The 115343-nt window shown below is 44.4% G+C and carries 95 protein-coding genes, 1 other RNA gene, 1 pseudogene and 1 riboswitch (1 of these 98 running past the window's edge); of the genes and pseudogenes, 17 read left to right on the top strand and 80 right to left on the bottom strand.

The genetic code is table 11. The annotated features are described in order from the left end of the window. From glmM to uvrA, 7 genes are all read right to left on the bottom strand, one after another. Nucleotides 1-1029: the 5' portion of a phosphoglucosamine mutase gene (glmM, locus tag Hs20B_RS05975; RefSeq protein WP_172356579.1), read on the bottom strand. 327 nt of this gene lie to the left of the window's left edge; 1029 of the gene's 1356 nt are visible here — the first part of the coding sequence; it begins with the start codon at nt 1027-1029; its stop codon lies beyond the left edge, outside the window. 24 nt (nt 1030-1053) lie between these two features. Further along, on the bottom strand, nt 1054-2013 hold the full coding sequence (locus Hs20B_RS05970) for a CdaR family protein (RefSeq protein ID WP_172356577.1): 960 nt from the start codon (nt 2011-2013) through the stop codon (nt 1054-1056). Continuing rightward, on the bottom strand, nt 2003-2914 hold the full coding sequence (gene cdaA, locus Hs20B_RS05965; protein WP_172356575.1) for a diadenylate cyclase CdaA: 912 nt from the start codon (nt 2912-2914) through the stop codon (nt 2003-2005). Before cdaA ends, Hs20B_RS05970 begins: the two co-directional genes overlap by 11 nt. 105 nt (nt 2915-3019) lie before the next feature. Next, nucleotides 3020-17233, bottom strand: coding sequence for a MucBP domain-containing protein (locus tag Hs20B_RS05960; protein WP_172356573.1), 14214 nt, complete (start codon nt 17231-17233; stop codon nt 3020-3022). Between the two features lie 142 nt (nt 17234-17375). After that, complete coding sequence (locus Hs20B_RS05955) at nt 17376-23180, bottom strand: mucin-binding protein (protein ID WP_172356571.1); 5805 nt, start codon at nt 23178-23180, stop codon at nt 17376-17378. A gap of 334 nt (nt 23181-23514) precedes the next feature. Beyond that, complete coding sequence (gene nifJ, locus Hs20B_RS05950; protein ID WP_172356569.1) at nt 23515-27189, bottom strand: pyruvate:ferredoxin (flavodoxin) oxidoreductase; 3675 nt, start codon at nt 27187-27189, stop codon at nt 23515-23517. Between the two features lie 183 nt (nt 27190-27372). Next, on the bottom strand, nt 27373-30201 hold the full coding sequence (gene uvrA / locus Hs20B_RS05945) for an excinuclease ABC subunit UvrA (protein WP_172356599.1): 2829 nt from the start codon (nt 30199-30201) through the stop codon (nt 27373-27375). A gap of 139 nt (nt 30202-30340) precedes the next feature. On the opposite strand from uvrA, the gene Hs20B_RS05940 reads away from it, so the two are divergent. Together Hs20B_RS05940 and Hs20B_RS05935 are read left to right on the top strand one after the other, a co-directional pair. Beyond that, nucleotides 30341-32077: an ABC transporter ATP-binding protein gene (locus Hs20B_RS05940; protein ID WP_172356567.1), complete on the top strand. Its 1737-nt coding sequence runs from the start codon at nt 30341-30343 to the stop codon at nt 32075-32077. Further along, nucleotides 32070-33857 (top strand): ABC transporter ATP-binding protein, encoded by a 1788-nt coding sequence (locus Hs20B_RS05935; protein ID WP_172356565.1) that lies wholly within the window; start codon nt 32070-32072, stop codon nt 33855-33857. Before Hs20B_RS05940 ends, Hs20B_RS05935 begins: the two co-directional genes overlap by 8 nt. A 291-nt stretch (nt 33858-34148) precedes the next feature. Here the strand turns inward: Hs20B_RS05935 and Hs20B_RS05930 are convergent, their stop codons facing one another. The 7 genes from Hs20B_RS05930 to Hs20B_RS05900 all read right to left on the bottom strand — a co-directional run bounded on the left by Hs20B_RS05930 (nt 34149) and on the right by Hs20B_RS05900 (nt 41517). Then, entirely contained in the window at nt 34149-35090 is a 942-nt protein-coding gene (locus Hs20B_RS05930; protein WP_172356563.1) for a Gfo/Idh/MocA family protein, read from the bottom strand. 4 nt (nt 35091-35094) lie between these two features. After that, nucleotides 35095-35481, bottom strand: a complete 387-nt coding sequence (locus tag Hs20B_RS05925; RefSeq protein WP_172356561.1) for a RidA family protein — start codon at nt 35479-35481, stop codon at nt 35095-35097. Nucleotides 35482-35650: 169 nt separating this feature from the next. Continuing rightward, nucleotides 35651-36994 carry an asparagine--tRNA ligase gene (gene asnS / locus Hs20B_RS05920; RefSeq protein ID WP_172356559.1) on the bottom strand — a complete coding sequence of 448 codons (1344 nt, stop codon included), beginning with the start codon at nt 36992-36994 and terminating at the stop codon, nt 35651-35653. A 21-nt stretch (nt 36995-37015) separates the two neighbouring features. Continuing rightward, nucleotides 37016-37399: a VOC family protein gene (locus tag Hs20B_RS05915; protein ID WP_172356557.1), complete on the bottom strand. Its 384-nt coding sequence runs from the start codon at nt 37397-37399 to the stop codon at nt 37016-37018. 3 nt (nt 37400-37402) lie between these two features. Beyond that, on the bottom strand, nt 37403-38581 hold the full coding sequence (locus Hs20B_RS05910) for a pyridoxal phosphate-dependent aminotransferase (RefSeq protein WP_172356555.1): 1179 nt from the start codon (nt 38579-38581) through the stop codon (nt 37403-37405). Nucleotides 38582-38726: 145 nt separating this feature from the next. Continuing rightward, a complete protein-coding gene (locus Hs20B_RS05905) occupies nt 38727-39146 on the bottom strand; it encodes a cell wall elongation regulator TseB-like domain-containing protein (protein ID WP_172356553.1) in 420 nt (139 codons plus the stop codon). A gap of 25 nt (nt 39147-39171) precedes the next feature. After that, a complete protein-coding gene (locus tag Hs20B_RS05900; RefSeq protein WP_172356551.1) occupies nt 39172-41517 on the bottom strand; it encodes a helicase C-terminal domain-containing protein in 2346 nt (781 codons plus the stop codon). A gap of 135 nt (nt 41518-41652) precedes the next feature. Between Hs20B_RS05900 and Hs20B_RS05895 the strand changes: the two genes are divergently transcribed. Both Hs20B_RS05895 and Hs20B_RS05890 read left to right on the top strand, forming a co-directional pair. Continuing rightward, on the top strand, nt 41653-42288 hold the full coding sequence (locus Hs20B_RS05895; RefSeq protein ID WP_172356549.1) for an MBL fold metallo-hydrolase: 636 nt from the start codon (nt 41653-41655) through the stop codon (nt 42286-42288). A gap of 174 nt (nt 42289-42462) precedes the next feature. Continuing rightward, nucleotides 42463-43422: a N(5)-(carboxyethyl)ornithine synthase gene (locus Hs20B_RS05890; RefSeq protein ID WP_172356547.1), complete on the top strand. Its 960-nt coding sequence runs from the start codon at nt 42463-42465 to the stop codon at nt 43420-43422. Nucleotides 43423-43466: 44 nt separating this feature from the next. Here the strand turns inward: Hs20B_RS05890 and Hs20B_RS05885 are convergent, their stop codons facing one another. The 4 genes from Hs20B_RS05885 to Hs20B_RS05860 form a co-directional block, all read right to left on the bottom strand. Further along, nucleotides 43467-44411: a cation diffusion facilitator family transporter gene (locus Hs20B_RS05885; protein WP_228407507.1), complete on the bottom strand. Its 945-nt coding sequence runs from the start codon at nt 44409-44411 to the stop codon at nt 43467-43469. Nucleotides 44412-44663: 252 nt separating this feature from the next. Beyond that, nucleotides 44664-44873, bottom strand: coding sequence for a hypothetical protein (locus Hs20B_RS05880; RefSeq protein ID WP_172356545.1), 210 nt, complete (start codon nt 44871-44873; stop codon nt 44664-44666). Nucleotides 44874-45136: 263 nt separating this feature from the next. Further along, nucleotides 45137-45346, bottom strand: coding sequence for a hypothetical protein (locus Hs20B_RS05870; protein ID WP_172356543.1), 210 nt, complete (start codon nt 45344-45346; stop codon nt 45137-45139). A gap of 184 nt (nt 45347-45530) precedes the next feature. Further along, a complete protein-coding gene (locus tag Hs20B_RS05860) occupies nt 45531-45821 on the bottom strand; it encodes a hypothetical protein (protein WP_172356539.1) in 291 nt (96 codons plus the stop codon). A gap of 111 nt (nt 45822-45932) precedes the next feature. On the opposite strand from Hs20B_RS05860, the gene Hs20B_RS05855 reads away from it, so the two are divergent. Next, the gene (locus Hs20B_RS05855; RefSeq protein WP_172356537.1) at nt 45933-47915 is read left to right on the top strand and encodes a glycosyltransferase family protein; all 1983 of its coding nucleotides are present in this window, start codon (nt 45933-45935) and stop codon (nt 47913-47915) included. Continuing rightward, entirely contained in the window at nt 47915-49372 is a 1458-nt protein-coding gene (locus tag Hs20B_RS05850) for a hypothetical protein (RefSeq protein ID WP_172356535.1), read from the top strand. Before Hs20B_RS05855 ends, Hs20B_RS05850 begins: the two co-directional genes overlap by 1 nt. A 49-nt stretch (nt 49373-49421) precedes the next feature. Here the strand turns inward: Hs20B_RS05850 and Hs20B_RS05845 are convergent, their stop codons facing one another. Then, nucleotides 49422-50423 carry a 4-hydroxy-3-methylbut-2-enyl diphosphate reductase gene (locus Hs20B_RS05845; RefSeq protein ID WP_172356533.1) on the bottom strand — a complete coding sequence of 334 codons (1002 nt, stop codon included), beginning with the start codon at nt 50421-50423 and terminating at the stop codon, nt 49422-49424. Nucleotides 50424-50528: 105 nt separating this feature from the next. Here Hs20B_RS05845 and cysK point away from each other — a divergent pair, with 105 nt between their 5' ends. Beyond that, on the top strand, nt 50529-51455 hold the full coding sequence (cysK, locus tag Hs20B_RS05840) for a cysteine synthase A (RefSeq protein WP_172356531.1): 927 nt from the start codon (nt 50529-50531) through the stop codon (nt 51453-51455). A gap of 139 nt (nt 51456-51594) precedes the next feature. On the opposite strand, the gene Hs20B_RS05835 is transcribed toward cysK, so the two are convergent. The 6 genes and pseudogenes from Hs20B_RS05835 to metK all read right to left on the bottom strand — a co-directional run bounded on the left by Hs20B_RS05835 (nt 51595) and on the right by metK (nt 61221). Then, nucleotides 51595-54450: a mucin-binding protein gene (locus Hs20B_RS05835; protein ID WP_172356595.1), complete on the bottom strand. Its 2856-nt coding sequence runs from the start codon at nt 54448-54450 to the stop codon at nt 51595-51597. 201 nt (nt 54451-54651) lie between these two features. Next, nucleotides 54652-57045, bottom strand: coding sequence for a primosomal protein N' (locus Hs20B_RS05830; protein WP_172356529.1), 2394 nt, complete (start codon nt 57043-57045; stop codon nt 54652-54654). A gap of 165 nt (nt 57046-57210) precedes the next feature. Continuing rightward, nucleotides 57211-57522: pseudogene (gene rpoZ / locus Hs20B_RS05825) on the bottom strand (DNA-directed RNA polymerase subunit omega); the annotation flags it as partial. Nucleotides 57523-57537: 15 nt separating this feature from the next. Further along, the gene (gmk, locus tag Hs20B_RS05820; RefSeq protein WP_172356525.1) at nt 57538-58167 is read right to left on the bottom strand and encodes a guanylate kinase; all 630 of its coding nucleotides are present in this window, start codon (nt 58165-58167) and stop codon (nt 57538-57540) included. Between the two features lie 166 nt (nt 58168-58333). Beyond that, nucleotides 58334-59935: a ribonuclease Y gene (gene rny / locus Hs20B_RS05815; RefSeq protein WP_172356523.1), complete on the bottom strand. Its 1602-nt coding sequence runs from the start codon at nt 59933-59935 to the stop codon at nt 58334-58336. A gap of 98 nt (nt 59936-60033) precedes the next feature. Continuing rightward, nucleotides 60034-61221: a methionine adenosyltransferase gene (gene metK, locus Hs20B_RS05810; protein WP_172356521.1), complete on the bottom strand. Its 1188-nt coding sequence runs from the start codon at nt 61219-61221 to the stop codon at nt 60034-60036. A gap of 312 nt (nt 61222-61533) precedes the next feature. On the opposite strand from metK, the gene Hs20B_RS05805 reads away from it, so the two are divergent. Beyond that, a complete protein-coding gene (locus Hs20B_RS05805; RefSeq protein WP_228407505.1) occupies nt 61534-62271 on the top strand; it encodes a biotin--[acetyl-CoA-carboxylase] ligase in 738 nt (245 codons plus the stop codon). A 22-nt stretch (nt 62272-62293) separates the two neighbouring features. Here Hs20B_RS05805 and Hs20B_RS05800 read toward each other — a convergent pair whose 3' ends face one another. Beyond that, on the bottom strand, nt 62294-62473 hold the full coding sequence (locus Hs20B_RS05800; protein ID WP_172356519.1) for a DUF3272 family protein: 180 nt from the start codon (nt 62471-62473) through the stop codon (nt 62294-62296). A 56-nt stretch (nt 62474-62529) separates the two neighbouring features. Next, the gene (locus Hs20B_RS05795) at nt 62530-63720 is read right to left on the bottom strand and encodes an SAM-dependent methyltransferase (protein ID WP_172356517.1); all 1191 of its coding nucleotides are present in this window, start codon (nt 63718-63720) and stop codon (nt 62530-62532) included. Nucleotides 63721-63919: 199 nt separating this feature from the next. On the opposite strand from Hs20B_RS05795, the gene Hs20B_RS05790 reads away from it, so the two are divergent. Together Hs20B_RS05790 and Hs20B_RS05785 are read left to right on the top strand one after the other, a co-directional pair. After that, nucleotides 63920-65074 carry a VOC family protein gene (locus tag Hs20B_RS05790; RefSeq protein WP_172356515.1) on the top strand — a complete coding sequence of 385 codons (1155 nt, stop codon included), beginning with the start codon at nt 63920-63922 and terminating at the stop codon, nt 65072-65074. 59 nt (nt 65075-65133) lie between these two features. Continuing rightward, the gene (locus tag Hs20B_RS05785) at nt 65134-65745 is read left to right on the top strand and encodes a flavin reductase family protein (RefSeq protein WP_172356513.1); all 612 of its coding nucleotides are present in this window, start codon (nt 65134-65136) and stop codon (nt 65743-65745) included. A gap of 54 nt (nt 65746-65799) precedes the next feature. Here the strand turns inward: Hs20B_RS05785 and Hs20B_RS05780 are convergent, their stop codons facing one another. The 3 genes from Hs20B_RS05780 to Hs20B_RS05770 form a co-directional block, all read right to left on the bottom strand. Further along, the gene (locus Hs20B_RS05780; protein WP_172356511.1) at nt 65800-65994 is read right to left on the bottom strand and encodes a hypothetical protein; all 195 of its coding nucleotides are present in this window, start codon (nt 65992-65994) and stop codon (nt 65800-65802) included. A gap of 79 nt (nt 65995-66073) precedes the next feature. After that, nucleotides 66074-66547, bottom strand: coding sequence for a glutathione peroxidase (locus Hs20B_RS05775; protein ID WP_172356509.1), 474 nt, complete (start codon nt 66545-66547; stop codon nt 66074-66076). A 61-nt stretch (nt 66548-66608) separates the two neighbouring features. Further along, a complete protein-coding gene (locus tag Hs20B_RS05770) occupies nt 66609-67121 on the bottom strand; it encodes a QueT transporter family protein (protein ID WP_172356507.1) in 513 nt (170 codons plus the stop codon). 1 nt (nt 67122) lies between these two features. Next, a riboswitch (PreQ1 riboswitch) is annotated at nt 67123-67231 on the bottom strand. Nucleotides 67232-67259: 28 nt separating this feature from the next. Between Hs20B_RS05770 and Hs20B_RS05765 the strand changes: the two genes are divergently transcribed. After that, entirely contained in the window at nt 67260-67706 is a 447-nt protein-coding gene (locus tag Hs20B_RS05765; protein ID WP_172356505.1) for a GtrA family protein, read from the top strand. Between the two features lie 18 nt (nt 67707-67724). Here the strand turns inward: Hs20B_RS05765 and Hs20B_RS05760 are convergent, their stop codons facing one another. Genes Hs20B_RS05760 through Hs20B_RS05750 form a run of 3 tightly spaced genes read right to left on the bottom strand, consistent with a single transcriptional unit; the run spans nt 67725 to nt 70979 of the window. Continuing rightward, nucleotides 67725-68582, bottom strand: coding sequence for a YihY/virulence factor BrkB family protein (locus tag Hs20B_RS05760; RefSeq protein WP_228407503.1), 858 nt, complete (start codon nt 68580-68582; stop codon nt 67725-67727). Between the two features lie 57 nt (nt 68583-68639). Continuing rightward, nucleotides 68640-69494, bottom strand: a complete 855-nt coding sequence (locus Hs20B_RS05755) for a methionyl aminopeptidase (protein ID WP_172356501.1) — start codon at nt 69492-69494, stop codon at nt 68640-68642. Between the two features lie 51 nt (nt 69495-69545). Further along, nucleotides 69546-70979, bottom strand: a complete 1434-nt coding sequence (locus Hs20B_RS05750; RefSeq protein WP_172356499.1) for a discoidin domain-containing protein — start codon at nt 70977-70979, stop codon at nt 69546-69548. Between the two features lie 94 nt (nt 70980-71073). Between Hs20B_RS05750 and Hs20B_RS05745 the strand changes: the two genes are divergently transcribed. After that, nucleotides 71074-71517 carry a flavodoxin gene (locus Hs20B_RS05745; RefSeq protein ID WP_172356497.1) on the top strand — a complete coding sequence of 148 codons (444 nt, stop codon included), beginning with the start codon at nt 71074-71076 and terminating at the stop codon, nt 71515-71517. A 60-nt stretch (nt 71518-71577) separates the two neighbouring features. Here the strand turns inward: Hs20B_RS05745 and Hs20B_RS05740 are convergent, their stop codons facing one another. The 14 genes from Hs20B_RS05740 to Hs20B_RS05675 form a co-directional block, all read right to left on the bottom strand. Then, nucleotides 71578-72657, bottom strand: coding sequence for a glycosyltransferase (locus Hs20B_RS05740; protein WP_172356495.1), 1080 nt, complete (start codon nt 72655-72657; stop codon nt 71578-71580). A gap of 108 nt (nt 72658-72765) precedes the next feature. Then, on the bottom strand, nt 72766-72954 hold the full coding sequence (locus Hs20B_RS05735; protein WP_172356493.1) for a hypothetical protein: 189 nt from the start codon (nt 72952-72954) through the stop codon (nt 72766-72768). Continuing rightward, nucleotides 72954-73097: a hypothetical protein gene (locus tag Hs20B_RS05730; RefSeq protein WP_172356491.1), complete on the bottom strand. Its 144-nt coding sequence runs from the start codon at nt 73095-73097 to the stop codon at nt 72954-72956. The genes Hs20B_RS05735 and Hs20B_RS05730 overlap by 1 nt, the downstream gene beginning before the upstream one ends. Nucleotides 73098-73111: 14 nt before the next feature. Continuing rightward, complete coding sequence (locus tag Hs20B_RS05725; protein ID WP_172356489.1) at nt 73112-73348, bottom strand: hypothetical protein; 237 nt, start codon at nt 73346-73348, stop codon at nt 73112-73114. A 65-nt stretch (nt 73349-73413) separates the two neighbouring features. Next, nucleotides 73414-73566 carry a hypothetical protein gene (locus Hs20B_RS05720; protein WP_172356487.1) on the bottom strand — a complete coding sequence of 51 codons (153 nt, stop codon included), beginning with the start codon at nt 73564-73566 and terminating at the stop codon, nt 73414-73416. Further along, nucleotides 73566-73775: a hypothetical protein gene (locus tag Hs20B_RS05715; protein WP_172356485.1), complete on the bottom strand. Its 210-nt coding sequence runs from the start codon at nt 73773-73775 to the stop codon at nt 73566-73568. Before Hs20B_RS05715 ends, Hs20B_RS05720 begins: the two co-directional genes overlap by 1 nt. A 6-nt stretch (nt 73776-73781) precedes the next feature. Further along, nucleotides 73782-74099 carry a polymorphic toxin type 50 domain-containing protein gene (locus tag Hs20B_RS05710; protein ID WP_172356483.1) on the bottom strand — a complete coding sequence of 106 codons (318 nt, stop codon included), beginning with the start codon at nt 74097-74099 and terminating at the stop codon, nt 73782-73784. Between the two features lie 31 nt (nt 74100-74130). Continuing rightward, entirely contained in the window at nt 74131-74352 is a 222-nt protein-coding gene (locus Hs20B_RS05705) for a hypothetical protein (protein WP_172356481.1), read from the bottom strand. Nucleotides 74353-74386: 34 nt separating this feature from the next. Further along, entirely contained in the window at nt 74387-74530 is a 144-nt protein-coding gene (locus Hs20B_RS05700; RefSeq protein ID WP_172356479.1) for a hypothetical protein, read from the bottom strand. A gap of 190 nt (nt 74531-74720) precedes the next feature. After that, entirely contained in the window at nt 74721-74978 is a 258-nt protein-coding gene (locus Hs20B_RS05695; protein ID WP_172356477.1) for a hypothetical protein, read from the bottom strand. Next, complete coding sequence (locus tag Hs20B_RS05690; RefSeq protein WP_172356475.1) at nt 74975-75190, bottom strand: hypothetical protein; 216 nt, start codon at nt 75188-75190, stop codon at nt 74975-74977. The genes Hs20B_RS05695 and Hs20B_RS05690 overlap by 4 nt, the downstream gene beginning before the upstream one ends. Continuing rightward, the gene (locus Hs20B_RS05685; protein WP_172356473.1) at nt 75190-75399 is read right to left on the bottom strand and encodes a hypothetical protein; all 210 of its coding nucleotides are present in this window, start codon (nt 75397-75399) and stop codon (nt 75190-75192) included. Before Hs20B_RS05685 ends, Hs20B_RS05690 begins: the two co-directional genes overlap by 1 nt. A gap of 176 nt (nt 75400-75575) precedes the next feature. Next, nucleotides 75576-75928, bottom strand: a transfer-messenger RNA (tmRNA) gene (ssrA, locus tag Hs20B_RS05680). A 43-nt stretch (nt 75929-75971) separates the two neighbouring features. Next, nucleotides 75972-76595: a YigZ family protein gene (locus Hs20B_RS05675; protein WP_172356471.1), complete on the bottom strand. Its 624-nt coding sequence runs from the start codon at nt 76593-76595 to the stop codon at nt 75972-75974. 43 nt (nt 76596-76638) lie between these two features. Between Hs20B_RS05675 and Hs20B_RS05670 the strand changes: the two genes are divergently transcribed. Beyond that, nucleotides 76639-77925 carry an ATP-dependent helicase ComFA gene (locus Hs20B_RS05670; RefSeq protein WP_172356469.1) on the top strand — a complete coding sequence of 429 codons (1287 nt, stop codon included), beginning with the start codon at nt 76639-76641 and terminating at the stop codon, nt 77923-77925. Beyond that, nucleotides 77925-78581: a ComF family protein gene (locus tag Hs20B_RS05665; protein ID WP_172356467.1), complete on the top strand. Its 657-nt coding sequence runs from the start codon at nt 77925-77927 to the stop codon at nt 78579-78581. The genes Hs20B_RS05670 and Hs20B_RS05665 overlap by 1 nt, the downstream gene beginning before the upstream one ends. Here Hs20B_RS05665 and Hs20B_RS05660 read toward each other — a convergent pair. The 19 genes from Hs20B_RS05660 to Hs20B_RS05570 form a co-directional block, all read right to left on the bottom strand. Beyond that, nucleotides 78578-78979, bottom strand: coding sequence for a diacylglycerol kinase family protein (locus tag Hs20B_RS05660; RefSeq protein WP_172356465.1), 402 nt, complete (start codon nt 78977-78979; stop codon nt 78578-78580). The two genes, Hs20B_RS05665 and Hs20B_RS05660, sit on opposite strands and share 4 nt — an antisense overlap. After that, nucleotides 78963-79454, bottom strand: coding sequence for an rRNA maturation RNase YbeY (gene ybeY / locus Hs20B_RS05655; protein WP_172356463.1), 492 nt, complete (start codon nt 79452-79454; stop codon nt 78963-78965). Before ybeY ends, Hs20B_RS05660 begins: the two co-directional genes overlap by 17 nt. A 34-nt stretch (nt 79455-79488) precedes the next feature. Continuing rightward, on the bottom strand, nt 79489-80466 hold the full coding sequence (locus tag Hs20B_RS05650) for a PhoH family protein (RefSeq protein ID WP_172356461.1): 978 nt from the start codon (nt 80464-80466) through the stop codon (nt 79489-79491). Continuing rightward, nucleotides 80463-80696, bottom strand: a complete 234-nt coding sequence (locus Hs20B_RS05645) for a hypothetical protein (protein WP_172356383.1) — start codon at nt 80694-80696, stop codon at nt 80463-80465. The genes Hs20B_RS05650 and Hs20B_RS05645 overlap by 4 nt, the downstream gene beginning before the upstream one ends. A 70-nt stretch (nt 80697-80766) precedes the next feature. Then, complete coding sequence (gene obgE / locus Hs20B_RS05640) at nt 80767-82086, bottom strand: GTPase ObgE (RefSeq protein WP_172356459.1); 1320 nt, start codon at nt 82084-82086, stop codon at nt 80767-80769. 84 nt (nt 82087-82170) lie between these two features. Next, nucleotides 82171-83094 carry an ATP-binding cassette domain-containing protein gene (locus Hs20B_RS05635; RefSeq protein ID WP_172356457.1) on the bottom strand — a complete coding sequence of 308 codons (924 nt, stop codon included), beginning with the start codon at nt 83092-83094 and terminating at the stop codon, nt 82171-82173. Nucleotides 83095-83096: 2 nt separating this feature from the next. Continuing rightward, nucleotides 83097-84149, bottom strand: a complete 1053-nt coding sequence (locus Hs20B_RS05630; RefSeq protein WP_172356455.1) for an ABC transporter ATP-binding protein — start codon at nt 84147-84149, stop codon at nt 83097-83099. 12 nt (nt 84150-84161) lie between these two features. Then, complete coding sequence (gene oppC / locus Hs20B_RS05625; protein ID WP_172356453.1) at nt 84162-85082, bottom strand: oligopeptide ABC transporter permease OppC; 921 nt, start codon at nt 85080-85082, stop codon at nt 84162-84164. 1 nt (nt 85083) lies between these two features. Beyond that, nucleotides 85084-86580 (bottom strand): ABC transporter permease, encoded by a 1497-nt coding sequence (locus Hs20B_RS05620; protein WP_172356451.1) that lies wholly within the window; start codon nt 86578-86580, stop codon nt 85084-85086. Between the two features lie 80 nt (nt 86581-86660). Then, nucleotides 86661-88637 carry a peptide ABC transporter substrate-binding protein gene (locus Hs20B_RS05615; protein WP_172356449.1) on the bottom strand — a complete coding sequence of 659 codons (1977 nt, stop codon included), beginning with the start codon at nt 88635-88637 and terminating at the stop codon, nt 86661-86663. A 198-nt stretch (nt 88638-88835) separates the two neighbouring features. Then, nucleotides 88836-89999, bottom strand: coding sequence for a cell division protein FtsQ/DivIB (locus Hs20B_RS05610; protein ID WP_172356447.1), 1164 nt, complete (start codon nt 89997-89999; stop codon nt 88836-88838). Continuing rightward, nucleotides 89992-91122, bottom strand: a complete 1131-nt coding sequence (gene murG / locus Hs20B_RS05605) for an undecaprenyldiphospho-muramoylpentapeptide beta-N-acetylglucosaminyltransferase (RefSeq protein WP_172356445.1) — start codon at nt 91120-91122, stop codon at nt 89992-89994. Before murG ends, Hs20B_RS05610 begins: the two co-directional genes overlap by 8 nt. Nucleotide 91123: 1 nt before the next feature. Then, a complete protein-coding gene (gene murD / locus Hs20B_RS05600; protein WP_172356443.1) occupies nt 91124-92482 on the bottom strand; it encodes a UDP-N-acetylmuramoyl-L-alanine--D-glutamate ligase in 1359 nt (452 codons plus the stop codon). A gap of 154 nt (nt 92483-92636) precedes the next feature. After that, nucleotides 92637-92978, bottom strand: a complete 342-nt coding sequence (locus Hs20B_RS05595) for a P-II family nitrogen regulator (RefSeq protein WP_172356441.1) — start codon at nt 92976-92978, stop codon at nt 92637-92639. A gap of 30 nt (nt 92979-93008) precedes the next feature. Beyond that, entirely contained in the window at nt 93009-94247 is a 1239-nt protein-coding gene (locus Hs20B_RS05590) for an ammonium transporter (protein ID WP_172356439.1), read from the bottom strand. 163 nt (nt 94248-94410) lie between these two features. Beyond that, complete coding sequence (locus Hs20B_RS05585; RefSeq protein WP_172356437.1) at nt 94411-95979, bottom strand: HAMP domain-containing sensor histidine kinase; 1569 nt, start codon at nt 95977-95979, stop codon at nt 94411-94413. 89 nt (nt 95980-96068) lie between these two features. Further along, entirely contained in the window at nt 96069-96761 is a 693-nt protein-coding gene (locus tag Hs20B_RS05580) for a response regulator transcription factor (RefSeq protein WP_172356435.1), read from the bottom strand. A gap of 33 nt (nt 96762-96794) precedes the next feature. Continuing rightward, a complete protein-coding gene (gene gndA / locus Hs20B_RS05575) occupies nt 96795-98219 on the bottom strand; it encodes an NADP-dependent phosphogluconate dehydrogenase (protein WP_172356433.1) in 1425 nt (474 codons plus the stop codon). A gap of 162 nt (nt 98220-98381) precedes the next feature. Then, nucleotides 98382-98927, bottom strand: a complete 546-nt coding sequence (locus Hs20B_RS05570) for a YceD family protein (protein ID WP_172356431.1) — start codon at nt 98925-98927, stop codon at nt 98382-98384. A gap of 67 nt (nt 98928-98994) precedes the next feature. Here Hs20B_RS05570 and Hs20B_RS05565 point away from each other — a divergent pair, with 67 nt between their 5' ends. Next, entirely contained in the window at nt 98995-99771 is a 777-nt protein-coding gene (locus tag Hs20B_RS05565; protein WP_172356429.1) for an ABC transporter ATP-binding protein, read from the top strand. A 38-nt stretch (nt 99772-99809) separates the two neighbouring features. Here the strand turns inward: Hs20B_RS05565 and Hs20B_RS05560 are convergent, their stop codons facing one another. From Hs20B_RS05560 to tsaB, 9 genes are all read right to left on the bottom strand, one after another. After that, a complete protein-coding gene (locus Hs20B_RS05560; protein ID WP_172356427.1) occupies nt 99810-99917 on the bottom strand; it encodes a putative metal homeostasis protein in 108 nt (35 codons plus the stop codon). Nucleotides 99918-99955: 38 nt separating this feature from the next. Beyond that, the gene (gene rpsN, locus Hs20B_RS05555; protein ID WP_172356413.1) at nt 99956-100225 is read right to left on the bottom strand and encodes a 30S ribosomal protein S14; all 270 of its coding nucleotides are present in this window, start codon (nt 100223-100225) and stop codon (nt 99956-99958) included. 109 nt (nt 100226-100334) lie between these two features. Next, nucleotides 100335-101267: a manganese-dependent inorganic pyrophosphatase gene (locus Hs20B_RS05550; protein ID WP_172356411.1), complete on the bottom strand. Its 933-nt coding sequence runs from the start codon at nt 101265-101267 to the stop codon at nt 100335-100337. 67 nt (nt 101268-101334) lie between these two features. Then, nucleotides 101335-102801, bottom strand: a complete 1467-nt coding sequence (locus Hs20B_RS05545) for a DEAD/DEAH box helicase (RefSeq protein WP_172356409.1) — start codon at nt 102799-102801, stop codon at nt 101335-101337. 141 nt (nt 102802-102942) lie between these two features. Further along, nucleotides 102943-104373, bottom strand: coding sequence for a hypothetical protein (locus Hs20B_RS05540; RefSeq protein WP_172356407.1), 1431 nt, complete (start codon nt 104371-104373; stop codon nt 102943-102945). A gap of 80 nt (nt 104374-104453) precedes the next feature. Next, nucleotides 104454-105467: a tRNA (adenosine(37)-N6)-threonylcarbamoyltransferase complex transferase subunit TsaD gene (tsaD, locus tag Hs20B_RS05535; protein ID WP_172356405.1), complete on the bottom strand. Its 1014-nt coding sequence runs from the start codon at nt 105465-105467 to the stop codon at nt 104454-104456. Next, the gene (gene rimI / locus Hs20B_RS05530) at nt 105468-105917 is read right to left on the bottom strand and encodes a ribosomal protein S18-alanine N-acetyltransferase (RefSeq protein ID WP_172356403.1); all 450 of its coding nucleotides are present in this window, start codon (nt 105915-105917) and stop codon (nt 105468-105470) included. 27 nt (nt 105918-105944) lie between these two features. Further along, nucleotides 105945-106511 carry a ribosomal protein S18-alanine N-acetyltransferase gene (gene rimI, locus Hs20B_RS05525; protein ID WP_172356401.1) on the bottom strand — a complete coding sequence of 189 codons (567 nt, stop codon included), beginning with the start codon at nt 106509-106511 and terminating at the stop codon, nt 105945-105947. After that, the gene (tsaB, locus tag Hs20B_RS05520) at nt 106471-107172 is read right to left on the bottom strand and encodes a tRNA (adenosine(37)-N6)-threonylcarbamoyltransferase complex dimerization subunit type 1 TsaB (RefSeq protein WP_172356399.1); all 702 of its coding nucleotides are present in this window, start codon (nt 107170-107172) and stop codon (nt 106471-106473) included. The genes rimI (Hs20B_RS05525) and tsaB overlap by 41 nt, the downstream gene beginning before the upstream one ends. 180 nt (nt 107173-107352) lie before the next feature. On the opposite strand from tsaB, the gene Hs20B_RS05515 reads away from it, so the two are divergent. Further along, the gene (locus Hs20B_RS05515; protein WP_172356397.1) at nt 107353-107586 is read left to right on the top strand and encodes an RNA polymerase epsilon subunit; all 234 of its coding nucleotides are present in this window, start codon (nt 107353-107355) and stop codon (nt 107584-107586) included. 74 nt (nt 107587-107660) lie between these two features. Next, entirely contained in the window at nt 107661-109361 is a 1701-nt protein-coding gene (gene rnjA / locus Hs20B_RS05510; protein WP_172356395.1) for a ribonuclease J1, read from the top strand. A gap of 25 nt (nt 109362-109386) precedes the next feature. Here the strand turns inward: rnjA and add are convergent, their stop codons facing one another. The 5 genes from add to Hs20B_RS09815 all read right to left on the bottom strand — a co-directional run. Then, nucleotides 109387-110973 (bottom strand): adenosine deaminase, encoded by a 1587-nt coding sequence (gene add, locus Hs20B_RS05505; RefSeq protein WP_172356393.1) that lies wholly within the window; start codon nt 110971-110973, stop codon nt 109387-109389. 28 nt (nt 110974-111001) lie between these two features. Continuing rightward, complete coding sequence (locus Hs20B_RS05500; RefSeq protein WP_172356391.1) at nt 111002-111826, bottom strand: DNA/RNA non-specific endonuclease; 825 nt, start codon at nt 111824-111826, stop codon at nt 111002-111004. Beyond that, complete coding sequence (locus Hs20B_RS05495; RefSeq protein ID WP_172356389.1) at nt 111823-112287, bottom strand: SprT family protein; 465 nt, start codon at nt 112285-112287, stop codon at nt 111823-111825. The genes Hs20B_RS05500 and Hs20B_RS05495 overlap by 4 nt, the downstream gene beginning before the upstream one ends. Beyond that, the gene (locus Hs20B_RS05490) at nt 112271-114433 is read right to left on the bottom strand and encodes a Tex family protein (protein WP_172356387.1); all 2163 of its coding nucleotides are present in this window, start codon (nt 114431-114433) and stop codon (nt 112271-112273) included. The genes Hs20B_RS05495 and Hs20B_RS05490 overlap by 17 nt, the downstream gene beginning before the upstream one ends. 128 nt (nt 114434-114561) lie before the next feature. Then, on the bottom strand, nt 114562-115343 hold a 782-nt coding region (locus Hs20B_RS09815; protein WP_172356385.1), incomplete at its 5' end, for an LPXTG cell wall anchor domain-containing protein.

Raw genomic sequence — 115343 nt, 5'->3', positions numbered from 1 at the left:
CTGACCATCACCTGTCGTGTTATTATCAAGGAAGATGATATGGCCCGACTGCTCACCACCAAAGTTATAGCCGTTTTTCTTCATTTCTTCGACAACATAGCGATCGCCGACTGCCGTGATAACGCTGCCAAGCTCAGCAGTTTCTAAGGCCTTATGAAAGCCAAGATTTGACATAACAGTTGTAACGACTGTATTTTTTGCGAGTAAGCCTTTTTCTTGCAAATATTTTCCGACGATAAACATGATTTTATCACCGTCGACAATTGCACCTGTCTCATCAACTGCAATCAGGCGGTCGCCATCCCCGTCAAATGCAAGTCCCAAGTCTGATCCGTTTGCGACCACTTCTTTGGCCAGATTTTCAGGGTGGGTTGAACCAACACCGAGATTGATATTGAGCCCATCGGGGTTTTCGCCAATGACGTGCAGGTCAGCTGATAAGTCACTAAAAACAGTCCGCGCGCTGGTAAATGTTGCGCCATTTGCCGTGTCAAGCGTGATTTTGAAACCGTCGAAACTGCCGTCAGCTGTGCTTTCGAGAAATTCGTCGTACTTGCGAACGGCTTCGCTGTAGTCATGGAGAATACCCAGACCACCAGCCGACGGACGTGGGAGCGTGTCCTCAGCACTGTCTAAGAGCGCCTCAATCTCAAGCTCCTGGCTGTCTTCCAGCTTAAAGCCATCGCCACCGAAGAATTTGATGCCATTATCAAGCGCAGGATTGTGGCTGGCAGAAATCATGACACCAGCTGAAACACCATCTTTTTTGACTAGATAAGCGACACCAGGCGTTGCGATGACGCCAAGATCATAGACTTCTATCCCAACACTCAAAAGTCCAGAGATGAGCGACGTGCCAAGCATTTGTCCTGAGATACGTGTATCACGTGCAACGTAAACTTTTGGTGTATTGACTTCATGCTGTGATAGTACATAGCCACCGAAACGGCCCAGTTTGAAAGCCATTTCTGGTGTCAACTCGACATTTGCCTCACCGCGGACGCCATCTGTTCCGAAATATTTACCCATTTTTTTGATTCTCTTTCCTATTGTTTATTTTTTGACTGGCGTGACTGTCACTTCGATCAAGCTTGGTGATGTTGTGACATTGTTTGCCGAGAGTGGTACTTTAACCGTTGTTTCCTTAGTGATGTTGGTCACATCAATGTTAGCTGTGATACTTGAAATTTTAGAAATATATTTTTGCTCACCTGCGATATTTGCCGTTTTTTGTCCCAATGTAAAGGTGAAATCTTTGATTGATTTATCTTTTTGACCTGTGATTTTGCCGACGATTGGCACATTTTTATTTGGCAGGTCAACGTCGACTTTCATATTAACAGATGTGGGTGATATTTTAGCAGCAAGTACTTTGCCATCTTTATCTACCGCTTGCAGATAAACCTTGCCTGAGTAGTCATTGTCTAAGATAACGTCACTTGGCAAGATTGCCTGAACTTTGTCAATTTGTGTGATGATCGAAGCACCTGAGATGACTTTTGCACTTGGCTCATCAATGGTCACATTTTTAATCTTGTAGCCGTCTGGTAATTGCTTGTTTGACACAACAGGCTTGATATCATAGCGTTTGACTGCTTTTTTCTCGACGGTAACTGAGATATTCCCAGGATCCACCTGAGCATTGACACCTGCTGCGAGTTCAACGACCTTGACTGGTACTTCAACAGTTCCTTCCTTGACCTTGCTCAGATCAGCAACTAGGTGAAAACTGCGCGTATCCGGTGATTTTTCAGCGTTAAGTCTGACTAGATTGTAGGACGTCAGATAAACATTGGCACTGGCATCAAAGCCTGAGACAAAGTAGGCGTCCTTGTTGTATTTTAGCTCGATTGGCACGTCGTAAAGCGTTGTCGACTGTGTCTGTGCGCTCTCAGCGTTATTGCTCGACGTTTTGAGCTGCGTTGCATTGGCATTAAAAAACAGGACAATGGCAAAGAAGATACTGACTAGAATATAGACAAATTTTGATGAAAAGAAATCTTTATTTTTCATTTGATCCGCCTTTCTTGACCTGCTTATTATTATGTGATGTCTTGATTTTTTTTAGGAATTTATCACGGCGGTTTGGTGCTGCGGATTCGGAGAGATTTTTTATTAGAAAATCATGGAACTCACTTTTTGATAGATCAGGCATAAACTCACCATTATGGGTGATTGAAATCGCGCCTGTTTCTTCTGACACGATCAAGGTAATCGCGTCAGAAACCTCTGACACACCAATCGCGGCACGATGCCGCGTCCCAAATTCTTTGGAGATTTTACCATTTTCCGTAAGGGGGAGATAGGCTGATGTGACGACGATTTTGTCATTTTGTATGATAACGGCACCGTCATGAAGTGGGGTGTTGGGGATGAAGATATTAATCAAAAGCTCAGCGGTGATATCAGCGTCCAGCCGAATCCCAGTCGAGATGTACTCTTCCAGGGTCTGCGACTGCTCAATGACGATGAGTGCGCCGATTTTTCGCTCACTCATGTAGTCAAATGACTTCTCGTAAGCCTTGATATGACTAGATTTGCGCTGAGTATTATCACCATTCATGCCAAAACTAAAAACATTTGTCGTGCGCCCGAGACTCTCAAGTCCACGGCGAATTTCCGGCTGAAAGATGATAACAGCTGCAATAACGCCGTAAGTAATCACTTGGTTGAGTAGCCACTCAAACGTACCTAGCCCGAGCCAGCCACTAATCACCTTGAGCAGGATAAAAAGCAAAACGCCTCTCACCAAGGTCATGAGTTTGGTGCCCTGAACGCTGCGCAGGGCTTTATAAATCAGGAAAGTAATCAGGCCAATATCCACAAGCGCAATGAAAAGACGCCAAGGCGTGAGATTGATCTGAATTATTTCCTGCCAATATTGCAAATTAAAAATCTGATTGAAATCATTCATGTTCCTATTTTAACATTTTTTAGCGTTTTTAGCAGTCAAAACATCAAAACACCCCCTCGCTATTCGCGAAGGGGTGTCATGTCATACATTTGCTATTACATCGTCTTATCTTTTAGACTTTTTAGCTTTACGGTGGCGCTTTTGTTCAAGCAATGACCATACTGACAGAATACCGAATCCTGAGAAGAGACCGACTTTACTAGTGCTCTCACCGTTTTTAGGCAATGGCGTCTGATCTTCTTGAGGTACTGGTGCTGCAGTTACTACTTTTGCAACTAGCGGTGTTGACTGAGCCACTGGTTCAATAGCAGAATTAGTCTCCTTTTCTTGAGGTGATTTTGGTGCCTGAGGTGCTGGCGTTGGAATAGGTGCCGGGTCAGCTAACGCTAGTTCTGCTGCTTTTACAGCACTGTTAAGTGCTGACTGAGCTGTTTCGATGGCTGTTTTCGTGCTGTCGGGATCCGTCAGAACAGCTTGCAGAGCTTGTTCGGCTTGCGTGACTGCACTATTGTCACCGACATTGGCGGGCACGTTGGTCAAATCAGTTTGCGCTGATGTTTTTGCATCGGCTAAAGCTATTTTAGCGGTGCTGACTGCGTTGTCTAGTGCTGACTGAGCAGTTTCAATGTCTGTTTTCGTGCTGTCGGGATTGTTCAGAATATCTTGCAAAACTTGTTCAGCTTGCGTGACGGCGCTATTGTCTCTGACATTGACTGGTACATTGGTCAAATCAGTTTGCGCAGCTGTTTTCGCATCGGCTAGCGCGGTTTGAGCGGCGCTGACAGCGTTATCTAGTGCTGACTGAGCTGTTTCGATGGCCGTTTTCGTGCTGTCTGGATTGTTCAGAACGGCTTGCAGAGCTTGTTCAGCTTGTGTGACTGCACTGTCATCACTGACATTGGCTGGTACGTTGGTCAAATCAGTTTGAGCTGTCATTTTTGCGTCGGTTAGCGCTGACTCGGCTTGTGTGACAGCGTTGTCTAGTGCTGACTGAGCAGTTTCAATGGCTGTTTTCGTGCTGTCTGGATCTGTGATTTCATCTTCCAAACTTGCCTCTGCTGCTGCGACTTGGGTATTATCGCTAACATTTTCTGGTACGCTATCCAGGGCAGTTTGCGCTGACTCTCTTGTATCAGAAAGGGCTTTTTCTGCGGCTTCAACAGCAGATGTCAGCTCGTCAGATGCCGTTTCAATAGCTGTTACATCAGCATTTGGATCTGCCAGTGTCTCTTGCAATGCTTGATCACTTTCAATCACTGTTTGATCGTCAGAGATATTTTGCGTGACTTCTGCCGCATAGATGACTGTGAACACTTGATTGACCGCATCATCAGTATCAAAAACGTCATTCGCAGCTAAAGCTGCTGCTAGATTACTGTACCATTTGCCGTCAGGCGCTGATACCACATAGGTATAGCCCGCTCTTTTGAGCGTCGCATCTGTCACGCCTAGTGTGGTGATCTGGCTAGTAGAATCCCCCGTCACAGCCGTGTAGCTCGTTGTGCCAGCTGGGTCATTTACAGCCTTGACCTGCGCTGTCTGCGTGTTCGGCGTGTAAGTGATAACAAAGGTTTGCGCGGCCTTGTCAAGACTGGTCGGCGTCGTAACCACCGCTCTCAGGAACATAGCAAGCCTGCTTACCTGAGCAATCGGATTATCCGTATTGTCAAAGTTTAGAACTGCGGCCAATGCTTCAGCAAGTGTTGCATAGACTTTACCATTTGACGCACGCACTGTGTAGCTATAACCCGCACGCACAAGGTCGGCATCTGTCAATTCAACCGAGCTGCTAAGTGGCCGATCGGTCGCACCGTTATAAATCGCTGGGTCTGTGTTTAATGGATCTGCAACATACTCAAAGATGACCTGTTGCGGATCTGCCTGATACACCAAAATGACGTTTTGAACGTTGTTATCGTTGCTATCAAAGGCATCTACGATCTGACACTGCCCGACCATCAAGGTATAGCCTTGGATATATGGCGCATAGTCTTGATAGTTAAAGTCCTCAGCCGTCACCCCCGTAACCGTCTGACTCGTTTGTATAGTCGTTGTATTGCCATCCGCATCTGTGGTAACAAAGCTGATGACAATCTTTTGCGCATCGGCCTTGTAGACAAGCGTCACAGTCTGTGGCGACGTGTCCGTATCACCAGTGTAGGCGGTGGCATCATAGGTCGTGGTCGACATTCTACCGTCGCTTACCAGTGTGTAGCCTGCAATCACAGCGTTGGCATTTGTCGGTGTATAGTCGATCGTACTGTTTGCTTGCCCTGTCAATGTGACAGAACTTGCAATGACGTTGCCATTTTGATCAACGAAGTTGACGATAACCGTCTGTTTGAGATTAGCTAGACGATCTTGTGCTTGCGTGACCGCACTGTCTAGTGCTGACTGAGCAGTTTGAATATCTGTTTTCGTGCTGTCTGGATTGTTCAGAATATCTTGCAAAGCTTGTTCAGCTTGTGTGACTGCACTCTCATCACTGACATTGACTGGCACGCTGTTCAAATCAGTTTGCGCTGATGTTTTTGCACTGGCTAATGCGGTTTGAGCGGTGCTGACTGCGTTGTCTAGTGCTGTCTGAGCAGTTTCAATGTCTGTTTTCGTGCTGTCTGGATTGTTCAGAATATCTTGCAAAGCTTGTTCAGCTTGTGTGACTGCACTCTCATCACTGACATTGACTGGCACGCTGTTCAAATCAGCTTGTGCTGATGTTTTCTCATCGGATAATGCGGTTTGAGCGGCGCTGACTGCATTGTCTAGTGCTGACTGCGCGTTGTCAATGTCTGTTTTCGTGCTGTCTGGATTGTTCAGAACAGCTTGCAAAGCTTGTTCGGCTTGCGTGACTGCACTATTGTCACCGACATTGGCGGGCACGTTGGTCAAATCGGTTTGCGCTGACGTTTTTGCATCGGCTAGCGCGGTTTGAGCGGTGCTGACTGCGTTGTCTAATGCTGTCTGAGCGGTTTCAACATCTGTTTTCGTGCTGTCGGGATTTGTCAGAACATCTTGTAAAGCTTGTTCGGCTTGTGTGACTGCACTGTCGTCACTGACGTTGGCGGGTACGCTGGTCAAGTCTGTTTGCGCTGATGTTTTTGCATCGGCTAGCGCGGTTTGAGCGGTGCTGACTGCGTTGTCTAGTGCTGTCTGAGCGTTGTCAATGTCTGTTTTCGTACTGTTTGGATTGGTCAGAACATTTTGCAGAGCTTGTTCGGCTTGTGTGACAACACTATCATCACTGACATTGACTGGCACACTATTCAAATCAGTTTGCGCTGTCGTTTTTGCATCAGATAATGCGGTTTGAGCGGTGCTGACTGCGGTGTCCAAAGCTGTTTGGGCATTTTGCACCTCTGCGAGTGTGCTAGTCTGATCAGCTAAAACTTTGCTCAAGGCTGACTTAGCTGCCGTTACTGCACTATCATCACTGACATTTTCAGGAACATTGTCCAAGTCTGTTTGTGCTGATGTTTTTGCGTCTGCTAAAGCGTTGTTAGCTGCTGCGACTGCATTGTTTAACGCAGTCACGGCGGCGTTGATTTGTGCTGTGGTGGCCGTATTACCTGCTGCGGCGCTTACGGCTGCATCTAACGCTGCTTTGGCGGCGGAAACTGCGCTATCTACCGCGATACTTGGTGTGATCGCATTTTCAGCCGTAGTCGCACTGCTATTTGCTGTGTTCCGTGGACCTGTTGCATCGCTGACTGCTTGGGCCAATGCTGCTGTCGCACTTTCGATTGTGGCAGCGCTCGACGTGCTGTCACTGATTGCAGCATCTAGCGCTTGTTGCGCGGCAATTACGCTAGGTTCAGCTGCGTATGGTGCTGTCACAATTTGCCCAGCGGCGCTCACGGCATCGGCTCGTTGTGCTGTCGCAACGGCATCTTGCAAGGCTTGTGCAGCTTGGTTAATGGCGTCGCTCGTAGCACTCGCATGATTCGGATTCGTTGGATCTGCTGCTGCCGCAACCAGATCATCTAGGGTATTTTGCGCTGCAGCAACGGCTGGATCTGTTGCAATCGCTGACGTTATAGCACTGTCTGCTGCGCTAGCATTGGCATTTGCCGTATCACGCGTGGTATTTGCTGTATCAACAGCATTTTGCAGTGCTGTTGTCGCTTGCGTAATGGCATCTGCCGTCGCGCTATCATCGGCTAATAACGTGTTCAAGGCATTTTGCGCGGTAATAACAGCACTTTCATTGTCAACGGGTGATGTGACAACGGCTTCAGCAGTCGCGACCGCATCGCTTTTGGCGTTTGTTGCGGTGGTGATTGCATTCGTAAGTGCTGTTGTGGCATCTATCACGTCCTGCGTCGTGCCTGTATTGCCATTTGCTGCGGCAACGGCGGCATCTAGCGCATTTTGTGCGGCAACAACCGCTGGAATAGCTGAGACGTCATCTGTGATGCTGTTTTCAGCAGATGTTGCTGCGGCTAGTGCTGCGGTCCTTGGCGCTTGAGCAGCGTTCACCGCGTCTTCTAGTGCCTGCGTAGCTGTCGTAATCGCTGCTGCCGTCGCATCTGGATCTGCAAGTAGCGTATCAAGCGCATTTTGTGCACTTTCGACGTCTGCTTCCATGGCGTACGGGCTTGTGACAACGGCATTTGCATCATCAACCGCATCATCTTTTGCAGTATTGGCATTTGCCACGGCTGTTTTGAGCGCTGCAGTTGCTGCGGCAATGGCTGCTGTCGTCGCACTGGCGTGATCAGGATTACTTGGATCCGCTGCTGCGGTAACAAGATTTTGCAGCGTTGTGACAAGACTCGCCACGGTGGTTGCAATATCTGGTGTCACGCTGGCAAGTGCTGTGCTTGCATCTGTATTTGCCGCATCACGCGCCGTTTCAGCTGCCGAAATTGCCTGACTGAGCGCTGTCAGCGCTGCTGCCTGATCTGTTTCATTCGTGGCTGCTGTGTAGGTCGCTAAGGCCGTTTGAACTGCTGTTTCATTGTCCACGTCGCCCTCACTTGGTACCGTGAGCGCTGTATAGTGGTTGACCACAGCGGTGCTACCGTCACCGTTAATGGTTGTGGCACCTGTGGTGTTTGTCAGCGTGTAGCCTGAGATAAAGGTCGCATCATTGACAATGGCTGTATCTGTTGTGCCCGTCAGATCGAGCGTTGCCTTTAAGTCTGTTGACGTTGCATCATCTAAGTATTCGACTGTGTATGGCGTGTCAGTATTTGCCGTGTAAGTCACTGTAAACACCTGTGGCGATGGGTCTGTCCCATTTGTCACATCAGAGTCATCGTAGCTCGGATTGGCAGCAAGCGCCGCACTCAAACTCTCATAAACTTCATTATCTGGGCCTGTCACTGTGTAAGTATAGCCTGCACGCGCCAAGTCCGTGTCAGTCGTCTCAAATGCGATATTTGAATCCGATGGACCATTTTCCGTTTCAACGGTTGCGCTGTTTGTGGTCACGGGATCATTTGTCGTAATGATCTGTGCCACTTGCATCTGTGCGGTATAAACTACCGTAAAGACTTGGTTAGTTGCGTCATCCGTGTCAAATGTCGGATTGGCTGCAAGTGCGGCAGCAAGTGTCGCATAACTTGTCGCACCGTCTGGGCCTGTCACTGTGTAGGTATAGCCCGCGCGTGCTAAGTCTGTGTCAGTCACACCGAGTGATGTGATGTCACTGTCAGAGGCACCTGTCACAGCCGTATAGGTTTTATCGCCTGACGGATCGTTTGTCGTTGTCACAACTGCTGACTGCGTATCCGCCGTATAAGTCACGGTAATGACCTGTGCAGCAGCGTCTGTGTCAGTTGTGGTAACAACGTCACGAAGTCGTGGATTGCTTAACTGCATTGACTGAGTTTGTGCGATTGGATTATCTGTATTGTCACATGTTTTGATGCCACTGAGCGCGGCCGCAAGCGTCGCATAGACTTTGCCGTCAGAACCCATAATCGTATAACTATAGCCCGCTCGCGCAAGATCAGCGTCCGTCAAGGTCACAACTTCTGTGATGGCTTGATCTGTCACACCATTATAGGTTTGAGAGGCTGTATTTTCCGGATCAGAGACATAGTTTAAAATGACTTGTTGCGGGTCAGCCTGATAGACCAATGTCACAGTCTGATCTGTCGCATCATCTGTATCAAAACTTGACACCGTCGTACTTGCTGCAGGCATGAGCGTGTAGCCAGAAATTGCCTGCGCGTATGTCGTATAGTCAAAACTGCCATTTGATACGCCAGTTACGGCTTGACTTGGCTGCAAGGTCGCATTGCTACCAGACACGACATAGTTGATATTGATGGTCTGCTGGTCAGCCGTGTAGATCAAGACAACATTTTGTGGTGCTGTGTCTGTCGTGGTGTAGGCCGTTGCGTCATAGTTCGTCGTCGTCTGTCTGCCGTCAGAACTCAGTGTATAACCTGCAAACACTGTCGTCAGACTGGTATAGTCGATCACAGCATTTGAGTTACCAGTTAGCGTTATCGTATCAGCAAGGGTCTGACCATTGCTGTCCACAAAACTGACGTTGACTGTCTGAATCAATGCCGTATAAATATAAGTCACACTAGAGCTGCCTGACGCATCAACCAACATGTCACTGTCAGACGTCGTGCCCTTGCCAAAGTAAGTATAGCCAGCAATCGCAAAGTTATCCTCAGCAATCACAACACCTGTCGCATAACTGTCACCTGTACTGTCATTTTTTGTCGACTGAACTGGCGCTGCGATGGTATTGCCATCCTGATCCAGATAGTAATAAGTCACTGTCCCAGGATTTGCCGTGTAGACGTAGATGACCGTGTTTGTACCAGCCGTAAAGACAGGACTTGCGACATTTGTTGAGCTTGCTGCCGTATAGCTGTACCCCGCGATCGTAACCGCACCACTCGTTGTGATACTGCCATCTGTATAGCCCTGACTACTTGTCAGAGTACCGCTCGGTGCAAGTGGCGAGATGTCATTGCCATTACTATCTTGGTAGGCAATGGTGGCTGTTTGGGCCACAGGGATATAGTAAAATGTATAGCTAGGCGTTATAAGCGTACCGTCAGCATTGACCGTCCAAGTGACCGTATAGCTTGTGGCACCTGAAATGGTATAGCCTGCGGGTGCTGTCACAGCATTTTGCGTGCTGCCTGATTGATTGGTCACACCGTTAAGTGTTGTTGCCGTGGTGACATTGCCTGTTTTACCTTGGCCACTGACCTGCTGATAGACGTAGTTTATGGTGATAGTCTGTGCATTTGCCGTGTAGACATAGGTCACAAGGTCGGTACCCGCTGTAAATGTCGTTGGACCTGAAACACTCGTATAAGTATAGCCTGCAATCGCAACTGTACCACTCGTTGTAATCGTATCATCCGTCACACCACTCGCACTCAGCAAGGTACCTGATGGTAGGTAAGCACTCAGATCGTTACCATCGCTATCCTGGTAGCTGATCGTTGCTGTGTCTGCGTTTGGCGTGTAGTAGAAATAATAGTCTGTGACATTCAGATTGCCGTCACTGTTGATAGCCCAAGAAATCGTTTGTGTCCCTGTCACAAGTGTGTAGCCTGCGGGTGCCGTGACGCCGGATTCTGTTGTTGTTTCTGTAGCATTTGACGTTGCAGAAACGGTAATCGCCGTTGCGACATCTGTCCCATCTTTACTGCCACCTTGATAAATATAGTGAACTGTCACAGTCTGCGTGTTTGCCGTGTAGTAGTAGATGATCGTGTCTGGATTTGCAGGCGTGCCTGTGCCAGAGTAGAGATAGTTTCCGCCACTGTCTTCCGACAAGCTAGTCGAAACGTCATTAAATGTATAGCCCGGAATCGTGACCGCACCACTCGTTTCAATCACTGTCCCAGTGTCACCAACAGGACCTGTGATAATCGGTTTTTCACCCGTCGCGACAAGTCCTGAGATGTCATTGTTATTCTCATCTAGGTACTTGATCGCAGCTGTATTGGTTTCTGGTGCATAGTAGAAATAGTAATCCGTTTTCGTGAGTGTGCCGTCTGCGTTGATCGTCCAGTTCACCGTTTGCGTCTGACTGCCGACAAGAACAAATCCAGTCGGTGCTGCGATCGCATTTGCCGTACCAGCTGTTGCGTTCGTCGTGCTGGTCAAAGTAGTAGGCGCTGAAACGTCGCTACCATTTGGATAAGTGGTATTGTCTGCACTCGTTTGATAAACGTAGTGAATCGTCGCAGTCTGAGCATTTGCCGTGTAGATATAGATGATCGTGTTTGTGCCATCAGCATAGGTGCTAGGCCCCGTCACACTGGTGTAGGTATAGCCTGCAATCGTAACTACACCACTTGTTGTAATGGTATCATCTGTATAACCATTTGCGCTTAAAATCGTATTCGCCGGTAACAGACTGCTGAGATTATTGCCATTACTATCTTGGTAGATAATGGTCGCACTTTGTGCATTTGCCGTATAAATGAAGGTATAGTCTGACGTGACCAAAGTTCCGTCAGCATTGACTGCCCAGCTGACAGACTGAGTCTGGCTACCTTGTAAGGTATAGCCTGCGGGTGCTGCGACTGCTGTGATCGTTGTAGCTGCGTCATTCGTCTGACCAGTAACTGTGGTATCTGCTGAGACCGCACCAGTTACTGTGCCTGATCCATTTTCCATGACATAGTGCACCGTTACACTTTGCGCATTTGCTGCGTAAATATACGTCAGCACGTCATTTGCCCCACTGTAAACCGTGGCACCTGACACAGACTGATAGGTATAGCCTGCGATTGTAATAGCACCTGGCGTTGCAATCGTGCCGTCTGTATAGCCTTGCGGCGTGAGATTTGTGCCGGCAGGCAGATAACTTGCTAAGCTATTGCCAGCAGCATCTTGGTAGATAATCGTTGCTGTATCAGCATTTGGTGCATAGTAGAAGGTATAGCTCGTCGTCACAAGATTACCGTCAGAACCCACTGTCCAATTGACTACTTGGGTGTTACTGACCTGTACAGTATAGCCTGCTGGTGCTGTAACAGCTGTTGTCACTTGACTTGGATCATTTGTCTGACCGGTCAGCGTGATTGCTGTCGCAACGTTTCCTGTTTTGCCTTGAGCGTTAATCTGTTTATAAACGTAGTTGACCGTGACTGTCTGTGCATTTGCCGTATAGCTGACTGTAAATAGCTGTGGACTTGCATCCGTCAGAGATGTGCCGTTATTGGTCGCATCAAACGTGTTATTTGCCGCAAGCGCTGCTGCAAGTGTCGCATAAGCTGTGGTATCGCCTGTCACACTGACAGTATAGCTATAACCTGCACGTGCAAGTGTGCTATCTGTTGTCCCGTCAAATGTGATGGCGCCACCTGTCACACCTGCCGTACTTGCAACTGTCTGTGCACCGTTTGGATCTGTGCTATCTGTGACAATCGTCGCTGTCTGTGCACTTGCCTTATAAGTGATGGTAAATGTCTGAACTGACGCGTCTGTCGTGCTACCTGCTGGATTGTCCGTGTTATCAAAGACCTCACCAGACAGGGCAGCCGCAAGCGTGGCATAAGACATGCCGTCAGGACCTGTCACTGTATAGGTATAGCCCGCGCGTGCAAGGCCGCTGTCTGTTGTTGTGAAGGTCAGATTTCCTGCTGTTGTGCCGTTGACAGTCTCGAGCGTTGTATTGCCGTTTGAGTCGACTAAGACTGCTTGCTGGAAGTCTGCCGTGTAGGTCACTGTGTAGACTTGCGGTACAAGGTCACCTTCACCAACATTGTCAAGCGCAGCTGTACCGTTATTGTTTGATGTCGCATCATAAGTGCCTGAGATGGCAGTCACCGTGGCACCCGTCGGATCCGTGATCACATAGGTATAGCCTGGACGCGCAAGGCCACTTGTATCATAACTATACGTATCGCCTGTTCTGCCGTCAATGTAGACTGTCGCCGTATTTTGCGGGTCGCTCATAAACTTGACTTGCACACTTTGTGCATCAGCTGCCAAGTAAACGATGTAGGTCGTGTCTGAGATCTGATAAGTCAGACGTTTCGCCATCGTGGCACCGTTTAGATTGTCATTGTCCCCAGTGACAGCACTCGTTGCAGTCAACCGATCAAAAGTATAGCCTGCTGGCATGGTCACGCTTGACGGATCATAACTCAGAACTGTGCCAATGGTCCCTGTATTGACAGACGCCGAAAGACCTGGACCCGCGGTCTGTGTGAACGTGATATTCCCCGCCGCATCAATGGTTTCAAGGTAATATTCAATCGTAATCGTCGATGTATCTGGCGCATAAGTCACGCTATAAGTCGTGTCTGTCCCGTCAGAAACGAAAGACGTAGGCAGCGTGTCTGACGTATAGCTGTTGCCGTTGTTGTCCGTGACCGTCCAAGTGTAGCCAAGGACGTCAGGCACGTCAACCGTATAGTCATCACCGTAAGCCTCAGCAAGTTGTACCGAGCTTGACAAAGTAGGCGCGGTGAAGGCTGTGGTGTCTGTGCTAGTTGAACTTGCGACATTTGTTGTCGTGTCACTTGCATAGCCGTAGTTGATCAGAACGCCTGATATGCGCGGTGCATAGGAAATGGTAAAGGTCTGCACCTGCCCATCTGTTTCGCTCGTGCCGTTTGTCGTGGCGTCATACGTAAAGGTAAACTGGTTCCCTGTGATGTTATATGTCGCGCCACTGCTGTCTGTGACGGTTGCCACATACCCGTTGACTGCGGGCACATTGACCACCTGGAGCCCTGCCGTATAGCCGCTATAGGTCGCTGTGCTATCAGACGTGCTTGCGTCCGTATAAGTCGTTGTGACCAGCGCCGTTTGGGCATCTGCTGTGTATTGATAGACTTCTGACGCCACAAAGTTTGGATTATCATCCGTGCCAATGTTGGTAGTCTGTGCAAATGTCCAAGTGCTTTTAGGAAGAGCACCGTTGTTTGAGTTGCCATCACCATCATTGTCCCAGAAGGCATTGACCACATGATAACCTGCGCTCAAAAAGTTTACTGAAAGCAGACTTGCTGTGATGTCTGTCGTTGTCTCACCAAAGGCATCAAAATTGTATCCTGACCCTTCGCTTTGACTGAGCAGTTGCTGTGGACTTGAGATTGGATTGCCACTGCTGTCAACTTGCTGGATATAGTAATAAACCGTTGCTTGTAGTGACTGGTAAGTCACGTTAAAAGTGATATCTGTCGCTGCAAACTTTCCAGCTGGAATCGTTGTCATAGCGACAAAACCATTGCCATCGTTCAAGTCGACATAGCTGACATAGCCTGTCACCTGTCCCACAGCGATCGCGTCATAACTGCCGTCTGTGACATAGCCAACGCCGCTACTGTTTTGCGTGATGGTCACGTCTGACGGATAATCAACAGCAGGACTCGTCGTATCTGCTGGATAGTCAACGGTGATCTGACGCGGATTTGCCGTATAGGTCACACTGACCGACTGCGGGGTCGAGTCAACGCTCGACGTGCCGTTTGATGTCGTGTCAGTCGCAAGAGCTGGGATAGACGTGCCAGCTGTTGTCACACCGCCGACTGTATAATAGCTGGTATAGCCTGTGATTTGCGGTATACTTACTGCTGCAAAATCCACAGTCGTGATGGAATTTTGCGTTTTTTGTGCGGTCGTCAGGCTGCTTGACAGGTCATGACCACTCGGAAATGTATAGCTGATATTTAAAGTTTGCACGTCAGCGGTAATTTCTGCCGTATATTGCTGATTTGTACTATCATCATTGTCATATGTCCCGGTAAACGTTGAATTATACGACGGATTGACAAAATGATAGCCAGCCGGCAATGATGACGTCACGTTCAAAGAATAAGTGCCACCGGTCACGCCTGTTTGTGTCACCATTGCTGGTGGAGCAATGGTACCGTTGTCAACGACGAATACAACCTGAACCGTTTGCGGATCAGCTTGATAAACAATTGTCATCGTATTCGTGCCTGTCAGATCAGACACCACTGTGACGTCGTTCGCGCTTTTAATCGTGTATCCGGTAATCGTCGGTGCCGTATAGGAATAGCTGTCCGTCGCATAATTGGGCGAGACATTGGTGATTCCCAGCGTGTCGCCGGCATTTGCGACAATAGTTGTTGCTGTTTTTATAACATTGCCGTTTTGATCGACATAGTTGACTGTGGTCGTACCAGTTGCTAGGGTCAGCTCAAAATCCGTGATCGTGACACCCATTTGTGAATACATAGACCCATCAGCCGCGCCAAGCCCCACTGACATGACAGTCGTAGGTAGCGTGAAAGTCTGCGTGTAGGTAGAGCCGCTAAACGTCACGGTCAATGTCCCTGTGCCGTCACCATTGTAGGCGTAACTTGCGACAGCTGGGGTGTTGATCTGTGGATTAGTTGAGCTCGTCCAAGTCGCTGTTGTAGTTCCAACAGTTGCTGTGACATCAGTTCCTTGCGTGCCGCCAGGCCAGTTTTGAATCGAAGTAATCGCTTGTTGTTGATCGGTTGTTTGATTGGCAGCGACTAGATTACCGCTTGCGTCAGTATGTCTGAAACCAACAACTTGGTTACCGTTCGACCCATTGCTTCCGCCTAAAAGGCCAGTTGAGCCACCCGTAGGATTCACACCTAACGATGAGTCACCATTAGTTGCGCCGTTATTCCAGAAGTCAATCCCCCATGAGTAGGTGTTGGCAAGTCCTTGGATACCCAATCCGCCACCCGTTGCGCCAGTTGAGAGTTGACTAGGCAAAACAGGCGATAAAATCAAGCCAACGAAATCACCTGCGCCTTGTGCGGCCTGCGCTGATAAAACACCACCAGTGCCACCCGTATTCAGCTTCGTTAAGTCAATATCGAACTTCAAAGTCCAGTTATTCGTCATATCGATTTGCTGGTTAAAGGCGATTGACCCACTTTGACTCGTGCTGGTTCCTGGTGTCAATGTCGTAAATGTCGCACTTTGCCCACCATATGAGCCTGTCGCATTAGACGCCGAACCTGATGTCGTAAAGTTTGCTGTAACTTGCGTTTGACCAACCGTGAGCGAGTGGTTGCCATTTTCAGCATCAGTCACCGTGTCAATCGTACTTGCAACCGCCGGATCGACGATATTACGAAAAGCGCTGGTCAACCCTTGTGCGCTGATAGCGGTCAATGCGGTATTGTAATCTGTGCTGTTTGCGGCATTGATGATCAAGTCGCCGTAGCTTGACAGACTTGCCGTCGTGTTAGCTGGCAGAATAAGTTTTTGATAGGCCTCCTGAGCTGCTGTAACCTTTTCAGTGACAAAGCCGATATTGTCCTCAAGCAGCATCTTCTCTGCCAAGGCGATTTCTTGTGCCATGTCAGAGAGGATTTGATCGGTCAGACTGACAAAGTTGTTGGCCTGGGCTGTCGTCAGACTACCGGATTTTAAGGTCGCGATATTTTGCTTGATGGCAGAGAGTTCTTGTGTCTGATGGACTTGGAGCGCTAAGATTGCCGCGTTTCTGACGATGCTATCTCCGTCGTCTGCGTCTGCAACCGCATTGGACTGGTCCAAAATCTCGTCGATGCTATCCTTGTAATCTTGCGCTGCGCCCTGCGTTTGTGCTGCCCACTCGGTTGTGTAGATTGATACTATTTCTGGCGTTGGTGTTTCGACTATTTTTTGTGTTTCTGGTAATGGTGCTGATGTCGTGGCTGGTGCTGTTTGTTTTGCGAGAGAATCCTGTTGCGCTGTGACTTCTGACGTGTCTGATATTTGACTGTTTTCAGCTGGATTTGTTGCGATGGTATCGTCAGAAAGCGTTTCAACTTTCGACTTCTCAAAATCGACCGTGATAAGCTCGTCAGAAGTCGCTGTACTAGCTGCAATCTGGCTGACTGCTTGACCATTGACCGTCATAACGTAGCCAGCCCGTGCATACTTGCTCAAGTCAACTGTGGCAAACGCTGTTCCCTCGTCAGCTGTTTGACTTAGTGTCTGGTTGCTACCATCAGGCATCATCAGCTGAATCGTCTGCGTAAACGCCAATAAGACCGCGGGCAGTTCTGCCGCAGTCGGAGTGTCAGTCATTTGTGTTTGTTCATGTGTTACTACTGCCTGCTCTTTTTCAGGAACGGTATCTGATGGCGGCATTATTTCAGGCGGGGTAACTGGTGCTATTTGGCTATCTGACGTGTTTTGTGTTGGTGTATTTGTTTCGTCAGATTTATCCGCCTGATTTGTCTCATAATGCGGCATTGGCACAACTTTTTCAATCTCATCCGCTCGAACAAAATCACGCGCCAAAACCATCGGCCCGCCCGCTAACGCCGCAATCACTGAACTCGCATAGACCCAATTTTTCCCACTTTTCCAAGTCCGAAAATGCGTCCGTCTGCGTTCAAGTCTTGCCCTTTTCAATAATTGATATTGTCTGTTTTTCATCCCTTTACCTCTATTTTCAACTAATTTGTTTATTATAATTATATCATTTAGACTATTTTGTTAAAAATAAAATAAGAGATTTCGAGACGCAAAAAAAGCCTGAGCCGTTTTTGCTCAGGACTTTTTAAAGTGATTTTTTGATTTAATCTTTTGTCTTATTTCTTTTCTTAACGAGCGACAAGCCACCCAAAATTGCAAGTCCAAATTCTGCAAAAAGTGACTGACGTTGAGCATCTTCGCCAGTTTTCGGCAAGGTTCTGTCAGTTGCATTTTTTTGACTGCTGGCTGCTTGTTCTGACAAATCGGATTGTGCCGCAGCAAGTACAGACGCTTGCTGCATGCTTGTGCTTATAGCTGGATTTGACATAGTCGATACCGTTGATGACGCTAGTGTACTTGATATTACTGTGGCACTTACGATGCTAGACACGCTTGAGCCAACTGATGACAGTTGCAAACTTGACACCACGTGACTTGATGGCAAACTCATTGACGACACTGAAGACGACGAAGCGTTTGAACTCAAGACAACTGACCCAGATGCAACATAGTTTGACGACGTAATCAGGGATGATGATGCCGAATTTGAAGCAACTGATGACGACATTGCACTTGATGTCACTGACGAAATGCTCACTGCACTACTAGACTCACTTGAACCAACTGACGACGATGTGCTCATGGCACTAGACAAAATGGACGAACTTGGATTAGCTGATCCTGCTTGCGAACTTGCTGCATTCGAAATTATTGATGACGAAAGTGAACTTGATGTGACTGAGTTGCTCACGGCATTAGACACACTTGAGGCAGCTGATGATGGTTGCGAACTTGTTTCTGTATGATGTGATGACGAGCCCATTGACGACACTGAAGACGATGAAGCAACAGTGCTAGACGTCACAAACGATGATGAGACTGCAGAAGAACTTGACGCGCTTGAACTCACGACGCTTGAACTTACTGTGTTTGAACCTGCAACGCTTGAACTTACAGTACTTGAACCTGCAGCACTTGAACTTACAGTACTTGAACCTGCAGCACTTGAACTTACAGTACTTGAACCTGCAGCACTTGAACTTGCAACACTTGAACTTACTGTACTTGAACCTACAGTACTTGAACCTACAGTGCTTGAACCTACAGTGCTTGAACCTACAGTGCTTGAACTTACGGTGCTTGAACCTGACGAGCTAGTTGCACTCGTGCTAGGTGGCAGTTCCTTGCCATAAACAACGGTGTAAACCAAATCAGCCGCATTATCAAAATCAACTGTCTGCACTTGACTTGCTTGAGCAGGCGATACTTTTATATAGTAACCTGCGATATTAGGTGTAGCTTGACCTGCAAGTGTAGCAGTTTTTGGTGCAAATGACAGCGTCTCAAGACCTGTAACCAAATCCAGCTGACTTTGTTTCGTCAGAACACTGCTCGTTGCAACAAAGTCTGGCGCAAGTTGCTTGCCCTCGTCAGACACATAATGAACGGTCTTTTTGACAACGCGCGTGACTTTAGTCGTCTCAAGGCGATGCTTCAGATGCACCGTAAACTGCTGAGCTGCGGCATCATCATGATCAAACTTACCAGCAACAAAGTCATTTGATACGAGATCATAGCCTTGCTTAACAAGGGTAGCTATTACTCTGGTAACATCTGCTTGACTGATGTTAAAAGGATCACCAGAATAACCCGCTAAATCTAGTGTTTTTACAACATTATCTGCTGCATCATCATCGATAAACTTGACCGCACCAGTCACTTGATAACGTGCCAGCATGATGCGATAATCTCCACCAACAATCGTGTGTTGCGTATCTTGCGACGCCACAAACTCTTTGAATGCAATATCTGAGTCTGTTACCACGTCGCCAATATGCGAGATAGTATCAGATTTATCCGTCAGATTTGCCGCAAACTGATAGTCAGGTAGGAGATAATAACCCGCAGGTACCACAACCTTGTCTGCGATAAGATCTGAAAGCGAGTAAGTGTCGCCTAGTACACCGTCTTGTGCGAACTGGCTCAACTTAACAAAATCACCCGTATCGTCAGTATAGCCAACCGTCCAATGATCCGAAAGATCACGCGTCAAAACAAGCGTATCAGTCACGACAACAGGAAACTTATCGATGTCAGGAATAGTCGTTGAAAGGCTAATTTTATAAGCATTTTCAGCTATAAACTGCTGACTAAAATCATCCGTCAGAACACTGAAATTGCCATAAACGGCATTATTTTTCAGAACATCAACAACCACTGTCATCGTCTTCACGCGGGCAAAATCCGCTGCGCTCTTTGGATCAACAATGACCTGCCCATCTGCATCCTGATAAATCAGGCTCGTCACGTTTTTCGGCACGATTGTCGTCCCGTCACTCGGGTCAATGCTTGTAAACACTGGGGCTGCTGTCAGCGTCAAACCAGCAGGTAGCGTAATGACAGATCGACCAGCTATAACATCTGTACTTTGCGTATTTGACAGCACCATGCGTACGCCACTTGTCACGCGAGCAGGGTCTTGCTCAGTATTACCTAAATTGATCGTCGTGTCATGCGTGTAAGCGCCTGATGCCTTGTCTTCAATAAGCAAATTTGGTCTAAAAATCTCAGCACCTGCTGCACGGACACGCTCTTGTCCTAATGACACGCTCAATAAGTCAGATGTCCCCAAACCCTCATAAGTCGTTGGTATTGCCTGATCCTTACTTGGTGTCACAGGCAACTTATCATCACCCAACCACTGAATATACTGAAAATTTGGCGTGCCAAAAGTAAGCACACTGCCAATCACCGCACTAGGTAAAATTTGGTAAGTCACAGGCAGAACAAAGTCGACCTCTGGCACTGTACCCTTGCTGTCATAGCCGTCTGTTGCCCCATTTTCTGACAAGATTTTCGTCAGAATGTCTGAGCCATCATCTGTCTTAATGGTCAACTTGTAGACACCTGCTGATTGCGTATCATAAGTCGCAGTCATCCCAGTACCTGCCAGCTGATTTTGTACGTCCGTCAGGGTCTGATCAATCAGAACACGCATATTCGTCGGTGTCGTCACATAATATGATAGACTGTCAGAACTACCTTTTCGATCAGAAAGCAGCTTGATATTGGTATCAACGACCAAATGATTGTAAAGTTTATAGGTATTTGACGCAGCTGAAGTATCAACGTCAGCATCTTTTATCGTGCTCAGGTCAGTACCAGCTTGATCCCAAGAAACGACAGATTTGACCACGATCTCAGGCGATTTTGCCTGATAATTTCCGATAATGGTCCGATCAAATCCTGCGGCGGTATTACCACTATCATCTGTTGCCGCTTTTAAAACCGTATGCCAAGTCATCACGACTTTTTCAGGCACTTGATCAGGTGACGTCGTCGCAGGAATATCAATGATGACAGGTAATCCTAGAAGTTCATCTGCCTTACCACTGCTTTTTTCACTCAACTTTGCGATGTTGATTTTGATGTCAACGATGGCATTGTCCTTGATAAAGTCATTGACAGCTTGCCCTGCGACTGTATACTTACCATTTTCTACCGTGACTTTTGACACTGTGCCACTTGTGCTTTTAAGCTCAATGGTAGCACCAGTTCCTGCAGCGGTCATGATATTTTTCAAGACATTATCAACATCTTGGATGGCACTAATCGTACCAGCCTTAACAGATAGCTCCGCATAGCCTGTCCGATTGGTATTTTGCAGTTGTTTATTGCTGTCATAGCTGAAACTGTCTACATTAAAGCTAAAGGTCGTAGGCATTTCTTGTGGATTGTGATAAGCCGACTGATCAAGCGTGACTGTGCTCGTATTTGTCGTTGCATCCCCAACAATTTTTTGCTTTTGACCATTGGCCTGCCAAGCTGTAACTGGACTATACGAATAGATCAGCGAGTCGGAAAGTGGCGTTAGCCGTGCAATGACGCCTGAAATCACCTGATCAGCAGTATATGGAAAGCCATCATAGGTAACAGACTCCAGCTTGAAACCAGGGATTGGCAACATTGGAATCGTAAACTCTTCGCCCATGACTTTTGGTACACCAATCACAGCCCCACCTTGCTTGCCACCTTCAAGGTAATGCGTGGCAAAGTATTGAGACACGGCAGTGTTACCACTGTTACCATCGCCTGCTGCTTTTGTGATGCCTGCTGCGCCTCCTACAGAGTCTTCTGCACCAGGTGACTCTGTCCAGATATTAAAGATCTGCGTGTCATTGTCAATACTATCAAATTTATTTCCTGCCGCAGCCTCGTCAAGTCCCATATATTTTGAGCCTTTGAGACGTGATGATCCCCACAGTTTACCTGGATTATCCAAGGTGTTGACAATGTAGCTGCCGTTGATTGTATTTGCGGTCACATAAGCATTGTCAATCACAGTCGCACTGGTATTTGCAGTAAACGGTACTGTTGAGACAGCGTCCCCAGAAATCCCGCTTGTTGAGCCTATCGTCGTGCTGGTAGCCGTATCTAGATTATTTAACACAACATCGACATCTGCACCTTTTTTGTATTTAACGTAACCAATTCGCCATTGCCCACTTGGTGATGTGCCAAAGGGCAACTCGATATTTGGCATATCATCATACCCTAGCACCACAGCATCTTTTGCTGCAGCATTTGCCCAGATATAGTAGGCATTATAGTTAGTGTCCTTGTTCCAGCCACCGACTAGCTTCTTAACGTCAACAACAGACTTATCCTGGTTATCTTTGTAGCTAATCTCGCCCGTCGTAATGTTCGTATAGCGGACGACTGTCGTCCCAATCATCGTCCAGCCACCTGTTGTCGCACCAAATAAAGCATCTGCATTTGGCAAAACACGCTCAATCGCATCATTTTTATCTTCTGCGACGACTTCACGAACGCTGATCTTAGCGGCGTAGCTGTCTGATTTTTGATATTGGCTGTCGACTTGGCTTGCAGTTTGACCATTGACCTGGAGGATAATCTTGTCAAGTGGATCTGCTGTCAATCCTTGAACATAGCTGCTATCAGGCATGGCAAAACGCATCGAGATACTGGTAAATAAAGCACCGTTCAGAATGTCCAACGTCACTTTTTTATAGGCTTTGCCATCAAGTGTCACAGGCGTGACGCTTGTCGTGTAAGTGGAGGTGCCCGCATCAACGTCGTCTGTCGTGATGTCAAAATTATCTGGGATTAGCACACTGACCGTGTCACCCGTTACAACTGAGCCTTCAAGATTGACTTGATGCGTGTCTGTGGCATTATCTTGATTGCTAACAATAGGGTCTGTTTTCCCGTCGACCGTCATTTTTACTTTTTCAGTTTGCGCAGGAAGTTTTGCTGCAATGCTGACGGTTAGGCCATTTGCCTTGGCATAGCTTGATACTGCTGTGAGAAAAGCGCTCGTTGGCGCGACGTCGCTAGGCAGACTGATACTGAGCTGCGTACCAGATACTGTAATCGTAGCACCGTTTGAGACTGATGCAAGAGCTGCTACGGCACTTGCTGTAGTAGCTGCAGGCGCTTGTTTTGTCGCAGGTGACGGTTGGACTGGGGCTGTTGTTTCGGTGCTAGCGTTACTTGATGGTGCAGCAGGTGCTGCTGTTGCTACCGGTGTCTCAGGTGATGTCGTCGCATCCGTTGTTGCTGTATCTGCAATCGCTGTTTCTGGGGCAATGTTGGAAGTTGTTGCTGAGTCGTCTTCTGTTTTTGACGGCGTACTTTCAGGATTTGCACTATCGGTTGATACGTTATTCCCTGATTTTTCTGATGAATTGTGCACTATATCCGTTGTGGTTTCAGCTGGCTTTTCTGCTGTTTGAGTCTCTGACGTATCAGCATTGGCATGCGTTGTTGATACCATCTGACCACCAGCCAAAACCGTCAAAACTGTACTCGCATAGAGCCAGCTTTTTCCAGATTTCCACATTCTAAATTGCGTCCGTTTCACAGTTTCATCATGTTTAAATGCCATATTTTTCCTTTTCCCCATCCCTAAACAACAAATCTATATACTATTTTCTTTTATTATAACAGTTTCTAACCATTTTTCAATGTTTTCACGCTTATTCTCAGGTTATTTATCATTTTTTTCTGAAAGGACGTCAAAAAGTCATGACATTTGTAATCATCATGACTTTTCAATTATCTCCTCACAGTTTATCACCATTTTGACATTGCTTGTCAGATAGACAATTTTGTGATTTTTTCGAGCGTTATTGAAGTCTTTCGTCGTCAGAACGCTTCCTTTGGCCGCGTTGTTGAGTTCATTCGTTGTCAGAACGCTTACGTTGGGCGCGTTATTGAGTTCATTCGTTGTCAGAACGCTTACGTTGGGCGCGTTCTGCACGTCTAGCTGCTCTGCGGGCTTCTGCTTCTGGGTCTTTTTCGCGTTTTGGGCGTTCTGTTTTGGCTGTCGCTGTGACGGCTACTTCTTCGCCTTTTGCTTTGGCTTCTTTGACTAGGAATTTGTCCAAGTCGCCTGACATACGAGCATAACGGACAAATTTGCGACGGGCATCGGCTGTTGTTTTATCAAACAGGGCGTCAGCTGCCTCAGGTTTCACGCGTTTCAGGCTTGCAAAACGGACTTGTTGCGTCATGAAGTCTGTCATTTTATCAAAATCAGGCTTTTTGAAATCCAACTGCATCGGATTTTTCCCCGCATCTTCCAAGTTTGGATTATAGCGGTAAAGTTGCCAGTAGCCAGATTCAACTGCTTCTTTAGCTTCTTGCAATGTTTTTGACATGCCACCACGCAAACCGTGTGAGATACATGGTGTGTAGGCGATGATGATAGACGGACCGTTGTGCCGTTCTGCTTCTTCAAATGCTTTGATTGTTTGCATTTTATTGGCACCACTTGCGATTTGTGCCACGTAAACATTGCCATAGGTCATAGCCATAAAGCCGAGATCTTTCTTAGCTGCGGCTTTCCCTGCGGCTGAGAATTTTTCGATGGCTGAACGTGGTGTACCTTTGGATACTTGACCGCCTGTGTTGGCATAGACTTCATTATCCATGACTAAGATATTGACATCTGCACCACTTGCGATGACGTGGTCAATCCCGCCAAATCCGATGTCGTAAGCCCAACCGTCACCACCAATCATCCATTGTGTTGGTTTGACAAGCTGGTCTTGACGCGCACGAATGCTGTCAAATGCGCCCCCAAGCTCAGGCAAAATAGCCTTGAGCTTTTCAGCGCGTTGACGTGTGCCATCCGACTCGTCTTTGTGGTCGATCCAGTCTGTCATCAAGCCTGCTGCTTCTGATGAGACTTGATTGTCTGCCATCAGAGCTGACAAGTCTTTTGCCAGTTTATTGCGGCGCGCTTGCGACGCTAGCCACATACCATAGCCAAATTCAGCATTGTCCTCTAAGAGCGAGTTTGACCAAGCAGGGCCTTGGCCTGCGTCATTTGTCGTGTAAGGGCTAACAGGTGCAGCGCCGCCCCAGATAGACGAGCAGCCTGTCGCGTTTGCAATCATCATGCGATCGCCAAACATTTGCGTGAGTAACTTGACATAGGGCGTTTCGCCACAGCCGGCACAAGCGCCTGAAAACTCAAGCAATGGTGCGTTGAACTGTGAGCCGATAACTGTATTTTCACGTGCTGGGTTAGCTTTTGTTTTGAGCGTCATAGAAAATGCCCAGTTTGCAGCTTCAGCGCGCACTTCTTCGTAAGGTTTCATGGTCAACGCCTTGCCTTTTGCAGGACAAGCTTCGACACAGAGCCCACAGCCAGTACAGTCTTCGACTGATACTTGGATACGGTACATGAGCCCATCAGCACCACGGTAGTCTTTGACCAGATAACCTTCTGGCGCTTCATTGACTTCGTCTTCGTCTAGCAAGAACGGGCGGATGGCAGCATGCGGGCAGACAAAACTACATTCGTTACACATGGTACATTTGTCAACGTCCCAGATTGGGACTTCAAGGGCAACGCCACGTTTTTCGTAGGCTGTTGTGCCAAGTGGCATGCGCCCGTCTGTCATATCATTTGCGACCAAGTCACCAACTGATAGGTTATCACCTTCTTGTGAGTTGACGTTATTGACGATTTGGAAGACGTACTTATTGACCTTTCCGTCGTCGACTTTGACAGGTTCTGGTTCTTTGGCACTTGCCCAGTCTGCAGGCACGTCAACCTTGTGCAGTCCGTCAACTGCGAGATCCATGGCTTGCCAGTTTTGCTCCACGATTTTCATCGACTTGCGTGCGTAGCTGTCATGTGCATCTTGTTTGAGAATGCTGAAGACCTCATCAAATGGCATGATGTTAGAAAGCTTGAAAAAGCCTACTTGCATGGCGGTATTGATTCGTCTGCCAAGACCTGCTTGACCTGCGATTTCAACGGCATTCATGGTATAAAACTGGATGTCATTTTCAGCGATATAGCGCTTGACACGGCTTGGCAAATGGTGGCTGAGCTGTTCATCCGTCCAGACGGTATTGAGCAAGAAAGTGCCACCTTTTTTAAGGCCTTTTAGCACATCATACTGGTGCACGTAGCTTGCCGTCGAGAGACTGACAAAGTCCGCATGCTGAATCATGTAAGTCGACTTGATTGGTGTATCGCCAAAACGCAAGTGGCTAACCGTCAGACCGCCAGATTTTTTAGAGTCGTAGGCAAAGGCACCTTGGACGTACTTATCTGTGTGGTTACCGATGATTTTAATGGCTGATTTATTGGCGCCAACCGTCCCATCAGAACCAAATCCCCAGAACTTGGCTTGGAAAGTCGAGCTAGGTGTCAAGTCAAGTGACGCCCCAGCATCAAGCGAGAGATTTGTCACGTCATCTTCGATACCAATGGTAAACTGTTTTTTAGCCGCCGGTTTGACAAGCTCATCAAAGACCGCGACGATCTGATTTGGCGTCGTGTCTTTTGAACCAATCCCATAGCGACCGCCAATGACGCGGTAGTTGGCACTCTGATCAAACAGGGCAGATTTAACATCCAAATAAAGTGGTTCGCCATCAGCACCTGGCTCTTTTGTCCTGTCTAGGACAGCGATATTTGTCGCTGTTCTTGGCAGTTTTTCAAGGAAATTTTCTGTTGGAAACGGGCGATACAAGTGAATGTTTAAAAAACCAACTTTGCGGCCTTGCGCATTGAGATAGTCGACAGTCTGCTCGATTGTTTCACCGACTGAGCCGATTGACACGATCACTTCTGTCGCATCAGGCGCACCGTAGTAGTTGACGAGATCATAGTCAGTGCCACGTAGATCATTGATTTTCGCCATGTATTTTTGAACGATAGCAGGCACTTTCTCGTAGTAGCTATTGGTCGTTTCACGTTGTTGAAAATGGATGTCAGGGTTCTGATTGGTCCCAGAAACTGTTGGATGATCAGGATTCATCGCTCTGTCACGGAACTCTTGGAGCTTATCTTGATTGATCATCTGACCCAGATCATCATAGTCCAAAACCTCGATTTTTTGTAGCTCATGCGACGTTCTAAAGCCGTCAAAAAAGCTCATAAATGGCACTGATGCCTCAATAGTTGCAAGATGTGCCACGGCTGACAAGTCCATGACTTCTTGCACTGATGACTCAGCAAGCATGGCATAGCCCGTCGCACGGGCACTCATGACGTCAGATTGGTCACCAAAGATATTTAGCGCATTGGTTGAAACTGCACGCGCTGCCACATGGATCACACTAGGCAAGAGTTCACCTGCGATTTTATACATATTCGGCAACATCAAAAGCAGTCCTTGTGACGCAGTATAAGTCGTCGCTAGCGCACCTGCTTTGAGCGCACCATGAATGGCGCCTGCTGCTCCCGCTTCAGACTGCATTTCGCTGATTGAGACGACCTCGCCCCAGATGTTTTTGCGCCCTGCCGCCTGCCACTCATCGGTGTACTCGGCCATTGGGCTTGACGGGGTGATGGGATAGATCGACGATACTTCCGTAAACGCATAGGCCACGTGAGCCGCAGCCATATTTCCGTCCATTGTTTTGCGCATATTTACCTCTTTCTTTTGATATGCTGGTGGTTATATATACGTAATGCTTACTTTGACTAAGTTATACTCTTTTATTTTAACATTTTTTTGGGCAATAATTCAGCAATTCAAGATTCATTTTGATGATTTTGGGTATAGAAAAAAGCTATGTAAAACAGGTTTGACATAACTTTTTTGATTTGCTTAAATTTTTAGTTTTTCTTTAAGATAATGTCCAGTATAGGATGCAGCAACATCAGCAACTGCTTCTGGTGTCCCTTCAGCTAAGATTGTCCCACCACCGATACCACCTTCTGGACCAAGGTCAATGATATGGTCAGCTGTCTTAATCACGTCAAGATTGTGCTCAATGACGACAATCGTATTACCCTGAACAACCAAGCGATTCAAGACGCCGATCAAGGTCGCAATGTCCTCAGTATGAAGACCAGTCGTCGGTTCATCCAAGATATAAAACGACTTCCCGGTTGAGCGTTTTTGCAGTTCACTTGCTAGTTTCATCCGCTGCGCCTCACCACCTGAAAGCGTTGTCGCAGGCTGACCAAGCGTCACATAGCCCAGACCAACATCAACAATCGTCTGCAACTTCCGCTCGATTTTAGGAATATGCTTAAAGAAAGCAACCGCGTCAGACACCCGCATATCGAGAATCTCAGAAATATTTTTTTCTTTATAATGTACTTCCAGTGTCTCAGAGTTATAGCGTCTGCCATGACAGACTTCGCATGGCACGTAGACATCTGGCAAAAAGTGCATCTCGATTTTGATAATGCCATCGCCAGAGCAGGCTTCACAGCGCCCGCCCTTGACATTAAACGAAAAACGTCCTTTTTTGTAGCCACGAATCTTAGCTTCATTGGTATTGGCAAATAAATCACGAATATCGTCAAAAACTGATGTGTATGTCGCAGGATTCGAGCGCGGCGTACGTCCGATTGGACTTTGATCAATGTCAATCAGGCGCTCAATTTTTTCATAGCCTGAGATTGATTTGTATTTTCCTGGTTTTTCACTGTTTTTATTAAGCTTTTGTGCCAGCGCCTTTTTCAAAATACTATTGACCAGCGTTGATTTTCCTGAACCTGAAACACCTGTCACAGCTGTCATGACGCCCATAGGAAAGTCGACATCCAGATTTTGTAGATTGTTTGCTTGCGCTCCTTTGACACTGACGACATTTTTTTTGTCGATTTTACGGCGTTCTGACGGAACGGGAATGGCTTTTTTGCCTGACAAATATTGCCCTGTAATCGACTTTTTATTTTTTGCGACCTGCTTAGGTGTGCCAGCAGCGATAATCTCACCACCCAAATCACCTGCGCCAGGCCCCACGTCGATCAGATAGTCTGCCGCCATCATGGTATCTTCATCATGTTCCACGACAATCAAGGTATTACCCAGATCACGCATGCGCTTTAGTGAGTCAATCAGGCGGTCATTGTCACGCTGATGCAGACCAATCGACGGCTCGTCTAAGATATACAGCACGCCAGACAAGTTAGAGCCAATCTGCGTCGCAAGGCGAATCCGCTGACTTTCCCCGCCTGACAGGGTCCCAGAATTCCGCGACAAAGTCAGATAGTCAAGTCCTACATTTTTCAGGAAAGATAGCCTGTCGCCCACTTCTTTGACGATTGGTTTTGCAATCATTTCTTCGTTTTCTGACAAAACAAGCGCATGGATCAAATCCAGATGCTCACCAATTGGCAGATTTGACAAGTCAGCAATGTCATAGCCGTTTTCACCGTCAATTTTAACAGAAAGCGCCTGTTCATTGAGACGCTTGCCGTGACAAGTCTGACAAGCAAGTTCATTCATATAGCTACGCATCTGCGTTTTTGTGCTATCAGATCCTGTTTCGTAGCGTCTAAAGATATTGGGCACAACGCCGACAAATGCCATGTCCAGGTCACGCAGACCAAAATCCCCCTCATGATAAAAATGAAAAAGTCGTTCCCCTGACCCGTAAAAAATCAAAGTTTTTTCATCCTCTGAGAGTTGCTCAAAAGGGGTATCCAAATCAACATCAAACGCCGCCATTGCCTGCTCTAAAACGGCAGGATAGTAGGTTGACGTCCCAGAATACCAAGGCACGACGGCACCTTCACGAATGGTTTTCGTAGCGTCCGGCACAACCAAGTCTAGGTCAACCTCAAGGCGCATGCCAAGGCCGTCACAGTCAGGACAGGCACCCTGAGGCGCATTGAAAGAAAACAGACGCGGCTCAAGCTCGGGCACAGAAAAACCACAGACAGGACAGGCATAGTATTCGCTAAACAAGAGCTCACTACCGTCCATAGTGTCGATTTTGACATAGCCATCACCCTGGCGCAGTGCCGCTTCTACCGAATCGAACAGGCGACCACGAATGCCGTCTTTCAGCACAATCCGGTCAATCACGATGTCAATGTCATGCTTTTTATTTTTATCCAGCTCAGGCGCCTCAGTGACGTCGTAAACCTCGCCGTCAACACGTACGCGCACATAGCCGTCTTTTTGGATTTTCTCAAAAATCTTTTTATGCTGGCCTTTTTTGGCTCGCACAATAGGTGCTAAAATCTGAAGCCGTTGCTTTTCAGGCATGGTGAGCACACTGTCGACAATCTCCTCGACAGACTGGGCAGTGATTTTGCCATGACCGTTGATACAGTAAGGCGTGCCGATGCGGGCGTAAAGCAGACGCAGATAGTCATGAATTTCAGTCACCGTGCCAACTGTTGACCGCGGATTTTTAGATGTCGTCTTCTGGTCAATCGAAATCGCAGGTGATAAGCCGTCAATGCTATCTACATCAGGCTTGTCCATATTGCCCAAAAACTGACGGGCATAGGCTGACAGCGATTCTACATAGCGACGTTGCCCTTCAGCATAGAGGGTATCAAAGGCGAGCGATGACTTGCCTGAACCCGAGAGACCTGTTACTACGACCAGCTTATCACGGGGAATCGTCACATCGATATTTTTAAGGTTGTGGGCGCGAGCGCCGTGAATCACAATATTTTCTTGTGCCAAATTAAACTCTTTTCTACTTGTCAATAATACTTCCTATTATACCATTTTCATCACTTTTTGTGATAGAATTAAAATCAACCGATTTGCGGTTGATTTGCAGTTATTGTGAGTTCGTGTCTATTATTTTAGGAGTGTTTTTATGTCGATTTTTGCGAAACTGCGCTGGTTTTTCAGTGCCAATAAAAAAATGTATCTGACAGGGATTTTCTTTTTGATTCTGACGGATATCATGGAGATTTTACTGCCATTTGTCCTTGGAAAATCAACGGATTTACTGGTTTCTGGTGATCTGACGGTACGGCTGTTGCTGATTATGATTGCTGTCTTTTTGGGCTTGACCATTTTGACAAATATCGGGCGTTATCTCTGGCAAGTTACCATCATCAGAGGGGCTGCACTGCTTGAACGGAGCATGCGTCAGAAGCTCTACAACCATTATCTGATGATGGACGCGCCATTTTATCAGAAACATCGCACGGGCGAGTTGATGGCGCTTGCGTCAAATGACATTTCAGCTATTCAGCGTGTAGCAGGCGGCGGGATTCTGATGGCCGTTGACTCATCTGTCGTCATGATTTTGTCAGTCTTGTCCATGGTGTTTAACTCTAGTATCCAGCTGACAATGATGGCAGTTATCCCTTTACCAATCCTTGCCATCATTGTCATGAAACTGCTGCCCATGATCCATGCACGCTTTACTAAGATTCAGGAGGCGGTCGACGAGATTTCAAACAAGACGCAAGAAAGTCTAAAAGGGATCAAAGCAATCAAGTCCTTAGGACAGGCAGATGCCGACATTTTGTCTTTTGAGAAGACCGTCCAAAAAAATATCACAGCAAATGACCACATGATGAAAATCGATGCACTTTTTGATCCCGTTGCGACGATTATCATGACCATTTCTTACATCGCTCTGATCATCATCGGTGGTCGCTATGTGCTAAACGATCAGATGAGTCTAGGAAATCTCATCGCTTTTTCTGGCTATCTTGGTCTACTCGTCTGGCCCATGTTTGCGATTGGGCAGGTCTTTAACGTCCTTGAGCGTGGCAATGCGAGCTATGATCGCGTCATGGCTGTACTTGATGAAACGTCACATCTTGAAACCTCAGGTATTGAAACTGTGCCTGCTGGCGATCTTGCTATCAACGTCAAACTTTTTTCCTATCCTGATGACCCTGAAAAAGTCAGCCTCAAGGCCATCAAGCTCACTGTCAATGCCGGTCAATCACTCGGCATCGTGGGCCCTGTCGGCAGTGGTAAGACCACACTCATCAAGCTATTGATGCGGCAGTTTGACCACTATGACGGCGAGATTAGCATGGGTGGCAAGTCTATTCGCAGTTATTCACTAGGCGCCTATCGCAAGGCTTTGGGCTATGTGCCTCAGGAAAATTTTCTGTTTTCAGACACGATTGCTAAAAATATCGCTTTTGCACGGCCAAATGCCTCATCTGATGAGATTACACTAGCCGCCGAAAAAGCTGACCTGCACAAGGATATCCTTGCCATGCCTGACGGCTATGAGACGCAGGTCGGTGAGCAGGGAATTTCTTTGTCTGGCGGTCAACGGCAACGCCTTGCGATAGCACGTGCCATCCTTGTCAATCCCGAACTTTTGATTTTAGATGATGCGCTGTCTGCTGTTGATGCAAAAACGGAGCAGGCAATTCTTGCGACCTTACGCCATGAACGCCGTCAGAAAACCACGATTATCCTTGCGCACCGCATGTCGTCAGTCGCTTCTTCTAGCAGTCAGATTATGGTCATGAAAGATGGCGAAATTGACGAGATTGGCAGCCACGACACATTGATCAGCAAAGATGGCTGGTATGCGCAGATGTATCACGAACAAGGAGGGCACGACAATGGCTGAAAATACAACATCCCAGTCCGTTTGGTCGCAAAGTTTATCGGTTAAGACGCAATTCGGACTTGGCGTCTGGCTCATGCGTCAGACCCGTGGTCAACTCGCCTATTTTATCGGCAGTCTCATCGCCATCATCGCACAAAGCGTTCTGATGACACTGACAACAAAGATTTTTGCTAACTTTCTAAATACTAAGTTGTCTGATCAGATGACGACAACCACGCGAAATCTCGTGATTTTCGCAGCCATTTACAGCAGCTGGCGGATTTTGCAGTCGATCTTTTCATATCTCTATACTTTTTTACTCGGTCGTGGTGCTATACGCGCACAGGCCGATATTCGCATGCAGATTTTCACCAAGCTTCATAGCCTTGGCATGCGCTTTTTCGACCAAGTTCCCGCGGGATCCCTTGTCACGCGCACCGTCAACGACACCTCGACTTTCTGGGACTTCTACTTCTTTATTTTCTCGCTATTTAGCGCACTTTCTTTGATTGTCGGGTCATTTGTCGGACTGTTTCTCAGCAATGTCTACGTGTCATCGTGGCTGCTTTTGATTTTCCCGATTATTATCGTCATCCTCTTTGTTTATCAACGTTTTTCATCGTCGATTTTTAGGGGCATGCGAGCCAAACTTTCTGAACTCAATGCTAAGATAGCAGAGTCAATCTCTGGCATTTCTGTCATCCAAGACTTCAATCAGGAAGCACGTTTTTCTGACGACTTCTCCCGTGAAAATGACAACTATTTTCACGCCCGCTACCGCATGATTCGTGCCGATGCGCTGATTGATATTTCGCGTGATCTTACTGGCGGACTCGCACTCGCACTTGCCATGGCACTCCTTGGACAGTTATCACTTAACAACGCCATTGCCGCAGGGACCATCTACGCCGTTATCAACTACATCTCAGCTATTTTTGAGCCCTTGCGCAATATCACAAATCAAATGAGTGTCTTGCAAGAAGCCACAGTTTCCGCCTACCGCGTCAAAAATCTATTGTCAGAAGACGAATACGATCCCCGTCAGAACGCAAATGCCACTGGTAAAATCACCCGCGGCAAAATCGAGTTTCGCAATGTCAGCTTTTCTTATGACGGCGAAAATCAGATTCTCAAAAATATTTCTTTTGTTGCTGAGCCTGGTCAGACGATAGCTTTTGTCGGGCACACTGGATCTGGTAAGTCTTCGACCATTAACGCGCTCATGCGGTTTTACGAGTTTGACAGCGGTCAGATTTTGATTGACGACATTGACATCCGCGACATTGATCCAAAGTCACTTCGTGAGCAAATGGGCTTGGTGCTCCAGGAGCCGTTCTTGTTTTACGGCGATCTCGCTTTCAATATCCGTATGTATGACGATAGTTTATCAGATACTGCCGTTGCAACTGCTGCAAGGCTTGTCGGTGCAGATAAGTTCATTGACAAGCTGTCTAACGGCTATCAGACCCTTGTCAATGAAAATGGTGCAGGCTTTTCAGCAGGTGAAAAACAGCTGATCAGTTTTGCCCGTACGATTGCACACGATCCTAAGATTTTGATACTCGATGAGGCAACCAGCCATATCGACACGGCGTCTGAGAGTCTCATCCAAGAGTCGCTTCTTAAAATCCAGGAAAATAGGACGACGATTGCGATTGCGCATAGACTCTCAACCATCAAGCATGCCAATCTCATCCTAGTTCTAGACAAAGGTCAGATTGTCGAGCAAGGCACTCATGCTGAGCTCATTTCAAAAGGCGGCTACTACGCCGAGCTGATTGCGCTACAAAATAAAGCCTAAAAAATAAGACACGTACGATTTTAGTCGTATGTGTCTTATTTTTTAGGCTGATGCTGGGTTCATACCGAATGGTGGCATACCAAATGGTCCTGGACCAGGCTTTGTATCGTCTGGCGCTTTTATATCGTCAGCAGTTGTGTCAACTTTTTCAGTGCTTTCCGGTTCAGCACTTGTCTGCTCTAAATGCTCATTCAGCTCTGTCTGTCTGTCTGTCTGTCTGTCTGTCTGTCTGTCTGTCTGTCTGTCTGTCTGTCTGTCCCATTATAGTCCTCTTTCATGTTTGTCAATCCCTTATTTGTTAATTTTTTTCAAGATAATATCAATGAGCTCGTGTGATTTCAGGACATTTTCTTGTTTTAAGTTTTGCATACTTGCTTTGCGATGACTTGCCTCAAAACCTGCTACTTCGTCGAGTGTCTGCTTAACCATTGACTCAAAGCCGCGTTTGTAAAGTGTCGTGTCCCAGTCAGAAAATGACACCTGCACTGTGCTCGTAGCCGTCTCAATCTCCTCATCTGTCAGACCACGTAAAGTATGTGTTGCCGACGGCGTTTCAACCGTTATGGTCTCAGTATTTGCGCCTGATTTGGCATTAAGCTTTGCAATGCCAATCGTTTTCGGCGTTTCAATGACGACGACAATCTGTTGCAATTGCCCAGCAGCATCCGTTTTAGCAACGACTTGCACATTATCTGACAACTCAGCTACATCAGCCAAATCATCCAGTAAAAAAAACAAGGTGTCCAAAGGATGAATGAATAGATCATAAAGCTCGTAAGTCAGCGGCAAATCCGCATTGACACGGTTTTTCGTGACCGTGATCAAACTTTTATCTGACAACGTTTTCAACTCAGACACCCGTGGGGCAAACCGACGGTTAAAACCGCTGATAAATAACAGTTTTTTCTCTTTTGCTAGGGCAAGCAATGCTTGTGTCTCAGATAGATGCTCAGAAATCGGCTTGTCCATAAAGACAGGCACGCCATGTGTCAAAAAGTCTTTGGCAAGCGTAAAATGCGCCTGAGTCGCAGCATGAATAAAAACCAAATCCGCATCATAAAGCCGTTGCAAATCAGTCACCGCACCCGAAAAGCCATACTGCGTTTGCAAAGCACGAGCCTTAGCCAAATCACGCGAATAAATCACAAACTCGTGCTGATCCTGTAGACTTGCATAGGTCGGAAAATAGGCCTTTTGTGCAATATTTCCTGCCCCAATAATGCCAACTTTCATCTGATTACTTTCCTAAATAGGCGATGACTTCAACTTCAACGAAGACGTCCTTAGGCAAACGTGCCACTTCAACAGCGCTGCGTGCTGGAAATGCTGCACCAAAAGCCTTGGCATATTCGTCGTTAAATGGCACAAAATTTGCCATGTCGCTCAAAAAGCAGGTTGTTTTGACAACTTGATCAAACGTTGCATCTGCTGCTGCCAAAATTGCGCCAACATTTTTCATAACCTGAGCCGTTTGCTCTGTAATCGTCGTCCCGACAATCTCTCCAGTTTCAGGGTTCAAAGGAATTTGTCCAGATGCAAACAAAAAATCTCCCACGATTTTTCCCTGTACGTAAGGACCAATAGCGCCTGGTGCTTTATCTGTTGCAATTGTTTTGATTGTCATTTTTATTTATCTCCTATTTTCTCACTTTTCATGATGATAGATACAGGTCAATTATACCAAATTTCCAGACAATTTGGTTGCCTTCGCCATAAAAAATTATTATAACGGTTATTTCAGACACAAAAACCCTACTGCCTGTGCAATAAGGGTTTATCTCTAAAATATAGCATCAAGGTTTCAACCGGTGCAGCATACGTGGGAATGGAATGGCTTCACGGATATGCTTAGTTCCTGCGACAAATGTCACCATACGTTCCAAACCAAGTCCAAATCCTGCATGCGGCACTGATCCGTAGCGACGCAAGTCCAGATACCAGTCATAGTCGGCTGGATCAAGACCATTTTCAGTAATTTTGTTAAGCAGTTTATCGTAGTCTGTTTCACGCTCAGATCCGCCGATAATCTCGCCATAGCCCTCAGGTGCCAGCAAGTCAGCAGATAAAACACGTTCTTCATTGCCAGGGACGGGTTTCATGTAGAAAGCCTTAAAACTAGCGGGGTAGTTGACGACAAATGTTGGCAAGCCAAAATAGTTCGAAATCCAAGTTTCATGCGGTGAACCAAAGTCATCACCGTGCTCGATGGGGTCGTAGTCAGTATCTGCGTCATCCAGATGTGCTTGTAACAGATCAATGGCATCATCATAAGACACACGTTTGAACGGTTCTGCAACGTATTTTTTGAGCAATTCCGCATCACGTTCTAAGACATCAAGCGCTGAGCTTGCGCGGTCAAGCACGCCTAGAATCAAGGATTTGACATAGGCTTCTTGCAAGTCAAGCGACTCGTCATGCGTAACAAACGGATACTCAGCATCCATCATCCAAAACTCTGTCAAATGGCGGCGTGTTTTTGATTTTTCCGCACGGAAAACTGGCCCAAAGTCAAAGACACGACCAAGCGCCATCGCACCAGCCTCAAGATAGAGCTGACCAGACTGGCTCAAAAAGGCAGGATTACCAAAATAGTCCGTCTCAAACAAGTCTGTCGTGTTTTCCGCAGCATTCCCCGTCAAAATCGGACTATCAAACTTGATAAAGCCGTTTTTGTCGAAAAATTCATAGCTCGCATAGATAATGGCGTTACGAATCTGCATGATTGCCATCTGCTTGCGACTGCGCAGCCAGAGATGACGGTTATCCATGAGAAAATCAGTCCCGTGATCCTTGGGTGTGATAGGATAGTCGATAGACTCGCCGATAATTTCGATGTCCGTCACATCAAGCTCATAGCCAAACTTGCTACGGTCATCTGCTTTAACAATTCCTGTGACTTTCACTGACGTTTCTTGCGCCAAATGCTTGATCAGTTCAAACTTTTCAAGGCCTTTTTCTTCACCAAATTTTTCGATGAAATTGGGCTTGAAGGCAACTGCTTGAAAGAAGGCTGTACCATCTCGCAATTGTAAAAAGGCAATTTTACCTTTACCTGATTTATTGGCAACCCAGGCACCGATGGTAATTACTTCACCCAAATGATCTTTGACGTCAATAATTGAAATATAGTTGCTCATTTTTGAATACTCCTAAAATTTTTACTTAGCTTTATTTTCCGCATTAACTTCAACGACAGCATAGTAAGCACCGTCTGGATCTGAAAAGTTGAAAACGCGTCCCATACCTGGTGCATCTACAATCTCACCAGCTGCATTACCGGTAGCTAAAACCTTGTCATAAAGGCCGTCCAGATCACTTGTTTGAAATAAAATAGACGGGACGTTATCGACCACTTCTGGTGACACTTGGCGGATAAAAGCTTTGTCATAGAGCATAAATGTCACTTGGCTAGTGTCGTCAGACTTGATCTGTGCTGAGTTTTCGTCGATGACTTCTGACGAAAAACCAAGCGCTGTCCAGAAAGCCACAGCTGCCTTGACATCGTTGACATAAAGCATGAGGGTCAGTGCTGCATTGATCAAAGTTTAGTCCTCCATATAAGTTTTCAGGCGCGCAACCGCGTCTTTTAAAGTTGTCATATCTGTTGCATAGCTCAAACGCAGATTTTCAGGCGCACCGAACCCTGCTCCCGTCACCAGCGCAACGCCCGTTTTTTCCAAAATGTCATCTGCAAATGCCGTCACGTCTGTAAAGCCTTTCATCGCCATGGCTTTGGCAACTTTTGGGAAGAGATAGAAAGCACCTTGCGGCTTGATTGTTTCAAAACCTGGGATGTCATTCACCAGTGGAAAAATCGTGTTGAGCCGTGTTTCAAAAGCCTCCCGCATGCTTTCAATCGCCGACTGATCGCCAACTAGCGCTTCAATCGCTGCATACTGTGCAACTGCTGATGGATTTGACGTGGTTTGGCTGACAATCTTACTCATGGCTGAGATAATCTCTGGGTCACCAACTGCAAAGCCAATCCGCCATCCCGTCATGGCATAGGTTTTTGAGACGCCGTTAATCACGACGGTCTGCTTGCGGATGGCGTCAGACAGGCTAGAAATCGGCGTAAAGGCATTGCCATTGTAAACCAAGCGACCATAAATATCATCTGCTAAGATCAAAATATCATGCGAAACTGCCCAGTTGCCGAGCGCTTCAAGCTCGCTTTTTGTGTAAATCATGCCTGTCGGGTTGGACGGTGAATTAAGCAACAAGACTTTTGTCTTATCCGTCACAACAGCATCAAGTCCTGCTACTGTGACTTTGAAATCATCTTCTTGGCGACCTGTCGCAAAAACTGGCACACCGCCAAACATCTTGACTTGATCGGCATAGCTCACCCAGTAAGGCGTTGGAATGATGACCTCATCTGCCGGATTGAGCACACTTGCAAAAAAGGCATATAAGGCAAACTTGGCGCCTGACGTGATCACGACTTCGCTGCGTGACAGGCCGTAGCCGTAGTAAGTTTCAAAATAGCTCCCCACAGCATCTTTTAGCTCTGGCAGACCATTTGCCTGCGTATAAAAGCTCGCCTTACCAGAATCAATCGCCGTCTTTGCAGCCTTTGCAATATTTTCTGGCGTCGTAAAATCAGGCTCGCCAATTGTCAGCATGAGAATATCACGTCCCTGCGCTTTGAGTTCTTTAGCACGTGCTGATGCAGCTAAGGTCACGGATTCTTCTAAGTTATTGACAAGATTTGATAAGGTCATCTGGTTTCTCCCATTCGTTTACTAGACAAAATACTGTCTTAATTATACCAAATTTTCCGCATTCTTCCCAGTTGTGATCAAAAAAACTTTCTTTGATGACTGAAACAGGAAAACACACCACTTTTAACAAATGATGTGTTTTTGTCTATCTAAGTTTTTCGCCCGTCGCAAAGTCATAAAGCGTCATATCCGACTTTTGCCAGGCTGGCTTGCCTTGATAAAGCGTGAGCTTGGCTGTCTTTTCGTTCAGCTTACTTTTATTGCTAGAAAGCTTGACCGTTGTGATCTCCCCGCCTTTTTGGGGCATGAGGACGCCAACTTTTTGACTTGCCGCGTCCACACCAACCAGGCTATAGGTCGTGCTATCTGCTGTTGTGATATTGAAATTTTCGACTGTTTTTAAGATGTTTTTTGACTTGACAAGCTGGATGGCATCGCGCTTTGCCTCGACATAAGGGGCCGTCAGCTGCCCTATGAAGATAAAAATACCAACCAAAAATGCCAATACAATCAGCAAAGCACCAATCCAAATCTGGCTCGTTCTTGTCATACGATGATTAAGCATGTTCTGTCCCTTTCCTTATGCTAAATTATATCAGAAAATCCTTACTTTGTTGTAAAATGGTGTCAAATTTTGCGAAATCAAGGCGACTTGACTTGCGTAGGTTTTTGACCATTTTTTTGGCGTAGGTTTTACCCGCCAAGCGTTTATCAAGGATGATGACTGTTGATTTTTGACTGGCTCTGCGATTGACCCGACCAAGAGCTTGTTTAAGCTGCAAGGTGGCAAGCGGCACCGAAAAGTCATAAAAAGGATTTTTAAAGCGCTTGGCGTATTTTCTGATGAGAATATCATCAGGCACCGTAAATGGCAGGCGTGTAATCAGCACAAGCATCTCATCTTGTCGCTCAAAATCAACACCCTCCCAAAATTGCTTACTGCCTAGTAATATGCCGTGTTGCTGCGCATCAAATTTCTTTTTAATGCGACTAGCATCTCCATTGCCGTCAGGCTGCAAAAAATCAATCTGCAACTCTGACAAGTAATTAGCAGTCAAATTCAGGCTATCAAGGCTTGTAAATAAGACTAATAAAGGCTTTTTTAGCACACGTAATTCCTGAATCTTCTGCCCGATAAACTGTGCATAGTCACCAGGTGATAATCGTGTCAAATCTGGCGCGTCCGTTGCGACAAACACTTGCTGGTTGTCTGCGATATTAGCTGTTATCGTATCAAATGTATAGTCGCTAAATCCCAACAGCTCAGGGAAAATGGCAGATTTTTCAGACATAGACAGTGTCGCACCAATCAAAAATGTTTTTGTCGTCTCAGGAATCATGGCAGAAAAGTTCAGAAAATCCTCAGGACTTGACGTCAGAACATGGTTTTGTATCCAAACAAAGTCTGACGGTTTGTCAAGCACGCGCGTGATTTCAGTCAGACCAAGTTCCTCAGCATCTAACCGGATTTTTGCAACATCAAGCTGTCGCCGCGAAAGCTGATGCGTCAGGCTCTCCAGCAGGCGCTTTGTTAATTGTGACTTATGCTGATTGACCTTGACAAGTTCGTCTAGTAGTTTGACAGACTTTTGCTGTGCATTTTCTAGGACCGAAAACAGGTATTGCGCTTCATCGACAACCAGCACTTTATTGTCAAAAAAGGCTGTCTGATCCGCAATTCGCTCTGTCAGATAGGCATGGTTGACTACGATGACTTGCGCATTTTTTGCGGCACTTTGTGCCAGCTGATAAAACTCTTGCTCGGCGTGAAGCTGACCTTGCGCGACATTTCCAGTATGAGCGATGGCTTTGAGGTAGCTCTGACTGGTCATGGTTAGACTAAGCTCATCAAGCTCGCCCGTTGTTGTCTCCGTCAGCCAGACTAGAACTTTCATCTTGAAAATCTCAAAATTTTTGCCCTCGTCACGCTTATATAATAGCTTGCTAAATTTTTCCAACGAAATATAGTTTGCCGTGCCCAATAATTTTGCAAAATTTACGCCAAATCTTGACTTAAAAACAGGCGCTAAGTCAATCATCATCTGATCTTGCAGAACTTTTGTGGGCACTGAGACGATGACTTTTTTGCCCTGACCAAGCAAGGTCAGCAGATAGGCATAGGTCTTGCCGATGCCGGTCGGCGCCTCAATAAATGACGCACTTTCATCAGACAATCGTGTTCTGATGAGATCAGCAAACTGCTCTTGTTTTGGCCTGTGTGCCAGTTTTAACGTTTTTAGGTTCTGACGGAAATTTTTCTTGACCTGATTTTTATTTTCAGAAAAAACAGGTTTTAGTGTTGCGATATTGTTGACCTTGACCATGTCAGAATGCTTGCGGTGTGCGTCAGGTAGGCTATCTGTGATCACGCGCTTGGTCTCATAGATCAAGTTATCTGCGTGATTTTCAATCTCAGCAAGCACATTTTTAGGTAAACTTTTTATCTTTTCTTGTAGTTTGATCAGTAATTTTGCTGTCGCATAGGCATCAGACAGCGCTTCATGCGGTCTATCATGCTCTAGATTTAGCACACGTGATAAGGTTTCTAGGCCATATTTTTCAAGTGTTGGAAAGAAGATTCGTGCAAGCTCAACCGTATCAACACGTGGCATGTCAAGTGTGCGACCGTATTGTGAAAAAGTACGTGCCAATAAATTATAGTCAAACTTGACATTATGCGCAACAAAAATGCTATCACGCAAAATCGCTGCGACGTCATCTAGCACTTGCCTCATATCAGGCGCCCGCTTAACTTGCGCTGTCGTGATACCTGTCAACATGGTGATGTGATATTCTAACGTTTCATGTGGATTGACATCCGTCTGATAGGTCTGTGTGATCTCACCATTTTCAACCACCGCAATCCCAATCTGAATAATTTTACTTGTGTGGCTGGCGCTTGTCGCCTCCAAATCCACAACGGCATATTTGGTCATACTTGTTCGATTCTATTTTATAAGTTAAATCTATTATAGCATACAATGTTTTTTGATATAATAAAGGGCATAAGAAAGGTCTTGTTTTCTTATCAAAACTGACTTTAGAAAGCTCTTTTAGAAAGTGACGTCCCTATGAATATCCAAAAAATCACAAATCCTATCGCCTACGAAAACACTTATTTTCTGACTAATGATACAGCCACGCTCATCATTGACCCAGGAAATGACAGCGACAAAATCCTTGCGGTCATCCGTGAGATTGGAAAACCAGTCGCTGCGATCCTACTTACGCACACTCACTACGATCATATCATGGGCGTTGAGGCCGTGCGTGCTGAGACTGGTGCGCCTGTCTACGTGAGTGCCCTTGAGGCCGACTGGCTCTACACGCCTGTACTCAACCTTTCAGGCCTACCGCATCACAAAGATGACCTGCCCGATGTCATGGTCAATGCTGCCGAACACACCTTTGAGACGGGTAAAACTTATGACCTCTCAGGCTTTGTTTTCACTGTCCTTGCAACGCCTGGTCACTCGCAAGGTGGTGTTTCCTTCGTTTTTGAAACTGAACACAAGGTCTTCACAGGTGACGCCCTCTTTTCAGGAACCATTGGTCGAACTGACCTCAATACCGGTGATGTCGAGATTTTGAAAAACTCGATTATCACGCAGCTTTTCCCACTTGACAACGACTATCAAGTTTTTCCAGGTCACGGTCCGCAGACAACTATTGGCGCTGAAAAGCATTTTAACCCATTTTTTCAGTAATCTTAACCAAATTTCTTCATAAAATTCAGTGCTTTCTAAGTTCTGGATTTTTTTCTTAGCTAACTGTATTCTAATCGTAATCTAAGAAATCGCCTTTTTTAAGCATTTTCGTGATATACTTGTACCAGAACCTTTACAAGACACCTAACGTATTCGTTCCAAGAATGGAGACACATGAATACTATTGGTTTTTTAAAAAGTCACAAGGAACATGAACATCGGATTGCGATATTGCCGCACGAACTGACTCAGATTCGCTTTCCTGAGCAGATCTATCTAGAAGAAAACTACGGTCGACATCTCGGGATTTCAGACGAAAGCTATACTTTACTTGGTGCACACGTGACAAGCCGCACTGAAGTGCTCAAACAAGACATACTTTGCGAGCCAAAGATTGGTGACTCAGATATTTTAGACAAGCTAACGGCTAAGCAGACGATTTTCGGCTGGATTCACGCCACGCAAAGCCTTGACATTACAGACCTGCTTGTCAAAAGTCATGCACGCGTCATTGCCTGGGAAAAGATGTACGAGGACAATCAGCATACTTTTTGGCGCAATAACGAACTGGCAGGTGAAGCCGCCATTCTCCACGCCTATCTGCTGACCGGGCAAATGCCCTATGATACGAAAGTCGCCCTCATCGGCCGTGGTAGCGTCGCTTTTGGTGCCACCCGTGTTTTGCAAGGCCTGGGCGCTGACATAACGGTCATCCGGCGCAATCAAGAAGAGCTTTTAACAAAGACCCTAGGCGATTACGACGTCATTGTCAATGCGAGTCTCTGGGACATCACGCGTGATGATTTTCTGATTTGTAAAGAAGATTTGGCACGGATGAATCCTGGTGCGCTGATTATCGACATCTCAGCAGATGCCACGGGGGGCGGTATCGAGACATCTCACATCACGGATTTTGCCAATCCGACTTATCAGGTCGAGCAAATCACACATTACGTGGTCGATCATACGCCTAGTCTCCTCTATCGAACAGCCTCAAAGAGCATCTCAAAAGCGATACTACCCTATCTGGATGACCTGATCTTGGGTAAGGAAAATACCGTTTTACATGAGGCCACGATTATCGATAAAGGACTTGTCATTGATCCTGAGATTTTGGCATTTCAGCAATTGTGATTTGTGACAAGGACATTTAACATAAAAAAGCTGCCCCCAACAGGTCAGCTTTTTGCTTGATAATTTTCGTCAAATGTATCAGTTTCGATATAAATGTAAGTTTTATAGCCGGCTAATTTGGTACGGATTTGACTTTCAATGTCATTGATCAGATCAAATGTTTTTGCGTCAAAATCGTCTGCGACGTCGATTTTCGCTGCAACCAAAATATCGGTTGGCCCTAGATGAACTGTTTTTAAATCAATCAATTTGTCCACTTCTGGTCTTGAAAAACTTGACTTAATTTTTGCCAGGTCTGCTTTTGTGGCTGATTCGCCGACAAGTAGGCTGTAGAACTCCTTGGCTAGAAAAATCGCTGCAGCCATGAGTAATAGCCCAATCAAAAGGCCTGAAAATGCGTCCCAAAAAGCATTTCCCGTCACGTGTGATAGCACCGTGCCCGCAAGGGCCAAAAGAAGGCCAACAACCGCACAAGAGTCCTCAGTAAAGATGATCAAAACCTCGCTGTGACGGCTTTCGCGCAGAAACTTAAATAACGGCTGTTGCTCAACATTTAGCTCGGCAATTTCCTTGAAAGCAACTCGCAAACTCGTACTTTCAACGACTAGACCAAAGATCAAAATCGCAATGACAAGCCATGTGTTTGAAATCTCGTGAGCGGGATGCGTGAGCTTTTCAACGGCCTCAATCACACCAAGTGCCCCACCACCAAAAAAGAGCATCATGGCGACAATTGTCGAGAAAAAATACTTGGCACGCGCCTCGCCAAAGGGATGCAACTCACTTGTCTCGGCCTTCGCACGCTTGTCACCAAATAAAAGCAAAATCTGATTGCCACAGTCGACCACGGAGTGAATGCTTTCGTTCATCATGGCAGATGATCCACTTATGGCAAAGCCGATAAATTTGCTGATGGCAACAAGCACATTAGCGCCTAGTGCCGCAATGACACTGCCCATGCCACTTGAGTTTTCTGTTTCTGTTGACATAAAATTTAAATTCCTCTGATATTTTTTGATAAGGCCATTTTACCGTAAATCCAATTTTATCTCAACCAAACATCATGATAGCGTGAAATCTTTGATATTTCTAACCTTCATAGATTTCATAAACCTCTACATTTTATTGTAATTCATTTCAGCAGTTAATTTTCTGCCGTCTGCTGCATTACCAGATTTGACCTGCTCATAGAGGTACTTTAAAATCTGGTACACGATAACGTGATAATCATCTTTTTGCCATTAGTTTATCTCCTCGATTGATAAGATGTCTGGTACTGGAATTGGTTGTAATTCATTGAACCATAAATCTTCATTTTCCAATAGAATCGTATGCACGTCAACATCTTCCATATCTTCATAGCTGTCAAAAAAACCTATAAATACCGTTCCGTCTTTCATCAGAACTTTAATATCTTTTTGCCTAAAAGGCGTAACTTTTTTTACATCCATTATCGTTTATCCTCTCTTAGTTTTTTAGGTGTTAAGTGACTGCCTGTCTTTCTAAACGACACAGTTACAAATTTAGTTTTAATTTCTTCTCCAGTTTCAGGGTCTATGAATATCGCAATATAATCTTCAGCTTCATAAGTTACAGGCCTTAAGCCATTGAATCCCTTAGGTAATCGCAGTTATTCCACAATTTCTTGCGATTGCTTATTATCAATCAATAGTTTACTTGGTAATGCTTTACCATCATATCCTTTTTTGATGCCTTATTTTATCTCCTCGATTGATTGGATTTCTGGTACTGGAATTTCTTTCAACCAGTCACCCCATAATTCTTGATTTTCTAGTTGAATTGTATCAACTTCAACATCTTCACTATCTGCGTAATCTTCAAAGAAACCAGTATATTCTTTGCCATCTTTCATTAAAATATTAATGTTTTTCCGCCTATAATGCGTGGCTTTTTTAATATCCATTATCGTCTATCCTCTCTTAGGTCTTTAGGTGTTAAGTGACTGCCAGTTTTTCTGAATGCAGCTTTAACCGATTTAGTTTTAATTTTTTCCCCTGTTTTTGGGTCAATATATATCGCAATATAATCATTCAATTCGTGATTCACAACACCTTTGCCACTGAATCCTTTAGGGAATCGCATTTGTTCTACAATTTTTGTGCTTCCTCATTATCAATCAATAGCTTACTAGGCAAAGCTTTTCCGTCATATCCTTGTTTTATCAAGTCTTTTTGATAATTGATAACCTTATCTTTCCATTGCTGCGTACCAACAATATGACGATTATTCATATCAGGATTGATGTTCACTTTTTTCTTAAGCTCATCACTCAAATCCTCATAACTGATAGTATTATTATACCATTTCTTATGCTTGGCTATCTTAGTCGCCTGACTGGTATCTGTCACGACTTCACCAGTCGCAAGCGCAGACTTCATTTTGACTCATCATTTTTTTGATTTTGGTTAGTAAATAGGCCAATGACGGTAACAAATTATGGATTTTTTTGATATAATTAGACTTAGAATATGATACAAGGACGAACATTCATGACAAATTTCAAGACAATTTTAGATAAAAACGGCAACTTGCCCAACATGATTTTTTCAAGTAATGAGGGTGCTGGCGAAGCAAAATCAGGTATTGAGTTTGCACAGGTCCAGCGTAATCAGCTCTTTGAGCAGGCGGGTATCCCTTTTCAGCTCACTTTTAACCATTTTGATCCGATCCTCCATTTTGTCACGCGCCAAGCGCAGATGGCTTTTAAGGATGAAAATATCAACAATCTATTTGACTGGTATGGCGGGGACCGCCTGTATGACGGAGAACTCGGTAGCCTCAGTGTTGACGACCTATCGTTCGGACAGTTTTTTGGACAAGAAATTACAAATGTCGACGAAGACCGCGCGAATCGTGTTTATAATCTCAAAGTCGGTGATTTTTTGGTGGCACGTGTACATTACCATGATGGCAAACACTTTGGCACAGCCAATCGTAAACCTGTCGCCTTTGTCGAAAACTTTGACCATTTTGCCAATCTGACGACCGTTGACACCTATGATTTGCGTGGTTTCAAGTCTCTGACACAAATCTATTCAGGTGATAATAAAATCGCGTCAGAACAGTTTTTTAGCTCGACTGGTCGCGTGACAATCGAGCACTTTTTCATGGAAGACTATGAAAATATCACAGAAATGGGCGCAAACGGCGCAGGAACAGCTGCAAATGAGATTATAGGTGAGCTCAAAGACGCTAACGGACAGACCTACGCCAACCGTCTAAGTGCTGGCTGGAAACTTAACTACGAAAACGGGCCATCCGTCATGTTTGATACCATGACTGAGCTCACAGCACAGTGGATGGACGACGTTAACAGTTATTATTACACAGAAAATGCCGATAATATCTGGATTCTTGACCGTCTCAATGACCATCAAGAAAAAATCACAGACGGTTTTTCAAAACCAGCCAAAACCATTTATTTCTTGCACAATGGGCATACTGGCCTGTCAGATATGGCAGATCCCGAGGCGAATAACGGCGTGCTCAATAATAATTTCCGTTATGGGCTGAGTGCGGGACAAAAGACGCATTTTGTCGGAAACTACGAGTTTTTCGATGCTGTTGTGAGTGCGACGCCTGAGCAAACACGGGATGTCATTGCTCGTTTTAAACCTGAAAAAGCGCATTTTGCAACGATTCCTGTTGGGGTTTTGACACCTAGCCAACTGAGCGCTCCCCTCGTGCCAATGGCCGCGCGCAACCCTAATTCAGTCATCACCATTTCCCGCGTTGTCATGGACAAGCGCATTGAAGCTGCTGTTGCTGCTGTTGCTTATGCTCGCACACATGGCGCGCCTGACGCTGTACTTGATTCTTACGGCTCACTTGACATGGGTGATAACGCCATTACGCCGCGTCAGATCAAGTATGTCGTGGATAAAACAGGCATCAATGCTGACTTTGACAATGAGTACTTATTTGATAAACTGCCAAAAGAAGTTCAAGCTCAGTACGATGACAAGGGTATCTGGACTGGACCGTCAGATGTGCCACGCCCAGGATTTGTCCTGCACGGCTACCTCAATGATCCAAAAATTATCCAAGAAGTCGAACAACGCAGCCAGTTATTTACTGTGACTAGCCACATGGAAGGCTTCAACCTAGCTGTGACTGAGGCCATTTCCCAAGGTGTCGTGCCGCTGACTTACCACGAGCGCTATCTCTCGACAGGCGCTATCGTCACAGATTTTCCAGAGATGCGAGATGTGGTCGAGCTGCCTTACGCAAAGCCAATCTATGACTATGGTAATCTGCTCGTTTCAAAAGAAGATCTAGCGCAAAATGAACAGGCTTGGGCTGCTATGGGGCAAGCTATCGTTGACTTATTTAGTGACTCGGATAAGTTGCAACGCTATTCTGAGCAGGCTCAGACATTTGCACAGACACACTTCTCACCACAAGCAGTGCTTGCCGACTGGGAATCACTGATTTTATCATTTGATGCTGATACTCAAAAAGGAGACGCCTAATGGCACAGACAACGACGTATATCACATTAGCTGATCTGACTTTCAATCAAAATGCAGATGAGCTGACGGCGATTTTGCAGTATAAACGCCTGAAAACTGCAGGTGCTAAGGTCAAGCTGGTCACTAAAAATTTCAATAACAGCCTGACTGCCATCCTCAAACACTACGACTTAACAGATGCTGACGTGCTCAATATGTACAGATATTATACCGATACTGACCTCGTGCCTGACCAGCATCAGAACCTTGAAAATTCGCCATTTGTCGACCGCTCACGCTATCAGATCAATGGTGCTAAGGACGGTTTGCAGTACATGCTTGAGCATGGTCGTGCAGTCGCAAAAATCACGCCAATTCCATTTGACAAAGATATGACGATTAACGAGATCCAGTGGAAATTGCGGACCAACTCCATGGCCGTATCAGATATTTACGACTACCGCGGCTACAAGGCGAGCACGGCTTACTTTAACTTACCAAGTCACAGCCCAGGCCGCCAGCTTAATCACCTGACGCATTATGATAGAAATGCCGTGCCACGCATTGAGGTTTTCATCATGAATGCCCACGATGACCATGGTACGCGCCTGGACGACCAGTTTTTACCGACGTCTTACGTCATCAGAACGATGGATGGCAAGACACTGCATTTTGATAATGAATTTCAGATGTTCCGTCAATTTATGAGCGATCTCGTCAGAAATGGTGATGAAATTTACAACCACACGATTGAACTCAACTCTGCCATCAACCACACCATGGATGATCATCTGCCAAGTGAAAAAATCCTGCGTCATCTCGTCGTGAATACCGTTGTTCAGACTGCACCGCAAGATCTGACGCAAGCCCCTTATGGTGCGGCATTGCTTGATGACACAGCAAACTTTGATGACTTTATCGTCTCAAGTAAAAGTCAGTTTGATTTTTACAAGGCTGCCTTTTCAGCGGATCGCCATGTTGTTTACGAACCTGATCTTGCTGACGTCTCAGTAAAACTTGAGACAACTCACAATGACAGTTTCTACACCCTCATTGACCAAGTCCTTGATCTGCCACGAGTTGAAGCCTTGTCCAAACTCGTCATTGACGTCAAAAAGGACTATCCTGATCTCAAATGCTTTATTTTGTCGCCTATCGTGACGCCTGAAGCAAAAGATTTTATTGACACCTTCAACAAGGAAAATGGCCGTGCACTCGGATTTGACGCACAAGAGCCGATTTTCCTAACCATGTCGCCTTTTGCTGATGTCAATGGTGTCAGTGCTGAAACATTTGTGCTCACGCATGCGAGCGCCCTAGTCACATTTGATCCGCTAAACGCCTTCACACCTTGGCTACAAGTCGCAAATGCCCATCAATTGCCGATTTTGATTATGGACCAATCCCAAGTCCTGCTAGAACGTAGCGACCTCTTACAAGGTAATAAATTACAGCTGGATTTAAGCTCAGCCAACTAAAAAAACGTTTCTTGATTTCAATCAAGAAACGTTTTTTTATGATATTAAGTCAGTTTTCAAACGCCTGTTTGCGCAGAACGTCCAAACGCCGTTCACGTTTTTTCGTCAGATCACGCGCAGCTCCACGTGGAATGATTTCCTCATAAGTCACTTGACTCGTCGCACGTGCAGCGCTATTCCCATCAAAATACGTCAAATAATCCATCACCTCGCGAACAATCGCTGTTGGCGTTGACGCACCTGCTGTGACAGCAATCACAGCATCATCAGACATCGCTGTCAGCCAGGCAGGGTCAATCTCTGACACATCTGCCACACGATGCGCTGGCACACGAGCTTGATCGCGCGAGACCTCAGCTAGTCGGTTGGTGTTGTTAGAGCGAGGATCTCCCACGACGATTGTCAGATCACAGCCAACAGCTTGCTCAGCCACAGCAATCTGGCGCTCATTTGTCGCTTGGCAAATGTCACTATGCTCAATCACCTGTGGAAATTTGCTTCTGACAGTAGCCATGATATCTGCCACATCCCACATGCTCATGGTCGTCTGATTGGTCATGAAAATCTTACCAGAAAGCGATAAATCAGCAACGTCAGAAACTTTTGTTAATAAATGAATCCGCTCTGGATCAATGCCCACGACGCCTTCAGGCTCTGGATGACCTTTTTTCCCGATATAGATAATCTCATAACCATCCGCCAATCTTTTTTTGACGATTTCATGCGTGATCAAGACATCTGGACACGACGCATCGACTACCGTCAGACCTTTTTGAGTGGCTCGCGTTCTGACCGCATCAGAAATCCCATGCGCCGTAAAAATCACAGTCCCATGGTCAATCTGCTCTAAAATCGCCAAACGATTTTCACCATCAATAGTCTTAACGCCGATTTTTTCAAAACTTTCGGTGACATGATGGTTATGCACGATCATGCCCAAAATGTAGATAGGCCGTGGCAAATCTGGGCTCTTCGCCACATTTTTTGCGATAACCATCGCATCAATAACACCATAACAATAGCCCATCGGCGTGATATGTTTAATCTTCATAAATTTTTTTAATACCCGATTTCATGATTTGATAACACCGCACTACCTGTTCGGCGCTATACTTATATTATAAACTATTTACTAACTATTTTGGAGGACAGCTACATGTCAAAAATTTACGAAAACATTACAGATCTTATCGGCGCAACACCTATCGTCAAACTTCGCAACGTTGATGCGGATTCAGCAGACGTCTACGTCAAGCTTGAAGCCTTCAACCCTGGTGGCTCAGTCAAAGACCGTATCGCACTCAACATGATCCGTGCGGCTGAAGCTGATGGTTCACTCAAACCTGGTGGGACAATCGTTGAACCTACTTCTGGTAATACGGGAATTGGTCTTGCTTTTGTTGGCGCTGCACTTGGTTACAAAGTCGTCATCGTCCTACCTGAAACTTTCTCAATCGAACGTCGTCGCCTCATCCAAGCTTACGGTGCTGAACTTGTTTTGACACCAGCTGCTGGCGGCATGGGGGCTGCCATTGCCAAAGCAAAAGAACTCGCTGAAGAAAACGGCTACTTCTTGCCTCTTCAGTTTGAAAATCCGGCTAACCCACGCATTCACGAAGAAACAACGGGTCCTGAAATCATAGCTGCCTTTGGCGAAAATGGTCTTGATGCCTTTGTAGCCGGTGCTGGTACTGGTGGTACGATCTCTGGTGTATCACACGTCCTTAAAAAAGCCAATCCAAACATTGACATCGTCGTCGTCGAAGCTGACGAATCTGCTGTTTTGTCTGGTGAAAAACCTGGCCCACACAAAATCCAAGGCATCTCTGCTGGTTTCGTCCCAGGCACGCTTGACACAAAATCTTATGATGAAATCTTGCGCGTTTCTTCTGAAAATGCCATCGCAACTGGTCGCGCTATCGGCGGTCAGGAAGGCTTCCTACTCGGCGTTTCAGGTGGTGCTGCAGTCTACGCAGCAAAAGAAGTCGCTAAAAAACTCGGCAAAGGTAAAAAAGTATTAGCACTCGCACCAGATAACGGCGAACGCTACCTCTCTACTTTCCTTTACGACTTCGGCGAATAATTGCCAACTTGATTTAATTACTCCTTATTTCAAATATAGAAAAACCGCCTTGATTGGCGGTTTTTTTAATAGTGAATTTTTCATGTAAAAACTGGTAAGCAATATGGTTGCTTACCAGTTTTTGAGACAATCATTTTACTTATGCTTGACGTTTTCGTCTGATAACGTAGCCTAGAGACAGTGATAGCAAAGTAAGAACACCTGAAAATAATGTTTCGTTCTCAATTTCTTCCCCTGTTGCTGGGAGGTTGCTTTGTTGATCCGGTGCTAGTTTATTTGTGTTACTTTTTGAGTCTGAGTAAGTTGTTGCCCTGGGGTTAATGTCATAAGTCGGTGTCAACTTGACAGACGACAAATCTTTTTGTGAAGCTACTTGTTGGCTAACGAATGCCGAGCCATTAGTAAAATCTACATCCTCTGATTTTGAGACCGATGCTGAACTTGTTTCAGCAAGTTTTTCTGAAGATGATGATACTGACTGTGATTCTGGTTTCGAAGTAGATTTCGTGGTTTCTGGATTTGGTGCTGCTTCAGTTGTTGATTCTGCAAGCTCTGAACTTGGCACTTGTGCACTTGGTGCTTCTGCTGTTGATTTTTCAGGTTCAGTGGCAGTGGCATCTGACGTTGGTGTTGTTGATGTTCCTGGATTTGGTGCTACTTCAGTTGTTGATTCTGAAAGTTCTGAACTTGGCGCCTGTGTACTTGATTCTTCTGCTGTTGATTTTTCAGGTTCAGTGGCAGTGACAGCTGACGTCAGTGTTGTTGAGGTTTCTGGATTTGGTGCTACTTCAGTTGTTGATTCTGAAAGTTCTGAACTTGGCGCCTGTGTACTTGGTGCTTCTGCTGTTGATTTTTCAGGTTCAGTGGCAGTGACAGCTGACGTCAGTGTTGTTGAGGTTTCTGGATTTGGTGCTACTTCAGTTGCTGGTTCTGCAAGTTCTAAACTTGGCACTTGTGTACTTGGTGCTTCTGCTGTTGATTTTTCAGGTTCAGTGGCAGTGGCATCTGACGTCGGTGTTGTTGAAGTTTCTGGATTTGGTGCTAATTCAGTTGCTGGTTCTGCAAGTTCTGAACTTGGCGCTTGTGTACTTGATTCTGCTGCTGTTGATTTTTCAGGTTCAGTGGCAGTGGCATCTGACGTCGGTGTTGTTGAAGTTTCTGGATTTGGCGCTACTTCAGTTGTTGATTCTGCAAGTTCTGAACTTGGCGCTTGTGTGCTTGATGCTTCTGCTGTTGATTTTTCAGATTCAGAGAATTCTGAACTTGGCACTACACCATTTGGGTCTTCACTTGACATACTTTTCTCAGGTTCAGCGGAGGTTTGTTCTACTGCCGGTTCCAAAGATTCTGCTAGTTCCGGACTTGTCGTTGTTGAAGCCTGTTCATCGATAGGCTGATCCGTCGTTGTGTCCGGTACTTTTTCTTGTTCAGATTCTGATTTTTCGGTCACTTGCTCTGGATTTGTAACCGATTCATCTGGTTGGGCCGTCGTTGTTACTTCTGACGCAGGCTCAGAAGCATCTGGTTCTGTCACCGATTCACTGGGTTTCTCAGGATCTGGATCTGAAGTTGCCTGTTCGCCTTGTTCATCTGAACTTGATGCTGTTGTTTCAGGCTCTTGCGATACAGTATCATTTGATGGCTCAGAGGGTGTGGTAGTTGTTTCAGTGTCTTTGGTATAGGTCACTGTTGTCCCGACATTTGGCGTTGAAACCGTTGTGACGTTTTGATCCGATTCTGATTTATCAGCTGTGTAACCACTGAGTTCTGGTGAGTTTACTATCTTAAAGCTAATCATACCAGTCTCAGAATCTACTGCCACATCTGCATTGTCAGACGTATAAGTCGGTGCCGCCGCACCATTATATAAACTCATATCGGCATCTGCCGGTATAACCGTCTGCGTCACGAGATCAATCGCATAGTGATAAGCTATAGTTGCAGTCGTCGTGACAGCATCAGGCGCAGACGCGTCCCCATCTGCCACCACATAATCTACCGTGTAAGACGCATCTACCGTGTCCTCAGCAGTAGTTGTATCATGCTTTAAACCAATCGTGAAAGCTTGATTCTTATCATCATCATGATCATAAGAAGCATCAGCCACTTGATTTTCAGATATACTATAACCACTCGTCAAATAGGTCTGCAACTGGTCAGAAATATCTGATGTTAAAACAGCACTATCACTATTACCAGTCGTATCTATTGTCCCTAAGACTTGGCCTGTGGTCTCATCTAAAAATGTTACTGTCGCAGCCTGCGTATGCGGCTGGTAAGTCACATTATGGACTTGAGGCACACTGTCAGCACCAGAGCCATTGTTGGTTTTATCAGCCATCTCAGCTGCTAGCACGTTACCAGGCACCCCATCAACAAGCATCGTATAGCCAGAAATTTGAAAACCAGATAAGTCAATCGCGTCAAATCCAGCATCAGTCACTGTGTATTGACTGCCAGTCGTCGTTGTCCCATCAATATTATGAATATTAATAATTTGCTGTTGCGTGCCTGGGGCAAGTAACAGTATCAAGCCTGAGCTTGTACTCGCATCATTTCCAAAAGCATTGACAACTGCCTGAAACTGCGTCCGATCTGGGCTGATAGCTGCCTGCACGCCATCACCATTATCTTGAATCCCGATAATCGCAATGTAATAACCGGGCATCGTGCCAGAAATACTTCCAATCCGGGACCCACTTGTACCAGGAAGACCAGTAATGAAATCACCAATCGTCCCTGAATCTTGCAAGCCTGGTGTGTCAGTAAACATCGGTACTACGATGCTATTCCAAACGTCAGAACCAAACGGTACTATCCCTGTCAAGTATTGGTAGTTTTTATCAGCATTTAGCTGCAAGAGCATGATATTTAACTGCTGTGTGACAGGTGTAGCCGTGTCATCTGCATGGACCCGACTCACACCAAGCTCCCAACTAACCACTAGCAAAGTTGACAATACAGCTAAAAATTTTTTTGCTTTTTTCTTTTTCATAACTTTCCCTTTTTCTGAAAACAACTACACTTCTTTCATTAAGTATACAATATTTTTCCGAATTTGTCCTGTAAATCATATCATTATCACAATGATATGCAATTTTTACAATTTTTTTACAAAATATGCAATATAACCAAAAAATCAAGTCCGCAAACTTGATTTCAAATCGTTCAATTTGAGGACAACCACCTCAAAAAGTCACATAAAATTCTGCGGTTCTGAGTCAATCATCACTCGAAGCTCCTTGTTTTCACGCAATTGTGTCAAGTCCAGTACGTCATTTAAGGCATCTGCCAAGTGGTCCTCAAAGCGATATTTGATAAGCAGCTGATAGTGATAAAGATTGTGCGTCCTTGCGATTGGCTTTGCGATTGGCCCCAAAACACGGGCTTTGTCCGTCAGATGTGCCTGTAACAAACTCAAAATCTCATAAGATTTTTTGACCGTAATCTCCTCATTTTTGTGGGAAATGACCAGCTGAACCGTAAAATAATAAGGCGGATAGGCAAGCTTACGGCGAAAAGCCATTTCAGTCTGATAAAACTGTTCATAGTCATGCGTCTGCGCAAGTTTTATCGCATAATGATCCGGATTAAAGGTCTGAATCAGAACCTCACCAGATTTTTCGGCACGACCTGCGCGACCTGCCACCTGCGTCAGAAGCTGAAAAGTTCGTTCTGACGCACGAAAATCAGGTAAATTCAGCGCCGTATCCGCATTGATAACACCAACCAAAGTGACATTTGGAAAATCTAGTCCCTTTGCAATCATCTGCGTGCCAAGTAATATATCTGCTTGTCCAGCCCCAAAACTCGAAAGTATTCGCTCATGTGCCCCTTTTTTCTTGGTCGTGTCAACGTCCATCCGCAAAATACGCGCCTCAGGCATGAGCTCCTGCAGCTCTTCTTCTACCTTTTGCGTACCGCTACCATAGTAGCGAATTTTGTTGCTCTGACAGTTTGGGCAGGTATAGGGAATCCCTTGCGTATGTCCGCAATAATGGCAGTTGAGCGTTTTGGTGTCCATGTGCAAGGTCAGAGAGATGTCGCAGTTGGGACACTCTGGTACAAAACCGCAGTCCCTACACATGATAAATGACGAATAGCCCCGCCGATTGAGCATGAGGACGACTTGCTCTTTTTTGCTGACTTTTTCAGCGATTTTATCTAGCATAACTTGTGAAAATGACGCTGACTTATCATTGAGATGTTTTCTCATGTCAAGTAGGCGTACTTCGGGTATCTGTGCAGCTTGATTGGCACGCTGTGTCAAGCGTAAGAGCTGATAAACACCTTGTTGTGCACGTGCACGCGTTTCAAGACTTGGTGTCGCAGATCCCAAAACAAGCGCCGCACCATGATACTGCGCCCGTAACAGCGCAATGTCGCGCGCATGATAACGCGGGTTGCTATCTTGCTTATAGCTCGTTTCATGTTCTTCATCGATGATGATGGCCCCGATATTGGCAAGCGGTACAAAAATCGCCGAACGTGCGCCAACAACGACTTTGGCTTTCCCTGCTGCAATTTTGCGCCATTCGTCATATTTTTCACCGTCAGATAGACCCGAGTGCATGATGGCGACATTTTCCCCGAAACGGGCGATAAAACGGCTCGTCATCATGGGGGTCAGAGAGATTTCTGGCACTAGCATGATGGCTGTCTTTCCTGCATCAATTACATGGGCAATGACCTGCAGATAGACCTCGGTCTTGCCTGATCCCGTCACGCCTTCCAGTAAAAACGGCTTGTCTTGCGAGGTGATGATAGCTTCATAGGCCGCTTTTTGCTCAGCATTAAGCGTTTTTTGTGTGTCAGTCTCGATATTTTCAAAGTAGTCTTGCGACCTTGAGACCTCAACGTCAGACAGTGTCAGCACGCCATTTCCGATGAAAAACTTGACCACATCTCGTGAAAATAGAGCGACTAGCTCCGTATTGTCCCAGACTTTTCCTTCAGGCTCATGCTGGAGAAAAGTTTGCATGGCAAGCTTTTTTTTAGCACGTGCTGAGATTGTTAACGCTAATAACTGAGCGTGATTAGTCAAACTCACGACTTTTTTAGTCTTGATGGTTTCTTTTGACTGCGCCACATAGCGTACTGACACCTTGCCTTCACGCTGCAACTTCATCATGGTTGCTTGCATGACTTCATCTAGACTTGAAAAATGAATCTCATCTGCATTTTCAAAATAATCACTTGCTACCTGTGGGTCAAGCGCCGTCAGAACCTTGTCATAGGATGAATTCAGCAGATTTGGCAACATGGCTTTCAAGATTGAAATTTTATAGGCAAAAACGGTTTCCCGCATTTTATCTGCCAAAGCCAGCTGCTCAGCATTCAAAACTGGCTCAAAATCTAGAACTTCTGCAATGACTTTCAAGTCTTGCAGACGATTTCCTTGATTTTCAACCAGCTCCTGCGACTCAAAGCCCACAATAAAGCCTTGCATCAAACGATTACCACGGCCAAATGGCACATGAACCCGCATACCAATAGCAACCAGAGTTTCAAGCGCCTCAGGTACCACATACGAAAAAGGTTTGTCTGTCTGCATGCTAGGCACATCTACAATGATTTTTGCGATTTTCATACGACTCCTTTTTAGTTTTAAAATAAAAAACCGCCGAAGCAATTTAGTGTGTTACTCAGCTTCAGCTTCAATTTCAGTCACAGGTTCAGTAACTTCGAGAGCTTCATCAGTTTCGGCAATCGTTTGCGCAACGTCTTCAGCTGGCTTTTCTTTACCTTTACTTTGCTTAGCCTCTTCTTCAGCTTGTTCTTTTGCGATTTGCTCTTTGATGCGGCGTTCTTCTTCGATTTTGCGCAGACGCTCTAACTCACGTTTTTCGTGTAGTGCCGTCCGTTTTGCTGCAGGTGCTGGGTGAATACTTACTGTACCTTCTGCCAATTCTTCCAAAGCTTGAAGCGTCGGTTTGACAGATGAAAAGTCTTTTGTTGCAAACTCACCATCACGTAATTCATGGGCACGTTTTGCTTCAAGGACAACAAGTGAGTATTTTGAATCGACTTTATCAAGTAGCACGTCGATAGACGGTTTTAACATCATAATTTCTTACCTCTTTTATTTAACAGTTTGTGTTGCAGTTTCAAGCATGGCATGATAGCGACCAATCACTCGGTCCACACGAAAATGCTCAGCTTCTACGATTTTTTTGACACGTTCAACAGCAAGTGGCACCTCATCATTGACCACCGCATAATCGTACTCACTCATGAGTTTAATCTCTTCACGCGCCTTTGCCATGCGTTCGTTGATGACTTCTAAGCTATCTGTACCACGACCACTCAGACGATCACGCAATTCATCCAGATCAGGTGGCGTCAGGAAAATAAAGACACCATCAGGCACTTTTTCCTTGACCTGTAAAGCACCCTGAACTTCGATTTCAAGAAAAACGTCTTTTCCTTCGTCCAATGTTTTGTTGACATATTCAAGTGGTGTGCCGTAGTAGTTACCGACATATTCGGCATACTCTAACATCTGACCAGCCTTGATTTTTGCCTCAAAATCCTCACGCGTGCTGAAAAAATAATCTTTTCCATCCACTTCACCAGGACGTTGTGCTCGTGTCGTCATTGACACAGAATATTCAAATTGGTGCTGGCTTGACTCAAAAATAGCAGCCCTTACCGTTCCTTTACCGACCCCAGAAGGTCCAGAAAAAACAATCAATAACCCACGCTCTGGCATGCTCACACTCTTTCTAGTTTAGTTGTTATCCTATTTTACCATAAAATCAACCATTTGAAAAGGTATATTTCACCTCCGTTTTACGATAAAAAGAAGAAAACACTAACTTCAGGAGGGTACCCGAAATTAGCGTTTTCTCTCTGAGCTAATTATAGAAACTAGCACATTATTTGGCATAATCGACCGCACGTGTTTCACGGATGACTGTGACTTTGATATTACCTGGATAGTCCATGTCGTTTTCAATCTTTTCTTTGATGTCGTGAGCAAGTACCGTCATCTTGTCGTCAGACAAGGCACTTGGATTGACCATAACACGAATCTCGCGACCAGCTTGCAAGGCAAATGATGTCTCAACGCCATCAAAACTATTTGATATTTCTTCCAAGTTTTGCAGGCGTTTGATGTAATTTTCGATAGATTCACGACGCGCACCTGGACGGGCAGCTGAAAGAGCATCTGCTGCTGCAACCAGGATTGAGATGTTATTTGTCGGCTCTGTATCACCGTGGTGACTTGCGATTGCGTTAATCACAACAGGATTTTCCTTGTATTTCTTAGCAAGTTCTGTCCCGATTTCAACGTGACTGCCTTCAATCTCATGGTCCAGCGCCTTACCAATATCGTGCAGGAATCCAGCACGTTTAGCCAAGGTCACATTTTCACCCATCTCACCTGCCAAATTACCTGCCAGATTGGCCACTTCAATCGAGTGGTTGAGTACATTTTGCCCATAAGATGTCCGAAAATGTAAGCGGCCCATAATCTTCATCAGATCCGGATGCAGGGTGTGCGCACCAACCTCAAAGGCAGCCTGCTCACCATACTCACGAATGCGACGATCTAAATCTTTACGATTTTTCTCAACCAGCTCTTCGATGCGAGCTGGATGAATTCTGCCGTCCTGAACCAATTGTTCCAAAGTCAGGCGGGCAATCTCGCGACGAATCGGATCAAACCCTGATAAAATCACTGCCTCAGGCGTATCATCAATAATTACGTCAATCCCTGTCAACGCTTCAAAAGTACGGATATTACGACCTTCACGACCGATAATCCGTCCTTTCATACTGTCATCTGGTAGCGCAACAACGCTAACCGTCTGCTCACTGACAAAGTCGCCAGACACACGTTGCATAGCTAGTGTGATAATGCTTTTAGCCTTTTTATCAGCCTCAGCAGTCGCTTTTTCTTCGCTAGCACGAATCATCTGTGCCAGCTCTTTTGAAAGTGTGTCCTTAGTATGACCAAGGACGATTTCTTGTGCTTCGTCTTGACTAAGACTTGCGATACGTGCCAATTCAGCCGCTTTTTCTGATTCAATTTGCGACAAGGCATCTTCGCGCTTGTTGAGCGTGTTAGTTTTGTTTGATAGATTTTCTTCTTTTGAATCCAGAGATTGTTCTTTGCGTGTCAATGTATCATCCTTGCGATCCAGGATTTCTTCACGTTGTTTCAGACGTTTCTCTGTTTCTTTTAACTCAGTTCGAGTTTCTGCAAATTCATTTTCTATCGACTCACGACGTTTTTGGCTTTCTTCTTTTAGCTCTAAAATCTTTTCTTTTTTAAGATTTTCAGCTTCTTTTTTAAGATTGTCAGCCTCGACTTTTGCTTGTTTCGTGAGGTCATTCGCCTTGATTTCTGCATGTTCAATCAAACTCTGGCTATCTGCCTGAGCACTTTTCAACTGAGCATTGCGCAAAACAAAGCCAATTCCTAATCCAATCAACAAGGCAATGATGATGCCAGCAATTAATGCTCCAATCATTGTTTACCTCATTTTTTCTAAGTTTATCAGATCTATTGACCTAATAAAAAATCATATGTATCAACATACGATTTTATTATAACATAAAATGACTTATTTCACAAAAGGGCGCTCAAAACATCTACTTTATCCAATTTTTCCCATGGCAAGCTGACGTCTGTGCGACCAAAGTGACCATAGGCAGCTGTCTGACGGTAAATCGGACGTTTGAGATCAAGCATTTTGATAATGCCTGCTGGACGCAAGTCAAAGTTGTCACGGATTGCTGTAATCAGGCGTTCTGACGAGATTTTGCCAGTGCCAAATGTATCCACGTGAATGGAGATCGGCTGTGCCACACCAATCGCATAGCTCAGCTGAATCTCAGCTTTTTCAGCGAGACCAGCCGCAACGATATTTTTAGCGATATAACGCGCAGCATAACTTGCTGAACGGTCAACTTTCGTTGCATCCTTACCAGAGAAGGCGCCACCACCGTGATGCGCGTAGCCACCGTAAGTGTCAACGATGATTTTACGACCAGTCAGGCCAGAGTCCCCTTGCGGCCCGCCAATTACAAAGCGACCTGTTGGATTGATGAAGTATTTTGTATCGTCATCTAAGAGATTGGCTGGAATAACAGCCTTGATCACTTTATTGATGACATCTGCGTGAATTTCTTCGTTAGTTGCTTCTGGTGCATGTTGCGTTGAAATGACAACCGCATCAATGCGTTTTGCGTTACCGGCTTCATCGTATTCAACGGTAACTTGACTTTTCGCATCTGGACGCAAGTATGACAACTCACCAGATTTACGCAAATCAGCCAATTTTTTCACGAGTTGATGAGACAAAGCAATCGCAAGTGGCATGTATTCTGGTGTTTCTTTACTTGCAAAACCAAACATGATTCCTTGGTCGCCTGCACCAATCAAATCGAGCGCATCTTGATCATTTTCGCCGCGAACTTCGATGGCTTCATTGACACCTTGTGCAATATCTGGTGATTGTTCAACGATTGACGGATGTACGCCAACAGTTTTATAGTCAAAGCCAAACTGGGCATCTGTATAGCCGATTTCCTTGATTGTCTGTCTGACAATGGCATCAATATTGACATAAGCGGTTGTTGAGATTTCGCCAAACACATGGACAGAACCTGTGTAGACAGCTGTTTCTGCTGCCACGTGAGCATCTGGATCCTGTGCTAAGATGGCATCCAAAATGGCATCTGAGATTTGATCAGCGATCTTATCTGGATGGCCTTCTGATACGCTCTCGCTGGTAAAAAGATTTTTTTCTGACATAGCTACTCCTTATGATAAATTAAAACATAGTTAAGCGACATGAGTCTGTCGCACGAGTTTAGGGGCTGCTACATGCAAAGAGGCGTGTGTTTACCAAGAACACCTGCCAGTTGTATCAACTTTTCCCCTACCTTTTACGGTATTTTTGGTTACAGGAAACGACTTGAAATCTCTTTCAAATCACCTTCGAAAAGTAACACTTTTATTTTACCACTATCTGAATTTTTTTGCCATGAATTAAGATGAAATCCGTGATATGATATAGCTATGGCGAATTTAGTGTCACGCCATTTTTATTAAAAAATTTTGAGAATGGAAACTGATAACATGATTGATAAACAGCAAATCTTAGCACATAACCCTTGGCTTTCTGATGTCGCCTATCTTGAAAATTCGAGTTCGACGCAACAAGATGCCCAGGCTGACTTATCTGACAAGAAACTCTATGTTGCTGACACACAAACTGGGGCACGTGGCCGATTTGGTAGAGCTTACTTTGCCGTCAAAGGCTCAGGCATTTACATGTCCCTAGCGCTCAAGGCTGATGATACGCCAGAAAACTTCACGATTCTGACGGCTGCAGCCATTGTCACCGCCATCGAAAACTTAACCACAAAAAAACCACAGATTAAGTGGGTCAATGATATTTATCTGGATCATAAGAAAATCTGTGGCATTTTAGTCGAGCGTTTCTTGGCGAGTGGCTACATTATCATCGGCGTCGGACTAAACTTTCACATCACAGAATTTCCGATTGAGCTTCGTGATAAAGCAGGCTCGCTCTTTAGCGATACGCCTACAATCACGCGCGGTGATCTCATCGCTGAGATCTGGTCGCAGTTTGAAAAGCTGCGCCGTTCTGACGACTTTTTAGACATTTACAAAGCCCATTCTTTTGTCCTTGGCAAGACTGTTGAGTTTGAAGAACACGGTCGGACAATCATCGGTACAGCGACTGATCTGACGGAAAATGGTGAGCTCATTGTCAATTCTGACGGGCTTGTCAAAGTCCTGTCATCAGGTGAAATTTCACTCAAAAAATGGTTCTGACATCTCGTCAGAACCATTTTTATTATCCTTTTTCAATCTTTCGTAACCAGCGATCAGCCTTATAAGCAAGCATAAGTTTTCTTATGAGCAAAACACCCCAAAATCCTGTCAAGAACAAATGTCCCGACAAAATCGCATCTGCAAAGAACCACGCATAAAACACTGTACCCAGCATAAAGACATAAAATTGTTGTTTAATCATATACTTCTAGTTTAGCAGAATTTCAGAAAAATTCAATTTTGCCGATTATGCTAGCATTATTTGGCGTTATCTGCTTCATAGATATAAGCACGCGTCATAGGCATATCATGCATTGATGGTCCTTTACTCATCAAAAATTGGATGACGTCAATATTACCTGATTCAAAACTTGCGGCACAGGCCTGCAAGTACATGTCCCACATGCGGTAAAAACGCTCACCCATTGAGTCAATGACATCAGCTTTGACCGCATGAAAGTTATCTGTCCAGATTTCAAGCGTTTTTTGATAGTGACGGCGTAGCGGCTCAATATCATCAAACTGCAAAGGCAGATCCATAACAATCTCAACAAGCTCAGCCAAATGCGGAATATACCCGCCTGGGAAGATATATTTATTAATCCACGGATCCACACCAGCCCCGATATGTTGACCCGTGATGCCATGAATCAGCGCCGTACCGTTCGGATTTAGCCGATCTGAGACATTTTGAAAATACTCAGACAAGTTTTCCTTACCTACGTGTTCAAACATCCCAACGCTCGTAATGTGGTCATAAGTTTGCGTCACGTCCCTATAATCACGCAGATAAACTTCAACTTGATTTTCAAGACCTTCTTCAACGATACGCTTACTAACAAAGTCATATTGTTCTTGAGAGAGTGTCACGCCACGCGATTTGAGGCCATACTCTTTTGCCGCTGTGATGATCAATGTTCCCCAGCCACAGCCGATATCAAGCAGAGACTCGCCACGTTTCGCGTGCAATTTATTTAAGATATGACGTACTTTGTTGTACTGCGCTTCTTCTAATGTATCATCTTCCGTCTTAAAGTAGGCGCACGAGTAAGTCATCGTCGGGTCAAGCCATTTTTCATAAAAATCATTACCAATATCATAGTGACTTTGCACATCTTCTTGCGACGCTTCTTTTGTATGTTTTTGCTTGGGCACAAACTTGGCAAATTTTGAGCCGTTAAAAAAGCTATCTTTTGACTGGTAAGCTGAGACGATTACTTCCTGCAAACTGCCGTCAATGTCGACGATGCCGTCCATATAAGCTTCACCCAACGTCAATGTCGGATTTTTCATCATGCTTGTCATGGGAATCATTTCATTAAACTTGATTGTGGCGACAGGCGCACCCTCACCATATGTGACTGTATCACCATCCCAAAAAGTAATCGTGACAGGTTTTGAAAACATTTTGTTAAATATTTTCTTGTAAGCAAATTTATCAAATACCATTTCTTATTATAGCTCCTATCTATAGTAGATATCTAAGTTTATTATACGCCTTTTTATCTAAATCACAAGAATTTTAGACGTTGAGTCAAAATCCTTGCACTATTTTCCAAAATGTTATATCATGAACTCATAACAAAAGTTTACAAACGTAAACGAAGGAAAAATGATGACAACTACTCACTTTACAAGGAGATTAAAAATGGCTAATGAAACAACTTTTGACATTAAAGAAGGCTTTGAACTTGGCGGAATTCACCACGTTACAGCAATCAGCTCAAGCGCGCAACATATCTATGACTTTTTCACAAATATCCTAGGCTTGCGTCTTGCAAAACTCACAGTCAACCAAGATGACTATGAAACTTACCACCTTTACTTTACAGACGAAGATGGTAATGCGGGTACTGACATGACGTTCTTTGACTTCCCAGGTATTCCTAAAGGCACTAAAGGTACTAACAATATCGACCGCGCATCATTTCGCGTACCGTCTGACGAATCACTGACTTACTGGCTTGATCGTTTTGACCGCGCCGAAGTCATCCATGGTGAAGTCGCAGAACGCTTTGGTAAAAAATTCTTCGAGTTTGAAGATTTCGACGGGCAACAATATCAAATCATCTCTGACCAAAACAATGTCGGTGTTGCTGCTGGTAAACCTTGGCAATTATCAAATGTCCCTGACGAACATGGTATTGTAGGTCTTGGCCCAGTTTTTGTTAAAATCTCAAACTTTGAACACATTGACCTCGTTTTGCAAAAAGTCCTTGGCTTCCGTCGCACGGGTGATGACGGTGCCTTCCACCAATATGAACTTGCTGAAGGTGGCAACGGTGCAACATTGATTATTCAAGATGATCCAAACGAAGGCGTTGCTTGGCAAGGTTTTGGTAACATTCACCATTTGGCACTTCGTGTGAAAGATCCTGATAGCTTGCGTTATTGGATTGATCGCATCAAATCTTTCCGTTTCCCTGACTCAGGTTTAGTAGACCGTTTCTACTTTTCAAGCGAATATTTCCAAGTCGCACAAGGCGTTTTGTTTGAACTTGCGACAGACACACCGGGAGTAGGCGCACTTGACATGGCAAAATCTGGTGCTGGCAAAGTCGATTCTTATGAAGAAGCTTTGATTACAAGTGGTTTCTGGATTGATGAAACAAAAGACGAAGCTGGTCTTGATCTTAGCTTGCCACCACATCTCTTCCCTGGTGATGAAGCTGTCAAAGCAGCAACTGCTGCACGTCTTCGCCCACTTGATACGTCAGATGCCCATGATAAACGTGATGATAACGATCTTTGGACAATCTCACGCATCTTGGAACACAATCCTGTCAACAAAACAGCTGAATAATTTTTTAAACGTCGTCTGTCTATCTGATCTGACGGCGTTTTTTTAGGAAGAAGGTATTCATGAAAAGTTTTACTACCGCTGAACTCAACCGCGTCAATCCTTATCTCGCCTATAAGCTGCTCTCTGGCAGTGTCATTCCGCGTCCTATCGCTTGGGTGACAACCCAGTCAGCTGATGGCACCGTAAATGCTGCACCCTTTAGCTTTTTCAACGTCGTCTCAAGTAATCCGCCTCTTGTCAGCATTTCCATGATGGGGCAAAAAGATTCTGTCGCAAACATCTTGGACAATGGCGAAGCTGTGATTCATTTTGTCAATCCTGACAATGTCGAGCAGATGAACATGACGGCAGCAAGCCTACCAAGCCAAATGAGCGAAACGCAGACATTTGACATCGCAACTGAGCCTTCAAAAACGGTCAAGGTGCCAAGCATCACAAATGCACCTATCAAGTTTGAGGCGAAACTCTTTAAACATGTACCAGTCGAATCTAACGGCTATATCGTGAGCAATCTGATGATCCTTGAAGTCACAAACTTCGCCTTTGCGGACAACGTCTTTGACGAAACGAAATTTTACGTCAAACCAGAAGAGCTTAAACCAATTGCCCGCCTCGCAGGTAATACCTATGCTGAACTTGGAGACTTGTTTGATATTCAACGTCCGCAGTAAGACAAAATAGACTAATTAAAAAATAGACTTTTAAAAGTCTATTTTTTATTGTCTTCACGCATTTTCTGTGCTGATTTCAGATTCTTCTAGCCAGTGTTCCAATAATTCCGCAAAATTTTCGTACATGATATGCTTAGTCTGAGCAATTTCTGCACGGTGAAATTCTTGATTTCCGATGAAAATTTCAGCTATTTTTGCCTGATTATGACCAAGCTGCTTGAGTTTGTAGATCATTTGTTCTTTGTTCATTTGAGATTCTCCTTTGTTTTCAAATGTATGTAAGCGTTTTCTTAATTCTATTATAACATAAAAACGCCTTTTCAGACGTTTAAAGTAATTTTTTTAAATCTGCTGCGATACTTTCTGGCTTTTTAGCTGAGCCATAGCGTTTCACGACATTCCCATCTCGGTCAACCAGAAATTTTGTGAAATTCCACTTGATGTCGTTGGTCAGGGTACCGTGTTGCTCTGATTTCAAAAAATCATACAATGGCAAGGCGTTTTCACCATTGACATCGACCTTAGCAAACTGCGGAAAAGTGGTATGATAGCGCATCTCACAGAAATCTGCAATCTCCTCAGCCGTACCCGGTGCTTGACCGCCAAATTGATTTGATGGAAAATCGAGAATGGTAAAGCCCTGCGCCTGATAGGTGTCATACAGGTCCTGCAGTCCTTTGTATTGCGGCGTAAAACCACAGCCCGTCGCCGTATTTACGATGAGCAGCACCTGGTCTTTATAGTCAGCAAGCGAGATCAAATCGCCCTTGTTAGTTGTTACTTCGTAGTCATATAGTGTCATGGCTTTATTATAACAAAAAAATCTGGTAAGTCCAGATTTTGAGATTCGAGTTTACTCTATTTTACTTAACAAAGTCGACCAGTTTTGACAGTCGGTCAATAATAATACTACCGATAATCAGTGAGACAAACTCTCCTAGTCCCGTTGTCAGCCATGTGATGAAAAATGGCGTGTCATACATGATTTTCAACTCTGCTGCAATGGTGAACATTGAAACTGCAAAGAAGATAGAAAAGTAGAAAAATCCGAGATTTAACACGCCTGGAATCAGGTATTTGCCCTTGAAACGATCAAATAATAGCACACCTAGCGTGACAAATAACAATGTAGACAAACCGCCTACGAAAACATCAACGATGCCGTAGGTTAAAAGGTTTGAAATCATACAACCGATTGTAACAGCTATGATATAACGTTTGTTATAAAAAGCCAAAAAGTTGAACATTTCTGATAGACGAAACTGAATCGCACCACTTGAAATGGCGTTAAGCCCTGGTGCCATTGTCACAGCAACATATAGCGCCGCCACAATGGCAATCTTTACGATGTCAGTAATCGTGATTTTGTTAGACATAAAAAAAAGCTCCTTTATCGCATTTTGCGAGTGTAATATGCTCAAGCAAAGGTGAGTAAGTCTTGAGGATCTGCGCCAAAATGGCATCAGACAAAGATTAGTATATCATAAATCTGCCGTTTTTGGTATACTGATTTTATGAAACATACACGATTTCAGCTGAAAAAAGTACAAAAAGAAATTCTGCGCTATCTGATTGTTGGCGCTACGACCACGCTTATTTATCTGCTGGTGCGTTTGATTGTCTTTGCAATCTTTGAAAATGGCAGCCTGTCTGCTGTGATTGCAAATGTTGTCGCGATATTGTTTGCCTTTGTCGCAAACGATGTCTGGGTTTTTCCACAGGAAAACCAGGATCGTCTCAAACGTTTTGTCAAATTTTTGCTAGCACGCCTTGCAACATTTGCGCTTGATGTTGGTTTATCTTTTTGTTTTGTGGACAAATATCCTGAGATTTTAGGACAATTGTTCCAGATTAACAAAAGTCAGATTAACTTGATCGTAACGCTAGTCTCACAGGTGCTGATTATCATCTTAAACTATGTCTTTGCGAAGTTATTTGTTTTTACGAAAAAAGCCAGTTAATGCTGATTATGAGCAGCATTAATTGGCTTTTTTATTCACATTTTTGATGATTGCGACAATTTCGCCACGTCGTGTTTTAATGTCACCTAGCGAGCGTTTGAGATAGACGGCGTTTAGAATAGCGCCGAAAATCAGGACTTTTGCGATAAAAATAAACCAGACCATGAGCGCAAAAATCACCAAACTACCGACAATCTTAAAATCTTGCAGGCTTTCTGTCGTACGGCCGATGTATTTTCCTAAAATATTAGTCAAAAACACCAGAACAAAGGTTGAAAATGCTGTCCCAGGTAAGACATATTTGATATTTTGGATTTTGACATTTGGCATGATAAAATACAGCAATGCAAGGGCACAAAATACCGTAATCGCAATGGCTGGCACCGTCATATTGTGCAAGGTGGCGTACAAATGCGAGTCAAACTTGACGTGCTTGTAAATCCTATCAAGTACGGTTTGCCCAAATGTTGATAACAAAACAGCCACAAACAAAAACAGTAAAATGGCAAAACTAGCAATCACTGAAAAAAATTGACTGACGAAAAAATCTCTGTGATGACTGACCTCATAAGCCTTATTCATAGCCATCTGCAGGCTCGTCATTGCCTTAGAAAATGTCCAAAATCCCGTCAGAACGGAGATGGAAAGCAAGCCCGTACTCGGCTTTGCTAAAATACTCTCAACAATCCCAGCTACCGTTTCATAAAGCTGTTCAGGCAGATTATTTTCTAAAAAGTCTAAAATCACCGACGTATCTAAATGCAAGAACGGCAAGACATTTGCCATAATCATGAGCAACGGAAAAAGTGACAGCAAAAGATAGTAAGCCACTGCAATGCTCGACAAGTTCATCTCAGCAGATTTATAAAAGGTCATAAAATAATTGAGCCGCTTAGACGAAGTGAGCTTTGCAAATAGGGTCTTCATAGGCGCTTAATAAGTGCCCTCTTCGCCCTGACTTGTCAAAATCACAGGACCGTCTTTTGTGATGACAAATTGGTGCTCATATTGACAAGACAGACTGCCGTCAAGCGTCGTATAGCCTCGTTCATTGCTCGGATGGTCAATCTCCCAATCACCCGTGTTAATCATAGGCTCAATTGTAAGCACCATGCCTTCTCGCAAGCGCAATCCTTTGCCTTTTGTGCCATAATGCGGCACAAGCGGATCCTCGTGCATGGTCGGACCAACACCGTGCCCTACCAAATCACGCACCACGCCATAGCCAAAACTTTCGGCATATTCCTGGATGGCTGCGCCAATGTCACCGATTCGATTGCCAACTTGTGCTTGTGCAATACCGCGGTAGAGGGATTCTTTGGTCACGTCCATGAGCTGCTTGACCTCGTCAGAAACCTCACCCACAGCATAAGCCCAGCAAGAATCTGCAACGCCACCAGTAAAGCTATCAGCAATCGCCTTCATCGCCATACCGTCGTCAAAGTTGGCTTTTGACATATCAATGCCACCACCCGTGCCAATCACCATGTCAACCTTGATCAGATCACCTTTTTTGAGAATGTGACCCTTGCGCGGAAAACTGTGCGCCACTTCATCATTGAGGCAGCAACAAGTCGCATAAGGATAAGGATCAACATTTCCCTCGTCAACACCAATCTGCAAAGGAATGGCATTTTTTTCCTTACAAACCTGACGTACATAACGCTCGATTTCCCACATGTCAATACCCGGTTTGATAATGTCGCGCAGCCCGATATGAATACCCGCAAGCACATCTGATGCGTCTTGCATCATCTCAATTTCACGGGGTGATTTTAATGTAATCATGATTTCTCGATTCTATTTTTACTTAGCTCTATTCTAACATATTTTTGTTGCTTAAAAAATCTCGACTTGATTGAGATTAAAAATCACCACTTCATCAGCCAGATTCGTCAGTCTAACAAAGCGTGTTCTGACGGGACCAATGGCGACAGACTTGACAAAAGCATAGCCTGATTGATTGCGTCGGGTGGGGATTTTTTCAAAGTCAATATCATGCAGCTCAGCAATTGTCACAAAGCTGTCACCGTCTGACGAGATAGCAATCCCAAGATTCACCGTGCGCTCAAAAAAGCCTTCGCGATGATAAAGTTTTATCTCAGAAATATCAGTCATCTCAAGTAGATCGACCTGCCACCACGGCTTTTCTTCCCAACGACTCGCAAAGCCACCAAAACGATATTTATCAACGTCAAGATTGCCATCGACTGCCGCTTCAGCAAAGCTGAAATTGTCATCTTTATAACTAAATGACGTGCTTGACAAAGCAGGCTTATGAAGAGCGAGATTTTTCGGATCCAACTGACCGTCATAGGTCAACCCATGCTGCCTAGCAAGCTCAGAAAAGGCCATCGCATCCAGATGATCCACGTAAATATTTCTGATGATCGCATTATAGACACTTGCATTACTGTTGTCCAGATGACTCAGCATCATACTGCGAAAAACCTGCGTGCCATAGCCAAACTGCCAGCTATCTGCCTTTAAAAACCAGCCAAACTCAGCGGCGTATTTGCTAAAAATGCTTGCCTGTGTGACTGCAGGATGCACCAGCTGATTGCCCTGCCAGATTGCTGGATCAAGCAACGAATATGCCGGACGATAGTCCAGACGACTGGTATCAACCGTTTCAAGGGTATTAATATCAAGCATTTTGAGGTCGTGCTTTAGAATCATGCTACCTAAAAAGATCTCATCTACCGGCCACTGATGATCAGAGCCGTCAGAACGTTCAAGCATGTCCTTACGCTCTGACAAAAGCAAATCGGCTATTTGCTGCGTTGCACCCCAAAGCCAGACATGCGCCTGCGCATAAGGCTGACTTAGCACATCACCTTGCGCAGTCCGTGCATTCCAGTGATTTTTTTTTACGGGATAAAACTTACTCGTTACGACCTGCCCACCTTGGTCAAAAAAGTGCGTGATTTGTGAAAAAATCTCTGGTCCTCGAACCAGCGTATCATTTTCTAGGATGATATAGACAGGCGCCACAATCGCGTGCTGCAGAGGTTGCATGGCATAGTCGCCATTACGCCAAAGCGACTGACCACGAGGAATGTCTGGCAGGCCAAAAAGCGACAGGTCAGACGTATGTGAGACCTTTTCAAAATTTTCAGGTGTCTTGAGCCGCGCTTTCGTCTCATCGGCCAAGATGACAATCTCCCAGTGCGTTTGATCAATCGTTTCGACCAAACTTTCAAATATTTTTTCAATCGCCTCAGACCAGACATGTGTTCTAAATGCAACAACATATTTCTCAGTTCTTCTCATACTCATTATTATATCAAAAAAAGAGCGCATTACTTGATTTTCTCGCCAAATTTGGTATAATTTTCTTAATCTTAAAATTTAATTGGAGAAAATTATGGCTTTAGCTAAGATCGTATACGCCAGTATGACTGGCAACACTGAAGAAATCGCTGACATCGTAGCTGAAAAGCTCGAGTCACTAGGACTTGACGTTGATATTGACGAATGTACCACCGTTGATGCTGCTGACTTTGAGGATGCTGACATCGCTATCGTTGCGACTTATACCTATGGTGATGGTGAACTTCCTGATGAAATCGTTGATTTTTATGACGACTTGCAAGACTTGGATCTCTCAGGTAAAATCTACGGTGTTGTAGGTTCTGGCGATACATTCTACGATGAGTTTTGTAAATCTGTTGATGATTTTGACGCAGCATTTGCTAAAACATCTGCTGAAAAAGGTGCCGAAAATGTCAAGGTTGACCTTGCCGCCGAAGAAGACGACATCATCAAACTTGAAGCATTTGCCGAAGCACTTGCGAGTCAAGCTGACTAATCAAAAGAACTTCTGACGACTCATATCGTCAGAAGTTCTTTTGTTGATTTTTCATGTTTATCAAAGCACATTATCCGTCAAACCAAGCTGCGTGATCCGGAGCGCTTCCATGAGTGCACGTTTGGTAAAGAATCCCGTGCTAACTGCTTCTTGATACGGTTTTAGCGCATCCAGCATTTTTTGATAGTCCTCAGCTGTCATGGCATCCAAAATCGCATCAATCTGGTTAAGATCATCCAAGACCAGGCCGATATTTTTTTCTCTCACAAAGTCCGCATGCGCTGAGTTTGACGCCACAATAACAGGAATGCCACCCGCAAGATATTGCGAGAGTTTCAGCGGATTATTATACTGACCATAGGTCCCATTGCCTTTGAAAAAGGCATTATCAAGGTTATCCGTCGCATAGTTTATCACGCCAAAACCACCGTCAAACATGAATGGAATTTCGTCATTTGGCATCTCACCATGGAAAATCAGATTTTCCTGATGCAAGACCTCGTCTGACAAGGGTTCAGACTTCGGCCCCATACCGCCAATCAGCGCCATTTTTGTCTTTGCCTTGTATTGTGAAAAGTCAGACTTGTCCAAACGCCCGACGAAAAATAGTTTTTTCTGGAAAGTTTTCTCACGCAAAGGCCCGTCATACCGAGAATCCGACAAATCCCATGACAAAATCGGCTTTGTCACACCACCTTGCGTCTTGAGGCGTTGCGCCATTTTCGGATTGGCACAAATCACCAGATCAAACTCATTGAGTGCTTTGAGGGACCAATCCTGCGTATAATCACGATCACGATCATCATGCAGCCAAGATAAAATATCCCAAACTAGCGCAATCACCTTAGCACCAGACTTTCTGCGAACCTTGGCAAGAAAACGCTGCTCAAACTTGAGATCAATCTGCCACATCGGGTACTGATAAACGATTGTATCACCAGGCCGAACTGCCGCCAAAATACCATCCAGCCGCGCATTTAGAGCATCTGGCGACTCCTCTTTACCGTTATATCTGAAATAATTGATCTGTGAAAAGCCAATTTCCTTAGCGGACTGCGCCGCATCATGATTGGCAATAAAACCAGACGCCGTTTTTTCTTTGTTTGCTGCGCCATTGAGACGCGTAATCCAATTTGTCATCTTTAAATCTCCTGATATTATTATAACATATTTAGATAAAGTGGTGACTTGCAACTTTATTGTGAAATCAAAAAATGGTACTAATTGATGAATTCTAGCGCTTTATGCTCAACTGATAAAACTCAGCTCAGACATCGCCTTTGTTACAGACTCCGACACCATAGCATCAACTTCATCCTGAGTGAAGGTCACAGCCGTGTTTTCTATTCTTTTTGCTGCTGCATTGCAAGATTTTAGATGATCATACAGATATTTTTTTAATCTGATATACGGTAAATGGTAATCATCTTTTGCCATTAGTTTATCTCCTCGATCAATTTGATGTCACTAATTTTAACTGTCAATTGCTCATAATCTTCCCCGACTTCTACATCAATCATGATTTCTTTGTCATCAAAAACTTCAAGTATCGTTCCAACTGTGCCATCTTTCATAGTCACAATATTAAACTCTTTTAATTTAGTCGTTTTATTTGCCTTTTATTTTCCACCACCTCGATTGATAGTATATCTGGTACTGGAATTGATTGTAATTCATTGAACCATAATTCTTTATTTTGTAAAAGAATCGTATCGACATCTACATCTTCATCGTCCTCATAGTCAATAAACCTACCTACAAATATTTTGTTTTTATTAGTTACAACCTTAATTGTTTTCCGTCTAAACGGTGTGACTTTTTTAACGTCCATTATTGCTTATTACTTTCTTCAATTGATTTGATTTCTGATACAGAGATAGGTTTTAGTGAGTTGTATCATTTATCTTCATTTCTTAAAAGAACAATATCCTCATCATCATTTTCTTCCCAGTCGTCTGCGTAGTCTGTAAAATATCCTTCGAAAACTTCTGTATCAGTTGTGATTTTCACCCATTTATACAGAAATTTGCTTACATTTTTCACGTCCATTATTTGATCTCCTCGATTGATTGGATATCTGGTACTGGTATTGGTTGTAATTCATTGAACCACAAATCTTCATTTTCCAGTAGAATCGTATCGACATCTACATCTTCATCATCTTCATAGTCATCAAAAAAACCTATAAATACCGTTCCGTCTTTCATCAGAACTTTAATATCTTTTTGCCTAAAAGGCGTAACTTTTTTTACATCCATTATCGTTTATCCTTTATCCTTTTTGGTTTTTTTAGGCGTTAAGTGACTGCCTGTCTTTCTAAACGACACAGTTACAAATTTAGTTTTAATTTCTTCTCCAGTTTCAGGGTCTATGAATATCGCAATATAATCTTCAGCTTCATAAGTTACAGGCCTTAAGCCATCGAATCCTTTAGGCAACCGCATTTGTTCTACAATTTTTTGCGCTTCCTCATTATCAATCAATAACTTACTAGGCAATGCTTTCCCATCATATCCTTGTAAAATCTGTCCATCAATAAATATTACTTTTACGTTTTTCCCAAGATATTTTCGCAAATTCATCGTTTTTTCTTCTTAGTGAATTCTTTACCCATTACTCAGTTACCTCAATTGATTTTATTTCTGATATTGGAATCAGTTCAACTTCGCCAGTAATATCCGTTTTAGGGGTTTCTAAGACAACATACCAAATCAAGTCAGTTCCTTCTTCATTGTCATCTAAATCAGATTGAACATAGAAACCTCGGATTACGTTAGTTTTAGTTGTAATCTCAACGTTTTTACGAACGTATTTTTTTATTTCCTTATATTCCATGTTCTTTTAACCTCTTTTCTAGGGTCAAACGGCGTTAAATGACTTGAATATCAACTACATCTTCAAAATCATAATCTATATCAAAATAATCTTTTGTGTATCTACCCTTAAAGTCACCGAAAGGAGTTTTGACAATTACAGTTTTATTTTTGAATTTCACTATTTCATCTATACTCATCTCATATAATCCTTTCTTGGATTAAGTGACTGTCTGTCATTCTGATCATAATATTCGATTACCTTGATAGATCTAACTTCCGATTTCAAAAAACTGACTAAACCATCTCATGAACTTGACTTTATTTCCAAGATAATCTCGTAATTCCATTTTATTGCCTCTCTTTTTTATAAATCTTCGTCTATCTTGTTTAAATAATAGATTTTATTTTATCCAGTTTAGTCTTTATCTCGTTTCTGAATTGTTCATCATCTTTATCAGCATAAGTATCTACGAAATATACAAACTCCGTCTGAAGATAGTCATTTAATTCAGCATTTTCTTTTTCTAGATCGTCATTTTTCTCGAAAAGTATTTTTTCAATATCCAATACCCAATCAGAAAAATGAGGGTGTGTTAATTCGACACCTTTATCAATCACATTCAAAACTTCTTCAGTTGCTGTCATACACTAGGCCACTCCTCGATTGATAAGATGTCTGGTACTGGTATTGGTTTTAACTGATTGAACCATAGTTCTTCAGTTTCCAATAGAATCGTATCGACATCTACATCTTCATCGTCCTCATAGTCATAAAAAACGCCTAAATATTCATTGCCGTCTTTCATCAAAATTTTAATATTTTTACGCCTAAAAGGTGTAACTTTTTTTACGTCCATTATTTTATCTCCTCGATAGATTGAATGTCTGGTACTGGGATTGGTTGCAATTCATTGAACCATAGTTCTTTATTTTGTAAAAGAACCATATCGACATCTACATCTTCTTCTTCTTCAAAATCAATAAACCTACCTACAAAAATTTTATTGCTAGTTGTTTTTATTTTTACATCTTTATATAAAAAATTTGCTACTTTTTTAATATCCATTATTATTTATTCCTCTCTTATCTGATTCAGTCATTAGCTAAGTCTATTATATCAGATATAGCCGTTTCATTTTTAAACTAGCACAGGCAATTAATAACATCGCAGACAGTTTTTTCAAACAACATTAATTTTCGGAATAACAAAAGAACTCTCACAAAAAAGAGTTCTTCTCACATTAATGGAGCCGGTGGGAGTCGAACCCACGTCCAAATGCCTTGCTATATCAGCGTCTACAATCATAGGAACTGTCTAAATTTAACAAACGGGCGAGACAATCCTCGAACAAAGCCCGCTTGCGAGTCTCTAAATCTCTTATCAAGCGGCGAAACAACGCTTGAGCGTATCCTACTAGATTAGGCCATCAAGTCACCGTAGGCGAGCGAAGATCAGGCACACAGGCTGGGGTTTAGGCAGCTACTGCGTAAGTTTGTGTATTTTTAGCAGTTATATTTATCTGCGGCGGTTTATGGTGGCGCCGCACCAATCGCAGCTCATACGCGACAACACCTGTCGAATCCAGAACGACCCCGTGTTTTCAAAGGTAGCAAGCCCCTTGAACCCTTATTATATCATCAAATGTCGACTTCTACAAGTTTTTTATCACGGAGGGCCATGGTAAGCTTACCGCTGAACTGTTCTGTCAAGTCTTGCATCAGCTGTGAGACCTGATCTGTGTCTACAAAAACAGTCATCTGCACCTCTGACGTAAAAACTGAGTCTGATATGACAAGACCAGACGTCGCAATAAACCGGGAAACATTATCAAAAAGTGGATAAGCCATCGTCAGATCAAGCTGCGTCTGCTCAACGATTCTGACGAGTTCAGCCGCGTCAATCGCATGGTTACAAGCACCCGCATAAGCCCGAATCAACCCACCCGCACCAAGCTTAATCCCACCAAAATAACGCGTCACAACCGCAACAACATCCGTCAGCTCACGCTTTTTCAAAATCTCAAGCATGGGTATCCCAGCCGTACCAGACGGCTCACCATCATCTGACGACCGCTGAATTTCCTGCTTATCGCCAATCGCAAATGCCGAGACATTATGATTAGCCTTGTAATGCTCTTTTTTGACCGCAGCAATGAATTCACGCGCTTCTTCTTCAGTCGTCACACGTTTTAGTTGGCAAATAAAGCGTGATTTTTTGATCGTTTCTTCGGTGCTGATATCATTTTTTATCCGTATTGTCATAAATTTATTGTAACATTTTCCAAAAAAATACGTATATAAAAGTATGGAAAACTTATACGGCCGTCTCATAACCGAGATCGAATTTACCCGATATTATCCCGCACCGACCAGCCTTGACACAGCATCACTGGTTAAAATAAACGGTATGACCCTACAAGGTCCGCACGCCGTTTGCAATCGCTGTGGCACGGCTTCCTTGCTATCTGACGTCAAACTAGAGCTGCCTGGTGTCTACTTTTGCCCAGAATGTCTGCCACTTGGTCGTGTGCGCTCTGACGAATTTCTCTATCACCTGCCACAGCAAGATTTTCCCAAACAAGAGCCACTCATCTGGCAAGGCCGTCTGACGCCCTACCAGTCAGAAATCTCATCAGAACTGGTGCGCGCCGTGAGAGAGAAATCTCAGATATTGGTCCACGCTGTGACGGGTGCTGGTAAGACTGAGATGATCTACGCTGCGGTCGCAAGCACGATTGCAGCAGGTGGTGCGGTTGGTATCGCAACACCCAGAACCGACGTCGCTCGAGAGCTTTTCACGCGCTTATCCAAAGATTTTTCACTTGATATTTCCCTACTTCACGCCGATTCTGAGCCTTATTTTGCAACCCCGCTTGTCATTTCAACCACCCATCAGCTGCTGCGCTTTCGTGAGGCTTTTGATCTACTGATTATTGACGAGGTGGACGCCTTTCCTTTTGCTGACAATGACGCGCTTTATTTTGCGGCTGAACACGCGAGAAAGCCTGTCTCAACCCTGATTTATCTCACAGCCACTTCGACCGACAAACTTGATTTCCTCATCCAGACAGGTACGCTTAAAAAACGTGAGCTCGCAAGACGTTTTCATGGCAATCCGCTTGTCGTCCCAAAATCCATCTATGATAGTCGCGATAAAAAACTCATCCTTCACATCAAAAAACAGCGAAAAACTGGCTTTCCGCTCCTGATTTTTGCACCCGTTATTTCATTGGGTCAATCGTTCTCAGAAAATCTAGCCAGACTATTTCCTGATGAAAAGATAGGCTTTGTTGCCTCAACCGCAGAAAACCGTGCTGACATCATCGACCAGTTCAGAAAAGGAAGTTTGACGATTTTAGTCTCGACAACGATATTAGAGCGCGGTGTGACATTTCCAAAAGTTGACGTTTTTGTGCAAAATTCTCACCACAAACTGTTTACAAAGTCAAGCCTGATCCAGATTGCGGGACGCGCGGGCAGAAGTCCTGAACGCCCAACGGGGCTTGTTTACTTTTTTCATGATGGTCTGACGCGGCAGATGACACGCGCCATTTCAGAAATTCGCCACATGAATCAACTAGGAGGTTTCTGATGACACACTGCTTGCTTTGTCAAAATACGATTATCCCAAAAATTCGTTTTTCAGATATTTTTCTGTCACGACCAACTCAGGAAACTGTCTGTCAAACTTGTTTTGATCAGTTTGAACTGATCTCAGAAAAACATTGTCAGATCTGTTATAAGCCTGGTACGCTGGGGATTTGTAGCGACTGTCTAAAGCGTTCTGATGATGATCAAACGCGTCACACAGCCATTTTTCACTACAACGACTTTGCAAAGGCCTACTTTCAAAGCTATAAATTCAATGGTGATTTCAGACTGCGGACAGCGTTCAATCGCACACTCAAGACAAGTCTCAAAAACAAGATCATCGTGCCCATTCCTGTTTCGCCACAGCGTTTTCAGAGCCGTGGTTTCAATCAACTCACAGGCTTTCTAAGCGCTGCAGATCTGCCCTATCTCGATCTGCTTGACAAGTCAGATACCCAGCACCAATCTCATAAAACGCGCGATGAACGCCTCTCGTCTGAGAATCCCTTCACACTCAAAAATCCTGCAGACATGGCCCAGAAAAAACTCGTAATTTTCGATGACATCTACACGACTGGCACCACGCTGCGCCATGCTACAAACATACTAAAAAACGCAGGCTACGCCCACGTTTCGACATTTTCTCTATTTCGTTAAAAGATTAAATCCCAGATTTTTGGCAAGAAAATGACGCAGCCAACGATGACCGCATAGCCAGAGATGAACAAGACTGCACCTGCAGCCATATCCTTGGCATTTTTTGCCAACATGGAAAAGTGATAGTCGCTTGCCAAATCAACGACGTTTTCAATCGCTGAATTGATAATCTCAGCAAAAATCACCAGAAAAATCGCAAGTAGCAAGAACAGCCACTCAACCTTATCAATCCGAAAGATTATACCAAATAAAATCGCAAGCGTTGCTGAAACCGCGTGTTTGCGAAGATTTCGCTCCTCATGAAAAGCCGTCACAATCCCTGTCAGCGCAAACTCAAGCGAGGCATAGACTGTCCGATTTTTCCATTTTTTCTCTGAATTTTTATCTCGTAAGGCCATAAGCAGTCAAAATTTCTTCCTGTAATGCAAACATGATTTTTTCATCTTCAGGCACCATGTGGTCATAGCCATTGATATGTAAGAAACCATGAACCGCTAAAAATCCCATCTCGCGTGCATAGCTATGCCCGTAGTTTTCAGCCTGCTCCTGCGCTTTCTCAATCGAGATATACAGCTCTCCGATATAGCTATCAAGCTCGTCAAGCTCAGATTGAAGTTCCTCAGGCATCTCAAAATCATCTCCAAAAGCGATTTCTTCTGGCTCATACTCCAGACTCACCACATCTGTTGGCGCATCTTTACCACGATACTCACGGTTTATCTCCTGAATCTCATCATTTAAGACATAGGTAATAGCCATTTCTTTTTGCTCAGGCAGGTGAATAAAATCCGCCGCAAAATTCAACAGTTTGATGGTATCTTGCTGGAGTGCATCAGACACCTGACCTGTTTTATCTGTCATTTCGATATACATATTTTGTCGATTCCTCTCACGTCACGCCTGATTTTCAGGACTCATCAGACAGTTTTTCAGTCTCAGCTTCAGACTCATAAGCCCTGATAATCTCCGCAACAACCGGATGACGGACGACGTCCTTAGCTGAAAAGTAAACAAACGCCACTTGCTTTATCTTGCCAAGTTTATCTTTGGCATCAATCAAGCCTGACTTTGTCCGATTTGGCAGGTCAATCTGGCTAATATCACCATTGATAACCATTTTCGAGTTAAAGCCAAGCCGCGTCAGAAACATCTTCATCTGCATGCTTGTCGTATTTTGCGCCTCATCTAAAATCACAAACGCATCATCCAAAGTCCGACCACGCATATAAGCTAGCGGCGCTATTTCTATCGTCCCGCGCTCAAGCATGCGCTCAACTGTCACTTTCCCAAGGATATTATACAGCGCATCATAGATCGGACGCAGATATGGATCTACTTTTTCCTGCAAATCGCCAGGTAAAAAACCAAGATTTTCACCTGCCTCAACAGCAGGCCTCGTCACAACGATCCGCTTGACCTGACCTCGCCGCAGCGCAGTCGTCGCAAGCACCACCGCTAGATAAGTCTTACCAGTCCCAGCAGGGCCGATGCCAAATGTAATATCGTGGTGATTGATTGCCTCAACATAGACCTTCTGACCAATGGTCTTCACCCGAATCGGCTTGCCCGTACTATCTTTTGTGATCTCCTCTTCGTAGAGCGCGACAAATTTATTGATTTCACCATTTCGTGCCATGGTTAGAGCCGTTACGACATCGGGTGTATTGACAGATTGACCACGACTGACGAGTACCAGCAAAGCTTCTAAAGTCAGCCGTGTCAGCTCATTTTTCTCATCCGAGTCTGACACGATCTGCACGATTTCACTGCGAAAGTGAATCGTCACATCAAGCGCTTCCTCCAGATATTTCAAATGCTTCTCTTGCGCACCAAAAAGTGCTGCCCCATCATCAGGATGATTTAATTTTATCTCAACTGAGTTCAAATAGCACTGTCTTCTTTCTTGTTTTCTTGTTGGTTATCAGTTGCTTTAACTGCGTCAGAATCAGCCTGCTTATTTTGCTCAGCAGCCAACTTTTCACGTGCCAAACGCAGTTTGCGATTGGGATTATACCGATCAAATAAAGCTTCAATTTTTTCAGGCGGCCATGCATCTGCCGAGGCAACAAAATTACCATCAGCATCACGGTTACCAATAATTTTAAACTCTCCCATGACACCTCCTTTATCAACTGTTCTATCTGCTATTTTCAGGCTAGTCAGTTTGTCGCTAAAATAGCTAAATCTAGTCTACAAACTCAAACTCAAAGCTGCCAATTCGGACAATATCACCGTCTTTGGCACCGCGCGCGCGAAGATCTTCATCGATGCCCATCCCACGCAATTGGCGGGCGAACTTAAAGACAGACTCGTCATGATCAAAGTTTGTCATGGTAAAGAGTTTTTCAAGTTTCTCACCCGACAAGATCCATGACGCGTCATCATCACGGGAAATCTCGTAGTCACGAGCTCCCTCATCAAAGCCATAGTAGGCTTCTTTATCGCCATCAGCGAACTCAGATTCATCATAAAGTGGAAATTCTGGTGTATCACTCAAGAGTTCAGCTGTCGCTTCAAGCAAGTTTTGTAGGCCTTGACGTGAAATACCAGAAACAGGAAATACCTGTGGTTTTGCTTCAAACTCGTCGTAATTGGCAAAGAGTTTCGCCTTAAACTCTGCCAAGTTTTCTTCAGCATCTGGCATATCCATCTTGTTTGCTACGATGATTTGCGGTCGCTCCATGAGGCGCAGATTATACCCCTCAAGCTCATCATTTATCGCCACATAGTCATCATACGGGTCGCGTCCCTCCATGCCACTCATGTCAATGACGTGCAGCAAGACACGCGTCCGCTCAATATGACGCAAAAATTGCGTTCCAAGACCAATCCCCTGACTAGCCCCTTCAATCAATCCTGGCATATCAGCAACAACAAAGCTTTCGCCGTCACCAACACGCACCATGCCAATGTTTGGCACAAGCGTTGTAAAATGATATGCGCCGATTTTTGGACGTGCATTTGAGATCACACTCAACAAAGTCGATTTCCCAACTGATGGAAATCCAACCAGACCAACATCTGCTAACACCCGAAGTTCCAGTAGCAGCGTCCGTTCCTCACCTGGTTCCCCATTTTCAGCAATTTCTGGTGCAGGGTTTCGTGCCGTTGCAAAACGGATATTGCCACGACCACCGCGACCGCCGTGCGCAACCGTGAACGTCTGGCCTGGTGCAAGTAAATCCACCAAAATCTTATCTGTTTCAAACTCTTTAACCGTCGTGCCCTGCGGTACCTTAACAATCAAATCCTCAGAACCACGGCCGTGCATGCCTTTATTCATGCCCTTTTCACCTGGTCTTGCCTTAAAATGGCGGTTATAACGAAAGTCCATGAGCGTGCGCAAGCCTTCGTCGACAACGAAAATCACATCACCACCCCGACCGCCATCGCCACCTGCAGGCCCGCCATCTGGCACATATTTTTCACGACGGAAAGAGACGGCACCATCGCCACCTTTACCAGCCTTGACTTCAATTCGCGCCGTATCTAAAAACATTGACATTACTCACCTATTATTTTCTGTATTTTGTCTGTAGTTATCTCTATTATAACAAAAAACGCGAGCTTTCGCGCGCGTTTCATTTTTTTAATTTTCAGCTTTATAAACCTTAGCCTCGGCATCATTAGCCCAGACAAAATGGCCTTTTTTGATTTCTTGAAAACTCGGCTTGTCGATCGCATAGTCATGCACCGAGTCATCATAGACGATCAGCTCTTTTTCACGCTCAAGTGCGGGATCAGGAATCGGCACAGCAGATAATAGAGACTTTGTATAAGGGTGAATCGGGTTGTTAAACAATTCTTCGGTTTCAGCCATCTCGACTATATCTCCATGATAAATCACGGCAATTCGGTCACTGATGAAATGCACCACTGATAAGTCATGCGCAATAAAGAGATAGGTCAGACCTTTTTCTTCTTGTAAACGCTGCAAAAGATTAAGCACTTGCGCACGAATCGACACATCAAGCGCCGAAATCGGCTCATCAGCAATCACAAGACGTGGCTCCATAACAAGCGCACGAGCAATCCCAATACGCTGACGTTGCCCCCCTGAAAACTCATGCGGATAGCGTGACAAATGCTCTGGCAAAAGTCCGACTTCTTTTAGCATTGACTCAACTTTTTCCTTGCGCTCAGCCTCATCTTCATAGAGATGAAAGTTACGCAGACCTTCAGAGATGACGTAGTCAACGGTTGCACGCTCATTGAGCGACGCTGCTGGATCTTGGAAAATCATCTGGATGTCCTTGATCAGTGCTTCGCTTTCAGACTTAGATAGCTTGGTGTTGATTTTTTTGCCATCAAAGATGATCTCACCTGACTCGATGTGGTTGAGTCCCATGACGGCACGGCCAATGGTCGTTTTGCCTGAGCCAGACTCACCTACCAAGGCAAATGTTTCACCTTTGTAAATATCAAAGTTGGCATTTTTAACCGCAATATTTTTATTTTTACCTTCACCAAATGAGATAGAGAGGTCTTTAATTTCTAATAGTTTTTCAGCCATTTTCAATCCTTCTTCCCATAAAGTTCAACCATCTTGCTATGAATATCTCGGATGCCATCAGGTTTTTCAAGCTTAGGTGCACGCTCATCTAATAACCACGTTTTTGCCCAATGTGTCTCAGATACTTCAAACTTAGGTGGTTCTTGTTCAAAATCAATCGCCATCGGCTGCGGATTTCTTGGTGCAAAGGCATCGCCTTTAATCTCAGAGTAGAGCGATGGTGGTGTGCCTTGGATCGAATACAGTTTTTCGCTCGTCGCAAGTTGTGGCAGACTTGATAAAAGTGCCCAAGTATAAGGATGACGACTATCATAAAAGATTTCTTCAACCGTACCGTACTCGACAATTTCACCTGAATACATGACGGCGACCTTATCTGCAATAGACGCCACAACGCCAAGGTCATGTGTGATGAAAATCATAGCAAAGCCATACTCTTTTTTGAGTTCTTTTAGCAAGCTAATAATCTGTGCCTGAATGGTCACGTCAAGCGCCGTTGTCGGCTCATCAGCGATCAAAATTTTAGGCCTTGAAGCAAGTGCAATCGCAATCACGATCCGCTGACGCATGCCCCCAGAATACTGGAAAGGATATTCATCATAGCGCTTATCAGCTTCAGGAATGCCAACACGATCCATGAGGTCAATGGCAATTGCCTTTGCTTCTTCTTTTGATTTCTTTTGATGCTTGATAATGGTTTCAGAGATTTGACTACCGATTGTTTTGATCGGATTGAGCGAGGTCATGGGATCTTGAAAAACAGTCGAAATCTCGCCACCACGAATTTTTTCCCAATCTGCATTGGTCTTAAAATCTGTCAACTTGATGTCGCCATAAGTCGCTTCACCTGTTGCAACTGAGCCATTTGACTCCAGCATGCCTGTGAAAACCTTAGTAAAAACAGACTTACCAGAGCCCGACTCGCCAACTAGTGCAAGCGTCTCACCTTCATGCAAATCAACGGAGACATTGCGAATCGCACGCAAGGTCCTTTGACGCACTTGAAACGCAACACTAATATCCTTTGCAGAAAGGATTACTTTTTTATTTGTCATGATAAGCCCTTTCTACTGGTGAGTCCGTGGATCACTTGCATCGGCAAGTGTTTGACCAACGAGATAAAGTGAAATGGTAACTAAGCCAAGCACAGCAACAGGAATCCAAAACAGATAAGCATCACTTGTGATATTATCTGTATACTGTGCAATCAAGCGTCCTAGAGACGGTGTATCCGGTGACAAACCAATGCCAAGATAGCTCAGAAAGACCTCATACGAGATAAATCCTGGCAGCGTTCCGCTCATCGAAGTGACAATAACTGAAATGAGATAAGGCAAGATATTTCTGCCAATCATCGTATACGTTTTTGTGCCTAATGTCCGTGAAGCGATGTTGTACTCACGATCACGGTACATCATGACTTGGACACGAATGAAGTAAGCTGTTCCCACCCAAGATGTGATACTCATAGCTAAAAGCAAGTTCCAGAAACCTTGACCAAATGCGTATGAAAAGACGAGCAGGATCAGGATCATAGGGACGTTGCTGACGACATTGTAGACTTCAATCATGACTTTATCAACACGTTTTGATAAGCCCCAGATGGCGCCAACAATGACGCCAATCACAGTTGTGATGACTGTGGCTAGTACGGCAATCGAAATGGACGTCTTAGCACCCGCCCAGACCGCATCAAACAGTGACTGACCTGTCGCATCTGTCCCAAACCAATATTTAAGATTCGGGTGGATATAACGCAGACTAAAATCATCTATTTTACCCGCATTGATAACGGAGTAATCAGAAAATAGCGGCTGAATAAAGCTCAGCAAAAGTAATACAGCTAGTAAAATCAGCATACTTACGGCTAATTTTGATGAGAAGAACTTCCGGCTCACACTCTTCCAGTAGGAATACGTTGGTGTCGAAATTTTCTCAGACTCATCTGTATAAGGTGCAACAAAACGAAATAGATTTTTATCTGACATTTTATTTGCCTCCTTTACTTGTTGAGAGCTGAATACGTGGATCAATGACTTGCATCAGCAAATCTCCAAGTAATACCGAAAGAACGGATAACGTTGTAAAGATAAAGGTTATCCCGATAACCATTGGATTGTTGTGAGCTGCAATCGCGTCAGGCAACATTTTACCCATACCAGGGACTAAGAAAATAGTTTCTGTCATTGTCGCGCCTGCAATCGCTAAGATAATAGAGCCTGGAATCCCATTTGAGATAGGAATCATGGCATTTTTAAAAATGTGATTTCTTGAAATTTCGTTTTCTGACAAACCTTTTGCCCGCGCAAACTTGACATAATCTGACGACTGTTGGTCAATCATATAACGTCGTATCCACATGACCGTTCCAGGCACCTGTAACAGTGCAAGGATGATCGTTGGCAAGATATACGACTTGATACTTGACGCACCAAAAGTCGTAAACGAATCAGGAATACCGATCGCACCCCCAATGAAGCGGTCAAAATAAATGACAGCAAGACTTGGCAAAGCGATAAACAAAGTCACAATCAATAGACCAAACCGATCAATAAACTGACCCGCATGCCTACTCAAAAAGATCGCAATTGGAATAGACAACGCATAAGACAAGATAACGCCTACCACACCAATGATAAATGAGTTCATCAGCATAGACGGATCTTGGTATTCATTTTGAACATTTGTATAGTCATCGCTAAACAGACGTTTCATCTGAGCACTTTGCTTTTTAGGCGTTTGATAGACCGCCGTGTGAATATCGATTGACGTATTAAAGATTTTGCCGTTTGGTAATGTGACCTTATGCGTCAAGTTTTGACCCTGACCACTTGTGATGACATCTGTAACAGATCTACCACTAAACGTTGGATAGGACTGACCGAGATTTAAAGTGACAATTTTCTGATGGATGAATGGAAATGTCTTGTCAAAATAAATAAGGTATTTATGCTCGGTCCCCGATCCGATCAGTGCGGGGCCGTTTCCTTTGTCCCATGTCAACTTGATATAGCGTTTTAAGTCTGGATTTGCCTTATCGTGTATTTTCCATGGGTAGTCAATCTGGATGAGATGACGGTAAAAATTACCGACACGCTCCCAGATTGGGATTTCTCTGACCGCATAAAATGTTTTTTTGTTAGGCAACTGCTTAACTTCCCAGTTACCAGACTGTTTTTTCAGCCACTGATTGGCAGCTTTTTTATTTTCAGGTGTATTTGTACCGTCAAAATCAGGATCAATCTTTTTCACTTTTTGTGTGAATTCGCCCTGATCAAGAAAGCTGATGTAGCCTTGACGTTCAAAAACGTTATTTTCATAAACTACACGTTTATCAGGAATACCAACAACTGTATTGTACTGCGAATCGCTAGTGAAAATCTGCCTGCGAGGAATCAAACTGAAGATTAGCGCATAGATAATCGTTGTCACAATCACAATGGACACAACAGCGCGTAGCGCTCTAAATAAGATATACTTTTTCATTTATTATCAAACCATTTCCATAAATACAAAAGTGAGACTGGATATTTCCAGTCCCATTCTTGTAGAAATATGCCAAATTTTTATTCAGCGTCCTTAGATTTCTCTTCAACTTTTGCTTCCCAAGCTTTTTTAGCTTTTGCATAGTCTGCAGCTGTTTCAGCTTTATCTTGGAGTTTCAGGTATTTGAACGAATTGTCTGTTGCGCCAATACCGTTTGAGTTGATTTTTGTAAATGGTGTGATGCGTTGTACTGATGGTGAAGCGCCATCTGATTGGTAAGGGATGGCAATCGCGTTATCAATCAACCATGCTTCTGCTTTGGCATAGGCAGTGTAGCGAGCATCATTATCATTCGTAATAGCAGCTGCTTTATCCAAGAGTTCTTGGTATTCGCTGATGTTGATTTCATCTTTCACTGCTTTACCAGTATCTTCACCCTGAACACTTACGGTAGGTTCAAGACCAAGTTTGTTGAAGACATCACCAGACTCAGGTGAGAAGATATTTAGATAAGTTGATGGGTCAGCATAGTCTGGTCCCCAGCCACCGCCACCGAGATCGTAGTCCGCTTCAGCAGCCGTTTTGAATGAGAATGTTGCTTTTGTATAGGCATCCATTGACAGCTTAATGATGTTCAGTTTCACTTCGCCACCAAAGGCTTCTTGGATTGAGTTGGCTTTTGAAGTTTCAGCAGCGATTGTAATCGTTGATGTTTCTAAAACTGGATCATCAAGTGTGATTGGTTGTTCTTTTGAAACCTCAACACCTTCAGCTTTGAGCGCCGCTTTTGCTTTGGCAAAAGCGGCTTTTGCAGCGTCAAGGTTGTAAGTGCCATTTGCACCTTGCTTAACTGAAACATTTTTCCATACTGGATCGATTGCTTCCAAGTCTGTTTGAACAGTATCTCCGTAGTCTTTACCGTCAATCTTCACAAAGTCATACGGTACTAGCGTGTTACGGATAGCTTTTTCAGCACCCGCTTCACCAACTGCTTGTGCCAGGTATTTTTGTTTATCTAGTGCAAAACTAATCGCTTGACGGAAGTCTTTGTTCAAGAGTGCTTTTTTAGTTGCTGCTTTATCAGCATCTGTCTTATGCCCTGTATTTGTATAGTTCTGACGATTTAGGTTAAAGTTATTGTAGTAAGTTGTTGAGCCTTGATCAGACCAGATGATATTTGACTGGTCAACTTTTTTATAGTAAGGCATTGTTGGGAAAAGGCGTGCTGCCACATATTTACCAGATTCAAATCCTTTATACAAGTCTTCTGGTTTTTTACCATCATAGTAAGACAGTTTGACGTCTTTAATATGAACGTTCTTTTTATCCCAGTAGCTGTCATTGGCTTTGTATTCGATAGATGATTTATTATCGTATTTAGTTGCGATAAACGCACCGTTATACAAGATACCATCTGTTGAAACTTTACCAAAGTCCTTGCCTTTTTCTTTTAAGAATTCAGCATTGATTGGGTACAAGATACCATAAGTCGCTTTTGAGTTCCAGAATGATTCAGGTTGATTGAGCGTGTATGTCAAAGTACCTGCTTTATCGTCAGCTTTGATGCCAACTTTAGAGAAGTCTTTGTCTTTACCGCTTACATAGTCTGACAGCCCTGTGATAGAGTCAGCTACGAGATAAAGTGTTTCTGACTGAGTATCTGCGGCATGTTTGAGCCCTGTCACCCAGTCTGACGGTTTAACATTTGCGTAGTCATTACCGTCAGAATCTACCCATTTGACGCCTTTACGGATTTGGTAAGTATATGTTTTGCCATCATCAGAGACTTTCCATGATGTTGCTAAAGCAGGGACGATCTGACGGTATTGGTCATAGCTGACAAGACCATCAACAAAGTTAGCGGTATTTTGTGTTGTGTAGGCTTGACCTGAAAATGTATAATCCAATGTTTCTGGATCTTGAACATAATAATAGTTGTAGGTCGAGTCTTTGGCAGAACTGCTAGACTCTGATTTATTCCCACAAGCAGCAAGGCTTATAGCACCAATCGCTGCGACTGCGGTGAGACCGATACTGATTACTTTAGATTTTTTCATATATTTTCTCCTATTCGAAAGAAATTTATTTTGGTCGACTTGTTAAAAATTTGTTTACTTCACTAGTTTACTTAAATTAAACTTAAATGTCAAGAGTTCTCACATCGTTTCCCCATTGTTTTTTTTAATCTTGTCTTTAACATTTTTTAATCACAGAAAAAAAACAGGTTCCTGCCTGCTTTTTCTGTCAATAGTTTGTTATTGTCCTTCGGGTGTAGCCGTTGTATCTGCTGTGTCTGCGCCATCGCTAGTTGTCGTCGTTGCCGCATCATCTGACTGTTCTGTCGTTGTATCAGTGCTGTCATCTGATGACTCACCGTCTTTTTTAGCTTTTGCTGCTTCTTTTGATGAGGCTGCAGCGGATTTCGACTCTGACTCTTTTTCGGCCTCATCATCTAAGTCTTTCTGATAAGCGGCTTTTGATTTGGCATAGATACCCGCTTCCATATCGACCACGCTAGGCTCACTTAAACTTTTTGCCACGCTGGTATAGTAGGGCATTTTTTCAGACATCTGGCTGAGCGGCACGCGCACCTGATTGCCATCTTTCATCTCGATTGAGATGAAATCTTTGGTCACATCTGTCGGCGACTTGCTAGCACTCACGATTTCAGACTTGATAGCGGGTTTCAGTGACTCGTAAGCCCGTACAAAAGTCGCGACTTCTTTTGCTGAAAAGTCGTTTAAGACGGGCAAGGCTGCTAGTTTCGCCGCATCCACCTTTTCATCAGAAAGTACCCGTCCGTTTGATAGGACGATTTGATAGTTGCTACCCACCTTGAGATAGGCGCTGTTGCTATACTCCGTTATTTTTGCAGTAAAATGGTTAGGCAGACCAAGGGCAATCGTCGCTGTTTTGATGCGAGGAAAGGCTTTGACGATCTGAGCCGAGATTTGGGGCTCTTTTTTTACGATTGACCAGACCGTGTCATTTGTTTTGATACCTGTGGCATTCGCAACCTGTTTAGACGTCTCATGAGCATTTCCCTCCGCCGTAAAACTACCGATTTTACTCAAAGACGAAGCCTCATAAAGACTTCCCAGAAAAATAAGGCCCGCAACCGTCAGAAATGGCCAGATCTTGCCAAATACATCAGAAACGGCATTGCGTTCAGCTGCTGTCTTGTCTGATGAGCTACCAACCTTAAATCGCTCAAAAAAAGGTTTACTTTTCTGCGCTACCTCAGGCGTTTTGATGGGTTCAGCATCGTATTTTTCGATGACAGAGGCCGTCTTTTCTGGCTTCTTCTGCCTACTTTCTCGCTGTTTTTTAGCAGACTCCGCTGCTTTTTTCTTCTCAAAAGCAGCGTGCTGTTTCTGCCAAGGCGTCAGCTCTTCTGACGGATTTTCCTTATCAGCCATTTGCGTCCCCTTTTGATGGTGTCTTTACAGTAATCTCTTTTACAACTTTGTAAAGTCTGACACTTGCATCTGGTGTCCCTTCGCGCAGGGCGTTATCAGCCATTTCACGATATTTTTTGTCATCTAAGAGCAGGCTGTCGATGGCTGATATGATGGCGTTGCCTGTCAGCTGATCATTTTTGATCATGAGCGAGGCTCCCGCTTTTTGCAGTGCTTCTGCATTTTTTGTTTGATGATCCGCCGTCACATAGGGGCTTGGCACCAAAATTGATGGCAAACCAAGCGCCGTAATTTCTGCTAAAGTCGTTGCGCCAGCCCGTGACAAAATCAAGTCCGCATCGTTTAAAACTTCAACCATATTTTTGATATAAGGCACGATTTTGATGTTATCTGCTTGATTGTACTTGGCAAATGTCTCTGAAAATTCATCGTCGTTGAAATAAATCTCACCCGATGCATAGAGAATTTGATACGTTTTTTTTGCCAGCTCTGGCAGCGCTTCAACAACAGCTGTATTGATTTTTAGTGCACCGCGACTTCCACCAAAGATGACAACCGTTTTTTTGTTTGCCACTAAGTCATATTGACTCAAAACATTACCCGTTTCAACAAGGTCTGCCACTTCCTGCGCTCGCGGATTACCTGTAAAGACCGTTTTTGCGCTAGGAAAGAACGCCCCAGCCTCCTGAAATGCTAACGCCACGCGCGTCACATAACGGCTGAGAAACTTGTTTGTCACACCAGGTATCGAGTTTTGCTCGTGGATGATTGTAGGGATTTTCAATCCGGCAGCCGCATAGACCACAGGCCCTGCCACATAACCACCCGTACCAATCACAACGTCAGGCGCAAATGACTTGATGATTTTTTTCGCGTCTTTTACGGACTTCAGAAACTTGTAGACCGTTTTGACATTGTCAGGCGACAAAGAACGCTTGAAGCCTTGCACATCAACCGTCTCTAGGCGAATGCCATTATCCGGAACGATTTTCGCCTCCAAGCCCTTTTCAGTGCCAATGTAGAGCACCTCAACATCTGGCTCAACTGTTCTAAGATAGTGGATAAAACTTAGCGCAGGATAGATGTGACCGCCCGTCCCGCCACCAGTTACGATGATTTTCATGTTAGTTTTCTTTCAAATTTTCAAAAGCTGCGATAAATAAATCGCCGCGTTGCTCAAAGGTCTTGTACTGATCCCAGCTCGCATTGGCAGGGCTCAAAAGCACCACATCACTAGCGTCCGCCTTCTCAAATGCAAGTGCAGCTGCTGTGGCAACATCCTTACTTGCAAATACTGAAATGCCAAGTTTTTCAGCCAAGTCTTTTAGCTTAGGTGCCGTTTCACCAAAAACAATCATCCCTTTAAGTCCTTCAACGTCAGGCGCAAGCTCATCAAAGCCATTGCCACGATCCAGACCTCCCGCAAGCAGCCATAGATGCGTGTTATCAAAGCCTGATAAGGCTTTTTGCGTGGCAAGGATATTTGTTGCCTTGCTATCGTTATAAAACTTGATGCTAGACTTTTCACCCAGATATTGCAGGCGATGTTTAACCCCTGAAAATGTCGTCAGAACGCTTATAATTGCTTGATTTGAGATGTCAGAGAGTTTGGCAACACAAATCGCAGCCAAGGCATTTTCAACATTGTGATCGCCAGGCAGCGACAAATCCGCCACTGCCATGATTTTTTCATCAGCAAAATAAATCTGACCGTCAGAAACATAGGCGCCATTTGCTATTTTTTCTGTCGTTGAAAAACCGATCACTGTGGCTTGCGTTTGGTCCGCCTTCTGACGCAGTTTTTCCTGGTTAAAATTCAACACCAAAAAGTCATCAGCCGTCATGTTTTCTTGAATTCGCCATTTGGCAGCCTCATAGTTTTCCTGAGAACCGTGGTAGTCCAAGTGCGCTGAAAATAAATTTGTAATCACAGCGATTGTCGGATGAAAAGCCTGAATGCCCATGAGTTGGAAACTTGACAGCTCCATGATCAATGTTTCATCAGCAGTTGACTTTGATGCAACATCTGACGCAGGAAAACCGATATTCCCTGATAATTTAGCTGTTTTATGAGCCGCATTAAAAATATCAGCAATCAGCGTCGTCGTCGTTGTCTTGCCATTTGTCCCTGTAATCCCAACAATCGGCGATTCAGAAATCAAATAAGCCAGTTCAACCTCAGTAATAACGGGAATTTTTCGAGCAATCGCACGCGCCACCATTGGATTTTCATATGGGATCCCTGGATTTTTGACCATGAGTGCAAAATCTTCGTCCAGCAACTCAAGCGGATGACTACCTGTGATGACTTTAATGCCTTCTGTCAGCAGATCTTGGGCTGCAGGATTTTCATCAAATGGCTTACCGTCGTTTACCGTGACGATCGCACCTAGCTGATTGAGCACGCGCGCAGCAGACTCTCCTGATTTGGCAAGGCCAAGGACCAGTACTTTTTTGTTTTCAAACTCTTTATACGTCTTCACAAAGCTACCTCTAACTTATCTTTTTCACGCTCTATCTATATCTTCTAATTCTACCGTTTTTAGGCAGATTTTTCAAGAATCAGTTTAGTTTAGGCAAAAGAAAAAAGTATTTGATTTTTAAAAATCAAACACTTTTTCATCTGTGAGCATTTTTTTAAATTGCGTCGCTATCTTCTTCGCCTGTGCGAATCCGAATGACATTCTCAACCGGCAAGATAAAAATCTTGCCGTCTCCCACTTCACCAGTCTGCGCCGTTTCGCGGATAATCTCAACCAGTTTTGAAACGCGTTCTTCTACTGTGACAATCTCGATTTTAATCTTAGCAAGCAAAGTCGTGTTCAGCTTTTGCCCCCGAACATACTCAGCAAACCCTTTTTGATTACCATAACCCAAAACTTGCGACACGGTCATGCCTTTTGCCAAGTCATTTTTGACCAAGGCATCTTTCAAATCTTCTAACTTATCTGTGCGAATAATCGCTTCTACTTTTTTCATCGTCATCCTCCTTCTTATCAATTCTAACTATTAGCTATCGAGCCCCATAAATGTTGGGTAGGCTGTTTCATCGTGTTCGCTATCATCCAGTCCGACAGCTTCCGCACGGTCACTAACGCGAATTTCAGTGAATAATGAGATGATTTTAATAATCACAAACGTCACCACAGCACTAAATACGATTGTAAAGAGAATCGCTTCTATCTGTGCTAGGAAAAGTTTTCCTGAACCATAAACCAGACCAGAATACCCTTTTTCAAGCGCAAGTGCTGGTGTTGTGAAAAGTCCTGTCATGATACCGCCAAAGATACCGCCAATACCATGTGCCCCAAATGCATCCAGCGCATCATCATAACCGAGTTTGTGTTTGACAACTGAGATAAAGTAATAAGAAATCGGCGAAACCAAAGCACCAATCAAAATAGATGACCCAAGCGAGACAAATCCTGCACCTGGCGTGATGGCAACTAGACCCACAACGAGACCAGTAGATGCGCCAACAACCGTTGGCTTACCAATCGTGATTTTTTCTACCAACATCCATGACAACATCGCTGCTGCTGCTGCTGTATTTGTCGTCATCAAGGCATGAACAGCAAGACCGTTGGCACCAAGAGCTGAGCCAGCATTGAAACCAAACCAGCCAAACCACAAAAGACCAGCACCCAGGACAACAAACGGGATGTTATGCGGACGATACTCAAGACGGGCATAGTCTCGACGACGTCCGAGCATAATAGCTAACACGAGCGCACTAATACCTGATGAGATATGGACGACATTACCACCAGCAAAGTCGATAGAGTGGATTTGCGCTAAGAAACCACCGCCCCAAACCATATGTGCAAGTGGATAGTAGACCAAGATTAACCACACGGCCATGAAGATGACAAGAGGCGTAAAGCGCATACGACCGACAACTGAACCTGTCAAAAGCGCTACCGTGATGATAGAAAACATCATCTGGAAACCACCAAACAGGCCATCAGGAATCTCAAGTCCATGTAAGGTATTTTTCGACATGCTTACACCATCAAAAAACATATGATGAAAATCACCGATAAAGGTTCCATCGCCTGAAAACGAGAGTGTATAACCAATTGCCACCCAAAGTAGAGAGGCCAAGCCTAGTGGCACCAAAACCATCATCATCGTATTCAAAACGTTTTTCCGGCGTTCCAAACCACCGTAGAAAAAGGCAAGCGCTGGGGTCATAAGCCAAACCAGAGCCGCACAGATGAGAATAAATGCGATACTTCCTGCGTTCATAAAAAATCTCCTATTTGTTTATCTGAGCAATCGCTCGTGTATTTGTGTTAGAAATTCTAACATCATTCTATGTTACATATTCTAACATAGATTAACTGACTTGTAAATAGCAAATATTCAAAAAATTCAATTATATTTTGGTATAAAAAAAGAAACGCCGCTGTTACAACGTTTCTAGTTCATCAGTTAGGTTTGGTTTAGGGATGCTGATGACAAAAGCTGACCCTTTACCGATTTTCGACGTGACATCTACCTGTCCGTGATAAAGTTCTGCGATATTTGAGATGATTGACAGACCAAGACCAGTCCCACCAATTTCCCGATTCCTTGCCTTATCAGCTCGGAAAAAGCGCTCAAAGACATGACTCAGATCGTCAGCGTTAATCCCAAGGCCATGGTCAGAAACAGTCGTGATAATATTATCTGCGTCTTCAGTCAGCGTGACTTTGATATATTTTTCTGCATCTCCTGAATATTTGACAGCATTGTCCATAAGGACTGTCAACGCCTGCTCGTAGTGGTTTTTATAAATCTGTGCATGTGCCTCAAAATCCACGTGGCGTTCAAACTCAATCACAAAATCTTGATGAATCATGCGGAAATTATCCACCATGTCCTCAACACTATCGACAACGCGTGTTTGCTTGTTTTTATAGTCGTCAGTTTGCTTGAGCCGGGTCATGTTGAGCATATCCTGAATCATGGCTGACATTTTTTGCACTTCGTAGTGAGCCGCCTCAAGTGAGTCGACAAGCTGCTCGGGGTCGTCCTTCCCCCAGCGCCGCAAGAGATTGATATGCCCATCAAGCACCGCAAGTGGCGTTCTAAGCTCATGGCTGACATCAGAGACGAATCTTTCCTGACCACTGATATAATCATGCGTTTTCGCCATCATGGCGTTATAGACGTCGGCAAGCTCCTCAATCTCATCACCAGAGTCAATTTCAACTTCTTCATAGCGACCAGACGGTGAATTGACAATTTTTTTCATGGCACTGTGCAATTTTGCGAGCGGCTTCAAAAAATGATCCGACACAAAGTAGCCAATGATATTCGCTAAAATCATAGCAATAATTTCAAGTCCAATCAGCAAAAACAGGAGCTTGTTTCGCACATTATAGTAATATTTCAAGTCGTTAAACGACTGAAGATAGCCTACCACTTTTCCTGTTTTGGCAGATTTGATTTCTCGTGTTACAATATAACCTGTTGTCTGACCAAGCGTAATCACCATGGGCTTCGTCGACTTAGTCGCAGATAGGGGCAAGGACGTTGTCTTTGTCGTAAAAATCATGTTGCCTTTGATGTCATAAATCTGGAAAGTTCTACGATAAATACCTGGAATCCCGATATTTTCAGCAGACTTCACGTCATTGCCATCTTCATCATAGGCGTTTGCAAGGACATTTGGTTCTTTATAGTTGAGGTATTTGTAGATGTTATCTGCCGTGAGTGGGACTTCAGTATTATCAAGGTTTTTAGTGACCTGATTGACCACCATGACGAGATTATCTTTTTCTTCTTTTAAGAAAAAGTAGACAGACGTCTGAAAAGAAATCGCTGCAAAAGTCGTAAAAATCACGAAACAAAACAACATATTAGCAAATGACCATTTGAGCATGATGCTGCGTTTTCTGGGTTTGCTTTTACCGTCTGTTTTCGCTGAGTTGTCTGCGTCTTCCGTATTTTTCGCGTCTTTCTGATTTTCCTCATCAGAGTTGAGGTTAGCCATGAGCATCTCCTGTATCTTTATGTAGATAGAACAGCCCTAAAAAATATATTTTCAGGGCTGTTGCTATGATATTACTTTTCTATGTGAGACTAGTTGTTTTCACGCAACATGTAACCAAGACCACGGACAGTTTGGATATAAGAATCCTTGCCTTTCTGATCCAGTTTGTTACGCAGGTAGCGAATATAGACATCGACAACGTTTGTTTCAGTACCTTCTTCGTAGCCCCAGACGTTTTGAACGAGTTGTTCACGTGTCACCACGTCGTTGACATTTTTCATGAGCATTGTAAGCAAGTCATACTCACGTTTTGTCAGATCAATCACTTCTTCGCCACGTTGGACTTGGCGATTTTTCTTGTTAATGATCAAATCACGGAATGTTGACCCGTCATTTTTCTTGCGGCGTTGTAATTCGCGATCTTGACGACGGAAGTTGGCACGAAGACGCGCCAGCAACTCTTCAATCGCAAAAGGTTTTGTGATATAGTCATCTGCACCAATGTCAAGTCCTGCGACTTTATCCATGGTACTATCACGTGCTGTCATGATGGTAATAGGTGTTTGTTTTTCATTGCGCAAGCGACGTGCCACTTCAAAGCCATCAAGCTCTGGCAACATCAAGTCTAACAAGACCATGTCCCACTCTTGTGAGATGGCAGCATCAAGACCACTACGGCCGTCATGACGAACTTCAACTGAATAACCTTCATGCTCAAGCTCAAGCGATACGAAGCGTGCTAGCTGTTTTTCATCTTCAATAATCAGAATTTTTTTAGACATTAGATCTCCTTATTTTTTTGTCAAGTTCAATGCTTACTGCTCAGTGTACCACGAATAATGGAATGTACCTGGTTTATCTTTACGATTGTAAGTATGCGCACCGAAGTAGTCACGTTGCGCTTGGATCAGGTTTGCAGGTAAGTTTTCTGAGCGATAGCTGTCAAAATATGCAATGGCACTTGAGAAAGTTGGCACTGGCACACCTGCTTTGACTGCGAGTGCGACAACGTCACGGACAGCGCTTTGATATTTAGCGGTGATGTCGATAAAGTATTCGTCAAGTAAGAGATTTGCAAGGTCTTCATCACGACCATAAGCATCAGTGATTTTTTGCAAGAAACGTGCACGGATGATACAACCAGCACGCCAGATGGCCGCAATATCACCAAATGGTAACTGCCAGTCGTTTTCTTTTGAGGCAACACGCAACTGTGCAAAGCCTTGTGCATAGGACATGATTTTTGAGAAGTAGAGTGCTTGGCGGATTTTTTCAATGAGCTCTGCTTTGTCACCGTCAAATGTAATGGCTTCTGGCGCTGGCAAGACTTTACTTGCGTTGACACGTTCGTCTTTGTAGGCTGAGATATAACGTGCGAAAACTGACTCTGTAATCAATGGCAGTGGCACACCGAAGTCGAGTGCTGATTGACTCGTCCATTTACCAGTACCTTTGTTGCCTGCCGCGTCCAAGATATAGTCAACAACTGGGCCGTCTTGACCTTCGTCATCTGCATGTCCCAAAATATCAGCTGTGATTTCAATCAGGTAGCTGTCAAGCTCACCTTTGTTCCATTCTGTAAAGACAGATTGCATTTCAGTAGCTGAAAGACCGAGTAATTTTTGCATGAGGTCGTAAGACTCCGCAATCAACTGCATATCACCGTATTCGATACCGTTATGCACCATTTTCACATAATGACCTGCACCACTTGGCCCAATGTATGTCACGCATGGTTTGCCGTCTTCAGGCGCCTTGGCAGAGATTTCTTCAAGGACGTCTTTAACGAGTTCGTAGGCTTCTTTTTGACCTCCAGGCATGATAGATGGGCCTTCAAGTGCGCCTTTTTCGCCGCCAGAAACACCCGTACCGATAAAGTTGATGCCTGAGTCAGCAAGCTCAGCATTGCGGCGTTCTGTGTCTTTGTAGAAGGTGTTTCCGCCATCAATCAAGATGTCGCCTTTGTCCAAATGTGGCAAAAGATTTTGAATCGTTGCATCCGTTCCTGGACCTGCTTGGACCATGAGCATGATTCGACGTGGTTTTTCGATTGAGTTGACAAATGATTCGATGTCATAGCTTGGGACAAAGTTTTTATCAGGGTGTGAGTTGACGACGTCTTCTGTTTTTTCTTTTGAACGGTTGAAAATCGCAACTGTGTAGCCACGAGATTCGATATTTAAAGCCAGATTACGACCCATTACGGCCATTCCGACCACACCAAAGTTTGCTTGTGCCATGTTTTTCTCTCCTATTAGGTAGCTGCCACTTTTTAGTTTGCGCAGCCTACAACTTTATACTTTATAATAAATACATTATAATATAATTTTAATTAAATTTCAAGTCAAAATAACGATAAATCTAAAATTTTAATTTTGATTTTAGCACCGATTTCAGCGCCGTCAGTCAAATAGCCCGTCAAGCTGTGAAAATGGCGATTTTGCAACTTTTGTCTCTTCGTCAGACTCCGCTTGCAACTTGGCATAGTCTTCTTCTGTCAAAACTTGCCAGGTGTCACCTTTTGGCATTTCTGACGCATTTTCTTCGTCTTTTGTCAGAACCTTCATTGGCAGTTCGAGTAAGATATTATCAGCAACTGACTCGTCAAGGTCAATCACATCTTTTTCCAAAATAAACAACATATCCGCATCCAGATCCGCCTTGTTGTCATCAAGATAAGCTTGCGTTGTAAATAATTCTGATACGGCAAGTGACATGGGTACCTCGACCGGCGTCAAACTCCGACTTGACGGCAAAGTCAGGGTGTAGTCAGCTGTATAGTTCAACACGTAGATTTCTTTATCAGCGTCCACGCGGCCATTGACCAAAACCTCAGATACGGCAAGAATCTCAGGCTCACGCGTGATCAGTTCTTTTGCCAAATCTAGATGCGTTTCTGCAAACTCAACTGACTTTTTCTTCGTTAATTCTTGTAAAGACCACTTCATAGTTGTAATTCTCCTTGTTAATATTGTATAATAATCTGTAAAATAATGATATAGAAACGGCAAAAAAATGAGCATAATTTCATTAACAGATGTTGATTTCACACGAAATGGTAACCAAATCCTCAAACATATCAACTGGCAGGTCGACAAAAACGAGCATTGGGCGATTTTAGGGCTGAACGGCTCTGGCAAATCTAGTTTACTCAAACTCATCATGGCTGAAAACTGGAAAACGTCAGGCGAAATTACCGTCCTTGGCACACGTTTTGGCCATGACCAGATCCCTGAACTCCGTGCCAAAATCGGCATTGTTGGTTCCTTTATTGCTGAGCGTTTCAGGCCTAGTATCATGGCTGAAAATCTCGTTCTGACGGGCCGCTACAACTCGTCAATGCTCTACCGTGAATTTTCTGAGGCGGATCTCGATGTCGCACGAGATCTGATGGTACAAATCGGTGCTGATAAGCTGATTGGGCGCATTTATGGGACACTGTCTCAGGGCGAAAAACAGTTATTATTGATTGCCCGCAGTCTGATGACAAATCCCGACATTCTGATCTTGGACGAAGCGACAAATGGCCTTGATTTATTTGCTAAAGAACGCTTACTTGAAAAACTGCACCAGATTACACAGCTCAAAAATGGTCCGACACTACTATATATCACGCATCATCCTGATGAAATCACAGCAGATTTTCAAAAAATTCTGCTCTTGCGCCAAGGCGAGATTGTAGATTCTGGTGAGACTCAGAAAATCTTGACCACTGAAACGCTCAGTAGCTTTTACCAGATGCCTGTTGACGTCGAAATTGTCAATGGCAAATACTTTGCCATCCCAAAATAAGATAGAAAAAACGCAAATCTCATAATGAAATTTGCGTTTTATTTTGCACGATTATGTGCCTGAATGACACGCAAAGCGGCTTTGCGAATCTTGATAGATGGACTTTTCAGACGGCGATAGGCCGTTGATAAATCTTGTTTTGCCATGATTTTACTCCTTAATATCTGCTAACTATTAAAATTATTCACCAGCTTGCTTTTTTGACGCCTGGAATTTGACCCAGATAGGCCAGTCTGCGAAAATTAATCCTGCTCATGCCAAACTTGCGCATATAGGCATGCGGACGGCCGTCGATTTCGTCGCGATTTTTCAAGCGATTTGGGTTACTGTTGATTGGCAGGCGACGTAGCGCTTCCAAGTCTCCTTTTGCTTTTAATTCTTGACGTAGGTCAGCATATTTTGCAACCAAAGCTTTTTGTTGTTCGTATTTTGCGATTTTTGATTTTTTTGCCATTTCTTCTCATTTCTAATGTTTACATTTGTAAACTCATTTTATCAAAAAGTTATCCAAACAGCAAAAAAAGCGTCTTGCGAACGCTTTTCTAGTTTTATAACTTATCTTTTTATTTGTTAAATGACTCTGTCAACTGTGGCACGACTTGTTTCTTACGTGAGACAGCACCAGCCAAGAAAGCGTGGTTATTTTTCAGCTCAAAGTCAAATGCTGCTTCAATCTTGCCGATATTTTGACCCAAAGCCAAGATTTCAGAGTTTGAGTTGACAATATCTGTAATCATGAAGACAAAGTCTGAGTAGCCATGCGTTGCATTTGCTGCTGTAATGGCTGTTTCAATCTCGTCTTGACGTGTCAAAACTTCCGCAATATCAACTGTATTAACCTGCGCTACACGGACATCATTACCATTTAGCTCAAATGTTTTGGCATCAATATCAATCAACTCAGCTGCTGATTTTGTTGACAAGTTTGTACCGGCTTTGAGCATGGCAAGACCATATGTTTCAAGATCAACACCAGCGATTTCTGCCAACTCTTCAGCAACTTTGAAGTCTGTCGGATGCGTCGTTGGTGATTTTAGGAGCAACGTATCTGAGATCAAGCCTGACAGCAACAAACCTGCTGTTGCTTTTGGCACATCGCGTCCTTCGGCTTTGAACTGGCGGTAGACGATAGAAGAGGCTGAGCCAACTGGTTCAAGCGTCATAAACAAAGGCGCTTCCGTTTCGAAATTTGCCACACGATGATGGTCAACAACGCCCATAATCGTCACATCACGGATGTCTGAGATAGATTGTTGGAACTCATTGTGGTCAGTCAAGATGACGGTGTCAGCGCCTTCAGCCTTGGCAGATGTGACCACACGTGGCGCTGTCACGCCAAAATAATCAAGCGCATAAGCAGTTTCTTCATTGACCTCGCCAAGTGCGACAACTTCTGCGTCTAAGCCACGCAACCGTGACAATTCAGCAAAAGCATAAGATGATCCGATGGCATCCGTATCAGGATTTTGGTGACCGAAAACTAGAATTTTAGACAATTTTTTTACCTCGATTTTTTATTTGATAGCTCTATTTTACCAGATTTAGCTGATTTTTTCAGCTATTTTAGTCATATTTTCCTTGATTGGCACGGGAGACTTTTCTGAGACGGCCTTTTATCTTCTCAGTTTGCAGCGCTTTCAGGACCTGCTTCCCCTTACCGTTCAAAATCTCGACAAAAGTCGACACATCGATAATCGAGATGATACCGATGTCATCACCTGTAACACCTGGGATACTTGTGATAGCGCCCACCACATCTCCCGCGCGCAGCTTCGTTTTTTTGCCCGCATTGATATGAAGTTTCATGATGTCCGACTTGAAAACAGCACTTTTCGCCTGCTTTTTCTCAAGCTCTCTTTTTTGTTTGGCGGTAAATGACGGCAAGCGTTTGTCAAGTAAACTATCACTTGGTAGCACGTGTTCAGTGATTGTCACATCGTTTTTTTGCTGCGCCTTTTCGATTGCTGCAAAATCACTTCTTTGCGCCGAGCTCACAAGTGAAATCGCGCGCCCAGTCTTTTCAAATCGCGCAGTCCGTCCGATTCGATGCGTGTAGCTCTCAGGATTATCTGGCAAGTCATAGTTAAAAACTGCTGCAATATCAGCCACATCTATCCCACGCGCCGCGACATCTGTCGCAATCAAATAACGAAAATAATTGTGCTTAAAATCATTGATCACGCGCGTTCGGTCACGCTGTTCCATGCCGCCATGTAAGGTCTCAACTGTAACATCTCGTGCGTCCAGATAGTCTGCAATCGCATCAACTGCCGCACGGGTATTTGCAAATATAATCGCTGAATCTGGATTTTCAAGGACTAAAAGCTGGTATAAATTTTTGAGTTTTGCCGTCTTTTCGACCAAATAAAACACTTGATCAATCCGTGTACTAACCGCATTTTGCGCTGCAACCTCAATGGTAATCGGATCTGTGACATAAAAATCTTTGACGTCAAGAACAGCTTGTGGCAAGGTCGCCGAAAAAAGTGCCACTTGACGCGCCTGCGACAAGTGCTCAAAAATATCATCAACTTGCGACATAAAGCCCATGCTGAGCATCTCATCGACCTCGTCCAAAACCACAAACTTGATTTTCGTCAGATCAATCGTCCCCTGTTCAATGTGGTCCAGAAGTCTGCCAGGCGTTGCAACGACGACATGGGTGCGGGTTTTGAGATTGCGCGCCTGTGCTTGAAAAGGGGTATGTCCGATCAAAGTCTCGACCTTGATCCGTTTAAAGCGCCCGATGTTAAAAATCTCTTCGCTGATTTGCAACGCAAGCTCCCGTGTCGGTGCAAGAACAATCGCCTGCGGTGCACGCTCTTCCCAGATGATGTTTTCAACTAAGGGAATGGCAAACGACGCCGTTTTGCCGCTACCTGTTTGAGATTTGACAAGTAAATCCTGACCCGTCACAAACTGCGTGATCACCGCCTCCTGTACCTGCGTAGGCTGCGTATAGCCAAGTGCCGTCAAAGCTTTTTGCGTTTCGGGGCTGATATTGAGGGTTTCAAATGTTGTATTTGGCATGATTCTCTATTCTTTTTGTGATTTGTGTTGGCTGTTTACCTGAGTATACCATAAAATAGCTGCCTTTTTGGAATATACCATAGTAGGCAGGCACGTCTGCTCACCACGTTTTTATTTTCAAGATGATTTAAAACCCCACACCTACTCTTGACTAAAATTTTCATTGATCAAAAGCCAATGAATTCGCGCAAATATATCACCTCGACTTGGTTGGTACATGAGCTGAATCCTATCATCATTTTGAAAATTATTTTTAACATAGTCCGTGATTGCATGCGGCGTTCCTTCAGTTCCTATGATGACAATATCATGCGATTTGATTGCTGAGAAGATTTCTTTTTCATATTTTTCATAGGGATCCATCAAGGCCACACTTTTCATGAATGGCGTAAGTTCTTCCAAATAACGCTTACCATTTTTAGCTGTGATTAGTAAGACAGACACTGTTTTAGCAATTTTTGCGACATCTCCTGACAAAAATCGCTCAGGTTGATTTCCTATCCCTGTATCTTGTCTTTTAGTTAATTTCTTCCGATAGATGTTTCGAGATTTTTTACGGCGTTCTGACAGACTTGCCATCAAAAAGACTAGCTCAGCTACTTTTTCACCTCCGTCAGAACTCACTTTGACCTTGACCGTATCACCATCTTTTAACCTTTCAAAAAAAGGGACATTGGGATTGACCGGCATTGGGAAACTGTTTCTTTGCTGCACATCATGGAACTCCCAACCATTATCCGTTTCATGTGCATAGCCATATTGATAGTTTGAATCTTGCGTTAATTTTCGAATCCTACGATCATATCTGACGAGTAAATCATTGATGGTATCGAATTGGCTAATATCATCAGTTTTTAAGCGATTCTCCAGATGTTTAAGTAACTCCGAAACTGAGAAATCTCCTAGATTAATACGTTGTATCTGTTCTTCAACATGCGCCTTTTCAGCCTGATGCTTATCTTGTAGTTTGTGGTTCAGTTTTCTGATTTCTTTATCACGTTTTAAGATTTTCCTGTTCAGACTCCCAATTTGAACATTTCGCTTTTCAATCTCCTGTTCAAGTATTCCTTCGACTCGCTCCAATCTCAAGAATTCTTTATGCTGATAACTTGATTCATCTCGATAGTATTGAAATTTTTCAATTGCCTGATCAAACTCTGCTGCGCTGAGTCCGAGTGCAGTCAGTAATTTGTCAACCTGATCACGGTGTATTTTGTTTTGCCTTTCTAATTTTTTATAGTCTTCTATCTGATTTGTCAGACGTATGTTTAAGTCAGATACCGACTTAGCCAAAATTACTTTTTCCGCTTTCGCCTGCTCTGTTTTCTCGTTTGCTTTTACAAGCGCTGTTTGACTTAATTTTAAACTTTTTTCTAATTCGGTTAGGCGTTTTTGATATTTTTGTTGCAAACGTTGCGTATTTTGACTTTTTTTGTTTATCGTATTGGTTGCAGGCTGGTCGGTTATTTTTTGGCGTTTTTTCGCTTGCTCAATCATCGCTTGCTTCTTTTGTTTAAGCGATTCTTGTTGCGTTTTGAAATCTTGTCCTGATTGATACTTTGTGTTGACCATCGCTTGCTCCTCTCGCCTTTCTTTGGCTTGTTACTATTTTTAGCAACATTATACCAAAAAAAGCGCTCACGCGCCCGTTCTCACCTATTTTCAAAAGCCAAGCTGGGTTTTGCATTCAAGTCTAGTCCTGCAAAATTGTCGCGGTTGTATTCGCAGACGCTTGCATAGGCAATCATGCCAGCGTTATCGCCGCACAACCGCAAAGGCGGGATGACGACTGGAATATCTGTTATTTCAGCTGCCAAGCGTTCGCGCAGGCCTTGATTGGCCGCAACGCCACCCGCAACAACCAGCATCTTCACCGGAAATGTTGCGAGCGCTGTTTTGGTTTTGGCAATGAGTACATCTAAGACCGCAGCCTGAAAACTTGCCGCTAAGTTAGATTTATCAAGCGTTTCACCTTTTTGATCGGCATTGTGTGCGAGATTGATCACGGCAGACTTGAGCCCCGAAAAACTGAACTCAAGGGCAGGGTCATCATGTTTCATCATGGCACGCGGCAAGTTGAACACATCCTTGCCAGCATGCGCAAGAGCATCTATCTCTTTTCCGGCGGGATAGGTCAGATTCATGATGCGACCGACCTTGTCATAGGCCTCGCCAACCGCATCATCACGCGTTTCACCGATGATTTTATAGTCGCCTTTTTCAGCCATATAGACTAGCTCAGTGTGTCCGCCACTGACTAACAGTGCGAGCAGCGGAAACTCGAGCTCACGCACTTGTCGTGCTGCCCAGAGATGACCTGCCATATGGTTGACTGGGATAATCGGCAGGTCATGCGCCCAGGCAAAGGCTTTTGCTGCTGCAACGCCGACAAGTAGTGCGCCGACGAGTCCCGGCCCTTCCGTCACGGCAACCGCTGTCAGATCTGACACTGTAATGCCAGCACTCTCTATGGCGTCATTGATACAAGCCGTGATAACCTCCACATGATGACGGCTTGCAACCTCAGGTACAACGCCACCGAAACGCTTATGACTCTCGATTTGGCTTGCGATGATGTTGCTCAAAAGCATGTCATCATTTTTAAGCACAGCGACGCTTGTCTCGTCACAGGATGTCTCAAAAGCCAGTATATATCTATCTTTCATTTAATTTTCTCTCCTCATCAGAATCGCGTCTTCTGACGGATTTTGATAATAATCTTTACGCTGATAATAGGCGACAAAACCACATTTTTCGTATAATTTTTGTGCGGCTAGGTTTGACGCACGGACTTCTAGGAAAATCGTGCCGTCAGATGTTGCTAGTTGCTGCATCAAGCGGCTCGCGATACCTTGGCCTTGAAAACCCGTCAGAACAGCGATATTGGTGATTTCCGTCTCGTCCATGACGGTCGATGTGGCAAGAAAGCCAACTAATTTGCCGTCAGAATCCGAAAAAGCCAGATAATAAGCCGTCGTTTCAAGCAGCATATCTGCAAAAGTCTGCTCAAATGTCCAGGGAGAGGTCTCATAAACCGCCGTCAGAATCGCATGGATATCCAACGCATAGTCCCTGTAACAGTCCGTCAGAAAGTTTGTTTTACGAATCTTAATCATGGCTGTCCTACTTTTTTTCCGCTATTTTTATTTTCTTGTTTCTTGCAGTTGTTTGACCATCCATAGGCCATCAAGCTTGTTATCATAATATTGGGGCAGGATTTCCGTGGTCGCAAATCCTAGTTTTCGATACATGGCTTGGGCGGGGAGATTGTCCCGCTTGACCTCAAGGGTTAATGTTGCAACACCCAGCTGACGCATGAGCTCTGCCATCGTTTTAACCAGGGTCGATCCGATACCTTGTTTTTGGAAATTTGACGAAACAGCCAGATTTGACAAATGAACAGACTGATGTTCAGGCGATACACGGGCACCAACAAAACCAACGATTTTTCCTGCAGACTCAGCTGTTAAGAAAGTCGCGTGCTCATTGATGGTAATCTCATGCTCAAAATGCGAGAAGGTCCAGGGCGTATCCCCCGCGTAGACATCGCGCTCAATCGCAAGAAAACTCACAATATCCTCTCGCTCTGAAATCCGATAACGTGTACTGTCAATCACCATGTCCACATCCACATCGTCAAAAGTCTGATATTTGCGAAAGTCAGTGAGTTCAAATTTTTTGAATATATCGTGTATCAGCTGCTTCATCATGCGTCTCCAACCATTTTTCTTCTGCTTCCACTTTTTTCAGATACTCTGGCACAAAGTTGTCAATGTCGACTGGCGCAAGCTTTTCGCCCAAAATCGCAATCTGATAGGCGTTTGGCAATCTACGCTCAGGATTTTCTAGCACTTTTGCCTGTGGCAGTTCTGTTGCGATCAAGTCACGGAAATTGTCAATCTCGCCTGTAAATAGCACCTGTGGCGCATCTTTCAGCGTTAGCATAAGCGTCTCAAATGCCGTATGGCAATCTTTTGCCGTATTGACACCATTTTCATAAACGCCAGCGTAGACGTTCATCCGTCTGGCATCGATGATTGGGACTACCTTGCCTGCTGCTTCCACATTTGCCGCTATTGCAGCAAGGCTTGAGACGCCGACAAGCTCAATATTTAGCGTGCTTGCGAGCGTTTTTGCCGTCGTCACAGCAATTCGCAGGCCTGTGTAGCTGCCTGGACCCTGAGCCACTGCGATACGATCTAGTTGCGCAGGCACTAGTCCTGCATTTTTCATGAGAAAATCAATGGCTGGCATCAAGGTAATACTGTGATTTTTTTTTATATTGAGGTCAATCTTGCCAAGCAAGTCAGCGCCATCAGTCAAGGCGACCGACAAGGCTTGACTTGACGTATCGAAAGCTAGTATTTTCATATGTTCTGGTCCTAATTTTTTAGTTGCTTTTTTGTCACTTTTCAGTTTCTATGAGACGCTAAAAGCAGTTGCCTGAATTTGCGTCTACTTACATTTTATGATAAAATAGAGTTAATTGCAATAATGCGACCTATTTTATAGGTGCACCTGTAAAAATTATACAAATAAATGGAGAATAACATGCTTTTCAAAGTCTTTTATCAAGAAACAAAAAAACGTAACCCAAAACGTGAAACAACACAATCCCTCTTTTTAGAGATTGATGATGCGAGCGACGCCCGAGACGGCGTTATCAAAGTACGCGATATTATCCGTGAAAATACAGCTTATCATGTTGAATTTATCGATGCTATCAGCGGTGAACAAGAAAAATACGAACGTGAGTTTGAAGGATTTACGATCACAACTTTTTAATCAGCCTATACTGCTTGTGACGACACATCACAAGCTTTTTCATCATACACAGAAAAATATAAGAAAAGAGACCTATGACTGAAACTAACAGTTACACAAATTTACAGATAAAGCCTGACGAAGTCGCGGTTTTCGCCATTGGCGGACTGGGCGAAATCGGTAAAAATACCTATGGTGTCGAGTATCAAGACGAAATTATCATCGTGGACGCCGGCATCAAATTTCCAGAAGACGACCTGCTTGGCGTCGACTACGTTATTCCTGATTATAGTTATATCGTTGAAAACGTCGATCGTATCAAGGGGGTTTTCATCACCCATGGTCACGAAGATCACATCGGCGGTATTCCATTTTTACTCAAGCAAGCAAATGTGCCAATCTATGCTGGTCCACTGTCACTTGCCTTGATCCGTGGCAAGCTTGAAGAACATGGGCTTTTGCGAGATGCACAGCTTTTTGAGATTCATCCAGAAGATGAAATCAAGTTTAAACATCTGAGCCTGTCATTCTTTCGTACGACACACTCGATTCCTGAGCCAATTGCTATGGTGATTGATACGCCGCAAGGAAAGATTGTCGCAACAGGTGACTTCAAGTTTGACTTTACGCCGGTCGGTGAGCCTGCTGACTTGCATCGTATGGCGGCACTTGGAACTGATGGCGTGTTGCTCCTTCTTTCTGACTCTACAAATGCTGAGATTCCAACCTTTTCGCATTCTGAAAAAGTTGTCGGCGCATCTATCCAAAAAATATTTGAACGCATTGACGGTCGGATTATCTTTGCCTCATTTGCTTCAAATATTTTCCGCCTGCAACAGGCCGTTGAAGCTGCTGTCAAGACAAATCGTAAGGTGGTCGTATTTGGCCGATCAATGGAAAAAGCCATTGTCAACGGAATCGAACTAGGCTATATCAAAGCACCTACTGGTACTTTCATCGAACCTGGCGAGGTCAATCAATACCAACCGCACGAACTTTTAATCATGTGTACGGGTTCCCAAGGTGAGCCGATGGCTGCGCTTTCACGGATTGCAAACGGCATGCACCGCTTTGTTACCTTGCAAATGGGCGACACGGTGGTCTTCTCTTCTAACGCCATCCCTGGTAATACGCACGGTGTCAATCAGCTGATCAACCGCATCTCTGAAGCCGGCGCAAAAGTCATCTATGGCAAGATAAACAATATTCATACCTCAGGTCACGGTGGTCAACAAGAGCAAAAACTCATGCTCCGCCTGATCAAGCCGAAGTATTTCATGCCTGTCCACGGTGAGTACCGTATGCTAAAAATCCATGCGGGTCTTGCGCAAGATACAGGTGTGCCAAAGGAAAACTGTTTCATCTTTGAAAATGGTGACGTCCTTGCGCTAACTGCTGACTCAGCCCGTCCTGCGGGTCATTTCAACGCACAAGATACCTATGTCGATGGTAATGGTATCGGAGATATTGGCAATGCTGTTTTGCGAGATCGCCATGAATTGTCAGAAGACGGTGTCGTCCTTGCTGTTGCAACCGTTGACTTCAAAAGCAAGATGATTCTTGCAGGCCCCGACATGCTTAGCCGTGGCTTTATCTACATGCGTGAGTCTGGTGACTTGATTCGCTCTGGTCAGCGCGTCTTATTCAATGCCATTCGCAAAGCCATGAACGATGAAAATGCCAACGAAGCAAGCATTGCACGCGCCATGACTGACGCCATCAAACCTTTCTTTTACCGTGAATTAGAACGTGAACCCATTGTCATTCCTATGGTTTTGACGCCTGATAAAAAATAATAAAAAACGATGCCTCGTTCATGGACTAGGCATCGTTTTTTTCTGCTAATAATTTTGATTTATTGGCTTTCAAGTCGTAGTAATCTTGCTTTTCAAGCTCAACTTTGACTTCATTTGCGAAAGTAGTATTTTTGTGGAAAGAATACTTGATCATATAGTCATCGTCTGCCTTGATTCTAAAGGCAATCTTGAAGAGGTTGAAGAGGACAAAAGCAACAATGATCACAAGCAAGGTCAATCCGATAATCGACATCACACGGCTTTCAGCATGAAAAAGACCGCCGAGTGGATTTTTTGCCAGAATTTTTTTGAAGGTTTCCTTTCCTAGAATCCCGTTGAACATCCCTAGGAACATGAGTCCGAAGTTACCTATGATAATCGCAACTCCAGCCGCAAATATAGCAAATTTGATGATTGATGTAATCAGATATTTCGTCAGATAGGCACTCATGGACTTGCCTTCTTCACGGATGAAATGAATTTTTTTGCTGAGCTTGGCACGATTGAAAACTTCTTTTTTCGCGCTCAGTACTTTTTGATTCATTGTACCGTCAAGTCTTGCAATCCGCTCATCAAGCGCCAAAGTTGGTAGTTTTGCCTTGACGACAGCACCAAATTCTTTTCCCAGATCTTTTCTATCGTCGTTAGACATGAAACTGGCCTCAAAAGCATAATTTGCCAGCTGACGAAAATCAGATTCGTTGAAATTATACCATTTGGCAAGTTTTTCGTATTCATCATTGAGCGTGGTACCTGATACCGTGCGATTATCAGTGTTGACAGTCACCCTGACACCCGCATCAAACAGTTTTTTGAAGGGATAGTTTTCCAAACTGTCGATTGCTTTGGTCTGAAAATTTGATGTTGGTGCCATTTCTAGCGTGATTTTTTTCTCAGCAAGTTCAGCCCACGTTTCAGGCCTATCTTTGATCGCAACGCCGTGGCCAATGCGTGTAGCACCTGCTGCGACAGCATCTATGACATTTTGTGCGCAGCCACATTCGCCAGCGTGCAATGTCAATGGAATCTTGTTCTCACGCACTTTTTCAAGGACTGGTGCAAATTTGTCAGGAAAACCATCAAGTTCCTCGCCTGCCAAATCGAACCCTGCCAAGTGTGTCAGATCGCCATTTTCAAAGAGCTCGACAATTTTCATGACGTCAGAAACCGACTCGTTGCGCATGCCTGATAAGATGACGTTTGACTTGACACCGTAGCGTTTTTGGCCAGCTTCTAGACCACGCACAACGGCTTTAACTGTCTCAGGTAAGCTCAATCCACCTGCTGTGTGGAGACTAGGCGCAAACCTAACCTCAATATAGCGTATTTGCTCGCTGATTACCTGCTCAATCACGTCAAATGCCGCAAGCGCAAGCGCTTCTTCTGTCTGCAACATGGGCAGAACATAGTCAAATGGCGCTAGATAGCTCATCAAATCAGCCGCATCTTCAGGTGCCTGGACTTTTTTGCGCAAATCTGCGTCAAGTTTTGGCACTTTGATGTCGGCTCGTTTTGCCAAGGCACGAATCGTTTTCAGGGAAATCGACCCGTCCAGATGACAATGTAACTCAATTTTTGGTAGTTTTTCTATTTCAACTCTTGAAATTCTCATTTATTTTTCCTATTATGTGATATTTTCGCTATTTTTTCTGACCTTGCCCAGTCAGATAGTTAATCTGGTAGCCAGGCTGGATGTTGAAAACATAGACATTCAAATCATAGGCCTTGCCACCATCCTCGATAGACTTCGCCATCATGTGCACACCGCGCGGCAAGCGCTCATTACCATTGTAAATAGGCGTCACCTGGTAGCGCACGTGCAGTTTTTTATAGTAAAGCACGTCAGAAATCTGACCTTCAAAGTCATTCATACCAGGCGAGTTCATAGCGCGCGTTCCTGTCACCAGATTTTCCTTGCTCCCCGCATCCCCTGTAAACATCCAAGCAATCAAGTGGCTGCGATTGTAAAGTGTGACCAGCTCATTGTCAAAATAAATATCTTGATTGTTCGAGTGGCCTTGATAGCGCCAGCCAATCGGATCATTTGGGATACGCGGACGGCTAATATTTTTGACTTTCATATACTGGGTGTAACTCAGACGGGCGTTTGCAACTTGTGCGCGACCTAGTTTGTCAAGTGCTGAAAAAGTCACCCAGTAATCCTTATCCTGCGACTGCTTGAGTTCGGCGTCAGAAAAGGTTGACTTGCCACCATTGACCTGTGTATAATAGTCGTCTGAGCCGTCCCACTTGAGCTTGAGCAGGTCTTCTTGCGTGGTATTGCTACCTGAAACTGTCTGCGATACGGTGCTGGTTACCGTTTGGCGTGCTGGTTGCGCTAGGTTGTTCTGATAGACGTAGTAGCCACCTATAGCTAGGACAACTACCACGCTTGCAATGATTTTTTGAGTCGTGCTGAGCCGCTTAAATAGCTGAATCAACTTTTTTTCGTCTGACGCTTTCACTGGTTATTAGTCTCATTTTCTAACTGTAATCGCCCGCCGCATTTGCCACAGCGGTATTTTTTCGTATCAATTTTTCTGCGACGTGGGTAGGTTTGACCACATTGCTGACAGTGGTAGATTAGATATCTTGTCGCACTATCTTCTAAAGCCGGGGCAAATCGTAATCCGCCAACTTCTTTGAGCAATTTTTTGAAATCTTGATCCCGATGTTTGTAGCCACGCCCAGCACGATAGAGGTGATAATGCACCAACTCATGTTGGACAATCTGACGGAAAATATCCTCTGAAAACTGATCATACATTTTTTCATTAAAGTCCAGATGTAAATCTTTTGGAAAAAATCTGCCACCCGTTGAGCGCAGTCTGCCGTTGAACTTAGCTGCATGTTCAAAAGGCAGTCCAAAATCTGTCTGCGATACCCACCTGACAAAGTCTAGGAGTTCATCATCTTTTCTTGTCATCAGTTTCTGGTAATTCCTTAGGCTCGACCATGGACAGACCAACCTTACTGCCGCGGCTTTGATCAATCTGATAGACCCAGACAGTCACGATCTGGCCGACTGAAACGACGCTTGATGGTGCTTTGACGAATTTTTTTGACATGCGTGAGACGTGTACTAACCCATCTTCTTTGATGCCAATGTCAACAAATGCACCGAAATCGACAACATTTCTGACGACGCCTTCAAGTTTCTGACCAACCCGGAGATCTTTGACCGACAGCACGTCAGAACGCAAAATCGGTGCATCAAAATCATCCCGCAAGTCACGCCCAGGCTTAAGCAGGTCTGACAAGATGTCTTTTAGCGTCTCTTTGCCGACATTGAGCGTTTCTGACAAAGTATCTAGGTCAGCTTTTTCAAGCTTGGCACGCGCCGCATCATCAAGCTCACTGATGTCAAGCGTCTTAAAAAGTTTGTCAACGACCTTGTAAGACTCTGGGTGAACTCCCGTATTATCCAAGATATTCTCACTATTTGGAATCCGCAAGAAGCCTGCAGCCTGCTCGAAAGCCTTGGCGCCAAGACGTGGTACTTTGTTAATTTCCTTGCGCGAGCTGATGACGCCATTTTCCTCACGATAGGTCACGATATTTTTGGCAATCGTTGCATTCAACCCTGCGACATGCGACAAGAGACTGGCACTCGCCGTGTTGACATTGACGCCGACCTGGTTGACCACGGTTTCAACGACGAAATCCAAGTTATCTGTCAGCTTCTTTTCTGACACATCGTGCTGATATTGACCGACCCCAATCGCTTTAGGCTCGATTTTGACAAGCTCAGCCAACGGATCCTGGAGCCTGCGGGCAATAGAAATCGCAGAACGCTTTTCAACCGTCAGATCAGGGAACTCTTCTCTGGCAAGCGGACTTGCAGAATAGACTGACGCACCGCTTTCTGAAACGATGACATATTTTGCAGCGAGCTGATTGTCCTTGATGACGTCAGCTACAAACTGCTCACTTTCACGTGACGCTGTGCCATTGCCAATCGCAATCATCTCAACTTGGTAGTCTGTAATCAGCTTTGCAAGTTCGACTTTTGCTGCTTCTATCTGCCGTGCGTTTGCTGGCTTGACCGGATAGATGACTGTTGTCATCAGCATTTTCCCGGTTTTATCGACAATGGCGATCTTAGCTCCCGTCCGAAATGCCGGGTCAAATCCCAAGACGACTTTACCTTTTAGAGGTGCAACTAGGAGCAAATTACGTAGATTTTTGCCAAATGTTTCGATGGCACCATCTTCAGCACGTTCTTTAAGTTCAGCGCGGACATTTCGCTCCATAGCGGGTACGATTTTCGACTTGAGCGCCTCAGTAATTGCCGTTTTCAAATAGGGATTCGTTTTTGCATTGTATCTGCTCTCAAACATGAGCGTCATCTTGTCAATATTGTGCTCAAACTTGACTGACAAAATCCCTAGTTTTTCCCCACGATTGACTGCAAGCACGCGATAGTTCGGCATTTCTGAAACTTTATCTGAAAAGTCATAGTAGATCTGAAAGGTATTTTTCTCATCAAGACTGCCATCTTTTTCAGCGGTTACAAGGCGTGAGTTAGCTTTGATCTCGCTTAAAACCCAGGCACGCATCTTGATATCCTCAGAAATGGCTTCTGACAAAATATCAAGTGCTCCCGCAATTGCATCATCAGCGCTTGGCACCTCTTCGTTTATAAAATCCTTAGCTTTTTCAGCCACCGGACCATTTTGCATGATGACTTTAGCCAGATCAAACAGCCCTCGCTCTTTTGCGATCATGGCTTTGGTGCGACGTTTTGTCTTGTAGGGCAGGTAAAGCTCTTCGACTTCGGAGAGCTTTTCAGCTGCTGTGATGGTCTGTTTGAGTTCGTCAGAAAGCTTACCAAGCTCCTCGATTTTCGTGAGAACTGCAGTCTTACGCTCGTCAAGTTTGACCGCCTTATCACGTTCATCCACGATATTTTTGATCTGTACTTCATCAAGATTGCCCGTTGCTTCCTTACGATAGCGTGCGATGAAGGGAATCGTGTTGCCCTCATCTGTCAGCGTCAGAACGCTCGCCACTTGCTTAGGGGAAATGGTCAGCAAATCTGATATTTTTTTAAGTTGTTCATTATTTTCCATGTTCTTATTATACCAAAAAACCGCTGGTTTAGCGGTTTTGATCGAGGCAAATTACCAAAAACACCCCTCGCCATCAGGCAAGAGGTGTTTTTAACTATGAACACTAAACTGTATAATTATGGCTTACCTTAATTATGTTTAAGTTCAGTTTCTTCTTCTTTCTTCTTGCGACGTTTCCCTGCAAGAATAAGCGCGTTCATACCAAGCAACATTGCGAGACCCGCTTCTGCTGCCGAATTAGAATCAGCTTCACCCGTATTTGGCAATACCTTACCACCATAACTTGGTGTTGGGGCAGGACTAGATACTGGGGTTTCTGATGGAGCCGTTTTTGGAATAACCGGTGTTGGTGTTGGTGCTGGCACTGGCGTTGGTGCTGGCACTGGCGCCGGTGCTGATCCTGGTCCGTATGGTGTTGGATCTTGATCATTTGGAATACCATCGCCGTCAATATCTGGGTCTTGGTCATTTGGAATGCCATCGCCGTCAATATCAGGATCAATTGGTTCACCTGGATCCCACTTACCATTACCGTTGTTATCTACCCAGTTTGGTATGCCATCGCTATCAATGTCCGATGTCTGATCCATACCAACTGGTAAATCGCTATCTTCGGTTGAATCTGAATCTTCTGTCGAATCGCTGTCTTCCGTTGAATCTGAATCTTCTGTCGAATCGCTGTCTTCCGTTGAATCGGAATCTTCTGTCGAATCACTATCTTCGGTTGAATCTGAATCTTCTGTCGAATCGCTGTCTTCAGATGAATCTGAGTCTTCGGATGAGTCGCTATCTTCGGATGAATCTGAGTCTTCTGTCGAATCGCTATCCTCAGTCGAATCACTCACCTCAGTAGAGTCTCTACCAGCATTGGAGTCTGAGTCATACGTTGAATCACTGTCTTCTGAGGAAT

This window comes from Pseudolactococcus insecticola, assembly GCF_011170065.1.
GTDB classification, from domain to species: domain Bacteria; phylum Bacillota; class Bacilli; order Lactobacillales; family Streptococcaceae; genus Pseudolactococcus; species Pseudolactococcus insecticola.
Note: the sequence above shows the minus strand (reverse complement) of the source record. Positions and strands in the feature narration are given on the sequence as shown.

Coding starts and splice junctions, on each gene's coding strand:
- Hs20B_RS05970 (WP_172356577.1), bottom strand. CDS start 2,013: ATGAAAAATAAAGATTTCTTTTCATCAAAATTTGTCTATATTCTAGTC.
- cdaA (WP_172356575.1), bottom strand. CDS start 2,914: ATGAATGATTTCAATCAGATTTTTAATTTGCAATATTGGCAGGAAATA.
- Hs20B_RS05960 (WP_172356573.1), bottom strand. CDS start 17,233: ATGAAAAACAGACAATATCAATTATTGAAAAGGGCAAGACTTGAACGC.
- Hs20B_RS05955 (WP_172356571.1), bottom strand. CDS start 23,180: ATGGCATTTAAACATGATGAAACTGTGAAACGGACGCAATTTAGAATG.
- nifJ (WP_172356569.1), bottom strand. CDS start 27,189: ATGCGCAAAACAATGGACGGAAATATGGCTGCGGCTCACGTGGCCTAT.
- Hs20B_RS05940 (WP_172356567.1), top strand. CDS start 30,341: ATGTCGATTTTTGCGAAACTGCGCTGGTTTTTCAGTGCCAATAAAAAA.
- Hs20B_RS05935 (WP_172356565.1), top strand. CDS start 32,070: ATGGCTGAAAATACAACATCCCAGTCCGTTTGGTCGCAAAGTTTATCG.
- Hs20B_RS05930 (WP_172356563.1), bottom strand. CDS start 35,090: ATGAAAGTTGGCATTATTGGGGCAGGAAATATTGCACAAAAGGCCTAT.
- Hs20B_RS05925 (WP_172356561.1), bottom strand. CDS start 35,481: ATGACAATCAAAACAATTGCAACAGATAAAGCACCAGGCGCTATTGGT.
- asnS (WP_172356559.1), bottom strand. CDS start 36,994: ATGAGCAACTATATTTCAATTATTGACGTCAAAGATCATTTGGGTGAA.
- Hs20B_RS05910 (WP_172356555.1), bottom strand. CDS start 38,581: ATGACCTTATCAAATCTTGTCAATAACTTAGAAGAATCCGTGACCTTA.
- Hs20B_RS05905 (WP_172356553.1), bottom strand. CDS start 39,146: ATGCTTAATCATCGTATGACAAGAACGAGCCAGATTTGGATTGGTGCT.
- Hs20B_RS05900 (WP_172356551.1), bottom strand. CDS start 41,517: ATGACCAAATATGCCGTTGTGGATTTGGAGGCGACAAGCGCCAGCCAC.
- Hs20B_RS05895 (WP_172356549.1), top strand. CDS start 41,653: ATGAATATCCAAAAAATCACAAATCCTATCGCCTACGAAAACACTTAT.
- Hs20B_RS05890 (WP_172356547.1), top strand. CDS start 42,463: ATGAATACTATTGGTTTTTTAAAAAGTCACAAGGAACATGAACATCGG.
- Hs20B_RS05885 (WP_228407507.1), bottom strand. CDS start 44,411: ATGTCAACAGAAACAGAAAACTCAAGTGGCATGGGCAGTGTCATTGCG.
- Hs20B_RS05880 (WP_172356545.1), bottom strand. CDS start 44,873: ATGGATGTAAAAAAAGTTACGCCTTTTAGGCAAAAAGATATTAAAGTT.
- Hs20B_RS05870 (WP_172356543.1), bottom strand. CDS start 45,346: ATGGATATTAAAAAAGCCACGCATTATAGGCGGAAAAACATTAATATT.
- Hs20B_RS05860 (WP_172356539.1), bottom strand. CDS start 45,821: ATGAAGTCTGCGCTTGCGACTGGTGAAGTCGTGACAGATACCAGTCAG.
- Hs20B_RS05855 (WP_172356537.1), top strand. CDS start 45,933: ATGACAAATTTCAAGACAATTTTAGATAAAAACGGCAACTTGCCCAAC.
- Hs20B_RS05850 (WP_172356535.1), top strand. CDS start 47,915: ATGGCACAGACAACGACGTATATCACATTAGCTGATCTGACTTTCAAT.
- Hs20B_RS05845 (WP_172356533.1), bottom strand. CDS start 50,423: ATGAAGATTAAACATATCACGCCGATGGGCTATTGTTATGGTGTTATT.
- cysK (WP_172356531.1), top strand. CDS start 50,529: ATGTCAAAAATTTACGAAAACATTACAGATCTTATCGGCGCAACACCT.
- Hs20B_RS05835 (WP_172356595.1), bottom strand. CDS start 54,450: ATGAAAAAGAAAAAAGCAAAAAAATTTTTAGCTGTATTGTCAACTTTG.
- Hs20B_RS05830 (WP_172356529.1), bottom strand. CDS start 57,045: ATGAAAATCGCAAAAATCATTGTAGATGTGCCTAGCATGCAGACAGAC.
- gmk (WP_172356525.1), bottom strand. CDS start 58,167: ATGCCAGAGCGTGGGTTATTGATTGTTTTTTCTGGACCTTCTGGGGTC.
- rny (WP_172356523.1), bottom strand. CDS start 59,935: ATGATTGGAGCATTAATTGCTGGCATCATCATTGCCTTGTTGATTGGA.
- metK (WP_172356521.1), bottom strand. CDS start 61,221: ATGTCAGAAAAAAATCTTTTTACCAGCGAGAGCGTATCAGAAGGCCAT.
- Hs20B_RS05805 (WP_228407505.1), top strand. CDS start 61,534: ATGGAAACTGATAACATGATTGATAAACAGCAAATCTTAGCACATAAC.
- Hs20B_RS05800 (WP_172356519.1), bottom strand. CDS start 62,473: ATGATTAAACAACAATTTTATGTCTTTATGCTGGGTACAGTGTTTTAT.
- Hs20B_RS05795 (WP_172356517.1), bottom strand. CDS start 63,720: ATGGTATTTGATAAATTTGCTTACAAGAAAATATTTAACAAAATGTTT.
- Hs20B_RS05790 (WP_172356515.1), top strand. CDS start 63,920: ATGGCTAATGAAACAACTTTTGACATTAAAGAAGGCTTTGAACTTGGC.
- Hs20B_RS05785 (WP_172356513.1), top strand. CDS start 65,134: ATGAAAAGTTTTACTACCGCTGAACTCAACCGCGTCAATCCTTATCTC.
- Hs20B_RS05780 (WP_172356511.1), bottom strand. CDS start 65,994: ATGAACAAAGAACAAATGATCTACAAACTCAAGCAGCTTGGTCATAAT.
- Hs20B_RS05775 (WP_172356509.1), bottom strand. CDS start 66,547: ATGACACTATATGACTACGAAGTAACAACTAACAAGGGCGATTTGATC.
- Hs20B_RS05770 (WP_172356507.1), bottom strand. CDS start 67,121: ATGTCTAACAAAATCACGATTACTGACATCGTAAAGATTGCCATTGTG.
- Hs20B_RS05765 (WP_172356505.1), top strand. CDS start 67,260: ATGAAACATACACGATTTCAGCTGAAAAAAGTACAAAAAGAAATTCTG.
- Hs20B_RS05760 (WP_228407503.1), bottom strand. CDS start 68,582: ATGACCTTTTATAAATCTGCTGAGATGAACTTGTCGAGCATTGCAGTG.
- Hs20B_RS05755 (WP_172356501.1), bottom strand. CDS start 69,494: ATGATTACATTAAAATCACCCCGTGAAATTGAGATGATGCAAGACGCA.
- Hs20B_RS05750 (WP_172356499.1), bottom strand. CDS start 70,979: ATGAGAAGAACTGAGAAATATGTTGTTGCATTTAGAACACATGTCTGG.
- Hs20B_RS05745 (WP_172356497.1), top strand. CDS start 71,074: ATGGCTTTAGCTAAGATCGTATACGCCAGTATGACTGGCAACACTGAA.
- Hs20B_RS05740 (WP_172356495.1), bottom strand. CDS start 72,657: ATGACAAATTGGATTACGCGTCTCAATGGCGCAGCAAACAAAGAAAAA.
- Hs20B_RS05735 (WP_172356493.1), bottom strand. CDS start 72,954: ATGGCAAAAGATGATTACCATTTACCGTATATCAGATTAAAAAAATAT.
- Hs20B_RS05725 (WP_172356489.1), bottom strand. CDS start 73,348: ATGGACGTTAAAAAAGTCACACCGTTTAGACGGAAAACAATTAAGGTT.
- Hs20B_RS05720 (WP_172356487.1), bottom strand. CDS start 73,566: ATGGACGTGAAAAATGTAAGCAAATTTCTGTATAAATGGGTGAAAATC.
- Hs20B_RS05715 (WP_172356485.1), bottom strand. CDS start 73,775: ATGGATGTAAAAAAAGTTACGCCTTTTAGGCAAAAAGATATTAAAGTT.
- Hs20B_RS05710 (WP_172356483.1), bottom strand. CDS start 74,099: ATGAATTTGCGAAAATATCTTGGGAAAAACGTAAAAGTAATATTTATT.
- Hs20B_RS05705 (WP_172356481.1), bottom strand. CDS start 74,352: ATGGAATATAAGGAAATAAAAAAATACGTTCGTAAAAACGTTGAGATT.
- Hs20B_RS05700 (WP_172356479.1), bottom strand. CDS start 74,530: ATGAGTATAGATGAAATAGTGAAATTCAAAAATAAAACTGTAATTGTC.
- Hs20B_RS05695 (WP_172356477.1), bottom strand. CDS start 74,978: ATGACAGCAACTGAAGAAGTTTTGAATGTGATTGATAAAGGTGTCGAA.
- Hs20B_RS05690 (WP_172356475.1), bottom strand. CDS start 75,190: ATGGACGTAAAAAAAGTTACACCTTTTAGGCGTAAAAATATTAAAATT.
- Hs20B_RS05685 (WP_172356473.1), bottom strand. CDS start 75,399: ATGGATATTAAAAAAGTAGCAAATTTTTTATATAAAGATGTAAAAATA.
- Hs20B_RS05675 (WP_172356471.1), bottom strand. CDS start 76,595: ATGACAATACGGATAAAAAATGATATCAGCACCGAAGAAACGATCAAA.
- Hs20B_RS05670 (WP_172356469.1), top strand. CDS start 76,639: ATGGAAAACTTATACGGCCGTCTCATAACCGAGATCGAATTTACCCGA.
- Hs20B_RS05665 (WP_172356467.1), top strand. CDS start 77,925: ATGACACACTGCTTGCTTTGTCAAAATACGATTATCCCAAAAATTCGT.
- Hs20B_RS05660 (WP_172356465.1), bottom strand. CDS start 78,979: ATGGCCTTACGAGATAAAAATTCAGAGAAAAAATGGAAAAATCGGACA.
- ybeY (WP_172356463.1), bottom strand. CDS start 79,454: ATGTATATCGAAATGACAGATAAAACAGGTCAGGTGTCTGATGCACTC.
- Hs20B_RS05645 (WP_172356383.1), bottom strand. CDS start 80,696: ATGGGAGAGTTTAAAATTATTGGTAACCGTGATGCTGATGGTAATTTT.
- obgE (WP_172356459.1), bottom strand. CDS start 82,086: ATGTCAATGTTTTTAGATACGGCGCGAATTGAAGTCAAGGCTGGTAAA.
- Hs20B_RS05635 (WP_172356457.1), bottom strand. CDS start 83,094: ATGGCTGAAAAACTATTAGAAATTAAAGACCTCTCTATCTCATTTGGT.
- Hs20B_RS05630 (WP_172356455.1), bottom strand. CDS start 84,149: ATGACAAATAAAAAAGTAATCCTTTCTGCAAAGGATATTAGTGTTGCG.
- oppC (WP_172356453.1), bottom strand. CDS start 85,082: ATGTCAGATAAAAATCTATTTCGTTTTGTTGCACCTTATACAGATGAG.
- Hs20B_RS05620 (WP_172356451.1), bottom strand. CDS start 86,580: ATGAAAAAGTATATCTTATTTAGAGCGCTACGCGCTGTTGTGTCCATT.
- Hs20B_RS05615 (WP_172356449.1), bottom strand. CDS start 88,637: ATGAAAAAATCTAAAGTAATCAGTATCGGTCTCACCGCAGTCGCAGCG.
- Hs20B_RS05610 (WP_172356447.1), bottom strand. CDS start 89,999: ATGGCTGATAAGGAAAATCCGTCAGAAGAGCTGACGCCTTGGCAGAAA.
- murG (WP_172356445.1), bottom strand. CDS start 91,122: ATGAAAATCATCGTAACTGGTGGCGGGACGGGCGGTCACATCTATCCT.
- Hs20B_RS05595 (WP_172356441.1), bottom strand. CDS start 92,978: ATGAAAAAAGTAGAAGCGATTATTCGCACAGATAAGTTAGAAGATTTG.
- Hs20B_RS05590 (WP_172356439.1), bottom strand. CDS start 94,247: ATGAACGCAGGAAGTATCGCATTTATTCTCATCTGTGCGGCTCTGGTT.
- Hs20B_RS05585 (WP_172356437.1), bottom strand. CDS start 95,979: ATGGCTAACCTCAACTCTGATGAGGAAAATCAGAAAGACGCGAAAAAT.
- Hs20B_RS05580 (WP_172356435.1), bottom strand. CDS start 96,761: ATGTCTAAAAAAATTCTGATTATTGAAGATGAAAAACAGCTAGCACGC.
- gndA (WP_172356433.1), bottom strand. CDS start 98,219: ATGGCACAAGCAAACTTTGGTGTGGTCGGAATGGCCGTAATGGGTCGT.
- Hs20B_RS05570 (WP_172356431.1), bottom strand. CDS start 98,927: ATGAAGTGGTCTTTACAAGAATTAACGAAGAAAAAGTCAGTTGAGTTT.
- Hs20B_RS05565 (WP_172356429.1), top strand. CDS start 98,995: ATGAGCATAATTTCATTAACAGATGTTGATTTCACACGAAATGGTAAC.
- Hs20B_RS05560 (WP_172356427.1), bottom strand. CDS start 99,917: ATGGCAAAACAAGATTTATCAACGGCCTATCGCCGTCTGAAAAGTCCA.
- rpsN (WP_172356413.1), bottom strand. CDS start 100,225: ATGGCAAAAAAATCAAAAATCGCAAAATACGAACAACAAAAAGCTTTG.
- Hs20B_RS05545 (WP_172356409.1), bottom strand. CDS start 102,801: ATGCCAAATACAACATTTGAAACCCTCAATATCAGCCCCGAAACGCAA.
- Hs20B_RS05540 (WP_172356407.1), bottom strand. CDS start 104,373: ATGGTCAACACAAAGTATCAATCAGGACAAGATTTCAAAACGCAACAA.
- tsaD (WP_172356405.1), bottom strand. CDS start 105,467: ATGAAAGATAGATATATACTGGCTTTTGAGACATCCTGTGACGAGACA.
- rimI (WP_172356403.1), bottom strand. CDS start 105,917: ATGATTAAGATTCGTAAAACAAACTTTCTGACGGACTGTTACAGGGAC.
- rimI (WP_172356401.1), bottom strand. CDS start 106,511: ATGATGAAGCAGCTGATACACGATATATTCAAAAAATTTGAACTCACT.
- tsaB (WP_172356399.1), bottom strand. CDS start 107,172: ATGAAAATACTAGCTTTCGATACGTCAAGTCAAGCCTTGTCGGTCGCC.
- Hs20B_RS05515 (WP_172356397.1), top strand. CDS start 107,353: ATGCTTTTCAAAGTCTTTTATCAAGAAACAAAAAAACGTAACCCAAAA.
- rnjA (WP_172356395.1), top strand. CDS start 107,661: ATGACTGAAACTAACAGTTACACAAATTTACAGATAAAGCCTGACGAA.
- add (WP_172356393.1), bottom strand. CDS start 110,973: ATGAGAATTTCAAGAGTTGAAATAGAAAAACTACCAAAAATTGAGTTA.
- Hs20B_RS05495 (WP_172356389.1), bottom strand. CDS start 112,287: ATGACAAGAAAAGATGATGAACTCCTAGACTTTGTCAGGTGGGTATCG.
- Hs20B_RS05490 (WP_172356387.1), bottom strand. CDS start 114,433: ATGGAAAATAATGAACAACTTAAAAAAATATCAGATTTGCTGACCATT.